At 74.1% G+C, this 111,789-nt stretch carries 104 protein-coding genes, 1 tRNA gene, 1 other RNA gene and 1 pseudogene (2 of these 107 only partly in view); 47 read left to right on the top strand and 60 right to left on the bottom strand.

The window, feature by feature from the left end; genetic code table 11:
- On the top strand, positions 1 to 571 hold the 3' portion of the coding sequence (gene modA / locus AMPC_RS07920; RefSeq protein ID WP_248345606.1) for a molybdate ABC transporter substrate-binding protein. It extends 194 nt beyond the left edge of the window; only the last 571 of its 765 coding nucleotides appear in the window; its start codon lies beyond the left edge, outside the window; its stop codon occupies positions 569 to 571.
- A gap of 39 nt (positions 572 to 610) precedes the next feature.
- Here modA and AMPC_RS07915 read toward each other — a convergent pair whose 3' ends face one another.
- On the bottom strand, positions 611 to 1,453 hold the full coding sequence (locus AMPC_RS07915) for a DMT family transporter (protein WP_248345605.1): 843 nt from the start codon (positions 1,451 to 1,453) through the stop codon (positions 611 to 613).
- Between the two features lie 81 nt (positions 1,454 to 1,534).
- On the opposite strand from AMPC_RS07915, the gene AMPC_RS07910 reads away from it, so the two are divergent.
- Positions 1,535 to 2,437, top strand: a complete 903-nt coding sequence (locus AMPC_RS07910) for a LysR family transcriptional regulator ArgP (RefSeq protein ID WP_248345604.1) — start codon at positions 1,535 to 1,537, stop codon at positions 2,435 to 2,437.
- A gap of 57 nt (positions 2,438 to 2,494) precedes the next feature.
- Here the strand turns inward: AMPC_RS07910 and AMPC_RS07905 are convergent, their stop codons facing one another.
- A complete protein-coding gene (locus AMPC_RS07905) occupies positions 2,495 to 3,097 on the bottom strand; it encodes a polyhydroxyalkanoate synthesis regulator DNA-binding domain-containing protein (RefSeq protein ID WP_248345603.1) in 603 nt (200 codons plus the stop codon).
- Positions 3,098 to 3,207: 110 nt separating this feature from the next.
- Here AMPC_RS07905 and AMPC_RS20485 point away from each other — a divergent pair, with 110 nt between their 5' ends.
- Entirely contained in the window at positions 3,208 to 4,905 is a 1,698-nt protein-coding gene (locus AMPC_RS20485) for a zinc-ribbon domain-containing protein (RefSeq protein ID WP_263009638.1), read from the top strand.
- A gap of 121 nt (positions 4,906 to 5,026) precedes the next feature.
- Here AMPC_RS20485 and AMPC_RS07890 read toward each other — a convergent pair whose 3' ends face one another.
- From AMPC_RS07890 to AMPC_RS07860, 7 genes are all read right to left on the bottom strand, one after another.
- Positions 5,027 to 5,278, bottom strand: a complete 252-nt coding sequence (locus AMPC_RS07890) for a twin-arginine translocase TatA/TatE family subunit (protein ID WP_248345602.1) — start codon at positions 5,276 to 5,278, stop codon at positions 5,027 to 5,029.
- A gap of 96 nt (positions 5,279 to 5,374) precedes the next feature.
- Positions 5,375 to 5,623 (bottom strand): hypothetical protein, encoded by a 249-nt coding sequence (locus AMPC_RS07885; RefSeq protein ID WP_248345601.1) that lies wholly within the window; start codon positions 5,621 to 5,623, stop codon positions 5,375 to 5,377.
- Between the two features lie 31 nt (positions 5,624 to 5,654).
- Positions 5,655 to 7,805, bottom strand: a complete 2,151-nt coding sequence (locus AMPC_RS07880) for a thioredoxin domain-containing protein (RefSeq protein ID WP_248345600.1) — start codon at positions 7,803 to 7,805, stop codon at positions 5,655 to 5,657.
- A gap of 44 nt (positions 7,806 to 7,849) precedes the next feature.
- Complete coding sequence (locus AMPC_RS07875; protein WP_248345599.1) at positions 7,850 to 8,044, bottom strand: CsbD family protein; 195 nt, start codon at positions 8,042 to 8,044, stop codon at positions 7,850 to 7,852.
- 125 nt (positions 8,045 to 8,169) lie between these two features.
- Complete coding sequence (locus AMPC_RS07870) at positions 8,170 to 9,609, bottom strand: RtcB family protein (RefSeq protein WP_248345598.1); 1,440 nt, start codon at positions 9,607 to 9,609, stop codon at positions 8,170 to 8,172.
- A 77-nt stretch (positions 9,610 to 9,686) separates the two neighbouring features.
- Positions 9,687 to 10,118, bottom strand: a complete 432-nt coding sequence (locus AMPC_RS07865; RefSeq protein WP_248345597.1) for an archease — start codon at positions 10,116 to 10,118, stop codon at positions 9,687 to 9,689.
- A gap of 4 nt (positions 10,119 to 10,122) precedes the next feature.
- Positions 10,123 to 11,484 (bottom strand): MATE family efflux transporter, encoded by a 1,362-nt coding sequence (locus AMPC_RS07860; RefSeq protein WP_248345596.1) that lies wholly within the window; start codon positions 11,482 to 11,484, stop codon positions 10,123 to 10,125.
- A gap of 31 nt (positions 11,485 to 11,515) precedes the next feature.
- Here AMPC_RS07860 and AMPC_RS07855 point away from each other — a divergent pair, with 31 nt between their 5' ends.
- Positions 11,516 to 12,763, top strand: coding sequence for an MFS transporter (locus tag AMPC_RS07855; RefSeq protein WP_248345595.1), 1,248 nt, complete (start codon positions 11,516 to 11,518; stop codon positions 12,761 to 12,763).
- Positions 12,764 to 12,826: 63 nt separating this feature from the next.
- Here the strand turns inward: AMPC_RS07855 and AMPC_RS07850 are convergent, their stop codons facing one another.
- Entirely contained in the window at positions 12,827 to 14,698 is a 1,872-nt protein-coding gene (locus AMPC_RS07850; protein ID WP_248345594.1) for a sensor histidine kinase, read from the bottom strand.
- A gap of 142 nt (positions 14,699 to 14,840) precedes the next feature.
- Between AMPC_RS07850 and ruvC the strand changes: the two genes are divergently transcribed.
- Genes ruvC through ruvB form a run of 3 tightly spaced genes read left to right on the top strand, consistent with a single transcriptional unit; the run spans position 14,841 to position 17,049 of the window.
- Complete coding sequence (gene ruvC / locus AMPC_RS07845; RefSeq protein WP_248345593.1) at positions 14,841 to 15,413, top strand: crossover junction endodeoxyribonuclease RuvC; 573 nt, start codon at positions 14,841 to 14,843, stop codon at positions 15,411 to 15,413.
- Positions 15,410 to 16,009 carry a Holliday junction branch migration protein RuvA gene (gene ruvA, locus AMPC_RS07840; protein ID WP_248345592.1) on the top strand — a complete coding sequence of 200 codons (600 nt, stop codon included), beginning with the start codon at positions 15,410 to 15,412 and terminating at the stop codon, positions 16,007 to 16,009. The genes ruvC and ruvA overlap by 4 nt, the downstream gene beginning before the upstream one ends.
- Before the next feature lie 11 nt (positions 16,010 to 16,020).
- Entirely contained in the window at positions 16,021 to 17,049 is a 1,029-nt protein-coding gene (gene ruvB / locus AMPC_RS07835) for a Holliday junction branch migration DNA helicase RuvB (protein WP_248345591.1), read from the top strand.
- A gap of 6 nt (positions 17,050 to 17,055) precedes the next feature.
- Here the strand turns inward: ruvB and AMPC_RS07830 are convergent, their stop codons facing one another.
- On the bottom strand, positions 17,056 to 17,745 hold the full coding sequence (locus AMPC_RS07830; protein WP_248345590.1) for a rhomboid family intramembrane serine protease: 690 nt from the start codon (positions 17,743 to 17,745) through the stop codon (positions 17,056 to 17,058).
- 365 nt (positions 17,746 to 18,110) lie between these two features.
- Between AMPC_RS07830 and lpxC the strand changes: the two genes are divergently transcribed.
- Both lpxC and ligD (AMPC_RS07820) read left to right on the top strand, forming a co-directional pair.
- A complete protein-coding gene (gene lpxC / locus AMPC_RS07825; RefSeq protein ID WP_248345589.1) occupies positions 18,111 to 19,031 on the top strand; it encodes a UDP-3-O-acyl-N-acetylglucosamine deacetylase in 921 nt (306 codons plus the stop codon).
- Positions 19,032 to 19,079: 48 nt separating this feature from the next.
- The gene (ligD, locus tag AMPC_RS07820; protein ID WP_248345588.1) at positions 19,080 to 20,600 is read left to right on the top strand and encodes a non-homologous end-joining DNA ligase; all 1,521 of its coding nucleotides are present in this window, start codon (positions 19,080 to 19,082) and stop codon (positions 20,598 to 20,600) included.
- Between the two features lie 33 nt (positions 20,601 to 20,633).
- Here the strand turns inward: ligD (AMPC_RS07820) and AMPC_RS07815 are convergent, their stop codons facing one another.
- The 4 genes from AMPC_RS07815 to ku form a co-directional block, all read right to left on the bottom strand.
- Positions 20,634 to 21,080: a hypothetical protein gene (locus AMPC_RS07815; RefSeq protein WP_248345587.1), complete on the bottom strand. Its 447-nt coding sequence runs from the start codon at positions 21,078 to 21,080 to the stop codon at positions 20,634 to 20,636.
- Positions 21,077 to 21,517 carry a phage holin family protein gene (locus AMPC_RS07810; RefSeq protein ID WP_248345586.1) on the bottom strand — a complete coding sequence of 147 codons (441 nt, stop codon included), beginning with the start codon at positions 21,515 to 21,517 and terminating at the stop codon, positions 21,077 to 21,079. The genes AMPC_RS07815 and AMPC_RS07810 overlap by 4 nt, the downstream gene beginning before the upstream one ends.
- Before the next feature lie 260 nt (positions 21,518 to 21,777).
- Positions 21,778 to 22,743: a non-homologous end-joining DNA ligase gene (gene ligD, locus AMPC_RS07805; RefSeq protein WP_248345585.1), complete on the bottom strand. Its 966-nt coding sequence runs from the start codon at positions 22,741 to 22,743 to the stop codon at positions 21,778 to 21,780.
- Positions 22,740 to 23,621: a non-homologous end joining protein Ku gene (gene ku / locus AMPC_RS07800; RefSeq protein WP_248345584.1), complete on the bottom strand. Its 882-nt coding sequence runs from the start codon at positions 23,619 to 23,621 to the stop codon at positions 22,740 to 22,742. The genes ligD (AMPC_RS07805) and ku overlap by 4 nt, the downstream gene beginning before the upstream one ends.
- Positions 23,622 to 23,774: 153 nt before the next feature.
- Here ku and AMPC_RS07795 point away from each other — a divergent pair, with 153 nt between their 5' ends.
- Together AMPC_RS07795 and AMPC_RS07790 are read left to right on the top strand one after the other, a co-directional pair.
- Positions 23,775 to 23,927 (top strand): lmo0937 family membrane protein, encoded by a 153-nt coding sequence (locus tag AMPC_RS07795; RefSeq protein WP_248345583.1) that lies wholly within the window; start codon positions 23,775 to 23,777, stop codon positions 23,925 to 23,927.
- An 8-nt stretch (positions 23,928 to 23,935) separates the two neighbouring features.
- Entirely contained in the window at positions 23,936 to 24,823 is an 888-nt protein-coding gene (locus AMPC_RS07790) for a M48 family metallopeptidase (protein WP_248345582.1), read from the top strand.
- Between the two features lie 4 nt (positions 24,824 to 24,827).
- On the opposite strand, the gene AMPC_RS07785 is transcribed toward AMPC_RS07790, so the two are convergent.
- The 6 genes from AMPC_RS07785 to AMPC_RS07760 form a co-directional block, all read right to left on the bottom strand.
- Positions 24,828 to 25,127: an STAS domain-containing protein gene (locus AMPC_RS07785; RefSeq protein ID WP_248345581.1), complete on the bottom strand. Its 300-nt coding sequence runs from the start codon at positions 25,125 to 25,127 to the stop codon at positions 24,828 to 24,830.
- A 56-nt stretch (positions 25,128 to 25,183) separates the two neighbouring features.
- Positions 25,184 to 25,399, bottom strand: coding sequence for a hypothetical protein (locus tag AMPC_RS07780; RefSeq protein ID WP_248345580.1), 216 nt, complete (start codon positions 25,397 to 25,399; stop codon positions 25,184 to 25,186).
- A 174-nt stretch (positions 25,400 to 25,573) separates the two neighbouring features.
- Complete coding sequence (locus tag AMPC_RS07775; protein ID WP_248345579.1) at positions 25,574 to 26,023, bottom strand: peptidoglycan-binding domain-containing protein; 450 nt, start codon at positions 26,021 to 26,023, stop codon at positions 25,574 to 25,576.
- 3 nt (positions 26,024 to 26,026) lie between these two features.
- Positions 26,027 to 27,109, bottom strand: a complete 1,083-nt coding sequence (locus tag AMPC_RS07770) for a DUF748 domain-containing protein (RefSeq protein ID WP_248345578.1) — start codon at positions 27,107 to 27,109, stop codon at positions 26,027 to 26,029.
- Positions 27,110 to 27,177: 68 nt separating this feature from the next.
- Positions 27,178 to 27,654, bottom strand: a complete 477-nt coding sequence (locus AMPC_RS07765; protein WP_248345577.1) for a hypothetical protein — start codon at positions 27,652 to 27,654, stop codon at positions 27,178 to 27,180.
- Positions 27,651 to 29,528, bottom strand: a complete 1,878-nt coding sequence (locus AMPC_RS07760) for a glycoside hydrolase family 15 protein (protein ID WP_248345576.1) — start codon at positions 29,526 to 29,528, stop codon at positions 27,651 to 27,653. Before AMPC_RS07760 ends, AMPC_RS07765 begins: the two co-directional genes overlap by 4 nt.
- A gap of 93 nt (positions 29,529 to 29,621) precedes the next feature.
- Here AMPC_RS07760 and AMPC_RS07755 point away from each other — a divergent pair, with 93 nt between their 5' ends.
- A complete protein-coding gene (locus AMPC_RS07755; protein WP_248345575.1) occupies positions 29,622 to 31,358 on the top strand; it encodes an ABC transporter permease in 1,737 nt (578 codons plus the stop codon).
- Between the two features lie 13 nt (positions 31,359 to 31,371).
- Positions 31,372 to 32,667 (top strand): ABC transporter ATP-binding protein, encoded by a 1,296-nt coding sequence (locus tag AMPC_RS07750; protein WP_248345574.1) that lies wholly within the window; start codon positions 31,372 to 31,374, stop codon positions 32,665 to 32,667.
- 4 nt (positions 32,668 to 32,671) lie between these two features.
- Here the strand turns inward: AMPC_RS07750 and AMPC_RS07745 are convergent, their stop codons facing one another.
- Positions 32,672 to 33,106, bottom strand: coding sequence for a response regulator (locus AMPC_RS07745; RefSeq protein ID WP_248345573.1), 435 nt, complete (start codon positions 33,104 to 33,106; stop codon positions 32,672 to 32,674).
- A 169-nt stretch (positions 33,107 to 33,275) separates the two neighbouring features.
- Here AMPC_RS07745 and AMPC_RS07740 point away from each other — a divergent pair, with 169 nt between their 5' ends.
- Positions 33,276 to 33,701, top strand: coding sequence for a response regulator (locus AMPC_RS07740; RefSeq protein WP_248345572.1), 426 nt, complete (start codon positions 33,276 to 33,278; stop codon positions 33,699 to 33,701).
- A 6-nt stretch (positions 33,702 to 33,707) separates the two neighbouring features.
- Complete coding sequence (locus AMPC_RS07735) at positions 33,708 to 33,971, top strand: hypothetical protein (protein WP_248345571.1); 264 nt, start codon at positions 33,708 to 33,710, stop codon at positions 33,969 to 33,971.
- Between the two features lie 21 nt (positions 33,972 to 33,992).
- Here the strand turns inward: AMPC_RS07735 and acuI are convergent, their stop codons facing one another.
- Complete coding sequence (acuI, locus tag AMPC_RS07730) at positions 33,993 to 34,970, bottom strand: acrylyl-CoA reductase (NADPH) (protein ID WP_248345570.1); 978 nt, start codon at positions 34,968 to 34,970, stop codon at positions 33,993 to 33,995.
- Positions 34,971 to 35,201: 231 nt separating this feature from the next.
- On the opposite strand from acuI, the gene AMPC_RS07725 reads away from it, so the two are divergent.
- Positions 35,202 to 37,151: a multicopper oxidase family protein gene (locus tag AMPC_RS07725; RefSeq protein WP_248345569.1), complete on the top strand. Its 1,950-nt coding sequence runs from the start codon at positions 35,202 to 35,204 to the stop codon at positions 37,149 to 37,151.
- 43 nt (positions 37,152 to 37,194) lie between these two features.
- Positions 37,195 to 37,704 (top strand): hemerythrin domain-containing protein, encoded by a 510-nt coding sequence (locus tag AMPC_RS07720; RefSeq protein WP_248345568.1) that lies wholly within the window; start codon positions 37,195 to 37,197, stop codon positions 37,702 to 37,704.
- Positions 37,705 to 37,756: 52 nt separating this feature from the next.
- Here AMPC_RS07720 and AMPC_RS07715 read toward each other — a convergent pair whose 3' ends face one another.
- Positions 37,757 to 38,050, bottom strand: a complete 294-nt coding sequence (locus AMPC_RS07715) for a hypothetical protein (RefSeq protein WP_248345567.1) — start codon at positions 38,048 to 38,050, stop codon at positions 37,757 to 37,759.
- 236 nt (positions 38,051 to 38,286) lie between these two features.
- Here AMPC_RS07715 and AMPC_RS07710 point away from each other — a divergent pair, with 236 nt between their 5' ends.
- Positions 38,287 to 38,655: an immunity 8 family protein gene (locus tag AMPC_RS07710; protein ID WP_248345566.1), complete on the top strand. Its 369-nt coding sequence runs from the start codon at positions 38,287 to 38,289 to the stop codon at positions 38,653 to 38,655.
- A 38-nt stretch (positions 38,656 to 38,693) separates the two neighbouring features.
- On the opposite strand, the gene AMPC_RS07705 is transcribed toward AMPC_RS07710, so the two are convergent.
- From AMPC_RS07705 to AMPC_RS07640, 14 genes are all read right to left on the bottom strand, one after another.
- On the bottom strand, positions 38,694 to 39,608 hold the full coding sequence (locus AMPC_RS07705) for a DMT family transporter (protein WP_248345565.1): 915 nt from the start codon (positions 39,606 to 39,608) through the stop codon (positions 38,694 to 38,696).
- Positions 39,609 to 39,714: 106 nt separating this feature from the next.
- A complete protein-coding gene (locus AMPC_RS07700; protein ID WP_248345564.1) occupies positions 39,715 to 39,996 on the bottom strand; it encodes a hypothetical protein in 282 nt (93 codons plus the stop codon).
- 129 nt (positions 39,997 to 40,125) lie between these two features.
- Positions 40,126 to 40,710, bottom strand: coding sequence for a DUF2239 family protein (locus AMPC_RS07695; RefSeq protein ID WP_248345563.1), 585 nt, complete (start codon positions 40,708 to 40,710; stop codon positions 40,126 to 40,128).
- 134 nt (positions 40,711 to 40,844) lie between these two features.
- The gene (locus tag AMPC_RS07690; protein ID WP_248345562.1) at positions 40,845 to 42,281 is read right to left on the bottom strand and encodes a hypothetical protein; all 1,437 of its coding nucleotides are present in this window, start codon (positions 42,279 to 42,281) and stop codon (positions 40,845 to 40,847) included.
- Between the two features lie 618 nt (positions 42,282 to 42,899).
- Positions 42,900 to 44,327, bottom strand: coding sequence for a hypothetical protein (locus AMPC_RS07685; protein ID WP_248345561.1), 1,428 nt, complete (start codon positions 44,325 to 44,327; stop codon positions 42,900 to 42,902).
- A gap of 14 nt (positions 44,328 to 44,341) precedes the next feature.
- Positions 44,342 to 45,712, bottom strand: coding sequence for a KGGVGR-motif variant AAA ATPase (locus AMPC_RS07680; protein ID WP_248345560.1), 1,371 nt, complete (start codon positions 45,710 to 45,712; stop codon positions 44,342 to 44,344).
- Positions 45,709 to 46,098 carry a hypothetical protein gene (locus AMPC_RS07675; RefSeq protein ID WP_248345559.1) on the bottom strand — a complete coding sequence of 130 codons (390 nt, stop codon included), beginning with the start codon at positions 46,096 to 46,098 and terminating at the stop codon, positions 45,709 to 45,711. The genes AMPC_RS07680 and AMPC_RS07675 overlap by 4 nt, the downstream gene beginning before the upstream one ends.
- Positions 46,099 to 46,461: 363 nt before the next feature.
- Positions 46,462 to 47,343 carry a TIR domain-containing protein gene (locus tag AMPC_RS07670; protein ID WP_248345558.1) on the bottom strand — a complete coding sequence of 294 codons (882 nt, stop codon included), beginning with the start codon at positions 47,341 to 47,343 and terminating at the stop codon, positions 46,462 to 46,464.
- Positions 47,344 to 47,445: 102 nt separating this feature from the next.
- A tRNA-Pro gene (locus AMPC_RS07665) sits at positions 47,446 to 47,522 on the bottom strand.
- Positions 47,523 to 47,576: 54 nt separating this feature from the next.
- Positions 47,577 to 48,329, bottom strand: a complete 753-nt coding sequence (locus AMPC_RS07660; protein WP_248345557.1) for a sensor histidine kinase — start codon at positions 48,327 to 48,329, stop codon at positions 47,577 to 47,579.
- A 159-nt stretch (positions 48,330 to 48,488) separates the two neighbouring features.
- Positions 48,489 to 49,043: an isochorismatase family protein gene (locus AMPC_RS07655; RefSeq protein WP_248345556.1), complete on the bottom strand. Its 555-nt coding sequence runs from the start codon at positions 49,041 to 49,043 to the stop codon at positions 48,489 to 48,491.
- A gap of 24 nt (positions 49,044 to 49,067) precedes the next feature.
- The gene (locus tag AMPC_RS07650; protein ID WP_248345555.1) at positions 49,068 to 50,717 is read right to left on the bottom strand and encodes a thiamine pyrophosphate-binding protein; all 1,650 of its coding nucleotides are present in this window, start codon (positions 50,715 to 50,717) and stop codon (positions 49,068 to 49,070) included.
- Between the two features lie 119 nt (positions 50,718 to 50,836).
- Positions 50,837 to 51,145 carry a YfhL family 4Fe-4S dicluster ferredoxin gene (locus AMPC_RS07645; RefSeq protein WP_248345554.1) on the bottom strand — a complete coding sequence of 103 codons (309 nt, stop codon included), beginning with the start codon at positions 51,143 to 51,145 and terminating at the stop codon, positions 50,837 to 50,839.
- A gap of 53 nt (positions 51,146 to 51,198) precedes the next feature.
- Positions 51,199 to 51,384 (bottom strand): YfhL family 4Fe-4S dicluster ferredoxin, encoded by a 186-nt coding sequence (locus AMPC_RS07640; RefSeq protein ID WP_256466130.1) that lies wholly within the window; start codon positions 51,382 to 51,384, stop codon positions 51,199 to 51,201.
- Positions 51,385 to 51,611: 227 nt separating this feature from the next.
- Between AMPC_RS07640 and AMPC_RS07635 the strand changes: the two genes are divergently transcribed.
- A complete protein-coding gene (locus tag AMPC_RS07635; RefSeq protein WP_248345553.1) occupies positions 51,612 to 52,223 on the top strand; it encodes an RlmE family RNA methyltransferase in 612 nt (203 codons plus the stop codon).
- A 13-nt stretch (positions 52,224 to 52,236) separates the two neighbouring features.
- Positions 52,237 to 53,502, top strand: coding sequence for a tyrosine--tRNA ligase (tyrS, locus tag AMPC_RS07630; RefSeq protein WP_248345552.1), 1,266 nt, complete (start codon positions 52,237 to 52,239; stop codon positions 53,500 to 53,502).
- A 155-nt stretch (positions 53,503 to 53,657) separates the two neighbouring features.
- On the opposite strand, the gene AMPC_RS07625 is transcribed toward tyrS, so the two are convergent.
- From AMPC_RS07625 to AMPC_RS07565, 13 genes are all read right to left on the bottom strand, one after another.
- Entirely contained in the window at positions 53,658 to 54,449 is a 792-nt protein-coding gene (locus AMPC_RS07625) for a TIGR00282 family metallophosphoesterase (protein WP_248345551.1), read from the bottom strand.
- 36 nt (positions 54,450 to 54,485) lie between these two features.
- On the bottom strand, positions 54,486 to 55,109 hold the full coding sequence (locus AMPC_RS07620; protein ID WP_248345550.1) for a 5-formyltetrahydrofolate cyclo-ligase: 624 nt from the start codon (positions 55,107 to 55,109) through the stop codon (positions 54,486 to 54,488).
- Positions 55,110 to 55,127: 18 nt separating this feature from the next.
- Positions 55,128 to 55,322: non-coding RNA, 6S RNA (gene ssrS / locus AMPC_RS07615), on the bottom strand.
- Between the two features lie 132 nt (positions 55,323 to 55,454).
- The gene (locus tag AMPC_RS07610; protein WP_248345549.1) at positions 55,455 to 55,856 is read right to left on the bottom strand and encodes a response regulator; all 402 of its coding nucleotides are present in this window, start codon (positions 55,854 to 55,856) and stop codon (positions 55,455 to 55,457) included.
- Between the two features lie 90 nt (positions 55,857 to 55,946).
- Positions 55,947 to 57,086: a cysteine desulfurase family protein gene (locus tag AMPC_RS07605; RefSeq protein WP_248345548.1), complete on the bottom strand. Its 1,140-nt coding sequence runs from the start codon at positions 57,084 to 57,086 to the stop codon at positions 55,947 to 55,949.
- A 4-nt stretch (positions 57,087 to 57,090) separates the two neighbouring features.
- Positions 57,091 to 58,200 (bottom strand): DHH family phosphoesterase, encoded by a 1,110-nt coding sequence (locus AMPC_RS07600; RefSeq protein ID WP_248345547.1) that lies wholly within the window; start codon positions 58,198 to 58,200, stop codon positions 57,091 to 57,093.
- Positions 58,197 to 59,021: a deoxyribonuclease IV gene (locus AMPC_RS07595; protein ID WP_248345546.1), complete on the bottom strand. Its 825-nt coding sequence runs from the start codon at positions 59,019 to 59,021 to the stop codon at positions 58,197 to 58,199. The genes AMPC_RS07600 and AMPC_RS07595 overlap by 4 nt, the downstream gene beginning before the upstream one ends.
- 86 nt (positions 59,022 to 59,107) lie before the next feature.
- The gene (locus AMPC_RS07590) at positions 59,108 to 59,872 is read right to left on the bottom strand and encodes a Fic family protein (protein WP_248345545.1); all 765 of its coding nucleotides are present in this window, start codon (positions 59,870 to 59,872) and stop codon (positions 59,108 to 59,110) included.
- 177 nt (positions 59,873 to 60,049) lie between these two features.
- Positions 60,050 to 60,970: a branched-chain amino acid transaminase gene (locus AMPC_RS07585; protein WP_248346278.1), complete on the bottom strand. Its 921-nt coding sequence runs from the start codon at positions 60,968 to 60,970 to the stop codon at positions 60,050 to 60,052.
- 106 nt (positions 60,971 to 61,076) lie between these two features.
- A complete protein-coding gene (locus tag AMPC_RS07580) occupies positions 61,077 to 62,540 on the bottom strand; it encodes a patatin-like phospholipase family protein (RefSeq protein WP_248345544.1) in 1,464 nt (487 codons plus the stop codon).
- Positions 62,537 to 64,549, bottom strand: a complete 2,013-nt coding sequence (locus AMPC_RS07575; RefSeq protein WP_248345543.1) for an APC family permease — start codon at positions 64,547 to 64,549, stop codon at positions 62,537 to 62,539. The genes AMPC_RS07580 and AMPC_RS07575 overlap by 4 nt, the downstream gene beginning before the upstream one ends.
- A gap of 65 nt (positions 64,550 to 64,614) precedes the next feature.
- Positions 64,615 to 67,632, bottom strand: a complete 3,018-nt coding sequence (gene glnE / locus AMPC_RS07570; RefSeq protein WP_248345542.1) for a bifunctional [glutamate--ammonia ligase]-adenylyl-L-tyrosine phosphorylase/[glutamate--ammonia-ligase] adenylyltransferase — start codon at positions 67,630 to 67,632, stop codon at positions 64,615 to 64,617.
- Positions 67,633 to 67,650: 18 nt separating this feature from the next.
- The gene (locus tag AMPC_RS07565) at positions 67,651 to 68,355 is read right to left on the bottom strand and encodes a DUF3047 domain-containing protein (RefSeq protein ID WP_248345541.1); all 705 of its coding nucleotides are present in this window, start codon (positions 68,353 to 68,355) and stop codon (positions 67,651 to 67,653) included.
- A gap of 139 nt (positions 68,356 to 68,494) precedes the next feature.
- On the opposite strand from AMPC_RS07565, the gene AMPC_RS07560 reads away from it, so the two are divergent.
- Positions 68,495 to 69,490 (top strand): fatty acid desaturase, encoded by a 996-nt coding sequence (locus AMPC_RS07560; protein WP_248345540.1) that lies wholly within the window; start codon positions 68,495 to 68,497, stop codon positions 69,488 to 69,490.
- A gap of 9 nt (positions 69,491 to 69,499) precedes the next feature.
- Complete coding sequence (locus tag AMPC_RS07555) at positions 69,500 to 70,174, top strand: sterol desaturase family protein (RefSeq protein ID WP_248345539.1); 675 nt, start codon at positions 69,500 to 69,502, stop codon at positions 70,172 to 70,174.
- A gap of 154 nt (positions 70,175 to 70,328) precedes the next feature.
- On the opposite strand, the gene AMPC_RS07550 is transcribed toward AMPC_RS07555, so the two are convergent.
- The 3 genes from AMPC_RS07550 to AMPC_RS07540 form a co-directional block, all read right to left on the bottom strand.
- A complete protein-coding gene (locus AMPC_RS07550; protein ID WP_248345538.1) occupies positions 70,329 to 71,741 on the bottom strand; it encodes a sigma-54-dependent transcriptional regulator in 1,413 nt (470 codons plus the stop codon).
- A 7-nt stretch (positions 71,742 to 71,748) separates the two neighbouring features.
- Positions 71,749 to 73,329 (bottom strand): cellulase family glycosylhydrolase, encoded by a 1,581-nt coding sequence (locus tag AMPC_RS07545; protein WP_248345537.1) that lies wholly within the window; start codon positions 73,327 to 73,329, stop codon positions 71,749 to 71,751.
- 126 nt (positions 73,330 to 73,455) lie between these two features.
- On the bottom strand, positions 73,456 to 74,262 hold the full coding sequence (locus AMPC_RS07540; protein WP_248345536.1) for a metal-dependent hydrolase: 807 nt from the start codon (positions 74,260 to 74,262) through the stop codon (positions 73,456 to 73,458).
- A gap of 181 nt (positions 74,263 to 74,443) precedes the next feature.
- Between AMPC_RS07540 and bcsA the strand changes: the two genes are divergently transcribed.
- Genes bcsA through AMPC_RS07520 form a run of 4 tightly spaced genes read left to right on the top strand, consistent with a single transcriptional unit; the run spans position 74,444 to position 83,716 of the window.
- The gene (gene bcsA / locus AMPC_RS07535; protein WP_248345535.1) at positions 74,444 to 76,621 is read left to right on the top strand and encodes a UDP-forming cellulose synthase catalytic subunit; all 2,178 of its coding nucleotides are present in this window, start codon (positions 74,444 to 74,446) and stop codon (positions 76,619 to 76,621) included.
- Positions 76,618 to 78,786 (top strand): cellulose biosynthesis cyclic di-GMP-binding regulatory protein BcsB, encoded by a 2,169-nt coding sequence (locus tag AMPC_RS07530; RefSeq protein WP_248345534.1) that lies wholly within the window; start codon positions 76,618 to 76,620, stop codon positions 78,784 to 78,786. Before bcsA ends, AMPC_RS07530 begins: the two co-directional genes overlap by 4 nt.
- Positions 78,786 to 79,946: a cellulose synthase complex periplasmic endoglucanase BcsZ gene (gene bcsZ, locus AMPC_RS07525; RefSeq protein WP_248345533.1), complete on the top strand. Its 1,161-nt coding sequence runs from the start codon at positions 78,786 to 78,788 to the stop codon at positions 79,944 to 79,946. Before AMPC_RS07530 ends, bcsZ begins: the two co-directional genes overlap by 1 nt.
- Before the next feature lie 41 nt (positions 79,947 to 79,987).
- Positions 79,988 to 83,716 carry a cellulose synthase subunit BcsC-related outer membrane protein gene (locus tag AMPC_RS07520; protein WP_248345532.1) on the top strand — a complete coding sequence of 1,243 codons (3,729 nt, stop codon included), beginning with the start codon at positions 79,988 to 79,990 and terminating at the stop codon, positions 83,714 to 83,716.
- A gap of 15 nt (positions 83,717 to 83,731) precedes the next feature.
- Here the strand turns inward: AMPC_RS07520 and AMPC_RS07515 are convergent, their stop codons facing one another.
- The 6 genes and pseudogenes from AMPC_RS07515 to AMPC_RS07495 form a co-directional block, all read right to left on the bottom strand.
- Positions 83,732 to 84,499: an SDR family oxidoreductase gene (locus AMPC_RS07515; protein WP_248345531.1), complete on the bottom strand. Its 768-nt coding sequence runs from the start codon at positions 84,497 to 84,499 to the stop codon at positions 83,732 to 83,734.
- A 14-nt stretch (positions 84,500 to 84,513) separates the two neighbouring features.
- Positions 84,514 to 85,086 carry a DUF4337 domain-containing protein gene (locus AMPC_RS07510; RefSeq protein ID WP_248345530.1) on the bottom strand — a complete coding sequence of 191 codons (573 nt, stop codon included), beginning with the start codon at positions 85,084 to 85,086 and terminating at the stop codon, positions 84,514 to 84,516.
- 40 nt (positions 85,087 to 85,126) lie between these two features.
- Complete coding sequence (locus AMPC_RS20585) at positions 85,127 to 85,813, bottom strand: sensor histidine kinase (RefSeq protein WP_404800644.1); 687 nt, start codon at positions 85,811 to 85,813, stop codon at positions 85,127 to 85,129.
- 201 nt (positions 85,814 to 86,014) lie between these two features.
- Positions 86,015 to 86,719, bottom strand: a pseudogene (locus AMPC_RS20580) (sensor histidine kinase); the annotation flags it as partial.
- Positions 86,716 to 87,378: a hypothetical protein gene (locus tag AMPC_RS07500; RefSeq protein ID WP_248345528.1), complete on the bottom strand. Its 663-nt coding sequence runs from the start codon at positions 87,376 to 87,378 to the stop codon at positions 86,716 to 86,718. The gene AMPC_RS07500 and the pseudogene AMPC_RS20580, both read right to left, overlap by 4 nt.
- On the bottom strand, positions 87,375 to 88,772 hold the full coding sequence (locus AMPC_RS07495) for a BamA/TamA family outer membrane protein (RefSeq protein ID WP_248345527.1): 1,398 nt from the start codon (positions 88,770 to 88,772) through the stop codon (positions 87,375 to 87,377). Before AMPC_RS07495 ends, AMPC_RS07500 begins: the two co-directional genes overlap by 4 nt.
- Before the next feature lie 183 nt (positions 88,773 to 88,955).
- Between AMPC_RS07495 and AMPC_RS07490 the strand changes: the two genes are divergently transcribed.
- The 21 genes from AMPC_RS07490 to AMPC_RS07390 all read left to right on the top strand — a co-directional run.
- A complete protein-coding gene (locus tag AMPC_RS07490) occupies positions 88,956 to 90,209 on the top strand; it encodes a DUF4912 domain-containing protein (RefSeq protein WP_248345526.1) in 1,254 nt (417 codons plus the stop codon).
- 3 nt (positions 90,210 to 90,212) lie between these two features.
- Complete coding sequence (locus AMPC_RS07485; RefSeq protein ID WP_248345525.1) at positions 90,213 to 91,817, top strand: glycoside hydrolase family 57 protein; 1,605 nt, start codon at positions 90,213 to 90,215, stop codon at positions 91,815 to 91,817.
- 185 nt (positions 91,818 to 92,002) lie between these two features.
- Positions 92,003 to 93,544, top strand: a complete 1,542-nt coding sequence (lysS, locus tag AMPC_RS07480) for a lysine--tRNA ligase (RefSeq protein WP_248345524.1) — start codon at positions 92,003 to 92,005, stop codon at positions 93,542 to 93,544.
- Positions 93,545 to 93,548: 4 nt separating this feature from the next.
- Complete coding sequence (locus AMPC_RS07475) at positions 93,549 to 95,549, top strand: ABC transporter permease (protein WP_248345523.1); 2,001 nt, start codon at positions 93,549 to 93,551, stop codon at positions 95,547 to 95,549.
- Between the two features lie 44 nt (positions 95,550 to 95,593).
- Positions 95,594 to 96,247: an ABC transporter ATP-binding protein gene (locus AMPC_RS07470; protein WP_248346277.1), complete on the top strand. Its 654-nt coding sequence runs from the start codon at positions 95,594 to 95,596 to the stop codon at positions 96,245 to 96,247.
- A 35-nt stretch (positions 96,248 to 96,282) separates the two neighbouring features.
- Complete coding sequence (bamA, locus tag AMPC_RS07465) at positions 96,283 to 98,664, top strand: outer membrane protein assembly factor BamA (RefSeq protein WP_248345522.1); 2,382 nt, start codon at positions 96,283 to 96,285, stop codon at positions 98,662 to 98,664.
- Positions 98,665 to 98,688: 24 nt separating this feature from the next.
- A complete protein-coding gene (locus AMPC_RS07460; protein WP_248345521.1) occupies positions 98,689 to 99,255 on the top strand; it encodes an OmpH family outer membrane protein in 567 nt (188 codons plus the stop codon).
- Positions 99,256 to 99,267: 12 nt separating this feature from the next.
- Positions 99,268 to 100,326 (top strand): UDP-3-O-(3-hydroxymyristoyl)glucosamine N-acyltransferase, encoded by a 1,059-nt coding sequence (lpxD, locus tag AMPC_RS07455; protein ID WP_248345520.1) that lies wholly within the window; start codon positions 99,268 to 99,270, stop codon positions 100,324 to 100,326.
- Positions 100,323 to 100,787 (top strand): 3-hydroxyacyl-ACP dehydratase FabZ, encoded by a 465-nt coding sequence (gene fabZ / locus AMPC_RS07450; RefSeq protein WP_248345519.1) that lies wholly within the window; start codon positions 100,323 to 100,325, stop codon positions 100,785 to 100,787. Before lpxD ends, fabZ begins: the two co-directional genes overlap by 4 nt.
- 24 nt (positions 100,788 to 100,811) lie before the next feature.
- A complete protein-coding gene (gene lpxA / locus AMPC_RS07445) occupies positions 100,812 to 101,585 on the top strand; it encodes an acyl-ACP--UDP-N-acetylglucosamine O-acyltransferase (RefSeq protein WP_248345518.1) in 774 nt (257 codons plus the stop codon).
- Between the two features lie 3 nt (positions 101,586 to 101,588).
- A complete protein-coding gene (locus tag AMPC_RS07440) occupies positions 101,589 to 102,389 on the top strand; it encodes an LpxI family protein (RefSeq protein WP_248345517.1) in 801 nt (266 codons plus the stop codon).
- 3 nt (positions 102,390 to 102,392) lie between these two features.
- Complete coding sequence (locus AMPC_RS07435) at positions 102,393 to 102,680, top strand: DUF167 domain-containing protein (protein WP_248345516.1); 288 nt, start codon at positions 102,393 to 102,395, stop codon at positions 102,678 to 102,680.
- 71 nt (positions 102,681 to 102,751) lie between these two features.
- The gene (gene hemE, locus AMPC_RS07430) at positions 102,752 to 103,813 is read left to right on the top strand and encodes a uroporphyrinogen decarboxylase (RefSeq protein WP_248345515.1); all 1,062 of its coding nucleotides are present in this window, start codon (positions 102,752 to 102,754) and stop codon (positions 103,811 to 103,813) included.
- Positions 103,810 to 105,189, top strand: a complete 1,380-nt coding sequence (gene hemN, locus AMPC_RS07425) for an oxygen-independent coproporphyrinogen III oxidase (protein ID WP_248345514.1) — start codon at positions 103,810 to 103,812, stop codon at positions 105,187 to 105,189. The genes hemE and hemN overlap by 4 nt, the downstream gene beginning before the upstream one ends.
- On the top strand, positions 105,190 to 106,149 hold the full coding sequence (gene hemH, locus AMPC_RS07420; protein WP_248345513.1) for a ferrochelatase: 960 nt from the start codon (positions 105,190 to 105,192) through the stop codon (positions 106,147 to 106,149).
- A gap of 37 nt (positions 106,150 to 106,186) precedes the next feature.
- Positions 106,187 to 106,963, top strand: a complete 777-nt coding sequence (otsB, locus tag AMPC_RS07415; protein WP_248345512.1) for a trehalose-phosphatase — start codon at positions 106,187 to 106,189, stop codon at positions 106,961 to 106,963.
- Between the two features lie 26 nt (positions 106,964 to 106,989).
- On the top strand, positions 106,990 to 108,444 hold the full coding sequence (gene xseA, locus AMPC_RS07410; protein WP_248345511.1) for an exodeoxyribonuclease VII large subunit: 1,455 nt from the start codon (positions 106,990 to 106,992) through the stop codon (positions 108,442 to 108,444).
- 21 nt (positions 108,445 to 108,465) lie between these two features.
- Positions 108,466 to 108,747, top strand: a complete 282-nt coding sequence (gene xseB / locus AMPC_RS07405; RefSeq protein WP_248345510.1) for an exodeoxyribonuclease VII small subunit — start codon at positions 108,466 to 108,468, stop codon at positions 108,745 to 108,747.
- Positions 108,748 to 108,761: 14 nt separating this feature from the next.
- Positions 108,762 to 109,160, top strand: a complete 399-nt coding sequence (locus AMPC_RS07400) for a response regulator transcription factor (RefSeq protein ID WP_248345509.1) — start codon at positions 108,762 to 108,764, stop codon at positions 109,158 to 109,160.
- A 132-nt stretch (positions 109,161 to 109,292) separates the two neighbouring features.
- A complete protein-coding gene (dxs, locus tag AMPC_RS07395; protein ID WP_248345508.1) occupies positions 109,293 to 111,203 on the top strand; it encodes a 1-deoxy-D-xylulose-5-phosphate synthase in 1,911 nt (636 codons plus the stop codon).
- Positions 111,200 to 111,789: the 5' portion of a TlyA family RNA methyltransferase gene (locus AMPC_RS07390; protein WP_248345507.1), read on the top strand. It continues 160 nt past the right edge of the window; only the first 590 of its 750 coding nucleotides appear in the window; it begins with the start codon at positions 111,200 to 111,202; the stop codon falls past the right edge of the window. The genes dxs and AMPC_RS07390 overlap by 4 nt, the downstream gene beginning before the upstream one ends.

Genomic DNA, 111,789 nt, shown 5'->3' with positions numbered 1-111,789 from the left:
CCAGATCCAGAGCGGCGCTCCCTTCGACCTCTTCCTCTCGGCCGACCGCGAGTACCCGGCCAAGGTGGTCGCCGCCGGGCTGGGGGCCGCGGCCGACGAGCGGGTCTACGCCTTCGGCAAGCTGGTGGCGTGGCTCCCGCTGGGCTCGAAGCTCGACCTCGAGCACCAGGGGCTCGCGGCGCTCGCGGATCCCGGCGTGAAGCGGATCGCCATCGCCAACCCGGCCGTGGCGCCCTTCGGGCGGGCCACCGAGGCCGCCTTCAAGGCGGCCGGCGTGTACGAGGCGGTGAAGGGGAAGCTGGTCCTCGGGGCGAGCGTGGGCCAGACGGCGCAGTTCGCCTCCGCCGGCGCGGTGGACGTGGCCTTCCTCCCGTACTCGCTCACCTTCGGGAAGGAGCTCGCGCACGGCCGCGTGACCCCGGTCCCGGAGAAGCTCTACCCGCGGATCGAGCAGTCCGGGGTGGTGCTCGCCACCGCCCGCGAGCCGGCGGCGGCCCGGGCCTTCCTGGCCTTCGTCACCGGCGAGAAGGGGCGGGCCATCCTCGCCCGATACGGCTACGGCCTGCCGTAGGGAGGGGGGCCTCCGCCCTCCTCCGCGCGCCGGCCCGGCCTACCGGAGGCCGATGAGCGCGATCCCCGCGACCGCGAGGGCGAGCCCGATGGCGCGGGCGGGCGGGATCCGCTCGCGGAAGAAGAGGCGCGCCAGGAGGACCGTCGGCGCGGGGTAGAGCGAGGCGACGATCACCGCGAGCGAGAGGAGGCCCGCGCGCGTCGCGAGGAGGAAGAGCACGTTCGCGGCCATGTCGGCGAGGCCGGCGACGAGCGTGGGCAGCGCCGCCGCGCGGGCCACGGCGAGCCGCTGGCGCGAGACGAGCGCGGCGGCGACCAGGATCGCGATGGACGCGCCGCGGGCGGCGAGGAGGGGCCAGAGGCCCGAGCCGGGCGCGCTCCGCGCCAGGGCGATGAAGAAGAGGCCGATGAACGCGCCGGAGAGGAGCGCGTGGCCGAGCGCGGAGCGGAGCGCCCGCCGATCGGCGGCGCCGCCCCGCTCCCAGGAGAGGAGGAGGACGGCGGGCAGGCAGACGGCCGCGCCCGCCAGCGCCGCCGGGCTGGGGCGCTCGCCGGAGAGGATCCCGAACGCCACCGGGATCGCCGCGCCGACGAGGGCCGCGGTCGGCGAGACGATCGCCACGAGCCCGCGGGCGATGCCGCGGTAGAGGAGGGCGAGCCCGGCCGCACCGGCCACGCCGGCCGTCGCCCCCCAGGCGAGATCGCGCCCCGCGGGCACCGCCTCGCCGCTCGCGAGGACGAAGGCCAGGGCGAGCACGGCCCCGGCCAGCTGCGAGGTGACGAGGACCGGCACGAGCGGGCTCCGCCGCGAGGCGAAGCCCCCCGAGAAGTCGGCGGCGCCGTAGCAGAGGGCGGACAGCCCGGCGAGGAGGACGCTCAGCACGGCCCGGAGTATGCGCGGGCGGCCGGTTCAGCTACGATGAAAGTTGCTTCATCTGGTTAAGGACAGCTGAAGGGTCCCGCCATGCTCGACTACCCGCTGCTCGAGGCCGTCGCCGCCGTGGACCGCGAGGGCAGCTTCGAGGGCGCCGCCCGCGCGCTCCACCTGACCCCCTCCGCCGTCTCCCAGCGCGTGAAGCTCCTGGAGGAGCGGGTGGGGACCCCGCTCGTGGTGCGCGGCAGGCCCTGCGCGGCCACGCCCGCCGGCCGCCACCTCTGCCGCCACGTGGAGCAGGTGGGCCTGCTCGAGCGTGACCTGCACGGCCTGCTCCCGGCGGCCGGCGCCGACGCCGGCCCGAGCCGCCCGGCGGTGCTGCGCGTCGCCATCAACGCCGACAGCCTCGCCACCTGGTTCCCCGGCGCCATGGCGCGCTTCGCCGCCGGCGAGGACACGCTCCTCGACGTCGCGCTCGACGACGAGGCGCACACGGCCGAGTGGCTCCACACCGGGCAGGTGCTCGCGGCGGTCGCCGCGCGCGCGAAGCCCTCGCCCGGCTGCCGCAGCGTGCCGCTCGGCGGGCTCCGCTACCTCGCGACCGCGAGCCCGGCGTTCGTGGCCCGCCACTTCGCCGGAGGCGTCGACGCGGCGTCCCTGGCGCGGGCGCCCACGCTCCAGCTCAGCCGCAAGGACGAGCTGCAGCGGCGCTGGCTCCGGAAGGTCTGCCGCAAGGACGTGGAGCCGCCGACGCACGGCCTCCCCACCACCCAGGCCTTCCTCGAGGCCTCGCTCGCCGGCGTGGCGTGGTGCCTCAACCCGGAGGCGCTGGCGCGGCCGCACCTCGCGGCCGGGCGGCTGGTGGAGCTCGTCCGCGGCACGGCGCTGGACGTGCCGCTGCACTGGCACCACGCCCGGCTCGCGCCGGCGGCGGTGGAGCGGCTCACGCGCGCGGTGGTGGCCGAGGCGCGCCGGCAGCTCCGGCCGCGCTGAAGGGAGCCCGGGGGCCACGGCTCGCGCCTTCGCGAGCGCGGACCCCGCGGGAGGGCGCTACGGCTTCTTCTCGAGCTCGGCGAGCTTGCGCTCCATCTCGCCGAGGCGCGCCTGCAGCTCGGCGATCTCGCGCCGCAGGTCGGAGAGGCTGCTCATCCCCTCCACCGCGGTGCGGACCCGCTCGTCCACCTTGCGCTGGAACTGGTTCACCGCCTCCTGGGAGGAGACCACCAGCTCGCGGGCCCGGTCCTGGGTCTGCTGCCCCTTGGAGAGGAGGGTCTGGACGCGCTGCTCCGCCGCCTGGCGGACCTGCTCCACCTTCCCGCGCAGCTCGTCGCGGGTCTCCTCGACGAACTGCTGGGCGCGATCCGAGCCGTGGCGGACCAGCTCGCGCAGCATCCGGAGGCCGACCTTGGAGGTCTTCTTCTCCTCCTCGAAGATGATCTGCGCGAGGGTGACGCTCGTCAGGTCCTCCTTGGTGCGGTTGTCGAGGACTCGGACCTCGGCCCCCGCCTTGATCATCCCGGCGATCTCCTCCAGCGTGACGTAGCGGGACTCCTCCGTGTCGTAGAGCTTACGGTTGGTGTAGCGCTTGATGACCTTGGGCTCGCGCCCGCTGCCCGGCTCGCTATCGCCGGGAGGGATCTGCTCGTCAGACATGGAGTTTTCCAGGAGGAGGATCAGCGGGCATTGTTCTCGGCGCCTCGGCTTGGTGTCAAGGAGATCCCGGTGTAGTCTCGGGAGGGTCGGAGCGCGGCTCCGGTCCCGCCATGATCGTCACCTGCAACGCCTGCCAGACCCGGTTCCGCGTCGCCGACGACAAGGTCGGCCCGCGCGGCGCGAAGGTCCGCTGCAGCCAGTGCCGGACCGTCTTCCAGATCCTCCCCGGCCCGGAGGGCGCCGCCGCCGCCGCCCCGCCGCCGGGCGCTCCCGCGAGCGCGCCGTCCGGCGCGGCCCCCCGTCCCCCGGGCGACCCCCTCGCGGCGCCGCCGCGCCCGGCCTCGACGCCGCCCTCGGCCCCGGCGCCGCGCGCCGCTGCGGCCGATCCGTTCGTGGCCGTGCCGCCTCGCCAGGCGCCGCCCGATCCGTTCGTGGCCGTACCGCCTCGCCAGGCGCCGCCCGATCCCTTCGCGGCCGTGCCGCCTCGCCCGGCGCCGCCCGATCCCTTCGCGGCCGTGCCCCCTCGCCCGGCCTCACCCGATCCGTTCGCGGCGGCGAGCCCGCGCCCCGCGCCACAGGACGACCCCTTCGCGAGCGGCGCGCCCGCGGGCGCCGCGGCGGACGATCCCTTCGCCGCGGCGGCGGCCCGCCCGCTCGATCGTGCCGACCCCTTCGGGACGGCGGCCTCTTCCGACCCGTTCGCGCAGCCGGTCCAGGCGCCCGGCGGCCCGCTCCCGCCATCGCCCGCGCCCTCGGCTGCGCCGGGTCCGTCGCCGCGGACCGCTCCGGCCGCCGACGCGGGCGCGCTGCCGCCCGACCCGTTCGGCCGCCCGGTGCCGGTCGCCTCGGCCCCCTCCGGCGAGCGCGCGTCCGAGGTCCCACCCGATCCGTTCGCCGTGCCGCCCGATCCGTTCGGCCTCGAGTCGCCGGAGCCGGGGTCGCGGAACGGAAAGCCGGGGCCGCCGCACGCCCGGGCCACCGATCTCTCCGACCTGCTCGCCGCCGAGGGGGGCGCCGCGCCCGCGATGCGGGCCGAGCGAGACGCGCCGGCGGAGCACAGCTTCGAGGACGCGGACCTCGAGGGCGGCGCGAGCGGGCTCGAGCTCGACCTGCCTCCCCGTGCCCCGGCCGCCTCGCCTGCCCCGGCCGTCCCCGCGGTCACCGCGGTCACCGCCCCGCGCGAGCGGGCGCCCGCGACGGCCGAGCCGGCTGCGATCCCGGCGCCGGACTCCCGGCCCGCCCCGAGCGCTCCCGCACCGTCGGCGGCGCCCGAGCCGGCCGGCCCGAGCCGCCTGCGCGCCGCGGCGCTCAACGCCCTCTCGCTGGCCGCGCTCCTCGCCGTCGCGGTCGGCTTCTTCATGTTCTGGCGCGGCGAGGGGCGGGTGGACCTGCGGCTCCTGTTGCGCCGCGACGGCGTCTCGACGGTGAGCGCGGCGGGTCAACCGCTCATCCTCGCCTCGGAGGTCTCGAACGGCCTGTACGAGACCGCGAGCGGGAAGAGCATCGTCTTCGTGCGCGGCCGGGTCCAGTCGCAGCAGGCGGCCGGCGGGCCGATCCGCGTGAAGATCTCGCTGCTCGACGGCGAGCGCGTGGCCGCCGAGGCGGAGGGGGTCGCGGGCGCGGTGCCGACGCCCGAGGAGCTCTACGGGATCGGCAGCGCGGCGGAGGCGAAGCTGCTCCTGCGCGACGTGGCCGCGCGCGCGCCGGGTCGCGCCGGCGCCGGCCAGTGGCTGCCGTTCCTCGTGCCCATCGCCGACGCGCCGGCGGACCGCGGGCTGGCGCTCCGGATCCAGGCCGAGGGGCGATAGGGAGCGTGGCCCCACGGCGCGGTCCGGCGCCGCGCGCCTCGCCGGCGACGAGCGCGACGAATGAGAAAAGCGCGGCGTCCCGGAGAGGGAGCCGCGCGGGTGCGGTGCGTGAGCGGAGCGGCTAGGCCTTCTTGGCCTCGGCCGTGGCGCGCTGCTGCGGGGCGGCGGTCGCCGCGTTCTCGGAGAGCTGCGAGGGCGCCTGCTTCTGCGGCGTGACGTCGATCTCGTCGTCGCGCTGCGCCTTCTTGAAGTTGCGGATGCCCTTGCCGAGCGCGTCCCCGAGCTGCGGGATCTTGTTCGCCCCGAAGACCAGCATCACGACGATGAAAACGATGAGGAGTTCGCCGAAGCCCATGTGCATGACGCGTAGCATACCCGGGCTCATCCGGGTGCGCCAGAGGCCTCGGGGCCGCGGGCGGGCGGGCAAGCGCCCGTCTTCCCTTGAGGTCCACGCCGCGTGCGCGGGCCGCTAGGCCGTGCCGTAGCCGGTGGCGCGCGGGATCGCGAGCTCCTTCGCCACCTTGTTGTAGAGCCCGACGATGAGGATCGAGGGCGCCCACTGCCCGACGAAGTTGGCGAGCTGTTTACGGCCGGTGAACAGCAGCGCCGCCGACGCCGCCATCGCGCCCACCGCGATGCCCATGTACGCGAGCGACGGCACCTTCGCCGTCTGCTGCTCCACCATCGAGGTGGTCCTGCCTTCGTGTGCGATTGCCATCCAGGTCCTCCCTTTCGAGGCCCAAATATGATCACGCGAGCGCGGCCCGCAGCCCCTGGACGTCGGTCGCCGGGAGCTTGCAGGCGCCGCCCTCGCAGACGTACGCCGCGGCCCTCCCGCCCACGCAGGTCCGCCCCTCGACCAGCGGCGCGAGCGCCGCGAGCCGCGCGAGCGGCTCGCCCTCGGCGGCGCCGGTGCGCGCGGCCTCGGGCAGGTAGTGGCGCGCGAGCTCGCCGAGGAGCGCCGCCGGCGGCGGCTCCCCCGCCGGCCAGACCAGGACGATCTCGCGCGGCGGCGCGGCGGCGAGCTCGACCGCCACCAGCATCTCGGTCAGGGTGAGCGGGTGCTCCTCGAGCAGGGGCGCGGCGGCCCGGAGCGCGCGCTCCGCCTCGGCGCGGAGCGGCGCCCGGCCGGTGAGCGCCGCGAGCCGGAGCAGCACCTGCGCGGCCACCGAGGCGCCCGAGGGCTCGGCCCCATCGCGCGAGGGCTTCTCGCGGGCGATGAGCCGCTCCGCGTCCGCGGCGGTCGCGAACCAGCCGCCCCGCGGGTCGGCGAAGCGGCCGAGCTCGGCGCAGAGCGCGAGCGACGCCCCCAGCCAGCGGGGGTCGAAGGTGGCCTCGTGCAGGTCGAGCAGCCCCTGGGCCAGGAAGGCGTGGTCCTCGAGCGTGCCCGGCACGGCGGCCCGTCCGGCGCGCCAGCTGCGGAGGAGCCGGCCCTCCGGCCGGAGCGCGCCGAGGAGGAACCCGGCGCAGCGCGACGCCGCCGCGAGCCAGCCCGGCTCGCCGAGGATCCGGCCGCAGACCGCGAGCGCCGAGAGGGCGAGCCCGTTCCACGAGGCGAGCACCTTGTCGTCCCGGAGCGGCGCGGGTCGGCGGGCACGGGCCTCGAGGAGCCGGGCGCGGGCCGGCGAGAGCGCGGCGTGCTCGGCCTCGTCCGGCCGGGGCACGAAGAGCACGTTCGCCCCCTCGAAGTTCCCGGCCTCGGTCGCGCCGTGGTGCGCCATGAACCGCTCCGCCTCGCCTCCGAGCCGCTCCCGCAGCTCGCGCGCGGTCCAGACGAAGAAGCGCCCCTCCTCGCCCTCCGAGTCGGCGTCGGTGGCCGAGGCGAAGCCGCCCTCGGACAGCGCGAGCTCGCGCAGCAGGTAGTCGCAGGTCTCCCGCGCCACCCGCGCGAACATGGGGTCGCCGGTCGCCTGGAACCCCTCCGCGTAGGCGACGGCGAGGAGCGCGTTGTCGTAGAGCATCTTCTCGAAGTGGGGCACGAGCCAGCGCGCGTCGGTCGCGTAGCGGTGGAACCCGCCGCCGAGCTGGTCGTAGATGCCGCCCGTGGCCATGCCGCGGAGCGTCTCCGTCGCCATCCGCAGGCTCTCCGGCGCGCCGGTGCGGCGGTGGTGGCGCAGGAGGAGCCGGACCGGCAGGCTGGAGGGGAACTTGGGGGCGCCGCGCAGGCCGCCGTGCGCGGGATCGAAGCCGCGCTGGCAGGCCGAGACGGCGCGCTCGACGAGCGCCGGGCCGGGCAGGTCGGGGGCGGGCGGCGGCGCCGCCTCGAGCGCCTCGCGCACCACCGCGGTGAGCGAGGCCTGCGCGCGGCGCACCCGCTCCGGCTCGCGCCGCCAGACCTCCCCGAGCTCCCGGAGGATGGAGAGGAACCCCCGCGCGCCGGGCCGGTCGCCGTCGCGGGCGGGGAAGTAGGTGCCGCCGAAGAACGGCTCGCGATCCGCGGTGAGCCAGACGCTCATCGGCCAGCCGCCGGAGCCGTGGAGCGCCTGGACGGCGGTCATGTAGACCGCGTCCACGTCGGGCCGCTCCTCGCGGTCCACCTTGACGCAGACGAAGTCCCGGTTGAGCGCCTCGGCGACCTCCAGATCCTCGAAGGACTCCGCCTCCATCACGTGGCACCAGTGGCAGGTGCTGTAGCCGACCGAGAGGAAGACGGGGCGGCCGCTCCGGCGCGCCTCCTCGAAGGCCTCGTCGCCCCAGGGGCGCCAGGAGACCGGGTTGTGCGCGTGCTGGAGGAGGTACGGGCTCGACTCGAGGAGCAGCCGGTTCGCGTAGCGCGGCCGGCCGTCCGCCTCGAGGTGGTGGGTGCGGGGCCCGTACGAGGGGCCCATCGCGCCGAGCGCCGCCTCGAGGCGGCGGGCGAGCTCGGGAGGGAAGGGGGCGGCGCCGGGGAGCGGTTCCATCCCCGCTCCTTAACGCCGGGCGCGCCCCCGCTCCCGTCCGGCTGCTACGTGTCGTCGAGCTTGTCGGCGAGGCGGCCCTTCACGTCGCCCTTCTTCTCCTCGAAGGACCCCTTCGCCTTGTCGATCGAGCCCTCCGCCTTCTTCGCGGGGTCGTCGGCGATCTCGCCGTAGACCTTCTTCGCCTTCCCCTTCAGCTTGTCCCAGGTGCCCTGGGCCTTGTCGTCGTCGCCGATGGCCATCCGTCTCCTCCTTCGGGTTGGGCTGCGGTCCACCAAAACGTGGGGCCGCGCGCCCCTGGGCGGAACCCCTTCGAGCGGGAGCAGCAGCCGCGCCCGGGGAAGGGACGGGCGGGCGGGCCCTCGCGTCAGCCCTTGATCACCCCGAGCGGCTCGAGCCGCGCCACCAGCCGCGAGAGGCCGGCGCGGTGCATGACCGCCACCACCTGCGCCACGTCCTTGTAGGCCTCGCTCATCTCCTCGCCGAGCGTCTTCCGCCCGCGCGACAGCACCTCGATGCCTCGCGCGGCGAGCTCGCGGTCGATGGACCGCCCGCGCGCCAGCTTGAGCGCCTGGCCGCGGGAGAGCAGCCGCCCGGCCCCGTGGCAGGAGCTCCCGAAGGTGTCGCGCATGGCGCGGTCGGTGCCGGCGAGCACGTAGGAGTACCGGCCCATGTCCCCCGGGATGAGCACCGGCTGGCCCACCGCGCGGTAGGGCGCGGGGACGCGCGGATCGCCGGGGCCGAAGGCGCGGGTGGCGCCCTTGCGGTGGACGAGCACCTCGCGCGGCGCCCCGTCCACGGCGTGGGTCTCGAGCTTCGCCACGTTGTGGCAGACGTCGTAGAGCACGCGGGCGCCGAGCTCGCCCTCGGAGAGCCCGAGCGAGCGGCAGAGGGCGCGGACGGCGAGGCCGGTCATCACCTGCCGGTTGGCGAAGGCGAAGTTGGCGGCGGCCTGCATGGCGGCGAGGTAGCGCCGCCCCGCGTCGGAGCGCACCGGGGCGCAGGCGAGCTGCGGGTCGGGGAGCGCCGCGTAGTCCGGCCCGAAGTCGCGCATCCGCGGCGTGAGCGCGGCGAGGGACTCGTCGCAGACCTGGTAGCCGAGCCCGCGGGAGCCGGAGTGGATCTGGATGGCCACCGCGCCGGGCAGGAGCCCGAACGCGGCCGCGGCGTCCGGGGCGTAGATCTCCGCCACGCGGTCGAGCTCGAGGAAGTGGTTGCCGGAGCCGAGCGTGCCGAGCTGGTCCCGGCCGCGAGCGCGGGCCCGGTCGCTCACCGCCGCCGGATCGGCCTGCGGGAGCCGGCCGCCCTCCTCGCAGCGCGAGGGATCGTCCGGCGCCGCGGCGAAGCCGCGCGCCGCCGCCCACCGTGCGCCGCCTGCGAGGACGCCGTCCAGCTCGTCGTCCGCGAGCGCCGGGATGGCGCGCGAGGCGCCCACGCCGGTCGGGACGTCGCGGAAGAGCTGGGCCACCACCTGCCGGAGCCGCGGCCGGAGCTCCTCCTCGTGCAGCGCCGTCGTGACCACCCGCACGCCGCAGTTGATGTCGTAGCCCACGCCGCCGGGGGAGATGGCCCCGATTTCCGGATCGACCGCCGCCACGCCGCCGATGGGGAAGCCGTAGCCCCAGTGGTAGTCGGGCATGGCGAGGGAGAAGCGGAGGATCCCGGGCAGGTGGGCCACGTTGGCCACCTGCTGCAGCGACGGGTCGTCGGGCGCGGGCGGGCCGGCGGCGTAGATCCGGCCCGGCACCTTCATGCCCCCCTCGGCCGGGAGCTCCCAGAGGTCCTCGTCGATCCGGCGGAGCTTCATGGTGCCTCCCGTGGCGTGACTCCCGGTGCGCGTCGCACGCCTCACAGGGTGGCCCGAAATCACCCGCGCCCAGCCTGTCAGATGTCGAACACGACCTGCGCGCGCCAGCCGTCCCCGCCGGGCTCGAAGCGGGCCTCGTGCCAGGTGACCGCCTTGAGGTCGACCCCCTCGGCGTGTCGCGCGGGATCGTAACGGCCGAAGGCCACCTGCACCTCCGCGGCGCCCTCGTCCATTCGCAGCACCTCGCAGGCCTGCGCGACGAGCCGCTCGGTCGCGAAGCGGTAGAGCAGCTCGCGCAGCAGGTTCACCGCCACCGCCACGCGCCCGCCCGCCTCGACGGCGAGCCGCTCCTCCCACTCGGCGGTCACCCCCGCGCCGCCCAGGAGCAGCGCGGCCTGCGCGAGGACGAGCCGCGCCAGCGCCTCCTCCGCGGTCGCTCCCTCGACCGCCACGCCGACGTCGGCGGTGTGCTCGAGGTCGCGGAAGGGCTGGGGGAGCTCGAGCCGCATGTCCTCAAGCTAACGGCGCGATGGGCCGGGCGGAGAGGGCGCGGAAGCGGGCCACGGTGACGACGGCGACGGTGACCAGGCCGGCGCAGAGCCCCCACCAGAGCCCGACCACGCCCCTCCCGGCGAGCACCCCGAGCCCCACCGTCACCGGCAGCCCCACGAGGTAGTGCCCCGCGACGTTGGCGAGGAAGGTGAAGCGGGTGTCGCCGGCGCCGCGGAGCAGCCCGGCGCCCACCGCCTGGATCCCGTCGAAGACCTGGAACACCGCCGCCACGCCGAGGAGCGGGCCGGCCGCGGCGACGACGGCCGGGTCGCTCGACACGAGCCGCGCCAGCGGGCCGGGGAAGAGGAGCAGGCAGAGCGCGGAGCAGGCCATCACGCCGGCGCCCGAGCCGAAGGTCACGAGCCCGGCCCGCCGCACCGCGGGCGCGTCGCCGGCGCCGATGGCGTGCCCGACCCGCACCGACCCGGCGGTCCCGACGCCGACGACGAGCGTGAAGCTCACCGTCACGAGCGTCAGCGCCACCTGGTGCGCCGCCATGGGCAGCTCGCCGAGCCTCGCGGCGAGGAAGCCGACCAGCGTGAAGAGCCCCATCTCCACCGTGAAGTGGAAGGCGATGGGCAGGCCGACCCGCAGGGCGCCGCGCAGCTCGCCCCGGCGCGGCGCGCCGCCGGGCTCGCTCTTCCCCTCGTTCCGGAGCGCCACCAGCACGAGCGCCGCCTGCAGCGCGGTCGCGACCGTGGCCGCGGCGCCGGCGCCGGCGGCGCCGAAGGCGGGGAGGGCGCGCAAGGGGCCGCACCAGGCCGGGAGCGCGGCGCCCCCGAGCGCGAGCGGCACCGCCAGCGCGAGGTTGGCGAGGTTCGCGACGAGGGTGGCGCTCACGAGCGGCCGGGTGCGCCCGAGCGCCTGGAGCCAGGCGCGGACCGCGAAGAAGGCGAGCAGGGACGGCATCGAGAGCGCCCGCCACGCGAGGTAGCGCGCCGCCTCGGGCGCCACGGCCGCGTCCACCCCGGCCGCCCCGAAGCCGAGCGGCGCCACGGCGAGCACCGCCGCGATGGCGAGGCCGGCGGCCCCGGCGAAGGCGGTGCCCTTCCAGGCGAGGCGCCGCGCCCGGGCCCGATCCCCGGCGCCGATGGCCTGCGCCACCAGGGCGTCGAGCCCCATGATGAGCCCCATCCCGAACACCGACCCGACCATGAAGACGGTGTTCCCGAGCCCCACCCCGCCGAGGGGCGCCGCGCCGGCGCGGCCGGCCACGGCGGAGCCGACCACCGCCATGAGGGACTGGCCCGCGCTGGCGATGGCGAGCGGGACGGACAGGCGCCAGAGGGCGCGGAGCTCCTTCGTGAGTTCGGACCGGTTCACAGGGGGCGGCAGGATAGACTAAAGGGCGTCCATGCGGTGGCCCCACTCCCTCCGATCGCTCTCCCACCGCAACCTGCGGCTCTTCTTCGCGGGGCAGTGCGTGTCGCTCACCGGCACCTGGATGCAGAGCGTGGGGCAGGGGTGGCTGGTCTACCGGCTCACCCACTCCTCGGAGCTGCTCGGGGTGATCGGCTTCCTGGCCCAGCTCCCGGTCTTCGTCTTCGGCGTCTACGCGGGCTCGGTGGCGGACCGGCACCCGCGCCGCAAGGTGGTGCTCGCGACGCAGATCAACGCCACCCTGCAGGCGGCGATCATGGCGGTGCTCACCCTCACCGGCGTGGTGCGCCCCTGGCACCTCATGCCGCTCGCGCTCATGCTCGGCATGAGCTACGCGTTCGAGATCCCGGCCCGGCAGGCGCTGCTCGGCGAGATCGCCGGCGAGTCGATGTCGAACGCCGTGGCGCTCAACTCGAGCATCGTCAACGCGGCGCGGGTGGTGGGGCCGGCCATCGCCGGCTACGTGGTGGCGGCCATCGGCGAGGGCTGGTGCTTCGCCCTCAACGCGCTCTCCTTCCTCGGCACCATCTGGGCGCTCCTGGTGATGGAGCTGCCGAAGGAGGAGCCGCGGCCGGCGGCGCACCGCGGCGCGCACCTGCTCGAGGGGCTGGCCTACGCGGGCAAGACCCCGCTCGTGCGGGCGCTGCTGGCGCTCCTCGCCTTCCAGAGCTTCTTCGCGATGCCGTTCCTCACGCTCCTGCCGCTCTTCGCGGGCGACGTGCTCCACGGGGGCCCGAGGATGCTCGGCTCGCTCCAGGCGGCGACCGGCGTGGGCGCGCTGGTGGCGGCGGTGCTCCTCATGCTCCGCACCGGGCTGCGGGGGCTGGGGCGGCGGGTGGGGTTCGGCGCCACGCTGCTCGGGCTCGGGCTCGTGGCCTTCTCGCAGTCGCGGACGCCGGCGCTCTCCCTGGCGGCGCTGGTGGTGGCGGGGTTCGGGTTCATCAGCCAGAGCACGGGGTCGCTCACCCTGCTCCAGGGGCTGGCGCCGGCCGAGATGCGGGGGCGGGTGATGGGGCTCTTCTCGACCATCTTCGTGGGGCTCACGCCCTTCGGCTCGCTCCTGGGCGGCCTCGCGGCGGGCCGGTTCGGGGCGCCGCGCACGCTGCTCGTGGGCGGGCTCATGCTCGCGGCCGCGAGCGCGGTGTTCCACCTCGCGCTGCCTCGCTTGCGCCGCACCGTGCTGCCCCAGCATCCGACGGTGTTTCCGCCGGCCATTCCGTAGCGCGAAACGCCTTCGCCCTCGAGGCAGCCGCCATCCGGCAGGAACACAGCCAGTGGCAGGCTCCTAGCAGGCACCCGTGGAGAGCCCTGCGTCGGCCGCCCCCTCCCGCTCTCCCTCCGACCAGACCGGCAGCCGCACCCGGAAGATCGTCCCGCGGCCCTTCGCGTCCTCGAACGAGATCTCCCCGCCGAGCGAGGTCACGATGCCGTGGCAGACCGAGAGCCCCAGGCCGGTCCCGACGCCGAACGGCTTGGTCGTGAAGAAGGGCTCGAAGACGCGAGCGCGCGCCTCCGGCGGGATGCCGGAGCCGGTGTCCTCCACCTCCACCTGGACGTGGCCGTCGGCGGCGAGCGACAGGGAGACCGCCACCCGGTTCTCTTCCGGGTGCCCCTCGGGGATGGCCTGCGCCGCGTTCACGAGGAGGTTCAGGAACACCTGCGTCAGCGCCCCCTCGCTGCCCTGGACCGGAGGGACCTCGCCGAAGCGGGTCACCAGCTCGGCCCGGGAGCGGATCTCCTTCCTGGACATGCGGATGGCCGACGCGATCACCGTCGCGAGGTCCACCGGAGCGCGTTGGGCCGGATCGTGGCGCGCGAACCGCTTCAGGTCCTGTGAGATGTTGCGCACGCGGCGGGCGCCCTCCAGCGCCTGCTCGAGCGCGTCCCGCAGCTCGCCGCCGGGGACCGTCGCCGGCTCGCCGAGTCGATCGAGCGCCCAGGAGAGGTTCGCGTCGATGTAGGAGAGCGGGTTGTTGATCTCGTGGGCGACTCCGGCCGCCATCAGGCCCAGGGCCGAGAGCCGGTCGCTCTGGATGAGGCGCGACTGCAGCTCCCGGCGCTCCGCCTCCTGGCGGTCGAGGGTCGCGACCATGCCGTCGAACGCGTGGGCGAGCGTCCCGACCTCGTCGGTCCGCGCGAGCCGCATGAACCGCTCCTGCCCCTTCTTCTCGGGCAGCGACACGACGTGACTCGTCACGGCCGCGAGCGGCCGCAGCAACCGCCCCGCGAGGATCCTGGCGGCCACGAGGACGATCGCGGTCCCGATCAGCGTGGCGAAGAGGAAATAGCGCTTCACCTGGACGAGCGGCGCATAGGCCTCGGCGGTGGGGAAGTTGGCCGAGAGCACCCAGTCCTTCCGCTCCAGTCGCTTGAACGAGGAGATGACCCGGACTCCCCGCGAGGTCACGGTCTCGCCGCTCCCCTCGAAGCCGGCCATGGCCGCGTCGTAGAGGGGATTCACGCCCGGCGTGCCGGCCGGCTGCATGACGCGACCTTCCTCGGGGTGCAGGATCAGCGTCCGGTTCAGGTCGGAGAGGTAGAAGTAGCCGCCGCCGCCGACGCGCGACGTCGGCAGGCTCGCGAGGATGTTGTGCCCGCGCAGCTCGAGGCTGCCGCCCACGATCGCGAGCACCCGCCCGCGCTCGTCGAGGATCGGCGCGGTGATCATCACCGCGGGCTGGCTGGGGTTGTGCGTCGAGAGGTAGGGCGCCGAGACGTAGGGCCTTCGGACCTGCATGGTGCGCTGGTAGAACTCGCGGAAGGAGATGTCCCGCCCGCGACGCCCGGGGCGGAAGGGGCTCTCGGCGATGAGCTTCCCCTCCCGGGACATGACGAAGAGCCCGTTGTCGAAGACCGCGAGGACCGCGCGCTCGGAGTCGAGGAAGCGCTGGACCTTGTCCGCGTCGAGGAGGTCGTCCACCTCCACCTTCAGCTGGGCGGCGCTCGCCGCGATCTCATCCTGCGTGATGCCGAGCTTGTCGTCGATGGAGGCGGCCACGGACTTCACCAGCGCGAACTGCTGCTGGGAGATGCTCGCCTTGAACTCCCGCTCGATGTAGCGGAGCGTGACGAGCGCCAGGACGACGACGAACGGGACGAAGACGGCGGCGACCGCGACGCCCAGCTTCGCCTTGAAATCGAGATCTCGCAGTCGCACGAGGCGGCTCCCCGACTACTTGCCAGGGGCCAGCAATACGATCATCCGAGCGCTGCCGCGAGTTTGGGTGCGCGAGGCCGGACCGCCGCGAGCCCGGCGACCATATCTGGACGCCGGTTCAGTCCCGTGCCACACTCGCGCCGTGATCGCGCTCGGAATCGATCCCGGCTCGCGCCGCTGCGGCTACGGCGTGGTGGCGCGGGAGGGCTCGCGGCTCAGGGTGGTGGAGTCGGGGGTGCTGGCGCCGGGCGGCGGCCGCGCCCTCTGCGAGCGGCTGGGCGAGATCCTCTCCGGCCTGGAGGGCGTCATCGCCCGCGCCGCGCCCGTGGAGGTCGCGGTGGAGTCGGCCTTCTTCGGGCTCTCCGCCCGGTCGGCGCTGGTGCTCGGGCAGGCGCGCGGCGTGGCGCTCGCGGCGGCGGCGCGCGCCGGCCTGCCGGTCTTCGAGTACGCGCCCTCCGAGGTGAAGCGGGCCTTCGCCGGCAACGGCCGGGCCGAGAAGGCGCAGATGGTCCGCATGGCCCAGACCATCCTCGGGGTCGAGGCCGACCTCTCCGACGAGGCCGACGCGCTCGCCATCGCGGTCTGCCACCTCGCCCGCCGCGCCGGGCTGGTGCGGCTCGCCGCCGACGGCGCCGGGCGGCCGGGCGCGGCCCCGGAGGCGCGCGCCCTCTCGCGCCTGCGCCCGTCGGTGCGCCGCCCCGGGAGCGCCGCGTGATCGCCCAGCTCACCGGCACGGTGCTCGAGAAGGGCGACGGCTTCGCGGTGGTGGACGTGAACGGCGTCGGGTACCGCGTCTTCCTCTCCGACCTCGCCTTGCAGGCGCTCGCGCCGCGCGGCGAGCGGGCCACGGTCCGCACCTTCACCCACGTCTCCCAGGACGCCATCCACCTCATCGGCTTCGCCGGGGAGGACGAGGAGCGGGTGTTCCACGCGCTGGTGGAGGTGAAGGGGGTGGGGCCGCGCGCCGCCCTCAAGATCCTCTCCGGCATCGCGCCCCGCGACCTCGCCCTGGCGGTCTCGCGCGGCGAGGTGGCGAAGCTCACCAAGGTTCCCGGGGTCGGCAAGAAGACCGCGGAGCGGCTGGTGGTCGAGCTCAAGGACAAGCTGCAGCCGCTCGCCCGCGCCGAGGCGCCGGGCAGGCCGGAGAAGGCGGCCGGCGGCGGCGCCATCGAGCAGCTTTCGCAGGCGCTGCTCGGCCTCGGCTACCGGCCGCAGCAGGCCGAGCAGGCGGCCGACGCCCTGCGGGATCGGGCCGAGGGGCGCCCCCTCGACGAGCTCCTGCGCGAGGCGCTCAAGCTCCTCCGGGGGTAAGGTAGCCGCCCATGCCCGTCCGCCCCGCCCGCGAGCTCTCCCCCGAGTCGAGCCCCGCCGAGGAGCGGCTGGAGCAGTCGCTCCGGCCCGCCACCTTCGAGGAGTACGTCGGCCAGGAGAAGCTGGTCTCGAACTTCCGCGTCTACGCCCGGGCGGCCCGGCAGCGCGGCGAGGCGCTCGACCACGTGCTCCTCTCCGGCCCGCCGGGGCTCGGCAAGACCTCGCTCGCCCACATCCTCTCCCGCGAGCTCGGCGTGGCGCTGCACGTGACGAGCGGCCCGGCCCTGGTGAAGAAGGGCGACCTCGCCGGCCTCCTCACCGCGCTCCAGCCGCGCGACATCCTCTTCATCGACGAGATCCACCGGCTCTCGCCCTCCGTCGAGGAGGCGCTCTACCCGGCGATGGAGGACTTCCGCTTCGACGTGGTGCTCGGGGCCGGGCTCGGCGCCCAGACCATGGAGATGAAGCTCGAGCGCTTCACGCTGGTCGGCGCGACCACCCGCACCGGGCTGCTCGCGAGCCCGCTGCGCGACCGGTTCCCCATCCAGGAGCGGCTCGAGTACTACGCGCCGCCGGAGCTGCGCGAGATCGCGGAGCGGGCCGCGCGCAAGCTCGACCTGCCGGTGGACGAGGGCGGCGCCGAGGAGCTCGCCCGCCGCGCCCGCGGCACGCCGCGCATCGCCATCCGGCTCCTGCAGCGGGCGCGCGACTTCGCGCAGGTGGAGGGGGAGGGGAAGCTCACCCGCGAGATCGTGGACCTGACCCTGTCGCGGCTCGCGGTGGACCGCGGCGGGCTCGACGCGATGGACCGGCGCATCCTCGAGGCGGTGGTGGACACCTTCGGCGGCGGGCCGGTCGGCATCGAGGCGGTGGCCGCCTCGGTCGGCGAGGAGCGCGACACCATCGAGGACGTCTACGAGCCGTTCCTGGTGCGCGAGGGCTACCTCGCGCGCACGCCGCGCGGTCGCATCGCGCTGCCGCCCGCGTACGAGCACCTGGGCCGCAAGCGCCCGGGCGGCCGGCAGGGCGACCTGCTCTAGGCTCTGCTACCAGGCGCTCGGCGCATGCCAGCGGGGCCGCCGCCGGAGCAGCCGCACCAGCGCGAGCCCCGACAGGAAGCCGCCGACGTGGGCCATGAAGGCGATGCCGCTGCCGCCCCCGCCCCAGGCGGCCGAGAGCAGCTGCAGCACGAACCAGGCCCCGATGAAGAAGAAGGCCGGCAGGTACATGAGCCGGATGAAGAAGAAGATCGGCACGAGCGTGAGCACGCGCGCCCGCGGGAACAGCACGAGGTAGGCCGCGAGCACGCCGGCGATGGCGCCGCTCGCCCCGACCATGGGCGTGAGCACGTCACCCGCGAAGGCCGAGACGACCGTCTGCGAGAGCGCCGCCGCCACGCCGCTCGCGAGGTAGAAGGCGAGGAAGCGGCCCGGCCCGAGCGCGAGCTCCACCGCGCGGCCGAACACCCAGAGGAAGAGCATGTTCCCGGCGATGTGCCCGAGCCCCCCGTGCAGGAACATGCTCGTGAGGATGGTGAACGGCGGCGGGACCAGGTCCTGCGGCGGCACGTCCACGAACGTGAGGATCTCGTAGGGGATCGCGCCGCCCGTCTGCGTCGAGAGCGACAGCCCGGCCACCAGCGCCTGCCACCCGAACGCGAGCACGTTGACGGCGATGAGGGCGGTGGTGAGCGGGGGCGTCCGCCCGAGCGCGATGTCGTCCTTGAGCGGGATCACCGGATCAGAGCCCTATCAGAGCCGCACGCCGTCCCGCTCGGTTCATTCTGGTGTAACCCGTTGCGTCATTTTTGCGTTTCATGCCTCCGCGCCTGACACGGAAGTCGCGGTTTCGAGCCGGGTGTGACTCGACCCGTGCCGGGAAGCGTCGCTCAAGGGGGCCACCTCTGGGAAGGTGTTGCGAATGGCGCCTGATTGCGGCAACTTGCAGCCGCGTCGAGCATGCGAGCAGGCCGGCGGGAGTTCGCTTTCGAAGTGGCATGACGATTGCTGGGAACCGACGCGCGGTGGCCGTCGTCCCAAGGAACGACCGCCGGAGAGCAACACGAGCGGGCGAGCGGGGTTAGGTGAGCGGGAACTCTTCGATGAGCTACTGGAAACAGCGCACGATCTCGAGGCGGGTGAGCTGTACCGGCGTGGGCCTCCACTCCGGCGCGCCGGCCAGGCTCGTGCTCGCGCCCGCGCCGCCCGACACCGGCATCCGCTTCGTCCGCGCCGATCTCGGCGTGGAGATCCCCGCTCGCGCCGACGCGGTGGTGGACACCACCCTCAGCACCACGCTCGGCGCCGGTGACGCGCGCGTCGCGACCGTCGAGCACGTCCTCGCGGCGCTCACCGGGCTCGGCGTGGACAACTGCCGCGTCGAGGTGGACGGCCCCGAGGTCCCCATCCTCGACGGGTCCGCCGCACCGTTCGTCTACCTGGTGCAGGAGGCCGGGATCGCGCTCCAGCCGGTGGGGAAGCGCTTCCTCGTGGTCTCCCAGGCGGTCGAGGTGAAGGACGGCGATCGCTCGGTCCGGCTCGAGCCGGCGCGCGAGCTCTCGCTCCGCTTCGTCGCCGACTTCAGCCACCCGCTCATCACCGAGCAGGTCTTCGGCTTCACCTTCTCCGACCGCAGCTTCGCCCGGGAGGTCGCGCCGGCCCGCACCTTCTGCCTCCTCAAGGACGTGGAGGCGATGCGCGCCCGCGGGCTCGCGCGCGGCGGCAGCCTCGAGAACGCCATCGTCGTGGACGAGTTCTCGATCCTCAACCCCGGCGGGCTCCGCTTCCCCGACGAGTTCGCCCGGCACAAGGTGCTCGACGCCCTCGGCGACCTCACGCTGGCCGGCATGCCGCTCATCGGCGCGCTCTCGGCCCGCAAGAGCGGCCACGCGATGAACCAGGCCCTGGTCCGCAAGCTGCTCGAGACCCCGGCCGCGCACCGCGTCATCCGCGTCTCCGGCGAGAAGGAGCTGGAGCCCCTGCAGATCCGGCTGCCGGCCCTGGCCCTCCCCGGGACGCCCTAGCCGCCCGAGCCCGCGCCCGCCGGCGGCGCTGCGCATCCTTTCTCCAGGATGGCGCGCCGCCTCGACACCTACCGCCAGAAGCGCGACTTCGGGGTCACCCCCGAACCGGCTCCCGACGCGCCCAGCCCGCGCGGCGAGGGCCCGCCCGGCTTCATGGTGCACAAGCACCACGCCCGGCGGCTGCACTACGACCTGCGGCTCGAGATGGACGGCGCCCTCGCGAGCTGGGCGGTGCCGAAGGGGCCGAGCTACGACCCCTCGGAGAAGCGGCTCGCGGTGCAGACGGAGGACCACCCGCTCGCCTACGGCGGCTTCGAGGGGCGCATCCCCGACGGCGAGTACGGGGCGGGCGACTCGCTCATCTGGGACCGGGGCTGGTACGAGACCGTGCCGCCCGGGCAGGCCTCGAGGCAGCGGCAGAAGGGGCACCTCGCGCTCGAGCTGCACGGCGAGAAGCTGCGCGGGCGCTGGCACCTCGTCCGGACCCGGCCCGCGGGCGGGAAGGAGCAGTGGCTCCTCTTCAAGGCCAAGGACGAGGCGGCCGACGCCGGCTTCGACGTGGTGGCCGCGCGGCCCGAGTCGGTGACGAGCGGCCGGAGGGTGACCCGGGGGCCGGTGGCGGCGCGCACGCTCAAGGCCCGCCACCCGGCCCCGATGGACCTGCTCCTGCGCGTCTGGCCCCCCATGCTCGCCACCCTGGCCCGGCCCGAGGAGGCGCAGGGCGCCTGGAGCCTGGAGGTGAAGTACGACGGCTTCCGCGCCCTGGCCGGCGTCTCCGGGGGGCAGGTGTCGCTCCAGAGCCGGAACGGGCTCGACCTCTCGGCGCGGTTCCCGGGCGTGGCGCGCGCGCTCGCGGGGCTCGTGGTCGGGGAGGCGGTGCTCGACGGGGAGGTGGTGGCCTTCGACCCGAAGGGCGTCTCGCGCTTCCAGCTCCTGCAGGGCGCCGCGGGCGAGCTCCGGTACGCCGTCTTCGACCTGCTGTGGCACGAGGGGGAGGACCTCCGCGGCCGACCGCTCGAGGAGCGCCAGGAGCTGCTCGCGAGCCTGCTCGCGGCCCCGCCCCCGGGCATCCTGCTCGCCGAGGCGGTCGAGGGGAGCGTGGCCGAGGCCCTGGCCCGCGCCCGCAAGGCGCGCGCCGAGGGGATCGTCGCGAAGCGGGCCGGGTCGCCGTACCGCGGCGGGCGCTCGCGCGACTGGCTCAAGCTCAAGGTCTCCGGTTCCCAGGAGGTCGCGGTGATCGGCTACACGCCCATCACCACCGGCGAGCCGGCCATCGGGGCGCTCCTGGTCGCGGTCCGGCAGGGCAGGGGCTTCGTCTACGCGGGGAAGGTGGGGACCGGGTACACCGACGCCGTCCGCCGCGAGCTCCGGGCGCGGCTCGAGCCCGACGCCGTGGAGACCCCGCCGGCGGCGGACGCGCCGCGGCTCCGCGGGGCCCGCTGGGTGCGGCCGCGGCTCGTGGCCGAGGTGTCGTTCACCGAGTGGACCGCCGACGGCCGGCTGCGCCACCCCTCGTTCCAGGGGCTGCGCGACGACAAGCGGCCGGAGGAGTGCGTCCGCGAGGGGTGACCCGCGCCCGCCGCGCCACCCAGGCGCTTACACTCAGTGGATCGCGCGCGGCTCCCGGGCCTCGCGCGCCGCCCGGGCCACCGGCGCCGTGGCCCGGTCCATGAGCCGCTTCACCAGGATCGAGGCGGCGGCGGTCCCGGCGGCGGCCAGGATCTTCTCCCCGACCGACGGCTCTCGGGCCACCTTGTGCGGCGCGTCGATCATCCGCGAGAGCGCCTTGCCGAGCCGCCGGGCGCGCTCGGTGGGGCGCCGCCGGCGCTCGCGGGCGTTGACCATCACCGCCACCGCGCCGCCGAGCACCAGCACCACGCTCACCCCGGCCACCCCGAACGCCACCGGGTGGCGCCGCAGCTGCAGCCGGAGGTCGAGCAGCTCGTGGCGGCGCCGGTCGAGCTCGGAGACGAGGTCCCCGAGCTCCCCGCGGAGCGACTCGATCTCCCCCTCGAGCTCGCGGGCGTGGCGCCGTGGGCTCTCGCTCATGTGATCCTCTCCTTCGCGAACCGCAGGTCGTCCTGGAGCGTGCGCCGGGTGGCCGCGAGCGGCGTCCGCACCCGCCTGGCCCACCCGACGAGCCCGGCCACCGTGCCGATGGCGAGCACCACCGCCGCCACGATCAGGGCGCCGAGCCAGCCGCTCCAGACGCCGGCCTCGGCCAGCCCGAGCACCAGGGCGACGAGGAGCATCGCCACCGTGAGCAGGGCGCAGACGCCGGCGATGCCGAGGCCGCTCGCCATGGAGATCTCGGTCTTGAGATCGGCGCGCAGCTCGCTCTTCGCGAGCTCGACCTCCTTGCGCGCGAGCTGCGAGGCCTTGCGGGCGAGCTCGGTGACGAGGTCGCGGGTGGAGAGCTGCCGCGGCATCCCCGCGGCGCCGGGCGGCACGGGCCTCGCCCGCGCGGTGCTGGGAATCTCTGCCATGGCCTTCCCCCTCCGCCGCTACAAGCTAGCCACGGCCGTCGCGGCGCACGTGGCGAGGGCCGGCTCGCCCGTCCCCTTCTCGAAGAGGGATCGGCGGCGGCGCTTGCGGCACGGGCGGACGCACTCCAGCTTCCTCTGTGGGCCGGGCCGGCGCGACGTGCTCGCGGGGCCGGTCGCTGGGGAGGGGGGGCCGCGGCGCCGCCGGGGAGACCGGGCGGCGCCGCGGCGTCGTTCCGCCGGCAGTGCGGACGGTGTCGCGGCTAGTGCAGCCGCCGCCGCGCGCGCCGCGGCGGGGCCGGCGCCTCCTCGCCGAGCGGGGGCAGGTCCTGCTGCAGCTCGAGCACCGGCGCGAAGAGGTCGCCGCGCTCCTCGATCCGCCGGAGCACCTCGCCGGCCTCGAACACCAGGAGGCCGCCCCGGCGCTCCCGGGAGGCGCCCTCGACCTCCGCCCAGGTGACCGGCGTGCTCACCGTGGGCCGCTCCCGGGCCCGCAGCGAGTAGACGCAGACGGTGGTCTTGGAGCGGTCGTTCTGGCTCCAGTCCACGAGCACCTTGCCGGCGCGGAGCGCCTTCTTCATCGACGAGACCACGAGGTCCGGGCGCCGCTGCTCGAGCAGCTCCGCCACCGCGCGCGCGAACGACTTGGTGCGCTCGTAGGTCGCGCCGGGCCGGTTGAGCGGGACGTAGACCTGGAGCCCCTTCGAGCCGCTCGTCTTGGGCCAGGCCTCGAGCCCGAGCTCCCGGAAGAGCTCGCGCAAGAGGAGCCCCACCTCGCAGCACTGCACCACGTCGGCCGGCGCGCCGGGGTCGAGGTCGAAGACCATCATGGTGGGGCGCTCGATGGAGCGCGCCAGCGAGAGCGAGGTGTGCAGCTCGAGGTCGGCGATGTTGGCGGCCCAGACCAGCGTGGCGACGTCGTCGGCCACGCAGAAGTGGATGTCCTCCTGGTTCCCCTCGCTCCAGACCGGCTCGGTGTGCACCCAGCGCGGCCGGTGCGGCGGGCAGCGCTTCTCGTAGAAGAACGGGCCGTCCACGCCCTCCGGGTAGCGCTTCAGGGTGAGGGGGCGCGCACGGAGGTGGGGCAGCAGGGCCGGCGCGACGCGGGTGTAGTAGTCGATGATCTGGCCCTTGGTGAAGCCGGAGGCCGGGTAGAAGACCTTGTCGAGGTTCGACAGCCGCAGCCGCCGCCCGTCGAGCTCGACCTCCACGCCCTCGCGCGCGGTCACCCGTTGCCCCGCTTCCGCGGCTTGCGCTTCGCGACGTGCGCCGCCTCCGCCGTCCGGTGGCGCCGCTCGCCGGCCGGGGGCGCCTCCTCCGGCGAGGGCCCGGCCTTCCGGGTCCGCGCGGCGGCGAGGCTCGCGGCGAGCGCGTCGGCGAGGTTGACCACCTTGGCCGGCTGCTCCGAGGGCGCGGCCACGATCTCCTCGCCGGCGGCCTTCTTCTCGACCAGCGCGAGCACCTTCTCGCGGTAGCGGTCCTTGTACTTCGCCGGGTCGAAGCTCGCGGCGAGCGAGCCGACGAGCTGCTCGGCCATGGCGAGCTCTCTCGGCGCGGGGGCGTCGTGCTCGGGCAGGCCGAGGTCCTCCTGGGGCACCACCTCGTCGGCGTAGTTCATGGTGGAGAGCGCCAGCCCCTGCCCCATCGGGCGGAGCACGCACAGCGACTCCTTGGTGCGCATGACGAACCGCCCCAGGGCCACCTTGCCGCTCCTCCTCATCGCCTCGAGGAGGAGCGCGTAAGGGCGCGCCGCGCCCTTGTCCGGACCCAGGTGGTAGGTGGCGTCGTAGTAGATGGGGTCGATCTCCCCGAGGCCGACGAACTCCTCGATGTCGATGGTCCGGCTGCCGCGGGGGTCGGCCGCCTCCAGCTCCTCGCGGGTCACGGTCACGTAGCGGTGCGGCGCCACCTCGTAGCCCTTCACCACGTGCTCGTAAGGGACCTCCTTCCCCTCCGCCGCGCAGACCCGGTGCAGCTCGATCCGGGAGCCGTCGGCGTCGTGCAGCATGTGGAAGCGCACCTCCTTGTGCGACACGGCGCTGTAGAGCTTCACCGGGATGTTCACCAGCCCGAAGCTGACCGCGCCGCTCCAGATGGCCCTGGGCATGCCTCGACCTCCTCCGCGGCAAGTTCCTTCCTCGGGCGTGGCGCCGCAAACGCCGGGCCCGAACGCCCGCCCGCTCTCCGGGCCGCCGGCCGGGGGCTCCAGGTCGCCCCGCTTCGCTCGGATGGCTAGCGTTTCTCGTGAAAGGAGTCCTGCATGCTCTGGACCGTCACGATCATCCTGTTCGTGTTGTGGGCGCTCGGCATGGTGAGCGGCGCCACGATGGGTTGGTGGATCCACCTGCTGCTCGTGCTCGCGGTCATCAGCCTCATCTTCGCGGTGCTCCGCCGCGGCGCGGCCACGGTCTGACCGGCGCGATGAGGGGGGCGTCGCGCCGGCTGGCCTTCGCCGCGGCGGCTCTCGTGGCGTGCTCCGCGCAGCAGCGGGCAGGTCTCGAGACCTCCGCGGCGAAGGCGCTCGTCTCGGACGAGCAGGAGAAGCAGCTCGGGCTGCACGTGAAGCAGCAGCTCGAGACGCAGGAGAAGGTCCGCTACCTGCAGGACCCCGAGGTCGTCTCCTACGTGAAGTCGATCACCGACCGGATCCTGCCGTTCGCGAAGAAGGACCGGCCCGGCGTGGACTGGACGGTGCAGGTGATCGACGACCCCAGGACCGTGAACGCCTTCGCGACGCCGGGGGGCTACCTGTACGTCTACTCCGGCCTCCTGCTCGCGGCCGACGACGCGTCGCAGGTGGCCGGCGTGCTCTCGCACGAGGCCGGGCACGTGGTGGCCCGCCACTCGGCGCGGCAGATGGTGGACGCCTACGGCCTCCAGGCGGTGGCGGCGCTCGCCCTCGGCAAGAACCCGTCGCTCGCGAGCCAGCTCGTGGCCGGGGCCGGCGGGAAGGGGCTCATGCTCGCGAACAGCCGGGGCGACGAGTCGGAGGCCGACGAGTACGGCGCGCGCTACGCCAGCGCGGCCGGGTTCGATCCGCACGGGATCGTGCACTTCTTCGAGAAGCTCAAGTCGATGGAGGGGAACCAGCCGAAGGCGCTCGCCTTCCTCTCCGATCACCCGGCCACGCCCGACCGGATCGCGCGGGTGAACGCCTACATCGCGGAGCACCACCTCGGCGGCAGCGAGCGCGATCCCGAGCAGCAGGCGCGCATCAAGGCGCGGCTGCAGCAGCGCTCGGGACCCGCCGCGGCGGGCGCCGGACAGCCGCCCGCGGGCGCGCCCCAGGCCGGGAAGCCGGGGGGCTGAGCGTTCAGCGGTGGTGGTGCGCGGCCTCGGTCGAGCGGGCGGCCTCGCCGGTGATGGAGGTCTCCTCGTCCACCTTCACGCCGCAGTAGCGGAAGATGCGCAGCTGGTGCTGCCGCAGGCCGCGAAGGACGCAGGGCCGCGTGAGCTCGGTGAGGGCGCGCGCCAGCACGGCCACCGCGATGTCCGAGAACTCGCGGACGAGGCTGAAATCGAGCGCGAAGATCGGCGCCTTCTCCTCCTGCAGGAGCTCGCGGAGCGACCAGGCGCTGCCGCGATCGAATTCACCGGAGACACGGAGAGTCACCCGGTCGCCTTCGCGCTCCCGGACGATGTCGCAAGCCATGACGGAGGGACCTCGAGCTACAGGTAGTACACGAACAGCTTCTCGAACCCCGAGGAGCGGAGCGCGGCGGGTGGATCCATCCAGAGCGCGGGCCGGCCGTAGTCGGGGAGGCTGCAGAGGCAGTCCCCGCAGTGCGGGCAGATCTTCGAGGGGTGGCCGTGACTGCAGCCGCACCAGGGGGCGGCCAGGAGGTTGAAGTCCTCGCCGCAGAGCGGGCAGCGCACCGGATGCACGCGCTCTTTCGCCCGGAAGGGCGATGTCTCGACGGCTTGCACGTCCGAGTCCTTGTCTGGGAGCCGACCGGCGGTTCCCCCGAGGAGCGAACCTGTGCATTCCCGTCGCGCGTGGCAACCCGCCCGGCCACTGGAGACCCAACGGGAGACCCCACGTTCACGGGCCAATCCACTCTATTTTTCGCCTTTTCTCTCCAGCTCGCCCTTCCGGACCTCGTCCCCGCCGGGGTTGGTCTGGAAGACCTGCTTCGGGTCGAGGCCGAGCCGCTGCAGCGTCTCGTGATCCGGCGCGCCGGTCGCGGCGAGCCCCTCCCGCGCCTGGAAGCGCTTCAGCGCCCCGCTGGTCTCCGTGTCGATCTTCCCGCTCTTCTGGCCGTGGAAGAGGCCGCGCGACGCGAGCGCGTCCTGGATCTTCGTGGCACCGCCCGGCGCGAGCATGGCGTCGGGCGAGGCGGCGATGGGCGGGCGGCCCTGGCGCGGCGGGAGCTTGGGCGCGCGACGGGCGTGGGCCCGGGCGCTGTCGGCCGGCGCGCTCTCGGCCGAGCTCCCTTCCTGGGACTGCCCCACGTGCCGGGAGTGGGCGCAGGCGAGGGCGACGGCCAGCGCGAGGGAGCGGCGCGTCATGCTTCACCCCTTGTCCGCGCGGGGCGGGAGCCCCGCCACCGAGTTCATGACGCCGGTGACGAAGGCGTTCCGGAGCACGCCGAAGATGGTCGGCCAGACCTGTGCCTTGGGGTCGCTCACGTCCCCGCGGATCGGGATGGTGGTGGCGACGGCGTGCCGGCCCGGCACCCGGTCGGAAAAGAGGTCGAGCGCGACGTCGGCCACCGCCGCCTCGAGCCGCTTGAAGAGCCCGGCGTCGGGCTTCGCTTTCACCGACGGGTCCTTGAGGACCGGCCGGAGCCCACCCGTGATCTTGCCGCTCTCGGCCGCGAACCGGACCGAGAGGTCCAGGGTCCCCTTGGCCGGCTCGAGCCCGCTCTTGGCAGCGAGGAAGGAGGCGAGCTCGCGGAGATCGAGGCCGGTCAGCCGCGCCTGCCCGGCGAAGGTGAGCCCCTTCGCGAGCGGGTCGGCGCTGGCGTAGACCGAGAGCTGGCCGGTCCGCTGGAGGGTGCCGGACATGGCGAGCACCGTGGGGGAGCCGCGCTGCAGCGCGGGGCGGGTCGCCACGTTCTCCACCGTGAGCGCGACCCCGTGGAGCCAGAGCTCGGCCCGCTCCGCCTCGGTGGCGTCGGTGAAGGTGAGCTCACCGTCCTTCACCTCGAGCCGGTCGAGCCGGAACGCGCTCAGCTTCTGGAGCTGGGCGGCGATGTCCGGGAACTCGGTCTGCTGCTGCGACTTCGACTTCGCGGCGATGAGGTTCACCTTGGGCCGCTCGAAGGTGGCCCAGCCGACCACGTGGCCGTGGAAGAGCTGCCGCCAGTAGAGCCCGGCCGAGAGGTCGCGGACGTAGAGGATGGGCTTCGCCGCGCCGCCTGCGGAGCGCTTCACGATCTTGAGATCGCGGATGTCGGCGTGGAGCCGGAAGACCGAGAGCGACAGGTCCGAGAAGGTGACCGTCATCCCCCGGAGCTGCGAGAGCTGGTGGCGCACCCGCGCCGCCGCGAGCGGGTTGAGCGCGACGCGCCCCGCGACGAGGAGGAGCACGAGCACCCCCAGGGCGATCAGCCAGCCTCGCCGGCGCGTCCGGTGCCCGCTCTCCCGCGCCACCCCCGCCCTCCTCACGACCAAGATAGGTTCCGCCGGGGCAACGGGCCGGAGCCCCGGGTCGCACCCGTTCACGGCCCGGGGAGGAAGTGCCCGAGCACGAGGCCGTAGGCCAGGTGCCCGAGGACCACCCAGAGCGGCGTCTGCCAGCCGTAGTGCAGCGCGAGGAAGCCCGGCGGCTCGAGCAGGCGCCCCGCCTCCGGCCCGTGCTGCTCGCTCGCCATGCGCGGGTGCACCCCGGGGAGGAGCGGCATCACCACGGTCAGCACGAAGGCGGCGTGGCCGAGCCCGAGGAGCGCGCCGCGCCACCAGGTCGCGCCGCCCCAGAGCCGGAGCGCCGCCGCGTAGAAGAGCGCCAGCGCCCACCCGTTCGCGAGGTGGACGGCCGCCCCGATCACCTTGGCCCGCGACCGCTCGGGCGTGAAGAGGGTGCCGAGCATGAAGGGCACGTTCATGCGCGTGAGCCCGAGCCCCTGGCTGCCGGCCATGAGCCCGGTGAAGAGGGCCGTGGCCACGAAGCCCCAGACCGCCCAGCCGCCGGCGCTCACAGCCGCGCCTCCGGCGCGCCGCCGGGCCGGGCCCGGGCGTGCGGCACGGCGCGCTGGTGCCTGAGCTGGGGCCGGCGCTCGCGGCGGTTCTCGAGCGAGAGGGCGGCGTTCACCAGCCCGACGTGCGTGAACGCCTGCGGGAAGTTGCCGAGCCCGGCGAACGTGCCCGGGTCCACCTCCTCGGCGAAGAGCCCGAGCTCGCTGGCGTGGCCGAGGAGCCGCTCCAGCCGGAGCTCGGCCTCCTCGAGCGTGCCGCCGCCGAGGGCCAGGTACTCCGCGCCCCAGAAGCTGCAGATGCCGAAGGCGCCCTCGCCGGCGTCGATGGACTCCGGGTAGCGGTAGAGGAGGGCGCCCCCGGCCGAGAGCTCGCGCGAGATCCGTCGCCAGGTGGCGCGCATGCGCGGCGCGCCGGCGGGGCAGTATCCGTACCAGGGTAGCAGGAGCAGCGCCGCGTCGAGCCCGCCGCCCCCGAGCCGCGCCGTGTAGCTCGAGAGCGCGGGGCTCCAGCCGCGGGCCTCGACGTGGGCGCGGATGGCCTCGCGCGTGGCGCAGAACTGGTCCCGGGGCGCGCGGGGCAGGTGCCCGCGCAGATCCATGTGCAGGAGCCGGTCGAGGGCCGCCCAGCAGAGCACCTTCGAGTAGGTGTTCTGGGTGCGCCCGCCGCGCGGCTCCCAGATCCCCTCGTCGGGCCGCCGCCAGGCCTCGCAGACGTAGCGGCCGAACCCGATGAGCATGCGGGCGGTGTCGGGGTCGAGCCCGCCGCCGGCGCTCACGAACTGGCAGGCCGCGTCCACCACCTCCCCGTAGACGTCGAGCTGGAGCTGATCGCGGGCCGCGTTGCCGATCCGCACCGGCCGCGCCCCGCCGTAGCCGCCGAGCTCCGGGCGGTCCCGCTCCGGCGGCGGGTCGCGCCCGAAGACGTCGTAGAGGATGCGCAGCCTCGGGCGGGTGAGCCGGGTGGTGTGGATGAGCCAGGAGACGAACGACTCCGCCTCGTCTTGGTACCCGAGGCCGTAGAGGGCTCGCGCCGTGAAGGAGGCGTCCCGGAGCCAGCAGTAGCGGTAGTCCCAGTTGAGGTCCCCGCCCGGACGCTCCGGCAGCGAGGTGGTGGGCGCGGCGATGATCGCGCCGGAGGGGGCGTAGGCGAGGAGCTTGAGCGCGAGCGCGCTGCGCACCACCGCCTCGCGGAACGGCCCGGCGTAGCGGGCGCGCGCCGACCAGCCCCGCCAGAACCGCTCCGTGCGCAGGAGGGCCGCGTCGGCCGCGGCGCCGAGGGGCGAGAGCACGGCGGGCCCGTCGCCGGCGTACACGAGCGAGAAGCGCGCCGTCTCGCCGGCCCGGAGCCGGAAGCGCCCCCGGGCGCCGCCCGCGCCGGGCGCGAGCGGGCGGTCGGAGCGGAGCGCGAAGAGCCCGCTGCCCGACTCGAACCGGAGCCCGAGCGCGCCGGCGTCGCGCCACCGGCCCGGCGCCCGCCCGAGGTCGGGCCGCAGGTCGATGGAGGTCTCCACCTCCACCTCGCCCGCCTCGCAGGTCGCGATCCGGAGCAGCTCGTGCTCGGGCAGGAGCTCGCGCCGCTTCTCGCCCTCGCTCGCCACCGTGAGGCAGTCGCTCACCCGCAGCGAGCCCGCGCCCGGCACCCGGTGCGTCGTCTCGACCACGTTGGTCCCCGGGAGGTAGCGCCAGGAGGTGTGGGTCCTCCCCACCGGCGCGAGCCGCCAGCCGCCCGCGGAGGGGTCGAGCAGGGAGCCGAGCACCGGGGCGCTGTCGAAGCGGGGCCAGCAGAGCCAGTCCACCTCCCCGTCGCGGGTGAGGAGCGCCGCCGAGCGGCAGTCGCCGATGAGGGCGTGGTCCTCGATGGGCTGGCGCGCGCGCATTCCCTCCGGCAGGCAAGTTCCGCTTGACTCGCCGCCGCGGCAACACAGGATGGAGCCGGGCGAGCGCTCGCCCTCCGCGCACCACGGAGCCACGTGACCCGACGCTTCTCGACCTTCTGGGGGCAGGCCATCGCCTTCCTCGACCGCTCCCGGCGGCTCGGGGCGGTGGACCTCCTGCTCCTGCTCGCGCTGGGCGGCGCGGTGTACGGGCTCGTCCACCTGGCCCAGGAGTGGACGGGCGTGCTCGAGCCGGCGGCGCGCATCGACCTGTCCCCGGCCGCGCTGCCCCGCTACACGCTCCTGTCGCTCTCGCGCGGGCTCGCCGCCTACGCCGTCTCGCTCGGCTTCACGCTCGCCTACGGCTACTGGGCGGCCCGGGACCGCATGGCCGAGCGGGTGCTCATCCCGCTGCTCGACATCCTGCAGAGCATCCCCGTGCTGGGGTTCATGCCCGGCCTCGTGCTCGCGCTGGTGGCCCTGTTCCCGCACCGCAACGTCGGCCTGGAGCTGGCGGCGGTGCTGATGATCTTCACGGGGCAGGCCTGGAACATGACGTTCAGCTTCTACTACTCGCTCCGGAGCATCCCGCGCGACCTCTCGGAGGCGGCCACGCTCTACCGCTTCTCCTGGTGGCAGCGGCTCCGGCGGGTGGAGCTGCCCTACGCCACCATCGGGCTCGTCTGGAACAGCATGATGAGCATGGCGGGCGGCTGGTTCTTCCTCATGGTGAGCGAGGCCTTCCAGCTCGGCGACCGCGACTTCCGGCTCCCCGGGCTCGGCTCGTACATGAGCGCCGCCGCGGCGGCTGGCGACCGGACGGCGATGCTCTGGGCCATCGGCGCGATGGCGGCGATGATCGTGCTCCTCGACCAGCTCCTCTGGCGCCCGGTGGTGGTCTGGTCGCAGAAGTTCCGGGCCGAGGACTCGGGCCAGGCGGAGGAGATGCGCTCGTGGTTCCTCGAGCTGCTCCAGCGCTCGCGCCTGCTCCACCTGCTGCGCGCGCCGCTGCGGGCCCTCGCCCGGCCCCGCCGGCGCCCCCCGCCGGCCGCCCCGCGCGGCGCCGCCGGGCCGAGGACGCGGGGCGCCGCCGCGCTCTCGGCCGGCCTCTTCGCGGTCCTGCTCGCGGTGCTGCTCGCCGGGGCCTTCGAGATGGTGCTCCTCCTGCGCCGCCTCCCCGCCGCCGAGTGGGGCGGGATCGCGCTCGCGGCGCTCCTCACGCTCCTGCGCGTGCTCGCGGCGACGGCGCTGGGCACGCTCTGGACCGTGCCGGCCGGGCTCGCCATCGGGCTCTCGCCCCGGCTCTCGCGCGTGCTGCAGCCGGTGGTGCAGGTGGTGGCGTCCTTCCCGGCCCCGATGCTCTTCCCCGCGGCGGTCGCGCTCCTCACCGCCGCCGGGGTGGGGCTCGGCCTCGGCAGCGTGGTGCTCATGCTGCTCGGCACGCAGTGGTACATCCTCTTCAACGTGGTGGCCGGGGCGAGCGCCATCCCGGCCGACCTGCGCGAGGCGGCCCGCCTCTACCGGTTCTCGCGCTGGCAGCGCTTCCGCAAGCTCTACCTCCCCGGCGTCTTCCCGTACCTCGTCACCGGCTGGATCACCGCCGCCGGGGGCGCCTGGAACGCCAGCATCGTCTCCGAGTACGTGACCCACGGCGGCCGCAGCCTCGCCACCGAGGGGCTCGGCGCCCGCGTCAGCCTCGCCGCCGCCGAGGCGCGCTTCCCGGCCCTCGCCGCGAGCCTCCTCGTGATGTCGCTCGTGGTGGTCGCCTTCAACCGCCTCGTCTGGCGCCGGCTGCACCGGCTCTCCGAGGATCGCTTCGCGCTGACGCGCTGAGAGCGAGGACCGCATGGCCCCCGAGACCGCCGCCCAGGCCGCCGACCCCGCCGCGCTCTGCGCGCTGGAGCACGTGACCCAGGAGTTCCCGCAGCCGCAGGGGCCGCCGCTCCGCGTGCTCGACGACGTGAGCCTCTCGGTCGGGGCCGGCGAGGTGGTGGCGCTGCTCGGCCCGTCGGGCTGCGGCAAGTCCACCATCCTGCGGATCCTGGCCGGCCTCACCCGGCCCACCCGCGGCCTGGTGCTCGACCACGGCCGGCCGCTCGCGGGCCTCAACCCCGGGGTCGGCTTCGTCTTCCAGAGCTTCGCCCTCTACCCCTGGATGACGGTGAGCGAGAACGTCGAGGCGGTGCTCGAGGCGAAGGGGCTGCCGCGCGACGAGCTCGTGGCCCGCGCCGAGAAGGCGATCCGGACCGTGGGGCTCGCCGGCTTCGAGGAGGCCTACCCGCGGGAGCTCTCCGGCGGCATGAAGCAGCGCGTCGGCATGGCCCGCGCCTTCTCGCTCGAGCCCGAGCTGCTCTTCATGGACGAGCCGTTCAGCCAGGTGGACGCGCTCACCGCCGAGAGCCTCCGGGCCGAGGTGCTCGACATCTTCGCCGCCAAGGGGCGCCACCCGTCGGCCATCCTGATGGTCAGCCACGACATCAAGGAGGTGGTCTACATGGCCGACCGGATCGTGCTGCTCGGCGCCAACCCGGGGCGGGTGCGGCAGATCGTCGAGAACCGGCTGCCGCGCCCGCGCGACTACCGCTCGCCGGAGCTCCTGCGGCTCGTGGACCGGCTGCACGACGCCATCACCGGCGCCGAGATGCCCGACCTGCCGGAGACCGCCGCCGGCCCCGCCTTCGAGCACATCCCGAGCGTCCACCCGGGCGAGGTGGTGGGCCTGCTCGAGTACCTCGACGCCCGCGGCGGCCGCGAGGAGGTGTTCCGCATCGCGAACGACACCGGGCGCGAGTACGGGCGGACCATCGCCGTCGTCAACGCGGCCGAGCTGCTCGACTTCGTGGACACGCCGAAGCGGATGGTCTCCCTCGCCGCGGGGGGCCGGCGCTTCGTCACCGCGAGCCCCGAGGCGCGCAAGGCCATCTGGCGGGAGCGGATCCTCGCCCTGGCGCTCTTCCGGCAGGTGCACGAGGCGCTCGAGCGCAAGCCGTCGCACCGGCTCGAGCGCGAGTTCGTGCTCGAGCTCCTGGCGCTGCACATGCCGAGCGAGAACTACGACGCCCTGTTCGACGTCTTCGTGGACTGGGCGCGCTTCGGCGACCTCTTCTCCTACGAGGAGGAGAGCGGCACCCTCGGGCTGTAGCCGGTCAGTTCGAGACGATCCGGGTGAGGGCGTGGCGCAGGTCGCCGAGCTCGAACGGCTTCGCGAGCGTGGTGTTGGCCTCGGGCGGCTCCGGCGAGGCCATGGCGCTCGTCACGATCACGCCCAGATCGGCGTGGCGGGGGTCGGACCGCAGCCGCTGCAGGAAGGTCCAGCCGTCCATCCGCGGCATCATCAGGTCGAGGACGATGGCGCGCGGCTCGATGCCCTCCTCCAGCCGCTCGAGCCCCTCCTCGCCGTCGGACGCCGTGACGACGTGGTAGCCCTCGAGCTCCAGCCACTCGGCCAGCGCCCCGCGGATGTCGTCGTTGTCCTCGACGAGGAGGATGGTGATGCGCGGGTCGGCCCGGACCTGGGGAGGCTCGACCGCGGAGGGCGGGATGGGGTTGGTGACGTCCGACATGGGTGCTTCCGCGTGCATGACGTTCCTCGACCGAGAACATTGCGACGACCCCCGGAAAAACCAAGACGTTCCCGATGAGGCCCTCGTGGGAGCGGTCCTGGAAGGGGCAGGCGGGCAGGGCAGGCGGACCGCACCTGCCGAGGGGGGGTCCTCGGCCGCGGGAGGCCGGCCTAACCTGTCTCCGAGAATGGCCGCCCGGATCATCAAGCGTGTGCTGGTGGTGGACGATGATCCGATCCTCCGGGCCGCGGTCGCGGATCACCTGGAGGGGTACGGCCTCGAGCCGGTGCTCGCCTCCGACGGGGCGGAGGCCCTGGGGCTCCTCTCGAAGGGACCTCGCCCGGCCGCGATCCTGCTCGACGTCCTCATGCCGCGCATGGGAGGCCGGGACTTCGTGGCCAGGCTGCGGCGGGTCTCGCGCCTCACCCGCATCCCCATCGTCATCATGACCGGGCTGACGCGGCGGGCGCCGCTGCCGCGGGTGGACGAGGTCCTCGCGAAGCCGTTCGGCGCCGAGCAGCTCCGCGCCACCCTGGTGCGCGTCGGCGCGCTGCCGCCGCCGAAATTGCGCAATCGCCCCGGAAAGGTATCATCGCACCTCGCGGGACGTTGACCCGAGGTGAACGTGGCCGAGTGGGTGAGGGTGGATCAGACGTGGACGGCGGCGTTCGGCGCTCCGGGCGACCCACCGCTGCTCGAGGTCCGCCAGTACGCCGCCGGCCGGTACACGCTCTGCGTGCGGCTCTCGAACGGGCGCGCGGTGATGCGGGCCGCCGCCTTCACCGACGGCGAGGAGGCGAAGCGCGCCGGCGTGGCCTTCGCGCGCGCGGTGCTCGGGGAGCCGCACCGCGAGCAGATCGAGCAGCTCGCCCGGGCGAACTGAGCCCGGGCCTCCGGCGCGCCGTCAGGCGGTCTTCACCACCAGCCGGCCGCGGATCCTCCCGGCGAGGAGCCGCTCGGCGACGTCCACCGCCCCGGAGAGCGGCAGCTCCTGCACCATGGTCTCGAGGAGCGAGGGGTCGAGGTCGCGCGCGAGCCGGCCCCACGCCTCCTGCCGGAGCGAGAGCGGCGCCGTGACGCTCTCGACCCCCAGCAGCGCCACGGCCCGCAGGATGAACGGGTGGACGGTGCCGGGCAGGTCGGCCCCCTGCGCCAGCCCGCAGGCGGCCACCGCGCCGCCGCGCCGCGTCTGGGCGAGGGCGTTCACGAGCGTGTGGCTGCCGACCGAGTCCACCACCGCCGCCCAGCGCTCCTTCTGCAGCGGCTTGCCCGGCTTCGACAGCTCGGCACGATCGAGGACGTGCTTCGCGCCGAGCCGCTCGAGGTAGGCGGCCTCGTCCGCCTTCCCGGTCGAGCCGGTCACGGCGTACCCGAGCCGCGAGAGCACCGCCACCGCGACCGATCCCACCCCGCCGGTGGCGCCGGTGACGAGCACCTCGCCGTCTCCGGGCCGCAGCCCGTGCCGCTCCAGGGCCAGCACGCAGAGCATGGCGGTGTAGCCGGCGGTGCCGATGGCCATCACCTGGCGCGAGGTGAAGGCGTCGGGGATCCGCACCAGCCACTCGCCGCGGAGCCGCGCCCGGGTGGCGAGGCAGCCGGGGTGGCTCTCGCCGACCCCGAAGCCGTTCACGAGCACCCGGTCGCCGGGCCTCCACGCCGGGCTCGCGCTCTCGAGCACGGTCCCGGCGCCGTCGATGCCCGCCACGAGGGGCCAGCTCCGCACGATGGGGGCGCGGTCGCGGATGGCGAGGGCGTCCTTGTAGTTGAGCGTGGAGTACTCGACGGCGACGGTGACGTCGCCCTCGCCCAGGAGGTCGTCGGGGAGCTCGCGCACCGCGGCGTGGAACTGGGGATCCTTCTCGAGGAGCAGGCCCTGGAACATGCGCGACCTCACGGCGGGGGAGGGGCCCGTTTGTACCGGCCGCGGCGGGCGGTCTCAAGTCGTCGATGGGCCGGCGCGGCGACGGGCTTTCGAACGGCGGGATCCGCGCGTGTACCATGGTCATTGGAGCCCCGACGAATCCTGGCCGAAGCGTTCGCTTACCGTTCATGGTGGGTGAAAGGACTACCCCGTTCGATGCAACCCTGCTTCGACGAGGAGGGAATCACCCACATGACCCTTTCGACTCGCGCGCTCCCTCTCCTCCTGGCGGCCGCCGCCGTCGGGCTCTGGGGCTGCGGCGGCAGCTCGGCCCCGGCCACCACCACCCAGGGCGGGACGGTCGCCGGCGACGGCGGCACCCCCCGGCTCGACCAGCGCCCGCTCGACCCGGAGGCCATCGGCCAGTTCCTGGTGCCGCTCCCGATCATCCCCGTTCGCCAGCCCGACACGACCACCACCCCGGGCTCCGACCGCTACGTGGTGACCGCCGTGCAGGGAGTGCACGACTTCGGGCTGCGGCGCTTCGACGGCAGCGCCTTCCTCGATCCGGTCACCGGCAAGCCGGTGAAGACCACCTCCTGGGGCTACGACACGAGCTACCTCGGGCCGACCATCGAGGCGCGCTCGGGGCGGCCGGTGGTGGTGACCTACGTGAACGGCCTCGTGGACGCGGCGGGCGCGCCGCTCGCGCACCACCTCTTCCCGGTGGACCACACCATCGACGGCGCCGGCTGGGACGTGCCGGAGATCCGCCTCGTTCCACACCTCCACGGCGGGCACGTCGCCGCCGAGTTCGACGGCAACCCGCTCTTCTGGTTCTCGAACGACCCCAAGGCGGCGGCGAACGGCATGGGCGGGCCGGCCGGCGATCGCGTGCAGTACACCTACGACAACAGCCAGGAGGCGGCGACCCTCTGGTTCCACGACCACGCGATGGGGGTCACGCGGCTCAACGTCTACGCCGGGCTCGCCTCCTACTACCTGCTCCGCGACGACGCCGAGGCGGCCCTCGGGCTCCCCTCCGGCGCCTACGAGGTGCCGCTCGTGCTGCAGGACAAGTCGTTCAACGACGACGGCTCGCTCTCCTACGCGAGCTATCCGCTCTACAGCACCTACACGCACGGGCCGCTCCTCGATCCCAAGGGGAACCCGATGTACTCGTCGGGTCCGGAGACCTACGGGAACACGGTGGTGGTGAACGGGGTCGTCTGGCCGTACCTCGAGGTGGAGCCGCGGAAGTACCGCTTCCGCCTGCTGAACGGCGCCGACTCGCGCTTCTTCAACCTCTGGCTGGAGGTGGCGGGACAGGGGCCGCAGCCGGGGCTGCAGCTGGTCCAGATCGGCGCCGAGTCCGGGCTCCTGCCGGCGGCGGTGCCGCTCGGCGACGGTCCGGACGATCGCGGGCTCCTGCTCGCGAACGGCGAGCGGGCGGACGTGATCATCGACTTCTCCGGCTTCGCCGGGAAGACCATCGTCCTGCGCAACGACGCCGCGGCGCCGTACCCGATGGGCGATCCCGCGAACTTCAACGCCAACACCGTGGGCAAGGTGATGCAGTTCCGGGTGACGAAGCCGCTCGCCGGCGCCGACACGAGCGCCGTGCCCGCGGCGCCGCGCGCGCACGCGCCGCTGCCCGAGCCCGACGGCACGCGCATCGTGGACCTGCAGGAGCTCTCCGACGTCTACGACCTCTACGATCCGACGCAGGCGCCCTCGGCGATCCCCCGCCACGAGCTGCGGCTGAACGGGCTGCGCTTCATGGACCCCATCACCGAGCTGCCGCGGCTCGGCACGGTGGAGGACTGGTACATCGTGAACACCACGGTGGACATGCACCCGATCCACCTGCACCTCGTGGCCTACGAGGTCGTCGAGAAGGGCGCCTTCGACCCGCTGGCCTACCGGCCGGCGGCGGGCGGCGACATGGGCGTGATGGCGCCGAACGGCTTCCAGAAGGACACCGATCCCGAGGGGAAGCACCCCGCTGATCCGGGGTTCGACGCCGCCTACGCCGTGGCGCCGACCGAGGCCGGGCTCAAGGACACGGTCCGCGTCCCGCCGGGCGGCTACGTGCGCATCCGCGCCCGCTTCGATCGCAAGGGCGTCTACATGTGGCACTGCCACATCCTGGCGCACGAGGAGCACTCGATGATGCGGCCGTTCGAGGTCGTCGCTCCCTAGCGGCGGCGGGCTGCGCCGCGGCGACCCCTCCGTTAACCTACCCTTGACGGAGGGCGTCGCCGTGGCGGAGCGGATCGCGCGTTTCCTCGTAGCGGACCACCGGCGGCTCGAGCGGCTGCTCGACCGCTCGGTCGCGGGCGCGGGGCCGGTGGACCTCGCGGCGTTCGCGCCGTTCCGGGCCGGGCTCCTCCGCCACATCGCGCTCGAGGAGAAGGTGCTGCTCCCGGCGCTGCGCGAGCGGCTCGGCGGGCCCCCGCCCATGGCGCGCCGGCTACGGGTGGAGCACGGGGCGATCGCCTCCCTGCTCGTCCCCACGCCGACGCGCGAGCTCGTCACCGAGCTCCTCTCCATCCTCGAGCCGCACGACGCCATGGAGGAGGACGAGGGCGGGCTCTACGCGCTCTCGGGCGCGCTGCCGGACGCGGTCGCGGAGGCGCTCCTGGATCGGTGCCGCGCCTACCCCGCGGTGAAGGTGGCGAAGTACTACGACGGGCCGCGGGCCTGCCGGACGGCGGCCGAGGCGCTGGCGCTCTCGGCGCGCCAGACCGCGTGAGTCGGCGAGAGACCGCGGCGCGACCGGTCCTTCGGCGCGAGGCAGCGAACGGCTACTTGTTGCGGGCCGAGTAGCCGCTCATCCACGCGTCCTTCATGACCATGCCCTTCTGCCCCTGATCCATCCGGTTCCAGAGGTCCTCGAAGAACTTCAGGTACTGCTCCTTCGTGACCATCCCCTTCTTGTCGGGGTCCATGAGGTGCATCACCTCCATCGGCTTCATCTTCATGAGCTCGCCGATGCTGCGGGGGAGGTCGGTGTTGGACGGGGCCGCCGCCCGGGCCGGGAGGCCGAGGGCGAGCGTGCCGAGCAGGGGGAGCGCGAGGGTCAGCTGCTTGAGCGTCATGGGTTCGCCTTTCACGGTACCTGGAGCGTCACCGGCACGCGCGGGGAGGCGCTCGCCTCGCCCGCGCTGGCTCGCAAGATGCCCATCCGCAAGCGCCGCGGCGTGGACGGGACCCGTTCGGCCGCGCGGCGGGGGGGCTGGCCGGGCGGGCTGGCGCCACCAGGGCGAGCGAGCCTTCCCCCCGGCGCGCAGTCCCTCGTTGCGCGGACGCGGGCGTGCGCCTATTCGGTGAGGCGATGCGCGCTCGCCTGAAGAGCCTGCGGAGCGACGAGATCGAGGACCTGGCCCGGTTCGTTCCCGAGGTGCCGGACGACTTCGCCGTGCCGGTGGTGCTCGAGGTCGGGGTGCTCGGGGCGCGCGGCCGGGAGCGGTTCGAGCTGCTCGTGGTCACGCCGCGGTGGCTCGAGGCGCGGCACGGTCGCGCCGGCACGGTCCTCGGCCACGGCCTGCTGATCGTGTTCGAGTGGGACTACCCGCGCCTGAAGGCGTTCCTGGCCCGGCAGGTGGAGGCCTGCTCCGCCGCGACCTGGCCCGAGCTGGCGCGGCAGGTGGGGCGGATCGCCGAGTGGGAGGGGCGGGACGAGAACGTGGTGGGGCTGAGGTAGCCCCGGCGCCACGCCGCGCCAGGTGGACCTGCGCTGGCTCAGCCGCGAGCGTCGGCGCGGCGCGGGAGCCCGCTGACGAGCAGGATGCCGAGGAGCACCAGCGCCGCCCCGCCCAGGAACGCGGGCGTGAGCGGCTCGCCGAGCACCAGCACGCCGAAGGTGACGCCGAAGATGGGCGTGAGGAACGAGAAGACCGAGAGGCGCGAGGCGAGGTAGCGGCGCAGGAGCCAGAACCAGGCGAGGTAGCTCGCGAAGGAGACCACCACGCCCTGGAAGGCGAGGCTCGCGGCGGAGGTGGGCGTGAGCGCGACGTGGCCCGCCTGGCCGGTGAGCACCGCGAGCAGGAGGAGCAGCACGCAGCCGCCGCCGAGCTGGTAGAGCAGCGTCTGCGAGGGGCGGGCCTCGGAGAGCGCGGAGGAGCGGATCACCACCGTGGTGGCGCCCCAGGCCGCGCCGCCGAGCACGCCGAAGGCATCGCCGAGGAGCAGCTCCGGCGCGAGGCCGCCTCGCACCTTCCCCGCGAAGGCGAGGGCGATCCCGCCGAACGCGACGGCGATGCCGACCCACTGCCGCCCCTGGAGCCGCTCCGACGGGAGGCGGAGGTGGAGCCCGAGCGCGGTGAAGACCGGGGCCGTGTAGAGGAAGACCGCCATGCGCGAGGCGGTGGTGTGGCGCAGCCCCTCCGCGACGAACAGGAACTCGACGCCGAAGAGCGCGCCCGCGACGAGGCCCGGCGCGAGCGTGGCGTCGCGCCAGGAGAGCCGCTCGCCGCGCGCGCGGCTGAACAGCGCCACCAGCGCCGCGCTCACGCCGGAGCGGATCGCCGCCTGCATGATCGGGGCGACGTCCGCGGCGGCGAGCTTGATGGCGACCTGCTGCGCGCCCCAGATCGCGCAGAGCAGCAGCATGAGGGCGGCGGCGAAGCCGTCGATGGGGCGGCGGGTGGCGGTCACGGATCTCCCAGGCGCGCGCGGCGGCCGGAGGGCCGGGCGGGGCGCGGGAGTGTACTGGGGGCGGGCGGGGCGGGGAAGGGGCGCGGCGAGGGGCGGCGCCCCGGCGCTACGGCTCGGAGCGGTCGGGATCGGGGCGGTCGGGAGCGGACGTCGCGCCCGCCGCGCGCACCAGGGCGTGGGCGAGCGCGAGCGGGCCCGAGGCGATGCTCTCCGCGTTGAGCTCGATCCCGTCCTCGCCGGTGCTCCGGGCGCTCGCGTCGCCCGGGCTCGCCACGAGCACCACCGCCGGCACGAGGGCGCGCGTCCACCGCAAGAGCTCCCGCACGCGCCGGCGGCTCGCCCCGGCGCCGGCCAGCAGGATCACCCGAGAGCTCGTCGGCCTGGTCATGCGGGAGAAGACCCCCGAGGCGGCCGGACGTTACACGGAGGGCGCGGCGGGGGCGGGAAGGCGCGAAAGGACTCGCGATCGCGGCGAACGGGGAACGTCCTCGCCCGCCCGGAGCCCGTCCCGCGACGATCAGGTCGCCGCCGGGCCGGAGCGCTCCTCGGCCGCGGCCGCCGCGCGGGCCTGCTGCACGGCGTGCTCGCGGAGGTCCTTCGGCCAGCGCTGGAGCAGGGCCTCGAACCGGGCGGTGTCGCCGGCGAAGAGGGCGCGGCACGCCTCCTCGTAGTTGGGGCGGTCGCCGCCGACGCTCGAGAGGAAGCCGCTCAGCGCCTCGCGGAGCCGCCGGGCGCGCTCCTTGCCCGGCTCGTGCTGGATGGCGTGCTCGACGAGCCGCCGCAGCGCCCCCGAGGCGCCGCTGGGCTGCCGCTCGAGCCACTCCCAGTGGCGGGGCAGGAGGGACACCTCCCGGCTGGTCACGCCGAGCTTCGGCCGGCCCGGGCCGCGCCGGGGCGATCCCCCGGCGCGCTCGAGCACCTCCTCGAGCGTGCCGCGCAGGTCGAAGTCCACTTGGCGCCCGGTCTCGACCTCGAACACCAGCACCAGCTCCGAGCGGTCCAGGTCGAAGCGCTGCTTCAGCGCCGGCAGGAGCTCCGCCAGGGAGCCGGCCGCGACCCGGCGGGGGCCGGCGAAGGCCACGTACGTCGTCTCGTTTGGCATGGCGGTGTTTTACCCGGACGTAATGGGGCGGTCAATAAGAACCGGGTAGAAAGTCCGAGCGCCGGGCCGGGCGCTCCAGGCGCCGCCCCCCGGCGCGGGCGGCCCTGGCGGCCGTCGGAGGTGATCGCCCCGGCTCAATCGCAGCCGAGCGCGCCCTGGAGGTTGCCGATCAGCGCCCGGAGCCGGGGGAGCGCCGGGCCGGTCGCGAAGTCCGGCGGCCGGGGCCGGCCGTCCATCCGCAGCGCGGCGTCGTGCAGCGGCTGGCAGGCGTCGAGGAGCTGGCCCTGCGCCACGAGGCCCTCGACGGACCCGATCATCCCTCCCAGCGCGGCGATGCGGGCTCCGGCGACGCTATCAGGGCCGAGGCCGGTGAGGGCGCCCATCGCGACCATCCGCTCGAAGAAGATCGTGAGCCGCTGCGCCTTCGCGGCGCTGGAGACGTCGGCGAAGAAGGAGCCCAGCATCGGCGGGCAGGAGCCGGTGATCTGGCCGAAGTCGTTGATGGCGACGCCCTGGCTGCTGCCCTGGGGCGTGCCGGAGCAGGTGCCGACGTCCTGCATCGGGCCGGCGAGGCCCCAGCGGATCGAGTGGTAGGTGTGCGGGGCGAAGCGGCTCAGCCCGGTGGCCTCGCCGAGGGCGTTCACCGCGGTCGCGCCCGAGTACGGGGCGAGGTACGGGAAGGCCAGGAGCGGGAACGCGTTCAGGTCCTGCATGGTGCCGGCCTGCCAGAGGAACGCGTGCGTCTCGCCCGAGACGGCGCCCTCGCGGGCGACCTCGGGCGGCCCGATGGCGCTCTCGCCGACCACCTGGCCGGCCGCGTTGACGGCGGTGGCGCGGCTGGTGGTGCCGCCGAGGGTGCCGAGGTCGAGCATCGTGCCCGCTTGCCAGAGGAAGGCGTGCGTGTCGCCGGTGGCGGTGGTGCTGTCGCCGACCACCTGGCCGGCCGCGTTGACCGCGGTGGCGCGGCTGGTGGCACCGCCGAGGGTGCCGAGGTCGAGCATGGTCCCCGCCTGCCAGAGGAAGGCGTGCGTGTCGCCGGTCGCGGTGGCGCTCTCGCCGACCACCTGCCCGGCCGCGCCGAGGGCCGTCGCCGCGCTCGAGGCGCCGCCCAGCGTGCCGAGGTCGGTGAGGGTGCCGGCGCTCCAGAGGAAGGCGTGCGACGCGCCGCCGGCGGTGGTGCCGTTGCCCGCGACCTGGCGCGCGTCGTTGACCGCGACCGCCGAGCTGGACGCGCCGCCTGGCGTCCCGAGGTCCTGCATCGCGCCCGACTCCCAGAGGAAGGCGTGCGACGCGCCGGTGGCGGTCTCGCTCACGCCGACCACCTGCCCCGAGTCGTTGAGCGCGCTGGCCGAGCTCCAGCTCCCGCCGAGCGTGCCGAGGTCCAGCAGGGTCCCGGCCCGCCACAGGACGGCGCGCCTCCCCGTCCCGGCGACCTGGCCCAGGTCGTTGAGGGCGTGCGCCTCCACCGAGATGCCGTCCTGGCTCCCGAGCGTGGTGAACTGCGCGTCCCCCAGGAGCGGCGCCGCGGCGAGCAGCGACGAGAGCACCAGCTTCCCGCATCGTCCGAACATGAGCGCCCCCCCGGTCCGCGGCCGAGGCGGCTCGACCGTGTGGAGTCATCGGACGCTCCTCGGGAAGGGATCTCAACGAGGCATCGGGGGGAGCGACGGAAGGGGGCGGGGCACCCCGTGCGGGCCTCGCGGTTTCGACACACGGAGCGCAACCCAGGACTCGGCGACGGCGGTCGACGAACCGTAAAGTAGGGAGCGCGTCAACGGGATGACTACGGACGGATGTGAACCAGCGACCATATTGCGCCGCGAGTTGTACCGCTCAAAGGGAAGCAGCCGTCACGTCCTTGCAGGTATTCGCAACGAGGAGGAATTCCCGAGCTGAGACAACTAATGCGACCGTAAATGCAGGAGATCGCGATCAGGAGAACGGGGCTCGCATCTCTTTCGGTGGAAGAGGCCGCCCGGCTTGGTGCATCGACTGCGACCATCGACGGGCTCTGCGAGACGGATGGCGTATGCCCGGATTTCGGCGCACATCATCCGGATCGCTGAGCAGAACCTGGACCTCGCCGAATTAATTCGGAGCAGCGGCTCCTCTCGTCCTGCAAGCGCCCTCGCGGCTACTAGCCTGCTCCCGCGTCCATTTCTCGGTGTGGAATTGAGGCGGGCAGCCGCTCAGATGGGAGCGGTGCCGCCCTTCTTCAGCAGCTTCGCTGCGACCCGGAACAAGTCCGGCATATCCAGCCGACCGTCGTCACGGCGGGACATGACGCCAATTCGCTGCATGGCCGCAAATAACGCCGGCTCGTCCTCGTCGTCTCCTCGCGCGAACGGCGGCAAATATCCCTTCGCTGCTGCATCCTTAATCGCACGTTGGACCGTGCCAGCCCGCTTCCACGCTTTAAAGACGACAGCCTCCTCCTGTGGCAACAGGAGTCCTGCGAGAGGGGCAAGGACGCCTTTGATCCACGGAAATTCCTGATGGAGTTGATCGACCCGTGTCTTCGATGCCCGCCGCAAGCCATGCCGAATCCCATCGGGGGTGAACACGCGATTGGGGGGTGGGTCCCCGAACGTGGACGCCCCGATTGCGAGCCCAAGGAAGCTGCGGGGGGTCACCTCGTTGAGGGCGTCTGCGAGGTGCTTCAGTGGCCAATCGTAGGTGTCGCCCTTCTTGTAGCCGTGCGGACCCGACGCCATGTATCGGCCAGCCAAGGCCTTCATCAGTTCGCGCTGGCTATCCTCGCTTGTCGCAAGTTGCCATCGGCGCGCAAGAATCTCCTCTCGCGTCGCAGTCGGCAGCCCGAGTGCACGCAGCAATGCGAAGAAAGACTTGCGCGCCTCGCCAAGTGCGAGGCGGGAGAATAGAAGGCCGTATAGATCGGCTCCGCTCCAAGTGAGCCGGACGGCGCCTGTGCGAATCTTCGGAAGCTCCACGAACAGAAGAGCGTCGTCCTCAAGCTGGTCGGGGCGGACGAATACCTTGGGACGAATAGTCTTCCACGCCCGCATGGCCCAGACCACTTCAAGTAGCGCTTGCGTCAGCATGCGGCGGCGCGGCCACGAGGATGCCACTGTATCGAGCGCGTCGTAGACGACAAGCAGTACTTGGTTCTTGAGCTCCCGAGAACTATGTTCGATGAGGCGTTCACGCGCCTCCACGTCCTCGGCAATCGGCAACAACTCCCTCAGCGATTTCTCACGCCCGCAGGCGCGCTCCAGGGCACGAAGGACGGTCGCCCACCAGAAAATGCGGGCTGAACTTGCGTCCGTGCGCTCCGGAAGGATGGAGTCCAGCTTTTCGCGGTCGAGCCCCTCCGGACCCGGGAGCCCGGTGAATCCGAACTCGACCTCGGTGCGATCGAGGCCCAGGCGCGGGTAGGCAGTTGCGGCTGCGGTTCGCAAAGGCCGCTTAGCGAGCACGCCAGCCCAGAAGCTCTTTCCCGCGCCGCGCGCTCCCTGCACGACCGATGCTGCCGGGTCGAGCGCCGCGGAGTGACTCGGTGGCGCAAAGAGTTCCTCCAACGTAGGAGCCTGAACACCGTGCGCGTCGGAAGAGACGTCCGCCGGCAGGTGCGCGATGGCTTCGCGAATGGCGCCCATGTCGAAGTCTACGCTCAAGGTGCCTCTTCGCCCCTGGATTCCACTGCGGCACCGACGCGACGGAGCAGGTCGCCGAACGTTGCCGAGTAGAGCTTCTCGTCTACCTGTTCGCGCCGGCGCAACGGGTCAAAAGCAACATATCGCGCATCGCTGAGGACCGCGATCGGCTGCATAAGCGGCCGGTCCACAGGCACGACCTCCTCGTCGGGCGTGGATTCGTCGTCCCATGGCACTTCAGTGAACCCCTCCGGAATTTGGATCTCTCCGCCGAGTTCGGCGGCCGGTCGCGACGGACCTACCCGCATGACGAGGTCCTGCCAACGCTGGTTGAACTCCTTGCGCCGAGCGGGGTCTGCGGGAGCCTTAGCTTGGACAGGGGTCAAACGGTCTGCCCATTCAGGGAGCGGGGCGCCCGGCGGGGCGAGCTGAGCGAAACTCGCGAGGAGGGTGGAGTAGCCGTCGAAGCTTTGAGGCTCGTCGAGCGCGAAGAGGAAGACCTCGGCGCCCAGCCCCAATACCGAGGCCGCAGTGGTCTCGTGCAGCCCCGCGCGCGCGTCTATTAGAATAGCGTCGTAGCGAGCCCTATCCACTAGGCGATCCACAAGTTCGCGGATCTGGTCGAAGACGGTAGCGACCGCACCTTCAGGCCCAATTGTCTCCAGGTACGCTCGACCGATCTTCGCCAGAACGTCGCCGGGATGCTCAAGCGATCTCCGGCCGAAGGCCGGCGCGACGTCGATCCGCCCCCCCGCTGGGACCCTCGAGGGGCCGACGAGATCCGCGACGAACCCATCGTCGGGCACTCCCACTTTTCTCTCGACAAGGTAGTCGAGCGTTCCGAACTCGGGGAGTGTCTCGGCACTAAGTAAGAGGGAGCCAAGCCCAGGGGCCTCGAGGTCGAGATCTATGACAAGGACACTGTGCCCCTCTCTGGCCACCTCGGCGGCGGCCACGGCAAGCGCGGTCGAGCGCCCCACGCCCCCCTTCAAACTTGCGAAAACGAACCGGGGTGGTCCCTCTGCGGCGGGCGCGGGTGACCGCACCCAATCGGCGCCTACGATACGGCGATCGATCAGCCGGATCGAGTGCTCGCCGGCGATGACACGAGTAGTCCGGGAGTCCGCTAGGATCGCCTCGGCTCCGGTGGCGCGCGGATCAACGAGGACGCGCTCCGGTCGCGCGTAGGGCCCGAGCACGGCCCGGAGGCGTGCGGAAAGGTTTTCGGCGGAAACGGGTGAGATGTCGTTTCGGGAGAAGAACGCAAGGCGTCCAGTTGCGTCCCGCAGCACGATCCCAGCAGCGAGTTGCTCTGCGCCGAGCGTCGCAGCAATCTCTCGCGCGAGCAACGGGAGCGCATCATCGAAGCGAACCAGAGGCGCGCTCATGCGAACTCCCCCATCATGTTAACGGTCCGGCGTGCTTGCTCCGCCCAGCCATTCAGAGGCTTATTCCGAACCTCTCTCGACGGCGCGTACCGCACGCGGATCTCCCACTCGTTCAGGTACGCGTCGTTCTCGAGAATCCGCAGGAGTGGCACTGCCGTTCTTCCCGTTAGCGCTTCGCGAAGGAGTGTCCGAAGGTCCGGGAAATGCGCCATCAGGATCTCTTTGTCGCGGGCACAGGGCAACGTCTGCGCCATAGCCTTCACTGCGCATTCAGCCGCGATGCCGTATAGATATCCAGCCACGTCCTCTCGCTGGGCGAGCGCCAACTTGTCGGCGGCGTCGAGGTGTCGACGCGCTGCTCCACGCATGTCGATGCTGTAAGCCATCTTTCGCCCTGGCGCTTGTGTACCAGAAATCATCGCAGCGCGGGACTTCGTGTAGTCTTGAGTCCTCCCCGCGGCCCGTCTTCCGTGTCGTGAGGGCGCGGGGGCGATCAGCGGCTCAGCCGTTGCGCGGAGTTCGTGCCGCGAGGGGACCCGCTCGCAGGGGTCGCGGCTCAGGGCAGGTACGCCGCAGGATCGAGCCGCAAGCTTCACGCGCTCGACCACCGTGTAGAAGCTCCCGGCGTCGCGGCGGACGTCGCTCGCGCCCATCGGAGGGTTCGGGCTGCCAAAAGGTTGGGCGGGTTGCGAACGAGGGCAACTTAGTCAATGTGCCCCTGCCCAGAAGGTCGTTGTAATTGCTTCGGGTCAGGACCTTCGAAGACGGTTGAAATCGATGGCAATCCCGGCAGCGTCGATTTCCTCGGCGAGCTTGTACCGCCAAGCCCCACCATCATCGAACGGAACGTAGACGAGACCACCTAAGTCGGAAGGTACCTCGACTTCAGGCTTGTACAGGACGCACACGCGCTCTCGGCCGAGCTTCCCCCAGAAGAACCCGAGTTCGAGGATCACGTTCTGTCGAGCTCGCGGTCGGAGTTCGTCCCCGGGCGCATCTTCAGGAGCCCCCACATCATCCGGCGTGAGCAGCACAACCGCGAACCCTGCATCGGCGTGCGTCTCGAACTTCTCTAGAATCGTTCTCCCCTGGTTGGCCTGCTCGTGCAGGACGATCGGCTTGACCTCGAGTTGCTCGAGAAGGCGAGCGGTCGCCTCCCGGGCGCCAAGGTCATGCCCGTGGACGACGAAGGCCGTTCGAGGTATCTGCCTGACTTCACGCCCAGTCGATGCGCTGCCTGTGCTGGAAGAGGGGGAACGGGGCGGTTCTTTGTAGAGCTCAAGTCGGCCGCTCAGAGATAGAATCCAGTTGGTTCTGTCGGCTACCAGCTGACCAAGTCGATTCTGTCGCTCCCGCGGACTTTCACCTCGCGAGAGGAAGAGGACGGGGCTACGCCCGGCGTACAAGTATTCTTCCGAAACGCTCGCGTTCGTGAAGAGCTGGGTCAGTAGGAGTTTGTTGTACTCGTGCCAGCCCTCAGCGTCCGGCTCCGACTGTAGGGAGAAGTTCTGGGAGAGGGCCCGCCCCTTCGTGATGCGGTCACCGAGCTTGGCTGCGGCTTCCCCTCGGGTGACTGTCAGTTCCGGTGGGCGCTCTGGTTCTGCGGGCCTGGAGTTGCTCTTCTTCGCCATCCTGCTCTCCGTAGAAGAAGCCGGTGGGGCGGGGAACGCATCTTATCGTCAGAACGAAACAGGGCCCGTCACCAAAAAACTTTGGGGTGACGGGCCCTTAGATGGTCGGGGCGACTGGATTTGAACCAGCGACCACTTGCACCCCAAGCAAGTGCGCTACCAGGCTGCGCTACGCCCCGATGACGACAGGGACCCGCTACCTAACATCCCGAAACCCGGCGGGTCAACCCGATTCACGGGACCGCCGCCGGCAGCGCCAGGACGAAGCGGGCGCCGCCGCCGGGTCGGGGCTCCACGACCACCCGGCCGCGGTGCAGGTCGGCGATCTGCCGCACGATCCAGAGGCCGAGCCCGAAGCCGCCGCGCTCGGGTGAGAGCTGCACGAAGCGCTCGAAGATTCGCTCCCGCTCGCCGGCGGGCACGCCGGGCCCCCGGTCGCTCACGGCGACCACCGCCCTCGACCCGCGCCGGTCCACCGCCACCTCCACCGGCGCCCCGGGCGCGTGGCGCGCGGCGTTCACGAGCAGGTTGGTGAGGGCGCGGCCGATGCGCCACGGGTCGAGCGTCGCGACCACCGGCCGGGCGGCGCGGACCTCCACGGCGCACCCGGCCCGCTCGAGCAGCGCGGCGCACTGCTCCACGGCCTCGCGGGCCAGCTCGCACAGGTCGCAGGGCTGCAGCCCGGCCTCCTCGGGCTGACCGGGGTGGCCGAGGAGCTCCTCCACGGTCCGCTGCAGCCGCTGGCACTGCCGGATGGCCCGCTCGAGGCGGCGCGTGAGCTCCGCGGGGGCGAGCCGCTCGCCGGCCTGGAGCAGGGTCTCGAGCGAGAGGCCGAGCGCGGAGAGCGGCGTCCGCAGCTCGTGCGACGCCACCGCCAGGAACTCGTCCCGCCGGCGCAGCTCGAGCTCCAGCGCGGTGGCCCGCTCCGCGCTCCGCCGCTCGAGCGCGCCGGCCGCCCGGCGCAGCTCGCGGGTGGCGGCGCTCACGGCGGCGTTCTCGAGCCGGTCCCAGCGCTCGTCCCGCGCCGGGTCCGGAATCGCCTCGTGTCTCGGGCCGCGCAGCATGCGGGCGAGATGGGCACGCGCGGTCCACGTCGCAACGCGCGCACCCCATCCAACCGGCTCCCGACCCCCGGCAGGCTCTGCCTAACGGACGAGCGGGGACACCTTCTTGAACTCCGGCGTCCCGCAGGCGTGCAGGAGGTCGAAGATGGCGGTCTCGGCGGTGGTGACCACCGCGCCGGCGGCGCGGCAGAGCTCGAGCCCGGTGGCGCGGTGCACCTCGAAGCGGCTCGTGACCGCGTCGGCGCACACCTGCACCTGGTAGCCGCGCTCGACGAGGTCGCGGGCGGTCTGGAACACGCAGACGTGCGTCTCCATCCCGGCGAGGATCACCTGCCTGCGCCCGGTGGCCTCGAGCGCGGCGGCGAAGCCCGGGTCGGCCGCGCAGGAGAAGGTGCTCTTCACGAGCGGCTGCGCCGGCAGCACCTCGCGGAGCGCGCCGAGCGTGGCGCCGAGCCCCTTCGGATACTGCTCGGTCGCGAGCAGCGGGAGCCCGAGCTCCTTCGCCGCGCCGGCGAGGGCGCGCGCGTACTTCACGAGCTGCGCGAGCGGCTCCTGCGGCATGGCGGTGCAGAGCCGCTCCTGGACGTCCACGACGAGGACGCAGGCCTGGGCGGGGTCGAGGCGGATGGCGGACATGGGCGCTCCTTCGGCGGGTTCGTTCTAGACGGCGTAACCGGCGGCGCCGCTCCGGGCGGCCGCCTCGGGGTCGATGGCCACGTCCACGCAGTAGACGGTGCCGGAGGCGAAGGCGCGGTCGAGCGCGGCGGGGAGCTCTGCGGGGTCGTCCACGTGCTCGCCGGCCCCGCCCATCGCCTCCACGATCCGATCGTAGCGCGTCGGCGCGAGCCGTGTCGCCGGCGAATGATCGTCCCCATAGAGGTTGCGCTGCGGGATGAGGATCTGCCCCCAGGCGGCGTCGTTCCCGACCACCACCACCATCGGCAGCCGGAAGCGGAGGGCGGTCTCGAAGTCCATCCCGTTCAGGCCGAACGCGCCGTCGCCCTGGACGACGCAGACCGGCCGGTCGGGCGCGAGCAGCTTCGCCGCCAGCGCGAAGGGCGCCCCGACGCCGAGGCACCCGAGGGGCCCGGGGTCGAGCCAGCGCCCGGGGCGCTCGACCCGCAGCACCTTCGCCGCCACCGCCACCACGTTGCCGCCGTCGCCCACGAAGGTGACGTCCCCGGCCCGGCGGGCGGCGGCGTCGAGCTCCCGCGCCAGGCGGAAGTGGTGGATGGGGCGCTGCGCGCTCTCCTCGAAGGCGCGCTGCCGCAGCGCGCGCTCCGCCTCCTTCTCGCGCAGCGCGGCGAGCCAGGCGCCGCCCTCCCGCGGCGGCGCGCCGGCCGCGAGCGCCGCGAGCACGCTGCGGCTGTCGCCGACGATGCCGACCTCGATCGGGCGGTTGCGGCCGATCTCGGCGGCGTCGAGGTCCACCTGCACCACCTTTGCGCCCGGCGCGAACGTCGGCGGCGTCCCGTAGCCGAGCCGGAAGTCGAGCGGGGTCCCGACCACGAGCACCAGGTCGGCCTGCGCGAGCGCGTCCTTCCGCGAGAGCTGGAGGAGCGCCGGGTGCGAGGGCGGCAGGCAGCCGCGGGCCATGCCGTTGAGGTAGACGGGGATCCCGGTCCGCTCCGCCAGCGCGGCGAGCGGCGCCGCGGCGTCGTCCTGGTAGATGGACGAGCCGGCCACGATCACCGGGCGCTCGGCCCGCGAGAGGAGGGCGAGCGCGGCCTCCACCTGCGCGGGGTCGCCGGGGCTGCGGGCGCGGGTGCGGTACCCCGTCAGCTCGTCGGCGAGCGCCTCGTCGGCGCCGTTCGAGAGCACGTCCCACGGGAGCTCGAGGAACACCGGCCCGGGCCGGCCCGCGAGCGCGACGCGGAAGGCCCGCGCGAGGAAGCTCGGGACGAGCTCCGGCGCGGGGACGCGGTCGCTCCACTTCGAGATGCCGGCGAAGAGCTGCGTCTGCGGCATCTCCTGCAGCGAGCCGCGCCCCTGGTTGAAGCTGGGCGCGGCGCCGCCGAGGAGCAGGAGCGGCGAGCACGCGGCCCAGGCGTTGGCGACGCCGGTGACTGCGTCGGTGACGCCCGGCCCGGCGGTCACGATGGCCACGCCGACGCCGCGCGTGAGCCGCGCCCAGGCGTCGGCCGCGTGGCCCGCCGCCTGCTCGTGCCGGGTGTCCACCAGCCGGATGCCCTCGTCCACGCAGCCGGCGTAGATGGGGGCTACGTGGAGGCCGGGGAGGGTGAAGGCCGTCGTCACCCCCTCGCGCCGGAGCATGCGGGCGACGAGCTGCCCGCCGGTGAGGGTCGCCATGCGACCGCTCTAACGCAGAAAGGCCCCGCGCGCCTGAGGGCACACGGGGCCTTCGGGTCCGCCGCCGGGCGAGAGCCCGGCCGACGGAGGCTGGCCGGGGCGGCGCCCCGGCCCGTGGATCAGGCCGACTTCCGGAACCGGGAGAGGTTGGCCGGGAGCTCCGCGAGCGGCGGGAACTGCTTGTCCGCGTGCACGGTCGCGAGCTTGGCGTACAGCGCCTCCTCGGTCTCGGCGTGCGCGTCGTCGGTCACGCAGCAGTCCACCGGGCACACCGCGGCGCAGGCCTCCTCGTCGTGGAAGCCGACGCACTCGGTGCAGAGCGCGGGGTTGATGACGTAGATGTCGTCACCCTGCGTGATGGCGGCGTTGGGGCACTCGGGCTCACAGGCGCCGCAGTTGATGCACTCGTCGGTGATGATGGTGGCCATCGCGGACTCCTACGTGGTGCCGGACGGAGACGTCGGGCGGAGGTGGGCGGAAGTTAGAGGACGCAGCAGTCGACCGGGCAGACGGCGGCGCAGGCCGGCTCGTCGTGCTGGCCCTTGCACTCGGTGCACTTGGAGGCGTCGATGACGTAGATGTCGTCGCCCTGCGAGATGGCGGTGTTCGGGCACTCCGGCTCGCAGGCGCCGCAGTTGATGCACTCCTCGGTGATCTTCATCGCCATCGGCTGGTTCCTCTCGTGCGCCTGGTGGGCGCCACTGGGGTGGGGGAGGGTCCGTTTCATCGCACGGAGGGGGAGGTCCGGTCAAGACGGCGGGTGCTATCTGGACCTGTGCAGTCCACTGGAAACAAAGGGAAATCGACCAGCGGAGCCGATGTAGGGGGCGGAACCGGTCAATTCCGCTCTAAGTGGATTCGTCCGGTCCGCGAAGGCTGGTAGAGTGCGCGCGCATGTCCAAACCCTACGATCCCAAGGACTTCTACTACCGGAAGGCGAAGCAGGAGGGGCTCCGCGCCCGCTCGGCCTTCAAGATCGACGAGATCCTCCGCCGGCACCGGCTGCTGGCGAAGGGGCAGGCGGTCCTCGACCTGGGCGCCGCGCCGGGAGGCTTCCTGCAGATCCTCGGCGAGGCGGTGGGCGAGCGGGGAGTCGCCGTCGGGGTGGACCTCGAGCCCATCCGCAACCTCGGCAAGGCCTGGATCCGGACCGCGGTGGTGAACCTGCTCGACCCGGACGCGGTGGACCGCATCCGGGCCCTCCACCCCGGCCCCTACGATCTCGTCACGAGCGACATGGCCCCCAAGACCATCGGCGTGAAGATCACCGACGAGGCCCGCTCGCTCGAGCTCTGCCGGATGGCGCTCGGCACCTCCGACGCGCTGCTCAAGCGCGGCGGCGCCTTCGTCTGCAAGGTCTTCATGGGCGGCGACTTCCCGCTCTTCAAGAAGGAGCTGCAGGAGCGCTTCGACGAGGTGAAGGTGGTGCGGCCGGAGGCGACGCGCGAGCACAGCTTCGAGTGCTACGTGGTCGGGAAGGGCTTCCGCGCGGCCAAGATCCGGTAATCTGCCAGCCCCTATGTCCACGCTTCTGCAAGAGCTCACGCCGCGCGGCCTCGTCCACGATCAGACCCCGGGCCTGGAGGCCCGCCTCGCCGAGGGGCCCATCAGCGGCTACGTCGGCTTCGACCCCACCGCGGACTCGCTCCACGTCGGCAACCTCGTGCCGGTGATGGGGCTCGCCTGGCTGCAGCGCTGCGGCGGCCGGCCCATCATCGTGGTGGGCGGCGGCACCGGCATGGTCGGCGACCCCTCCGGGAAGCGGGCCGAGCGGCCGGTGCTCTCGGTCGAGCAGATCGACCACAACGTCTCGCGGATCCGCGCCCAGCTCGAGCGCTTCGTCTCCTTCGAGGGCGCGAACGGCGCGCTGGTGCGCAACAACGCCGACTGGCTGCGGCCGCTCGGGCTCATGGAGTTCCTGCGCGACGCCGGCAAGCACTTCACCATCAACTACATGCTGGCCAAGGACTCGGTGAAGAACCGCATGGAAGCGGGGATGTCCTTCACCGAGTTCAGCTACATGCTGGTGCAGGCCTACGACTTCTGGCGGCTCTTCCGGCTCGACGGCTGCGAGCTGCAGATGGGCGGCAGCGACCAGTGGGGCAACATCACCGCCGGCACCGAGCTCATCTCGCGCAAGGAGGGGAGGAGCGCCCACGGCCTCACCTTCCCGCTCCTCACGACCGCGACGGGCGCCAAGTTCGGCAAGAGCGAGCAGGGGAACGTCTGGCTCGATCCCGAGAAGACCTCCCCGTACAAGTTCTTCCAGTTCTGGCTCAACACCGACGATCGCGACGTGGAGCGCTGCCTCAAGTTCTTCACCTTCTTCCCGGTCGAGGAGATCGCGGCGCTCCTGGAGGAGCAGGCGCGCGACCCCGGGAAGCGGCCCGCCCAGCGGCGGCTCGCGGAGGAGATGACGGCGCGCATCCACGGCGCCGAGGCGGCGCGCAACGTGGTGGCGGCGAGCCGGCTGCTCTTCGGCGGCACCGAGCTGCGCGCCGCCAGCGCCGAGGTGCTGGAGGTGCTCTCGCGCGAGCTGCCGGTGGTGACGCTCCCCCGGGCCGAGGTCGAGGGGCTCTCCATCCTCGACGCCCTCGTGAAGAGCGGCCTCGCGAGCTCCAAGGGCGACGCGCGGCGCGGCATCCAGGGGAAGGGCTTCCTCCTGAACGGCGAGACGGTGCCGGCGCCGGAGCGGACCCTCTCCGCCGCCGACCTCCTGCACGGGCGCTACGCCATGGTGCAGAAGGGGAAGCGCAACCACGCGCTCCTCGTCGCGGAGGGGTGAGCGCCAGGTCCTCCTGGCCGCCCCTCCCCAGCCCTCCCCGCCCGAGCGGGGAGGGGGCGCATCGGGCACGGCGTGGGGGCCAGCGAGCCGGAGGCACGACGTGCGGCTCACCCTCTCCCGCGTAGCGGGGGAGGGCGGGGGAGGAGGCGCGCCGCCTACTCCGGCAGCTTCTCCTGCACCCGCTCGATGCTCCGCGCCTTCCCGGTGACCTCGTCGAGGTCCACGATGGCCCCCTGCAGCCAGACGTCGCGCTTCCCGGGCTCGAAGCTCACCGGGCGCTGCGTCAGGAAGCGCTGGACCACGAGCTCCTTCTTCACGCCGATGACCGAGTCCCAGGGGCCGCACATGCCCACGTCGGTGATGTAGGCCGTGCCGCCGGGCAGCACGCGGGCGTCGGCGGTCTGGATGTGCGTGTGCGTCCCGAGCACCGCCGCCACCTCGCCGTCGAGGAAGTGGCCCATGGCGTTCTTCTCGCTCGTCGCCTCGCAGTGCATGTCCACGAGGATGGCCTTCGCGCCGGCGGCCCGGAGCTTCGCGATCTCCTCCTTCACCACCACGAAGGGATCGTCGAGGTTGCGCATGAAGACCCGACCCTCGAGGTTCACCACCCCGAGCTTGCGCCCGTCGGGCGTCTCCACCACGGCGCTGCCCTGGCCCGGCGTGCCCTTGGGGTAGTTGGCCGGACGCAGCAGCCGGCACCCGGGCCGCTCCATGTAGGGGAGGATCTCGCGCTTCGACCAGCTGTGGTTGCCGCCGGTGAGCAGGTTCACCTCCGCCGCGAGCAGCTCGTCGGCGGTGTCCGGCGTCACGCCGTTCCCGCCCGAGCTGTTCTCGGCGTTGGCGATCACGAGGTCGATCCCGTGGCGCCCGATGAGCTTCGGCACGAAGTGCTTCACGGCCTGGCGGCCGGGCTTCGCGAACACGTCTCCGAGGAAGAGGACTTTCAAGGCGGGGGCATAGGAGCCACAGGCGGGGCCCGCAAGTCAACGCGCAACGGTGGCCTCGGCGGGTGCCGGGGGCCGCAGGAGGCGGGTCTCGGTCACCACCGCGTCGAGCGCGACGTCGTGCGACTCGCGCGGCAGGGCGTCCACGACCTGCAGATCGAAGGCGAGCCCGACCCGCTCGGCCTTGCCCTCCACGGCGGCGAGCGTGGCGTCGTAGAAGCCGGCGCCGCGGCCGAGCCGCTCGCAGGCGAGGTCGAAGCCGACGCCCGGCACGAGGAACAGGCCGATCTCCCCGCGCGCGACCGCCGGCGCGCCGGGGGGCGGACGGCGGATGCCGAAGGGTCCGGCCACCAGCGCCTCGGGCGCGGCGGCCGCGAACGAGAGGCGGCGGTCGCCGGCGACGATGACGGGCCACGCGAGCGTCTTGCCGGCCCGGACGGCCGCGGCGGCGAGCGCCGCGGTCTCCACCTCGCCCCCGGACGCGGCGTAGAGCGCGACCACGCCCGCCTCACCCCAAGCGGGGAGGGCGCAGACGGTCCGGGTGATGGCCTCGCAGGCGGTGGCGCGGACGCCCGGCTCGAGCCGGGCGCGCGCGGTCGTGAGCTGCTGGCGGAGCTGCGCCTTCGCGAGCGCCAGGTCGGGGGAAGGGGGATGGGGCGTCATGGTCTCGGGTGCGAAAAAAAGCCCCCCGCCATGGCCGTGTGGCTCGGTTGCTTGGACCTGTATTTCTACAGGTGGGGCACCCGGGTATGACCGGACACCGTAGGCTTCTCCCTCGCTGCTGGGAGCCTGCACATGGAGCCGGCCGGACGCTCCTCTTTTTTACAAAGTCGGCCCAAACGACTCGGAGCCGAATCACGAGCCCGGCAGGGGGCAGATCAAGAGCCATGAAAGAGCTGCAACCGCGCCATTTGACGCAGCTTTTATGGTGAGAGCGTAACGCTCGCCCAGCGGATCTGTCAAGGCGCGTCGGGGGGGCGCGGGTCGGGCCCGGCGGGAGGCCGGCCGTCAGGTGCGATCCGGCTCCTCCGGCGGGAGCGGCACGAGCTCCTTCACTCGGGCGGCCAGCGCGACGCCGTCGCTCTTCACCATCCAGCCGTCGGCGTGGGCGCGGCGGGCGAGGGCCTCGAGGTCCCGCTCTCGCAGCCCGGAGTGGAAGAAGATCTTCGCGGCGGCCGTGCGCTGGTCCTTGCGGAGCTGGGCGGCGAGGATGTCGCCGGACAGCATGCCGGGCAGGTTCACGTCGATGACGATGAGGTCGTAAGGCCCGCGCGGCAGGGCCCCGCGCACCTCCGACCAGTCCATGGCCGACTCGATCCGCCGGTAGCCGGCGTTGCGCAGCGCCGAGTACATGTGCGCGAGGGCCGAGAGGGAGTCGTCGATGATGAGGATCGCGGGGTGGTGCGCCATGCGAGGGCGCAGGATAGCCCCGCGCCGCGCCGGCGGCGAGCTTTGGCGGCGGGCCGGGGGTGGAGGGGCTGCCCCGCCCCTCGCGCCGGGTCAGAGGGGGATGGCGGCTCGCACCCGGGCCGCGAGCCGCGGGATGGCCTCCGCGGCGCGCGCCACGTCCTCGGGCTGGCTGGTCCAGCCGAGGCTGAGCCGGAGGGTGGCGCGGGCCTCCGCCGGCGAGAGCCCCGTGGCCGAGAGCACGTGCGACGGCTTGCTCGACCCGGAGGTGCAGGCGCTGCCGGCGCTGGCGCAGATCCCCTCGAGGTCGAGGGCGATGAGGAGCGCCTCGGCGTCGCAGCCGGGGAGGGTGATGGAGAGGGTGCCGGGCAGGCGCGGCGCGCCGGCGCCGTTCACGCGAGCTCCCGGCCAGGCGGCGAGGAGCGCGGCCTCGAGCCGGTCGCGCAGCGCGCCCACCCTGGCCTGCTCGACCTCGCGGGCGGCGCAGGCCGCCTCGAGCGCCGCGCCGAGCCCGGCGATGCCGGGGAGGTTCTCGGTCCCGGCGCGCCGCTCGCGCTCCTGGTGGCCGCCGAAGAGGGGCGCGAGCGGGAGCCCCGGCCGGACGACGAGCGCACCGGCGCCGCGGGGGCCGCCGAACTTCTGGGCCGTGAGGGCGACGAGGTCGGCGCCGAGGGTGCGGACGTCCACCTCCACCTTCCCGACCGCCTGGACGGCGTCGCAGAAGAAGGGCGCGCCCACCTCGCGCGCCGCCGCCGCGAGCCGGGGGACGGGGAGCATCACCCCGGTCTCGTTGTTGGCGAGCATGGCGCAGGCGAGGGCGGTGCGGCCGGACAGCGCCGCGCGCCAGGCCTCCTCGTCGGGGAGCCCGCGCCGGTCCACCGGGACCACGCGCACGGGCGTGCCCTGGTCGGCGAGCGCCTCGGCGAGGGAGAGGACGCAGGGGTGCTCGACGGCGGTGACCACGAGCTCGCGCCGCTCGCGGGGCGCGGCGCCGAGGACGCCGCGGATGGCGACGGCCGCCGACTCGGTGGCGCCGGAGGTGAAGACCACGTCGCCCGGGCTCGCCGACAGGGCGGCCGCCACCTGGGCGCGGGCGTCGTCGAGCACGGCGCGGGCGGCGCGGCCGGCGGCGTGCGTGGAGGCGGGGTTGCCGAAGACCTCGAGGGCGCGCGCCACCGCGGCGCGGGCCTCCGGCCGGACCGGGGTGATGGCGTTGTGGTCGAGGTAGATCACCGGCTCACACGATGCGCTGCGGCCGGCGGCTCTTCACGCCGAAGGCCTTGAGGAACGCCGACACGATCTCCTGCTCGAGCTTCTTGCGGCCGGCCGGGGAGAGCCCCCGGAGCGGCACCCGGGCGCCCGCCATCGAGCCGTGGCCTCCGGCCGAGCCGCCGCGGGCCTCGATGACCTCCCGGATGAGCCGGCCCGCGTTCATGCGCCGGTCGCTGGTGCGGAGGGAGAAGAAGAGCTGCCCCTCGTAGTCGGCCCAGGCGAGCGACCACTTCACCTCGCCGAGGAACAGGAACCGCTCCGCCACCTCGGCCACCATGTCGGGCGAGTAGATGCTCCCCACGTCGCAGACCACCGCGGCGTCGTAGACCTGCGCCCGCTCGATGGCCGTGTGGTACAGGCGGAAGTACTCGATGGGCAGCCGCGGGTGCTCGATGGCCGCGAGGGCCTCCTTGTCCACCTGCGGGAAGAGCCAGAGGTAGCTCGCGACGTCCGGCGGCGTGGTCTCCCGGCCGAGGTCGCGGGTGTCGGCCTTGATCCCGTAGTAGAGCGCCGTCGCGATGGACGGCGGGAGGGGCAGCCCGCTCGCGCGGATGTACTCGGTGAGGACGGTGGAGGTGGCGCCGAGCCGCCCGCCCACGTCGGCGAAGCGGACGTTGCGGGTCTCCGGGCGCTCCGGGTGGTGGTCGATGACCACGTCGGGGAAGTGGCGCGCCGGGAGCGAGTGGTTCCCCTGCTCCGGCTGGGTGTCCACCATGCAGATGAGGTCGTGCTCGGCGAAGACCACCCGCGAGATGGGCGTGACCGGCAGCCTCAGCACCCTCAGGAAGGCGCGGTTCTCGGCGCGGCCCACGATGCCGCCGTAGGCCACCTGGGCGCGGACCCCGGCGAGCTTCTCGAGGATGTAGGCGAGCGCCACGGCGGCGGCGAGCGCGTCCGGGTCGGGGTTGTCGTGGGTGAGCACCAGCGCGCGCCGGCGCCCCTTCGCGAAGGCGACGAGCCGGTCGAGCTTGGCGCGCTGCCCCTCGGCCCGGCGCGCCTCGGCGGAGCCGCGGGCGGGCCGGGCGGGGCGTGGCCGGGGGCGCGGCCGCGAGCGGCTGCGGGACGCGGGGGTCATCGCAGCAGCGAGCGCAGCACCTCGAGGTTCTCCTTGAAGCGGAGCTCGGTCTCGAGGAAGGCGGGGACGTCGGCGAAGCGGGGGTCGTTCACGAGCCTTCGGAAGGGCTCCGTGCCGAGCGCGCCGTCCCCGATGTGCTCGTGACGGTCCACCCGGCAGCCGCGCCCCTTCTTGCTGTCGTTGAGGTGGAACGCCTGCACGAGCCCGAGCCCGAGGGTCCGGTCGAGCTCGGCGAAGGTCGCCTCGTAGCCCTCCTCGGTGAGGAGGTCGTAGCCGGCGGCGTGCAGGTGGCAGGTGTCCACGCAGACGCCGACGCGCCGGCGGAGCTTCGCGGGCACCGCCTCGCGGATGGCGGCGAGGTGCTCGAAGCGCCACCCGAGCGAGGCGCCCTGGCCGGCGGTGGTCTCGAGGAGCAGCCGGGACCTGCCGGGGGAGCGCTCCAGCGCCTCGGTCATCCCCTCGGCGACGAGCCGCAGCCCCAGCGGCTCGTCCTCGCAGCTCCCCGGGTGGAACACGAGCGACGGGACGCCGAGCGCCTCGCACCGCCCGAGCTCGTCGGCGAGCCCGTCCCAGCTCTTGCGCCGGATCTCGGCGTCGCCGGAGCAGAGGTTCACGAGGTAGGTGCAGTGCGCCGCCGTCGGCTTGCCGGTGCGCGCCGCCTCGGCCCGGAACCGGGCCACCTCCTCGGGGTCGAGCGGCTTCGCCGCCCAGCCGCGGGCGTTGCGCGTGAAGATCTGCAGGCAGTCGGCGCCGTCGGCCTCGGCCCGCGCGAACGCGGTGGAGACCCCTCCGGCGATGCCTTCATGGGCGCCCAGGATCATTCGGGGCGCTGTCATACTCCACGCGGCGGGGCGGCGCCACGGGCGGCAGCACGCCGGGCGGGCGCCCCCGCCCCGGAGCGGGCTCGCTAGCGGGCCTGCCGGCGCCGCTCCTCGCGGGCCTGCCGGACGAGCTTCTCCGCGTTCGCGATCCCGTTCTCGATCGCCTCGAGCACGAGATCGCGGAGCACCGGCTCGGGCTGCTTGAGCGAGTCGTAGTAGCGCTGGCGGTCGATGGCGTGGATGACGCAGGGCTGCAGGCCGGCGTGGAGCAGGTACAGGTTCCCGAGCAGGCGCGCCACCTTCCCGGAGCCCTCGGTGAAGGGGTAGGCCTGCATGAACCCGTGGTGGATCCGGGAGGCCTGCTGGATCGGGTGGGCGCCGCGGAAGTCGGTGGTCTCGACGAGCTCGAACAGCTTCGCGAGCATCGGCTGGATCTTCGCCGGCTGGGCGATCTCGTGGAAGTAGGCCCGGTGGAGCGGCATCTCCTTGCGGAACTCGGCCACCTGCCGGCTCTCGAAGCCCTGGCCGAGCGTCTCGTAGATCCGCTTCGCCAGGGTGAGGTTCACCTTGGGCTTCTTCGCCGCCGCCTCGGCCCGGACGAGGTCGATGGCCGCCTTGTGGTTCCGGATCTCGCGGTGGGCGGCGATCGAGATCGAGTCGCTCACCGGCTGGTGCTGCAGCGCCTGCGAGAGCTCCTGGGCGGTGTAGACGGCGCCCTCGAGCGCGTTCTCGTGGTAGAGCCACGACAGCTCGTACATCCGCTCGAGCTCGGCGCGGAGGCCGGGCTCCTCGCGCAGGAGGTCGGCGAGGTCCTGGCTGCGATCGTCGATGTCGATGTACCGGCTCCGCATGATGCGTGCGCTCCTCTCGGCTCGGCCCCGGGGGAGGGCGAGCGGCGGAAAAGGCGGAAAGTCTCAGGATTCCGCTGTTGTATCCGACGGGCGGACGCCCGGCCACCTCTTCCGGTGCCGGGCGCCCACACCGACGCGTAAGGGAACACTTCGCGCGGCGGAATGTTTCCGGGATTCCTACGCCTGGTAGAAGCTCAGCCAGTCCCGGTACTTGGGGTCCTCGCCCTTCACCGCCCGGAAGAAGCCGGACTGCAGGGCGCGGGTGACCGGACCGGGCTCGCCCTTGCCGATGCGCCGGTTGTCCACCTCCCGCACGGGGGTGACCTCCGCCGCCGTCCCGGTCATGAACAGCTCGTCGGCGATGTACATGGTGTCGCGCGTGAACTTCTGCTCGACCACCGGCACGCCCTGGTCGCGGGCGATGCGGAGCACCGAGTCGCGGGTGATGCCGGCGAGCACCGGGGAGGAGAGCGGCGGGGTGAAGATGGTCCCGTCCTTCACGATGTAGATGTTCTCGCCCGAGCCCTCGGCCACGTAGCCGTCGGTGTCGAGCAGGATGGCCTCGTCGTAGCCGGCGAGCACCGCCTCGCGGTTGGCGAGGATCGAGTTCACGTACTGCCCGCTCACCTTGGCGCGGACCATGTTCACGTTCACGTGCATGCGCGTGAAGGAGGAGACTTTGGCGCGGATCCCCTTGGCGAGCCCCTCGTCGGAGAGGTAGGCGCCCCACGGCCAGGCGGCGATCACGACCTGGGTCGGGTTCTGCGCGCCGACGCCGAGCGTGCCGTAGCCGGAGAAGGCGAGCGGCCGCAGGTAGGCCTCCGGCATCCGGTTGGCCTTGAGCACCTCGACGCAGGCCTCGGAGAGCGCCTCCACCGAGAAGGGCAGGGGCATCATGAGGATGTGCGCCGAGTCGGCGAGCCGCTGGACGTGCTCGCGCAGGCGGAATACGGCGGAGCGGCCGTCGGCGGTCTTGTAGGCCCGGATGCCCTCGAACACCCCGAGACCGTAGTGGAGCGCGTGGGTGAGCACGTGCACCTGCGCCTGGTCCCAGGCCACGAGCTTGCCGTCCATCCAGATCTTGTCCGCCTTCATCATCTTGCGCCGCCTCCGGGTCAAGGGGTGAACGTTTGACTCTGCCCCAACACGGTCGGGGGATCAACGTCGCGTTCGGGACGCGGGGCGGCGGCGGCGGAGCCCCGGCTCACGCGCCGGACGGCGCGGGGCCACCGGCGAGCCCCCGCCCGGCCGCCGGCCGGCGGAAGGGCCGGCACATGCGCGCGATGAGCGGCATCTCCGGCAGGAGCTCCTCCTTGCCCCACTGGATGGCGCGCTCGAGGTGCGCCGGCGCCGGGATGACCTCGACCGGCGACAGCACCTTCTGGAAGCTCTTGGCGTGGCCGATGAACGGCCGGTTCCGGGCCACGTTCTGCGCCACGAGCTGCTGCAGGGTGAACCAGAGCGGGTGGGTGAGCTTGGGCCCGAAGGCGTCGAGCGCGAGGACGAAGGCGTTGCGGGTGCCGAGGGCGCCGCGGTGGACCACGTCGAAGGCGGCGCGGGCGGGCAGGTTGTCGGAGATGCCGCCGTCCATGAGCCGGAAGAGCTCGTGGCGCCGGAAGAGGTCCTCGAGCAGCCGGTGCATCCGCTCGTCGTCCCGCAGGACGTCGTAGTGGATGACGCCCGGCAGGGAGGAGGAGAAGCCGACCGCGTCCACCGCGTCGAAGGCCGCGGTCTCGTCGTCGCCGCCCAGGTAGACGCGGGCGAAGCGGTCGCGCTGCCGCACGAGCTCGGTGAGCGCGGTGCGCAGGTCGGTGACGGCGCGCTTCACCACGTGCGGCCGCGGCATCCGGCCGGTGAGGTCGAGCAGGTGCTCGTAGAAGCCGGGGTCGTGGGGGAGGGCCCCGGCGCGGATGCCGGTCACGGTGACCAGGAGCGGGATGGGGAGGTCGGCGAGCCGGAGCGGCCGCCCGCCGGGCGCGCGCAGGAACTCGCCGATGGCCTCGCGCAGGTAGAGGCGCGCCGCGCCCGGCAGCGCGTAGCGCGACTCGGTCTCGAGGAAGCGGAAGACGCTGCGGAAGGTGAGCTTCGAGACCACCTCGCGCAGGTCCTCCTCGGCGTAGTGGATCCGCCGGGCGCGGAACAGGAGCAGCGTCGCGCCCATGCTCGCCCCGGCGAGGAGCCGCGGCACGAGCCCGTACTGCTCGAGGAGCGCGAACGCGCCCAGGTAGGCCCAGGAGACGCCGCCGCCTCCCCCGCAGACGAGCACCAGCGCCCGCTCGCAGACCTCGCGGTCGAGGAGCTCGGGCGGGAGCCGGTCGGGGAAGGCCTGCAGCAGCCGCTGCCGCCAGGCGAGCGCGCGCGCCCCGAGGTGCGGCGCCAGCCGGGCGGCGCCGGCGCGGTCCACGCCGCCCGCGCGCAGGAGCAGCGGCTCGACGATCGACTGGAGCTCCTGGCGGAAGGGGTCGAGCAGCTCCTCGAGGTCGAGGTCGCCGTCCGGCGTCCGCAGCAGGGTGATCCGCGCCAGGTTGAGCGCGTAGCGGATGGCCGCCTCCTCCGGCTCGGCGAGCCAGGCGGGGCGGGAGACCACGCTCCGGAGCAGCGCCAGCTCCGCCTCCTCGAAGGGGCGGAGCTTGGCGCGGAGCGCGTCGAGGTCCGCGCCGGGGATCATGCGGCCTGGGACATCACCCGCACCGGCAGGACCATGGCGTTGAGGCCGGCGAACTGGAGCCGCCGCTGCAGCTGGTAGGCGGTCTCGTTGTGGAGCAGCCGCTGGAACCACCGCTCCTGCTCGAACACCAGCTTGCCGGCGAAGAAGACGGTGCGCGGGAAGTCGCGCGCGATCTGGATGGCGAGCTGCTCGGCCTCGGTGACCGCCTCGGTCCCGACCGCCATGCGGTAGTCGGCGGCCAGCCCGAGCCGCCGCGCCAGGTCCACGTACCGCCGCAGGCTGCCCTCGGTCTTCTCCTTCACCTGATCCACCTCCTCCACCCCCTTCATGGTCGCCGAGTCGATGACGCCCACCGACACGAAGACGTAGTTCTTGAAGTGCCCGGGGAACAGCCGCTGGACGGTGAGGAGCGCGTGGATGCCGAGCCCGGAGTAGCCGCCCACCATCATCACCGCGGTGGGGAGCTTCGGGTCGAGGCGGGCGTGCTCGCCGGTCGGGTGCGCCGGGAGCGCGTTCATGATCTCGTTGAGGCGGGTGAGGTTCTTCTTCACCTCGAGGTAGTGCCGCCGGATGACGAAGCAGAGCACCACCACCACGCTGGTGGCGACGATGGTGAGCCAGCCCCCCTGCTCGGCCTTCTCGTAGACCGTGCCGGCGAGGATGCCGAGGCAGAGCGCCAGCGCCACCGAGTGGATGACGAGGCCCCGCTTGCGCCCGCTCTCGCCGCGGCGGCCGGTCCAGTAGCGCACCATGGCGGCCTGCGAGAGCGAGAAGGTCACGAAGACGTTGATGGAGTACATCGTGACGAGGGCGGTGATGTCGCCGCGCGTGTAGAGGAGCGCGGCCAGCGAGGCGCCGCCCATGAGCAGCACGCCGTCCTGCATGGTGAGCCGGTCGGAGATCTGGGCGAAGCGGTGCGGCAGCCAGGAGTCGGTGGCCATGTTGGCCATCACGCGGGGGCCGTCGATGAAGCCGGCCTGCGCGGCCACGAAGAGGAGGGCCGCCTCGGCCGACAGCGTGAGCCAGGTGAACCAGGTCCCGACCGGCAGGGCGCCCAGCCGGAAGCCGCCGGCCCAGCGCTCGAGGAGGATGGCGTTCATCGTCTTGTCCCCCTCCGGCGCGATGTGGAACAGCATGTAGAGGAGGAGGATCCCGCCGGCCGTGGCGGCCAGGGAGATCGACATGTAGACCATCGTCCGCCGGGCGGTCTCCACCTTGGGCTCGCGCATGATCTGCAGGCCGTTCGAGACCGCCTCGATGCCGGTGTAGGTGCCGCCGCCCATGGAGTAGGCCCGCACGAACAGGCCGAAGAGGCCCGCGACCCCGAGCGTGGCGAGCCCGCTCCGGAAGCCCTCGTGGACCTCGCCGGCGACCCGCGGGATCTCCGTCGCGTGGGTGGCGATGCCGCCGACGATGAGGATGACGTGGGTGAGCAGGAACAGCCCGAAGATCGGCGTCAGGATGGTGACCGACTCGCGCACGCCGCGCAGGTTCATGATCACGAGCAGGCCGATGACCGCGGCCTCGATGACGAGCTTGTAGGGCGCCCAGTGGGGCGGCAGGACGCTGAAGACCTGGTTCGCGCCGCTCGCGATCGACACCGAGATGGTGAGGACGTAGTCCACGAGGAGCGCCGACCCCGAGACCACGCCGAAGCGCGGCCCGAGCAGGTGGCTCGCGACCACGTACCCGCCGCCGCCGAAGGGGAAGCGCTTGATGATCTGCGAGTAGGCGACGGAGATGACGAAGACCGTCACCGCCGTCGCGAGCGCGAGCGCGACGCCGAGGTAGTGGTGGCTGCCGAGCGCGCGGAAGGCCTCGTCCGGACCGTAGGCCGAGGAGGAGAGGCCGTCGGCGCCGAGCCCCACCCAGGCCAGGAAGGCGATGAGCGAGATGCTGTGGTAGGTGCTCGGGTCCTGGATGTTGCGGGGCGCGCCGAACAGGATCCGGCGCAGGCGCGAGCGGGGGGGCTGCGGGGGCGGGGACGCGGGGGCGTGTAGGTCGCTCATCGAAGTGGGCGCGGAACTTAGCACCCCCGGTGAGGGCGGGGAACGTCCCGCGGTTCGGGGGGGATCTACCGCGTGACCTCGTCGAACGCAGCGCGGACCCGCTCGGTCACCCGCCCGTAGTCGGCGAGGAGCCGCTCTCCCGGGTCGTCCCCCGCGTAGCCGAGCCGGCGGGCCAGCTGCGCCAGGGCCCGGCCGCCCCGCGGGAGGTGGTCGATGGTGTAGTCGTGCACGATCCGGAGGCGGAGCTCGAGCCGGCGCAGGAACTCGTAACCCCGCGACAACGCTTCGTGCGGCCCCTCCCGGAGGAGGCCCGCGGCGCGCAGCCGCTCGAGCGCGAGCGGCGTGGAGGGGACCCGCAGCTCCGGGAAGGCGTGCCCGTGGGCGAGCTGCAGGTACTGCACCGCGAACTCCACGTCGATGAGGCCGCCGCGACCCGCCTTGGGGTTCTTCCCCCGCTCCCGCTCCTGGCCGATCTCGGCCTCGATCCGCTCGCGCATGCGCCGGATCTCGGCGGCGAGCGCGCCCACGTCGCCCGGCTCGCCGTAGACCACCTCGTCGAGCACGGTCTGGCGCACCCGCTCGAAGGCGGCCACGTCGCCCGCCACCGGGCGGGCGCGGATGAGGGCCTGCCGCTCCCAGAGCTGGCTCCGCACCGGCTCCTCTCCGCCGCCCTTGCCGGTGTGGTAGCGGGCGAAGCCGCTCGCGCTGGTCACGAGGGCGCCCTGGTTGCCCGAGGGGCGCAGCCGCGTGTCGATCTTGTAGAGGACGCCCTCCCGCAGCGGCACCTGCAGGAAGGACATGAGCCGCTGCGCCAGCCGGGCGTAGCCGGCGTGCTGCTCCTCCTCCCCCTCGGGGTAGAGGAAGATGAGGTCGAGGTCGGAGTGGTAGCCGAGCTCCGCGCCGCCGAGCTTGCCCATGGCCACCACGCACAGCCGGCCGGGCGCGGCGCGCCCCTTCTCGCGGGCCTCCTCCTCGGCGAGCGAGAGCGCCCGCTCGAGGCAGACCTCGGCCACCGCGGTGAGCTGGGCGGCGACGTCGGCGAGCCGGAGCGTCCCGGCGATGTCGTGGATGGCGACCCGGAGCACCTCCTCGTTCTTGAGGCGGCGCAGCTCGCCCAGCCGGCGCTCGACCCGCTCGTCGATCTGGAGGTCGGGGCCGTGGAGCGCGAGCCGCTCGTCCGCCTCGGCGGCGAGCTCGGCGCGGCTCTTCACGAGCGAGACCTGGTCCTCGCGCAGGAGGCCGTCGAGGAGCTCGGGGTGGCGCAGGAAGCGCTTGGAGAGGAAGTCGGAGGTGCCGAAGAGCGACAGCAGCAGCCGGGCCACGCGCCGGTGCTCGGCGAGGAGCCGGAAGTAGGCCTCCGGCGAGCGGAGCGCCGCGGCGAACTCGGAGAGGTGCGAGAGCGCCTGGTCGGGATCGGGCGTGGCGAGCGCCTCGGCCAGCAGGTCCACCGCCTGGGCAGGGTCCCCGAGCGGCGAGAAGGGGGTGCGCCGCCGCGCCAGGGCGTCGATGGCGGCGAGCGCGCGGTCGGGGTCGGCGAGGCCGCGCTTCGCCGCGATGGCGGAGCGCCGCTCCGGCTCGACCTGCGGGTCGGCGAGGAGGGCCAGCTCCGGGTCCAGCGGCGGGCGGCTCTCCACCCCGAGCAGCCCGGCGAAGAGCGCCGCCACCCGGTCGCGGTGCAGGCCGAGCGCCTCCTCGAAGGCGGCCACCGACGGGAAGCCCATGGCGCGGGCCACGAGCCGCCGCTCCTCGCCCTCCGGCAGCCGGTGCACCTGCGCCCCCTCGATCATCTGCACCCGGTGCTCGGCCCGGCGCAGGAAGAGGTAGGCGTCGGCGAGCGCGTCCCGGTCCCGGGCCTGGAGCACGCCGGCGTAGAGCAGCCGGTCGGCGGCCGGCAGCACCGCCCGCTCGCGCAGCCGCTCGCCGCCGGGGCGGCCGCCGTGGACGAGCTGCAGCGCCGAGACGAAGAACTCGGCCTCGCGGATGCCGCCCTTGCCGAGCTTCAGGTCGTCCCTGCCCTCGGCGCCGGCGCGGGCGTCGATGCGCGCCTTCATGGCCTGGATCTCGCCGAGCACGCCGAGGTCGAGCGAGCGCCGCCAGACGAACCCCTCGAGCAGCCCGAGGAGCTCGTCGCCGACCGCGAGGTCGCCCGCGCCGGGGCGCGCCTTGAGGAGCGCGTTCCGCTCCCAGCTCCGGCCGAACGACTGGTAGTAGAGCTCGGCCGCGCGGACCCCGTTGACGATGGGGCCGCTGCGCCCGTCGGGCCGCAGGTTGAGGTCCACCCGGAAGACGAAGCCCTCCTCGGTGGGGCGCGCCATCGACTCGGTCACCGCCTCGGCCAGCTTGGCGAAGTAGGCGAAGTGGGTGGTGCCGTCGGCGGTCTCGCCGTCCTGGCCGTAGACGTAGATGAGGTCCACGTCGGAGGAGAAGTTGAGCTCGTTGGCGCCGAGCTTGCCCATGGCGAGCGCGCAGAAGCCGGCGCCCGGCTCGCGGGCCTCGAGCCCCGCGGGCGGCCCGTGCCGCGTCCGGAGGCGGCGGTCGTGGAAGCGGATCGCGGCGTCGGTGCAGGCGAGGGCGAGGCCGGAGAGCTCGGCGGTCACCTCGCGCATCGGCGCCCGGCGCAGGTCGCGCAGCGAGATGCGCAGGACCTCGCGGGCCCGCACGCGGCGGAGCAGCCGGTCGAAGCCGGCCCCGTCGCCCGGCGCGAGCCCGCGGGCGGCCCGCGCCAGGAGCCGGCGCAGGGAGGCCTCCGCGCGCGGCCGGGTGAGCCAGGGCGAGCGGGCGGTCCGGCGCAGGAGCCCGGGGTGGAGCGCGAGCAGGCGGGCGGCGAGGCGGGAGCTGCCGCAGAGCAGCACCAGGGCCTCGCGCAGGTCGGGCTCGGCGGGGAGCGCGGCCGCCGCGTCGGCGTACCGCTCCACCCCCGCGAGCGCCAGGTCGGGATCGGGCGCGCGGCGCGCCAGCTCGGCGAACGCCGGGGCGGCGTCGGGGAAGCGGCGCGCGAGGCGATCGAGCCGCTCCGCCGAGGCGGGGGAGGGCTCGAGCGGGGGCAGGGCGGGATCGAGGTGGGAGAGGGGGCCGGGCGTCATCGGAGCCTTCGCGGGCTCTCAGTAGAGGATGGAGAAGCCGGCGTAGTCGGCGACGCTCGGGCTGTGGGTCTGGTCGCCGTCGGTGAGGAGGCCGATGCCGACGAGGTCGGGGACGTCTCCCTTGGGGTCGCCGCCGAGGAAGTGGGACCGGAAGGCGGCCTTGAGGTCCACCTCCTCGGTGATCCACTCGCCGAGGGGGCGTCCGGACTCGCGCACCACCGCGTCCTGGGCGGCGAAGAGGTTCCGCTTCTGCTGGCAGGAGCGGCCGCGCCGGCCGGTCCCGGCCCAGACGTACTTGATGACGTAGTACTTGAGGCCCGACTTCCAGACCACGTAGACGCAGGCGGCCGAGTCGCCGCGCCCGGCGTCGCACTCGTTCCCCTTCTCGGGGACGGCGAGGGCCCGCCAGCGCCAGCGCAGCTTCGTCGCCTTCTGGTGGAGCCGGTCGGGGAGCTGGAGCCCGAGCGTCACCGTCTCGAGCGGCGGCTTGTACTCCGCGTGGATGTGGCGATCGTCCGGCGGTCCGGTCACCTGGTAGTACATGACCGGGCCGGAGTCCCGCTCCACCACGCGGAAGTCGGTGAGCGGGAGCTTCTCCTCGTTCAGGAACGGGGGAGGGGGCGGGACCGCCGGGGTGGCCGTGGGCGTGGGGGCGGGATCGGCGGCGGCGAGGAGCACGAGCGTCGCGGCGGCCGCCGCGGCGCGGGCGAGGAGTGGTTTCACGCGCCCTTGAGCTTACCCCCACCCCGTCCGGTCGCAATCCTTCCGCCCTCCGGCCTTGTTCCCGCCCGCCCCGAGCGAGCCACCCCCCGGGCGGCGCCGGCACGCATATTGAGCCGCGAGGACCTGCCGAGGAGCCGGGATGGACGACGGATCGAGCTGCTTCCACCGCGTGACGTATCGCGAGCCGCACCACGAGCGGACGCGCCGGCTGCTGGCGGCGCACCCGGAGGCGCGCGCGCTCTGCGGCCACGCGCCGGTCTCGGCGCTGTTCGTGCTCGGCCTGGTCGCCGCCCAGCTGGCGCTCGCCGTCGCCCTGCGCGGCGCCCCCTGGTGGCTCCTCCTCGGCGCGGCCTGGGCGCTCGGCGCGGTGGCCGACCACGGGCTCTGGGTGCTCATCCACGACTGCACCCACGACCTCGTCTTCCGGCGCCCGGGCCCGAACCGCTGGCTCGCCATCCTCGCGAACCTCCCCATCCTCTTCCCGGCCGCCATCTCCTTCCGCAAGTACCACCTGCTCCACCACGCCTACCAGGGCGCCGAGGACCTCGACGCCGACCTCCCGAGCCCGCTCGAGGTGCGGCTGGTGGGGAGCTGCGCGTGGCGCAAGGCGCTCTGGCTCCTCCTCTTCTTCGTGGCCCAGACGTCGCGCATCCCGCGGCTGCGCCGCGTGCCCTTCTTCGACCGGTGGTACGCGGTCAACCTCGCCGTCCAGGTGGCCTTCGCGGCGGCGGTCCTCCTGGCGCTCGGGCCGTGGGCGCTCGCCTACCTCTTCGCGAGCAGCGTCTTCGCGGTGGGGCTGCACCCGGTGGGCGCGCGCTGGATCCAGGAGCACTACCTCACCTTCCCGGGCGGCCAGGAGACCTTCTCCTACTACGGGCCGATGAACCTCCTCGCCTTCAACGTGGGCTATCACAACGAGCACCACGACCTCATGAAGGTGCCCTGGTTCCGGCTCCCGGCGCTGAAGCGGCTCGCCCCGGAGCTCTACGAGCCGCTCCACGCGCACCGCTCCTGGACCCGCCTGCTGCTCCGCTTCATCTTCGACCCGAGCCTGTCGCTCGGGAGCCGCATCACCCGCGCGCCCGCCCCCGCGGCGGCCGATTCCGAAGCGGCGGCGGCGCCGGTGCCCGGTTAGGAACCGGACATGCTCTGGCTGGCGCCGCGCGAGCCCGTCGAACGACCCCGCACCGGCAGCCCCCGGATGTTCCGGGTGGACTTCATCGAGCGCCACCTGTCGCGGGTGCGGCCGTGGCAGGTGGCGGTGGTCTGGGCGCCGTTCACGCTCTGGCTGCTCTGGCGCGCGGCGCGCGATCCGCTCGTCTCCAGCGGCGCGGCCGCCTCGCTGGCGCTCCTCGGGCTCGCGGCGTGGACGCTCCTCGAGTACGCGCTCCACCGCTTCGTCTTCCACGCCGGCTTCGGGGGAGGCGCGCTCGGGCGCGACGTGCACTTCCTCATCCACGGCGTGCACCACGACTACCCGCACGACCCCGACCGGCTGGTGATGCCGCCGCTGGTCGCGGCCGTGCTCGCGGTGCTCATCGGCTGGCCGCTCCACGCCGCCGTGGGCGCGCACGCCTTCGCGCCGCTCTTCGGGGGGCTCGTGGCGGGGTACCTCTGGTACGACCTCACCCACTACTGGGCGCACCACGGCCGCGCCCGCACCGCCCTCGGCCGCAAGCTGAAGCGCTGGCACCTGCAGCACCACTTCCTCGACAACGGCGAGCGGTACGGGGTGACGACGCCGTTCTGGGACTACGTGTTCGGCACCGCGCCGCGCGAGCCCGCCCCGGGGGCGGTGAGCGCCGGCCGGGCGCGGTGAGGGCAGCCCGGTCCTCGTGGCCGGCCCCTCCCCAGCCCTCCCCACCCGGTGGGGAGGGAGAGCTTCTCGTAGCTCCTCCCTCTCGCGGAGCCGTCGTCAAGGAGCGCCACTCCCCCTCTCCCGCGTCAGCGGGGGAGGGCCGGGGAGGGGGCTCTCAGTCCTGCGGCTCCTCCGCGCGCTCGCCGCGGGCGCCACGGGCGAGGCCGTGCTGGCGGATCTTCTTGTGGAGGTTGGTCCGCTCCACCCCGAGCGCCTGCGCGGCCTGGGTGATGTTCCAGTCGTGCTCCTCGAGCTTCTTGAGGATGTAGTCGCGCTCGACGAGGTCGCGCAGCTCCCGCAGCCCCACCTCGCCGTAGGACGAGAGGTCGGAGGCGCCGGGGGGCGGGGCGGCCGGCGCGCGGCGGCTCGGCTCGGGCACGTCGTCCGGGCCGATCCGGTCGCCGGACATGATGGCGATCCGCTCGCAGAGGTTGCGCAGCTCGCGCACGTTGCCCGGCCAGCGGTGCTGCCGGAGCCGCTCGTACACCGCCGGGTCCACCGGCTTGGGGCGCAGCCCGTTCTCGCGCAGGGCGAGGGTGAGGAACCGCTCGGCCAGGAGCGGCACGTCCTCGAGGCGGTCGCGGAGCGGCGGCGCGGTGAGGGGCACGACGGCGAGCCGGAAGTAGAGGTCCTCGCGGAAGGTGCCCTGGCGCACCTCCTCCTCGAGATCCTTGTTGGTGGCCGCGATCACCCGGACGTCCACGGTGAGCGCGCGCTCGCCGCCGACGCGCGTGATCTCGCCGGTCTGCAGGGCCCGCAGCACCTTGGCCTGGGCCGAGGGGCTCATGTCGCCCACCTCGTCGAGGAAGAGCGTGCCGCCGTGCGCCACCTCGAACTGGCCGCGGCGGCGCGCCCCGGCGCCGGAGAAGCTGCCCTTCTCGTGGCCGAAGAGCTCGCTCTCGATGAGCTCGCCGGGGATGGCGGCGCAGTTCACCTTCACGAACGGCCCCTGCGCCCGCTTCGAGAGCCGGTGCAGCTCCTGGGCGATGAGCTCCTTGCCGGTGCCCGACTCCCCGAGGATGAGCACCCGCCCGCTGGTGGGCGCCACCTTCGCGATCTCCGCCCGGAGCCGCTGCAGGGCCGGGCTCTCGCCCAGCATCTCGTCGCCGAAGCGCCGCTCGCGGGCGGAGAGGTCGCGGACGCGCTCCTCCAGGCCGCGCCGGGCGAGGGCGTTGCGCACGCTCACGAGGACCCGGTCCCGGTCCACCGGCTTCGAGAAGAAGTCGGCCGCCCCGCGCTTCATCGCCTCCACCACGTCGGGCGTCTCGGCGTGGCCGGAGATGACGATCACCGGCAGGTCGCGCCAGAGCTCCCGCGCCCGCTGGAGCAGGGCGAGCCCGTCCATCCCGGGCAGCCGGATGTCGAAGACCCCGAGGTCGCACGGCTCGGCCTCGAGGAGCTTGAGCGCGTCCTCGGCGCTCTCCGCCTCCGCCACCTGGTAGCCCTCGGCCTCGAGGACCATGCGCAGCGTGCGGCGGATGTTCTTCTCGTCGTCCACGACGAGGATGGTCTGCTGGCCCGGGGTCATGGCCGGATTATAGGGGGTCGCGCTCCAGGACGGCGGCGGCGTGTCGCCGGAACGGCGGGGGGCGGAGCAGGGCGGGGCCGCCGGCGGCGCGGACCTCCTCCCGCCCGAGCTCGGCGCCGGTGAGGTCGTCCACCCAGCGCACCCGCCAGCGGCCTTCGGGCAGGGGCAGCCGCACGCGCGCGCCCCGCACCGGCTCGCCGTACCCTTTCGCCGGCGCGAGGAGCCAGAGCGCCCGCCGCGCGCCGCGGGCCACCGCGTGGGCGCGCAGCCCGGGCGGCGCCTCGGCCTCGGCCGCCGCCGGGAGCAGCGGGGCGCGCTCGCCGAGCGCGGCGAGGAAGTCGGCGAGGGCGCGGAAGTGGCGGCCGCGCTCGGGCGTCATCGGCTCGTCCGAATCTTCGTTGAAGGGTGGCGCGCTGTGGGCGAGCACCCCCGCCCCGCAGAAGACGGCGCTCCAGATGCCGACGTGGGTGTGGTCGTAGGCCGGCTTGGGCTCGCCCCCGTAGGCGAACTCGCCCACCAGCACCGGCCGCTCGTAGCGGCGGGTGTCCTCGACGGTGTCGCAGAGCGCCCGCTCGAGCGCGTGCACCTCGTAGACGTCCTTGCCGTACCGGTGCCACTGCACGACGTCGTCCACCGGGTCGGCCCACCAGGCGCGCTCGTCCCGCTGCACGTTCCAGTGGAGCCCCACCGGCCCCGCGGTGACGAGGTGTCCGTAGGGATCGAGGCGCCGCCAGGTCTCGCCCATGGCGTGCGCCCAGGGGATCCAGGCGTCCTCCGGGATGGCGCCGTCCCACTCCGGCTCGTTGAGGAGGTCCACCGCGAGGAGCGAGGTCGAGTAGCCCCAGCGCGCCGCGACGTAGCGGAGCCGGCGGGCCGCCAGCGCGCGCGCCCGGGGGTCGTCGAAGAAGTCGCGCGGGGTGGCGGCCGGGCCGCCGCGGGCGGCGCTGTAGGGGTTGTCCTCCCAGCCCTTCCAGGCGTCGCCCGGCGTGAAGCCGACCGCGAAGACGGAGAGGATCACCTGCACGCCGCTCGCCTCCGCCGCCTCGAAGATCCGGTCGTAGTCGCGCGCGGCCGCCTCGTCGAAGGACCCGAGCGCGGGCTCGAGGCAGCCGGGCTGCGGGTCGCGCGGCGGCGCGCGGGGGCAGCCGGTGAAGACGAACACCCGCAGCGTGTTCATGCCGTGCGCCGCCATGGCCGCGACGTAGCTGGCCGCGCTCGCGCCCCCCTGCCACGACGGATCGTAGACGTTGAACCGGTTCTCGCCCAGCGGGACGAAGTCGCGGCCGTCGGCCCGGGCGAGGGCGTGCGGGTCGGCCGGGCTGCGCCCCACCGGCCCCGGGGCCCCCCCGCCGGCTACGTCGAAGGTGCCCTCCGCGAGCGCCCGGGGCGGTCCGCCGGGCGGCGCCGCCACCAGCCGGTAGCGGTGCGGCCCGGCCGCGCGCGGCCGCACCCGGGCGAGGAGCTCGCCGCCCGCCTGGAACGCCGGCAGCGCGTAGGTCCGCCCGCCGGGCTCGGTCACCTCGACCTGGACCGCGCCCGCGTCCAGGCCGGGCGGCGCCGGGACCCGCAGCTCCAGCCGGCGGTTCACCTCGGCGCGCGCCGGCGCGACGGCCGCGGCCGGGAGCGGCCCCGGCCCGCCGGGCGCCCGGGCGCAGGCGACCGCGGCGAGCGCCAGGGCGGCGACCGCGCCGCGGACACGATCGGGCCCGGCCGTCTAGAGCCTCCGCGTCTCGCCCGGCTTCATCACGAGGACCTTCGTCTGCCCGCCCTGGGCGGCGATGGCCTTCTCGAGCGCGGCCGGGGTGCCCTCGAGGATGGGGAAGGTGCCGAAGTGCATGGGCACGATCGCCTTCGCGCCCACGAGCCCGGCCGCGGTGGCGGCGCCCTCCGGGTCCATCGTGAAGTGGCCGCCGATGCAGGCGAGCATCACGTCCACCGGCCAGCGCGCCCCGACGAGCTTCATGTCGCCGAACACGTCGGTGTCGCCGGTGTGGTAGAGCGTCGGGCCGCCCTTCACCCGGATGACGAAGCCGACCGGGTTCCCGCCGTACACCGCCGCGCTCTTCCCGTCGGGCGAGAAGCCGGAGCTGTGGACCGCCGGGACGATGGTCACCGAGACCTCGTCGGAGAGGACGATGGTCCCGCCCATGTTCCCGCTCGTGGCCATCCCGGCCTGCTCCTCCGGGTAGCCGGCCAGGGCGAGCTGCCTCGCGAGCTCGAAGCTCGCGACCAGCTTCGCGTGCGTGCGGCGGCCGATGGCGACCGCGTCGCCGACGTGGTCCGAGTGACCGTGGGTGACGAGCACGGCGTCCACCTTGCCGAGCTTCGCCGCCGCGTCCTTGACCGGGTCGGCCGGGTTCGAGAGCCAGGGGTCGATGGCGAGGACGAAGCCCTTGGGCGTGCGGACGGTGAAGGCGGCGTGGCCGTACCAGGTGAGCTCCGTCTTGCCGGACGACTCCTGGGCGAGCGCGGGGGGCGCGGCGAGGGCGGCGGCGAGCGCGAGGGCGGCGAGGTGCTTCATCGATCCTCCGGGAAGGGTGGAGGCGGGGTTGTAGCAGGGGCCGCCGGCGGGGCGGGGTCCCGCTCGGGTGCCTGCCGCGGCCGCGCCGCTCGGGTTCCCGCGCGCCGGGTTCGTACCTAGCGTGTGGCGCGGAGACGGGCCATGGGGCCGGACCGTGCACACCGCGAGAGCCGCACCACCCGTGAATCGACCCGAGGCCGCCGGCGCGGCCCGGCCTGCGCTCCCGCGCCTCGCCGGCCCAGGGCGGGCGGCGCGGGCGGGTGTCCGGCTGGCGCTCGCGGCGGCCGGCGCCGGGCTGCTCGCGCTGGTGGTGGTGACCCCGCTCGACCTCCGCTCCCAGGCCTCGCTCGCGCTCGCCACCTTCGCGCTCGGCCTCGCCGCCGCGAGGAGCGCCTCGCCCGCCTTCCTGGTGGTCCTCTCGACCGCGGCGACCGCGCGCTACTTCTGGTGGCGGGTGACGAGCACCGTCGCGCTCGAGCCGAGCCTCGACGGCGTGCTCGGGCTCGTGCTGCTCGCGGCCGAGCTCTACGCCGGGGCGATGCTCCTGCTCGCCTACGGGCAGTCGATCGCGCCGCTCCCGCGGGCGCCGGCGCCGCTCCCGCCGGATCGCTCCCGCTGGCCGACGGTGGACGTCTTCATCCCCACCTACGACGAGCCGCTCGAGGTGGTCCGCGGCACGGTGCTCGCCGCCCGCGCCCTCGACTGGCCGCGCGGGCGCCTCCGGGTCCACCTCCTCGACGACGGGCGCCGCCCCGCGTTCCGGGCCTTCGCCGCCGAGGCCGGGGTCGCCTACCTGACCCGCGACGAAAACGCCCACGCCAAGGCCGGCAACCTGAATCACGCGCTCGCGCTCACCTCGGGCGAGCTCGTGGCCGTGTTCGACTGCGACCACGTCCCGGCGCGCTCGTTCCTGGCGGACACCGCCGGCGGCTTCCTCGAGGACCCCGGGCTCGCGCTGGTGCAGACGCCGCACGAGTTCTACTCGCCGGATCCGTTCACCCGGAACCTCGGGTTGCCGGCGAGCGTGCCGGCCGAGCACGAGCTCTTCTACGGCGTCATCCAGCGCGGCCTCGACACCTGGAACGCCAGCTTCTTCTGCGGCTCCTGCGCGCTGCTGCGGCGGGCCGCCCTCGCCGACGTGGGCGGCATCGCCGTCGAGACCGTCACCGAGGACGCGCACACCGCGCTCAAGATGCACCGGCGCGGCTGGCGCAGCGCCTACCTCGACCTCCCGCGGGCCGCGGGGCTCTCCACCGAGAGCCTGTCGGCGCACGTCGGGCAGCGGATCCGCTGGGCGCGCGGCATGGCGCAGCTCTTCCGGATCGACAACCCGCTCCTCGGCCCCGGGCTGCGCCCCGGCCAGCGGCTCTCGTACCTCGCCGCCATGCTGCACTTCTTCTCCGGCGTCCCCCGGCTGGTGTTCCTCACCGTGCCGCTCGCCTACCTCCTCTTCGGCCGGCACGTGTTCAACGCGCTGCCGCTCGCGGCGCTGGCCTACGGCCTGCCCCACCTCGTCCACTCGACCGCCGCCAGCGCCCGGCTCCACGGCCGCTTCCGCCACTCCTTCTGGTCCGAGGTCTACGAGACCGCGCTCGCCTGCTACCTCGCCGTGCCGACCACGGTGGCGCTCCTCGCGCCCGCCGCCGGCCGCTTCAACGTGACCGCCAAGGGCGGCCGGATCGAGGCGCCCTACTTCGACGCCGCCATCGCCTGGCCCTACCTCGCGCTCGCCGGGCTGAACGGCGCGGCCCTCGTCGCCGGCGGCTGGCGGCTCTGGACCTCCGCCGGGGACTGGGACGCGCTCGCCATCAACCTGGCCTGGGTCCTCCACAACCTCGTGGTCCTCGCCGCCTGCCTGGGGGCCGCGTGCGAGCGCCGCCAGGTGCGGGCGAGCCCGCGCGTGCCGGCGCGGCTGCCGGCGGTGCTCTCCGTCGCGGGGCACGCCCCCGTGGCGTGCGAGGCGGTGGACCTCTCGCGCGGCGGGCTCCGGCTCGAGATGCCGTGGCGGGCCGGCGGGCTCCCCGCCCGCGCCCGCGCCGCGGTGGCGCTCGCCGCGCCCGACGGCGCGCTACCCGGGCCGCCGCTGCCGGCGTTCGTGGTGGCGGACGAGGGGGCCTGGGTGCGCCTGCGCTTCGCCCCGCTCGACCTCGCCCGCGAGTCGGAGCTGGTCCGGGCCATGTTCTCCCGCCCCGAGCCCTGGCTCGACGTCCGGCGCGCGCTGCGGCCCGAGCGGCCCATCGCCACGCTGGCCCGGATCGCCGCCCGCGGCGCGGCCGGGGTGGGGCGGATGCTCTCGCTCACCGCGCGGGCCGCGCTCCGGCCCACCCCCACGCCGCTCGCGGCCGGGAGCCGCACGTGACGACCGCCGCGCCCCACCGGTTCCGGAGCCCCGGCGCCCGGCGGCGCGCCCTGGCGGCGCTGGCGGGCGCGCTCGCGGCCTGCGCGGCGGCGGCGCAGCAGCGGGCCGAGCCGCCGCGCCCGATCGTCCGCACCGTGCGCTCGGTCCGTCCCGCCGAGGCCCAGCCGCCCCCGCGCGCGGGGCGCCTCGACCTCTCCTTCGCCACCCGCGCCGACGAGGATCCCGCCGGCGCGCGGATCACGGTCGCCTTCGCCGCGTCGCCCGGGCCCGGGGCGGAGCCGCCGCGCGCCCTGGAAGTGGTGGTCGACGACGAGCGGCTGGGGCTCGTGCCGGTCGAGCCCGGGGCGGTCCGGACGCTCACCGCCGAGGCCGGCCGGCTGGCGGCCCGCAACGGGCTCTCGCTGCGGCTCCTCGACGGCGCGGGGCGTCCCATGGCGCGGCGGAGCGCCTGGGACGCGGTCGCCTCGGTCGAGGTGGCGCTCGAGTCGGTCCCGGCGCCGCTCCCGGACGACCTCGCGCTCCTGCCGGTCCCCTTCATCGACCGCGCCTTCGACCGCGCGGCGGTGGTCCCGCTCGCGCTCCCGGCCCCGGCCACCGCGGCGCGGATCCGGGCGGCGGCGCTGGTCGCGAGCTGGATGGCGCTCGACGCGCCCCTCGCGGTGAGCGTCGAGGCGCAGGTGGGCCGGATCCCGGACGGCCGCGCGGTGGTCCTCCTCGACGACCCCGGGCAGGCGCGTGCGCTCGGGCTCGACCCGCTCGACGGCCCCGCCGTCCGCATGGCCGACCACCCCGGCCACCCCGGCTCGAACGCGAAGCTCCTGGTGGTCGGCGGCCGCACGCCGGCGGAGCTGGCGCGGGCCGCGGAGGCGCTCGCCGCGCGCCCGCCGCGGCTCGTCGGCCGCGAGGCCCACCTCGCCCCCGCGCCCCCCGCCCCCCCGGCCGCGCCGTACTCCGCCCCCTGGTGGCTCCCCGCCGGCCGCGCCGTGCCGTTCCGCGACTTCCCGCTCGGCGGCACGCCGGCGCACGACGGCGCCACCTCGGCCACGCTCCCGGTCCGGTTCCGCCTCCCGCCGGACCTGGCGGTCTGGCCGGCAGACGCGGTCGAGGTGGACCTGGGCTGGCAGGAGCGGGTGCCGGAGGGGACCGCCCCGCCGCGGCTCGACCTCGAGCTCAACGGCTTCTACGTCGCCGCGCTCCCGCCGCCGGACGGCCCGGGGCCGGCGACCCGCTGGACGCGGCTGCGGATCCCCCGCCAGCAGCTGCGCGGCTACAACGAGCTCCTGCTGCACGTGAAGTACCCCGAGCCGTCCGGCGACGCCCCGGCCGCGGGCGCGCGGGTCGCCGTCTCCGGCGACTCGGTCCTCCACCTCGAGGGGCTGCGCCACTTCGCCGCCCTGCCCGACGTCGCGACCTTCGCCTACGACGGCTACCCGTTCACGCGGGTCCCCGACCTGGGCGAGACGGCGGTGGTCCTGCCGGCGCGGCCCGGCGCGCCCGAGCTCTCGGCGGCGCTCACCCTCGCGGCCGGGCTCGCGCAGGTGACGGGGCGCGCCGGGACCCGCGCCACCTACGTCGCCGGCGACCCCGGCGACGCCGCGCTCGCCGGGAAGGACCTGCTCCTCGTGGGCGCCGCCGGGGAGCACGAGCTCGCGGCGCGCTGGGCCGGACGGTGGCCGGTCGAGCTCGGCGAGGGCGCCCCGCGGCTCCGCCCGGCCCGCGCGCGCCGCGCGCTCCTCGAGCTCACGGGAGGGCTCGGCCCGATCCTCGACCGGCGCCGCGCCCGGGCGGTCCTCGCCGGCGGCGGCGCGCTCGGGGCGATCATGGGCATCGAGTCGCCGGCCTCGGCCGGGCGCTGCGCGGTGCGGGTGACCGGACGTCCGCTCCCGCCCTGGCGCGACTTCCTGGGCTACGCGGAGGGGCGCGAGCCGTCCGGGAACGACCTCCTCCTCCTCTCGGGCGGGCGCCGCTTCATGTTCCGCCTCGGCCCCGGCTTCACCGCCGGCCGGCTCGGCCCCGTCGATCGCGTGCGCTGGTTCTTCGCCGGCCACTGGCTCCTCCTCACCCCGATCCTGCTGGCCGGGGGGTGGCTGCTCTCGGCCGAGCTGCGGCGGCTCCTCTCGGAGCGGATGCAGGCGCGGCTCGCCCCCGGGGGAGGCCGGCCGTGATGGCCCGGGCCGCGCTGGCGGCGGGCGCCCTCGCCCTCGCGGCCGCCGCGGCGGCGCAGGGGGCCGGCGCGCCGTGCCGCGCCGCCGCGCCCGAGTGGCCGCTCTGGTCGCGCTACGTCCGGGCCTTCGTCTCGGAGGACGGGCGGGTCATCGACCGGACCGCGCGCGACCGGACCACCTCCGAGGGGCAGGCCTACGCGCTCTTCTTCTCGCTGGTCGCCGACGACCCGGGGCTGTTCCAGCGGCTCCTCCGCTGGACCGCCGACAACCTCGCCGGCGGGAAGCTGCCGGAGCGGCTCCCGGCCTGGGCCTGGGGGCAGCGGCGCGACGGCGGCTGGGGGATCCTCGACCCGAACTCGGCGAGCGACGCCGACCTCTGGATGGCGTACGCGCTCCTCGAGGCGGGGCGGCTCTGGGCGGAGCCGCGCTACGACGCGCTCGGGCGCGGGCTGCTGGCGCGCATCGCCGAGCGCGAGGTGGCGCGCCTCCCCGCGCTCGGGCCGACGCTCCTGCCCGGCCCGAGGGGCTTCGCCCTCGACCGCGGCCGGGGCTGGCGGCTCAACCCGAGCTACCTCCCGCCGCAGCTCCTCAGGCGCGCCGCGGCGGCCGCTCCGCGGGGGCCGTGGCGGGCGGTGCTCGCGAGCGCGCTGCGGCTCGTGCCCGAGAGCGCCCCGCGGGGCGTGGTGCCGGACTGGGCCCTCTACCGGCCCGGCGCCGGCCTCCTGGCCGATCCGGTGAAGGGGCGGACCGGGAGCTACGACGCCATCCGCGCCTACCTCTGGATCGGGCTCCTCCCGCCCGGCGACCCCGACCGGCGGGCGCTCGCGACCGCCACGGCGGGCCTGCTCCGGATCCTGGCCGAGCGCGGGGCGCTCCCGGAGCGGGTGGACGCGGGCTCGCTGCGCGGCCAGGGCGCGGCGCCGCCTGGCTTCTACGCGGCGCTCCTGCCGCTCGCCGCGACCGAGCGGCCGGCGCTGCGTCCGGAGCTGGAGGCGCGGCTCGCGTCGGCGCTGCGCGACGGGCTCTACGGGACGCCGCCGGCCTACTACGACCAGAACCTGGCGCTCTTCGGCCAGGGCTTCGCCGAGGGCCGGTACGCCTTCGACGCGGAGGGCCGGCTCGCGCCGGCGTGGGGGTGGCCGTGCGCCGGGCCGCGCTGAGCTGCGCCCTCGCGGCTCTGCTGCTCGGGCCGGCGGCAGCCATGGCTGCGGCCGATCCGGCCGAGGTGCGCGGTCTCGTCCGGAACGCCTGGTACTGGCAGTCGCGCGCCCGGGGCGAGGAGGCCGAGCAGGCCTGGCGGGCGGTGCTCGCCGCCGATCCGGACCAGCCCGACGCCCTCGCCGCGGTGGGCGGCCTCGACGCCCGGGCCGGGCGCGCGGCGCAGGCCCGCGAGGCGCTGGCCCACCTCGCGCGCGTGGCGCCGCGGCACCCCGAGCTGCCGGCGCTCCGCCGGGAGGTGGAGCTCGGCCCGCGCCTGCCCCCGCTGCTCGCCGCCGCCCGCCGGCTGGCGCACCGGGGGCGGCTCGACGAGGGGGTGGCCCGCTACCGCGCCCTCTTCGGCGAGGCGGGGCCGCCCGCCGACCTCGCCCTCGAGTACTACGACACCGTGGCCGGCACGCCCGGCGGCTGGGAGGAGGCGCGCGCCGGCCTGGAGCGGCTCGCGGCGCGGGTGCCGGGGGAGGCGCGGGTCCGGCTCGCCCTGGCGAGGATCCTGACCTACCGCGAGCCGTCGCGGCGCGAGGGGATCGGGCAGCTCGCGGCGCTGTCGCGCGACCCGACCGTCGCGAAGGAGGCGGGGCGGGCCTGGCGCGAGGCGCTCCTCTGGCTCGGGGCCTCCGCCGCCGACGCGCCGCTCCTGCGCGAGTACCTGCGGCGCCACCCGCGCGACGCCGAGGTGGCCCGCGCCCTCGAGCGCGCGCGGCGGGCGGGGGTCGCCGCCGAGGGCTTCGCGGCGCTCGACAAGGGCGACCTCGCCACCGCCACCCGGCTCTTCTCGGAGGTGGGGGACACGCCGGAGGGGCGCCGGGGGCTCGCCCTGGTGCGCGCGCGCGAGCGGTCGCTGCAGCGGCGCGAGGGCTTCGCCGCGCTGGATCGGGGCGACGCCGGCACCGCCCGGCGCATCTTCGGCCGCACGCCGGAGGACCCGGAGTCGCGCCTCGGGCTCGCCATCCTGGCGCAGCGCGAGGCGGCGGCGGCGCAGCGGCAGGGCGACCTCGACCGGGCGCGGGCGGCCCTGGAGCGGTCGCGCGCGCTCGCCCCGCGACGGCCGGACCTCTGGGAGGACGGCCTGCGCAGCGTCGCGTTCTGGTCGCTCCTCGAGGAGGCGGGCCGGGCCCGCGAGCGCGGCGACGCGCCCCTCGCGCGGCGCACCCTCCTCTCGGCCCGCGACCGGGCGCCCCCGCGGGAGCGCTGGAACGCCGAGCTGGCCCTCGGCGACCTCGACCTCGCGGCCGGAGACCGGGCCGCGGCGCGCGAGCGGTACGAGCGGGTGCTGCGGGAGCAGCCGCGGCAGCCGGGGGCGTTGCGCGGCCTCACGGCGAGCCTCGTCCAGGAGCGCCGGTTCGAGGAGGCGATCCGGAGCAACGAGGCGCTCCTCGCGGTGGCGCCCGAGCGGGCCTTCCGCCCGGGCTGGCTCCGGGCCGAGGCGGGCCGGCAGCGCGCCGCGCGCCGCCGCGCCGAGCGCGACCTCGCCGGGGCCGAGGCCGAGCTCGAGGCGGCCCGGCGCGACGACCCCTCCGACGCCTGGGTCCTGCACGATCTCGCGGCCGCGCTGCTCGACGGGGGCGACTCGCGCGGCGCCGAGCCGGTGGTGGGCGCGCTCCTGCGCGCGGCGCCGGGGCTGCCGGAGGCGCGGGTCCTGGAGGCGCGGCTCCTCGCCGCGCAGGGCGAGAGCGCGCGGGCCCTCGACGTGCTCTCCGCGCTGCCCGCCTCGCGCACCGACCCCGGGCTCGTCCGCCTCCGCCACGACCTCGAGGTGCGGGTGCGGGTGCCGGCGCTCGTGGCCCGAGCCCGGCGGGGCGGGCGGCCGGAGGCGATCGCCGAGCTCCTCGAGCTCGAGCGCGAGGTGGCCGAGGAGCCGAGGCTCGCGGCCCCCATCGCGCGCGCCTGGTCGGACCTCGGGGAGCGGCGGCGCGGGATCGGGGTGCTCCGGCGCGCCGTCGAGGCCTCGCCGCCGAACGCGCCGTCGCTGCGGCTGCAGCTCGCGGCGCTGCTCGTCGAGATCGGTGAGGACGCCGAGGCGGGGCCCCTGCTCGAGGGGCTCGCCGGGGAGCCGGGGCTCGGCCGCGACGAGCGACGCTGGCTCCGCGACCTGCGGGTGTCGCGCGCGGTCCGGCTCTCGGATCGCCGGCGCGAGACGGGCGACCCGGCCGGCGCCGCGGCCGCCCTCGCGCCGGTGCTGCACGATTACCCGGAGGACCCGCGGGTGCTCGACGCCCGGGGGCGGAACCTCGCGCCGGGCGATCCGGACCGGGCCCGCGAGGCCTTCGAGCGCGCCCTCGCGCTCGACCCGGGCGACGCGGAGGCGCGCCGGGGCGCGGTGGACGCGGCGCTCGCCACCGGCGATCGGCGCGCGGCGCGCGACCTCGCCGAGGACGGGGTGCGCCGCGCGCCCGGGGACGCGCGGCTGCAGCTCCTCGCCGGGCGCGCCGCCGCGGCCGAGGGCGACGACCCCGCCGCCATGGACGCCCTGCTGCGGGCGCGAGCCCTCGCCGACGCGCTCCCGCCTCGGGTAGCGGGGCGCGCCGCCGCCGACGTGCCCATCGGCCCGGGCCGGACCCGCCTGCCGCCCGGCCCGGAGCGTCCTCCGCCGGAGCCGCTCGACCCCGAGGCGGCCGCCGCGACGAGGCAGCAGATCGATCGCGAGGAGGAGCTCGTCCGCGCGCGGCACCGCTCGGGCCTGGAGGGGATGGGCCGGATCCGCGCCCGGCAGGGGGAGGGCGGTCTCGGCGCGCTCACCGAGGCCGACGAGATCGCGACGGCCGAGCTCGCCCTCGGCCATCGCGGGTTCGCCTTCCTCCGGGCCACCGGGGTGGAGCTCGAGGCCGGCAGCGTGGCCAACGACGCGACCACCCGCTTCGGCCGGGGGGCGGGGGCGAGCGGGACGTTGCGGGCCTACGGCGTCGCCCCCAGCCTCGGGTACGAGGGGCGGGCGATCTCGGCGGAGGTCGGCGCCACCCCGCTCGGCTTCCCCGCGCAGACCGTGGTGGGGAGCCTCGAGCTCCGCCACGCCTTCGGGCCGGTGCGGATCGCGGTCGCGGGGGCGCGCCGCCCGGTGACCGACAGCCTCCTCTCCTACGCCGGCATCCGGGACCTCGTGACCGGGCGGACCTGGGGCGGGGTGGTGACCGAGGGCGGGCGGCTCGAGCTCGGGCTGGAGCTCGGGCCGGTCCGCGCCTACGGGTACGGCGCGTACGACCGGCTGGTGGGCTCGGAGGTGCGCGAGAACCGGCGCGCCATGGCCGGGGCCGGGGTCCGGGTGACGCTCGCCCAGGGCCCGCTCGGCGCGCTCTCGGTCGGCGTCGAGGGCACCGGGATGCGGTTCGACGACGACCTCCGCTTCTTCACCCTCGGGCACGGCGGCTACTTCTCGCCGCAGCGCTTCCTTCGCGGCACGCTCCCGGTCGGCTGGCGGCGCGACCAGGGCGCCGTCCGGTGGGAGCTCGTGGCCGCCCCGGGCGCCGAGTGGTTCGAGGAGCGCGAGACCCCGGTGTTCCCGGCCGTGCCCGGCCTCGCGCCGCCCACCGGGGTGGACACCTCCGCGACCTACCGCGGCCAGCAGGTGAGCGGCTTCGTCTTCGAGGCGCGGGCCGGCCTGGGGGCGCGGTTCGGCGGCGGCTTCGAGGTGCGGGCCACGGCCGCCTTCCAGCAGGCGCCGGAGTACCAGGAGGGCGTGGGCGGGCTGCTGCTGCGCTACGGCGGCAGCCGCTGATCGCCCGCGCCGGCGCTACCCCTGCCGCTTCACGATGAACGGCCCGAAGCCCTGCGCCTGCGGCATGAGCTCCACCACGTTCACGTTCACGTGGGCCGGGCGGGTCGCGCACCAGAAGACGGTCTCGGCGATGTCCTCGGCGGTGAGGGGCTGCATGCCGGCGTAGACCGCCTTCGCCTTCTCGGCGTCGCCCTTCATGCGGACCACCGAGAACTCGGTCTCGGCCATGCCGGGCTCGATGACGGTGACGCGCACCCCGGTGCCGGCGAGGTCCGACTTGAGGTTCTGGCTGAACTGGTGGACGAAGGCCTTGGTGGCGCCGTAGACGTTGCCGCCGGGGTAGGGGTAGCTGGCGGCCACCGAGCCGATGTTGACCACGTGCCCGCGGCCGCGCGCCACCATGCCCGGGAGGATCGAGCGGGTGAGCACGAAGAGCCCGCGGCAGTTGGTGTCGAGCATCTGCTCCCAGTCCTCGAGGGAGGCCTGGTGCGCCGGCTCGAGCCCGAGCGCCAGGCCGGCGTTGTTCACGAGCACCTCCACCTCGGCGAACTCGGGCGGCAGCGAGGCGGCGAACCGCTCCACGGCGGCGCGGTCGCGCACGTCGAGCACGGCGGTGAGGGCCGGGACCGCGAGCGCCTCCTTCAGCGCCTCGAGCCGCTCGCCCCGCCGCCCGACCAGCACGAGCTTCGCGCCGGCGCGGGCGAAGCGCTCGGCGCAGGCGCGGCCGAAGCCGGCGCTGGCGCCGGTGACGAGGACGGTCTTGCCAGAGAGGGAGGTGTCCACGTTCGTTCTCCTGTTCAGAACCAGAGGAAGAAGCCGTTCAGCATGTAGGCGAGGCCCGCCGAGCCGAAGAGCAGCCCGACGCCCCACATCAGCGGCTTCTTCATGAGCGCGCCGATGGAGTTCAGCATGATGGCGATCTGGAGGAGCATCACCGCGAGCCCGAACTGCGCGCCGTGGCGCTTGTAGCCGGTCTCCTCGGCCTTCACCCGCTCCGCCTCGGCCTTGATCTCCGCCTCCTCCTTCTTGTAGCGGGCGATCTCGTCCTTGGCCGCCGCGATCCGGGCGTCCACGGCGCGGGCCGCCTCGGGGTCGCGGGCCTGGAGCCGGAGCACCTCGAGCAGGTCCTTCTCGACCGCGCGCCCGTGGTCCTTGATGCTCTTGGACTGGTAGTGCGACCAGCGGTTCGACTCCTCGGTGGTGGCGAGCTGCACCCTGGTCGAGTACGAGCCGCCCTTCAGCGCCGAGATGGCGGCGCAGACCGCGAGCACGGTGGTGGTGAGCGCCACCCACTGCGTCCAGCGATCCCTGGCAGGGGCCGCGGCGGCGGGGGCGGGAGCGGGGGCTTCCTTCTTCAGGGCTTCGGCCAACGGTCGGCTCCTCCGGAGCAAGGGGGCCAGGATGGAACCATCACTTCGGGCCGCTGTCGAGGGGCGCGGCGAGGGGCAGGCGCACCTCGAAGGCCGCGCCGCCGCCGGTCCGGGGGGAGGCGGCGATCTCGCCCCCGTGCTGGAGGACGATCTTCTTCACGATGGCGAGCCCGAGCCCGGTGCCGTCCTGCTTGGTGGTGAAGTAGGGGTCGAACACCCGGGGCAGCGCCGCGGGCGGGATGCCCGGGCCGCGGTCGGCCACGGTGAGGAGCGCGCGGCCGCCCTGGCGGCGCACCGCGAGGTCGAGCCGGGCCCGCGCCGGGCGGGAGGCCTCGACGGCGTTCTTGGTGAGGTTCGCGAGGGCGCGGCGGAAGAGGGTCCGGTCGAGGGCCACCGGGCAGGGCTCGCCCGCGGCGGCGAACGTCACCTCCGCCTCCTCCGAGAGCTGGGGGGAGGTGCGCAGGAACTCGGCGACCACCTCGGAGAGGTCGGCCGGCTCCGGCCGGACCTCGGGCAGCTTCGCGAAGGCGGAGAAGTCCTCGGTGAGGCGGCGCAGCGTGCTCACCTCCTCGCGCACGATCTCGCCGGCGTCGCGCAGGAGCCGGTCGAACTCCGCGTCCGCCGCGGCCTCTCCCTGGGCCTCCCCCGCTTCGCGGGAGAGGGGAGCCGGAGGGCTCCCTCCCCGCTCGGGCGGGGAGGGCGGGGGAGGGGCGGCCAGGTGCGCCATGCGCTCCCCCCACTTGGCCTCGAGCTGCTGGAACGCGAGCTGGATCGGCGTGAGCGGGTTCTTGATCTCGTGCGCCAGCCGGCGCGCCACCTCCTGCCAGCCGGAGATCTTCTCGAGGTAGACGATCCGGTCGCGGCTCTCCCGCACCTCGCGCACCATGGCGTTGAAGGCGCGGGCGAGCGACGAGACCTCGTCGGCGGCGGTGCCGGGATCGACCTGCACCTCGAGGTTGCCGCGGGCCAGCTCGCCCACCGCGCGCACGAGGTCGGAGATGCGCCGGGTGGTGCGCCGCGCCAGCCAGAGCCCGGCGAGGCCGGCGGCGAGCGCCCAGCCGAGGAGCAGCGCCCCGAAGGCCCTCACGTAGGAGCGCCGGATGTCGGCCCGCAGCGCCTCCGCCCCCTGCACCACCTCGGCGAGCTCGCGCCCCTCGTCGAGCTCGGCGAAGTAGCGGGCCTCGATGGCGAAGGTGCACTCGAGCGCGCCGCCGCCCGGGAGCGCGACGCGCGCCGGGGCCGCCCGCCACTCCCACTCCTCCGCGGCCTGCTTCTCCGCCTCGGCCAGCACCTCGCCGCCCGGGCCGAGGACCGCGGCGCGCCGGAGCCGCGGGGTGCGGGCCACGGCCGCCTCGAGGTAGCCCGCGAGCGCGCCGCGCTCGGCCGGCAGCCCGCGCAGCACCTCGCGCGCCTCGGCCGCGTAGAGCTGCTTGCGGGCCTGGAAGAGGTCCCGGTAGAGCGCCGGGATGGCCTGCAGCCGGTCCACCACGCGCGGGTTCAGCCCCACCGCCAGGTTCTCGGCCACCAGCCGGTCGGCGAGCCAGAGCGCCGCCAGGAGCGGCAGCACCGCCGCGATCACGAGCGCGACCACGATGCGCGCCTCGAAGCGCGAGAGCGGCGCCCGCAGCCTCATCGCGCCGGCACCTCGCGCGCGGTGAACGGCCGGCTCTGGAAGAAGCGGACGTCGGAGCCCGGGTCGGCGCGCTGGAGCAGGTAGCTCGCCATCGCGCCGAGGACGCTGCGCGAGGGGCCGCCGCCCACCCGGCTCGAGCTCGGGTTCGAGATGAACTCGCGCGTCCGCTCCAGCAGCTCCTTCGAGACCGGGTTCACCTCGACGCGGAGCTGCACCACGAAGGCGCCGCCCCCCAGCGCCGCCGCCGGCCCGAGGTCGAGCCCGCGGGCGTCGGCGAGGAACTCCCGCAGCCGCGCGGCGTCGGCGAAGACCCGCCGCTCGCCCCGCGGGTGGGCCCGGTCCTTCACGGTGACGCCGTAGGTCTCCTCCCAGACGTCGTAGAGGACGTCGATCTCGCGCCCGTCGAGCGCCAGCGGCTCCCCGCCGCGCTCGGGGAGGAGCGCCGCGTGGATCGCGATCACGTTGGTGAGCCCGCTCGCGAGGTGCCGGCCGAGGTCGGGCGGGAAGGCCGGCGCGAGGTCGGCCCCGGCGAGGAGCCGGCCGGTGCGGCGCTCCACCTCGACCTCGCCGCCGGCCGCCGCCAGGGCGCGCGCGCCCGCGCCGGCGAGGGCGCAGAGGAGGAGGGCGGCCGCCGCCCGCGCGCGGTGCCGGCGGGTCACAGGAAGTTGTCGAGCGCGTAGGCGAGCGAGACGTTGAAGCTGCCCACCGGCGTGTCGAGCCTCAGGGCCGCGTCGGCCGAGAGGGGCGTGGAGGAGAGCGGGTCGCGCCCGGCCCGCGAGCGCGCGGCGCTCCAGACGGCCCGCGCCCCGAGCGCGAGGTAGCCGCGCCGGAAGATCCCCTCCGAGCGCCAGAGCGGGACCGCGTACTCGGCGCCGCCCATGGCGAGGAGCGCGTCGTAGCGCGAGTCGGTGGAGAAGTTGAGCTCGAGCGCCCGGCCCAGCGCCGGGCCGACGCTGAAGTAGGCCCAGTCGGCGGCGTAGAAGCGCTCGAAGAACGGGGCGTCGCCCTGCACCGCGCCGGCCGCGGCCACCAGCCGCAGGCCGTGCCCCCGCGGCAGCGAGAGGTCCTTCTCGAGCTGCAGCAGCCACCGGCTGTACTCGTAGTCGCTGCCGACCGCCGGCGACGAGAAGGTGACCTGGGCGGCGAAGCGCCCGCCGCCCGCCGGGAAGAAGAGGTCGTCGCGGGTGTCCCGCTCGTAGGTGCCGGTGAAGGCGACGAGCGCCGAGCCGCCGAGCCGGAGCGCCGGCGGCGTGCCCACCTGGGCCGGTCCCGCCGCGCCCGGCAGGAACGATCCGTCGACCCGCTCGAGCCGGAGCCCCCCGAGCAGCCGCTCGAAGGGGCCAGGGCGGATGCCCAGGCTGACCTCGCCCCCGAGCCGCTCGTAACGCAGGCGGGGCGCGCGCTCGAGGTGGCCGTCGAAGGCGTCGCAGCCGGGGTCGGTGCAGGAGAGCTCGTCGCCGCGGATCCAGAGGCCGGTGACGCCGGCCACGAGGGTGGGGAGCCCGCCGAGCTCCAGGTCGGCGTCGTAGAGCGACGCCCGCGCCGAGAAGCGGTGCGGGGCCCCGGGGAGCTCCGCCGGGGCCCCGCCGTACACCGCGGCGCCGGAGAGCCCGAGCCCCATCCCCAGGAAGTTCTGCTCGGTGAGCCCGAGCCCGCCGTAGAGCCGCTGGGCCGGGGTCGAGCCGAGGAACAGGTCCGAGACGACGAGCGTGTTGCGCTCGACGAGCTGGAACACGAGGACCACCTGCCCGCGCGCGCTGCCCCGCTCCACCCGGCTCTCCACCCGGGAAAACCACCCGAGCTGCAAAAGCCGCAAGCGCGAGAGGAGCACGCGCCCCTCGTCGAGCAGCTCGCCCGGCCGGATCAGCAGGCGGCGGCGGACCTCGGAGGCCCGCGTCTCCTCCAGCCCCTCGAGGTCGATGCGCTCGACGAGGTAGCGGGGCGCTGCCTCGGTTGCGGGCACGGAGGGCGCCGCGGCATCCTGGGGTCGCGCCGCGACCGGGAGCGCGGTGAGGAGGGCGAGCGAGAGCGCCGCCGGCAGGGTGAGCCGCATCCGGGCCATTGTACGGTGAACGACGGCGGGGGTGCGGCGGGGATTCTCGGCGGGTGCGCGCACCCGATCGTGGCGTCACCGCGGCGGCACGAAGAAAGCACAGGCGGGATCGGCGCGCGCGGGGTACAAACGTCCACTCTCGACCCGACGCTGCGGAGGGTGGCTGCTTTGAACGGGTGGTCCATGGCCGACTTCAAGAACATGACGGTGCAGGCGCTTCGCGCTCTGGCGCGCAAGGCGCTCGGCCGCGGGTACTCCAAGTTGACGAAGAGTGAGCTCGTGGCCGCGCTCGAGGCGGCGGAGAAGAAAGCTGGGAAGGCGGCCGACACGGTCAAGCGCGCCACCGGCCGCGCCGCCCGGGCCACCCAGAAGGTGGTGGAGGAGGCGCAGGGCGGCGCCGAGCGTGCGCGCAAGGCCGCGCGGGAGAAGCGGGAGGCCGGCGCGAAGAAGAAGCCGGCCGGCAAGGCCGGCCGGGCGGCGCAGCGCGCCGGGCGCGCCGTGCAGACCCTCCGCGAGACCGCCGAGGCGGCGGCCGCGGCCGCGGTGGCCGGCGCGCGCGCGGTGGTGGCGGCGGCGCGCGGCGAGGAGGAGCCCGATCCGGAGAGCTACTTCGTCGCCCGGGTGCGCGGCGAGGCCGAGGCCAAGAAGTCGCCGCACCCCATGACCGAGGGGGCGCTGGAGCGGTCGCGCAAGAAGGCCCGGCCCGGCGCGGCGCTCGACGCCGAGGACCTCGAGGACCAGGCCGCCGAGGAGGCCGCGGAGGAGGAGGACGTGCTCCGCGCCCGCGCCCCCGCCGGCGACGAGCCCGCCCCGGCGCCGCACCCGGCCTACGACGAGGGGCTGGGCGAGCTGCCCTGGAGCTACGGCGACGACGCCTTCGTGGCCCTGCCGCGCGATCCCAGGACCCTCTTCCTCTACTGGGACTACAACCACGACACCCTCGCCGCGGCCTTCCACGGCCTCGAGTCGGCGCGGGCGCAGCTCTGGGTGTTCGGCCAGCGCGCCGACGGCGGCTGGGACCGGGTGCGCACGATGGAGTTCGCGCTCGAGTCGCGCAGCTTCTACGTCCACGACCTCGAGCCGGGCCGCGTCTACCGCGCCGAGGTGCACCTGCTCGACCGCCGCGGCCAGGAGCGGGCGCTGTCGCAGCCCTCGAACGACGTGCTGCTCCCGCCCTTCGGCCCGTCGCCCATCCTGGACGACCGCTTCGCGCGGATCCCCTGGGGCGAGTCGCTCATCCGCTGGCTGCGCCAGTCGGTGGCCGGCGGCGCCTTCTCGCCCGATCTCCGGGCGCAGCTGGCGCGCCTCTCCGACTGGTCGCGCTTCGGCCCGGGCAAGACCTGGGGCGGCAGCGGATCGAGCGGCGCGGGCGGGATGGGCGGGCGGCCCTCCTCGCCCGGCTCCCCCAACGGCCCCTGGGGCGGAGAGGGGATCTAGCCGATGCCGGGTCACGACGTGCTCGGGTACCTCTCGATCCACCTCCACGCGCACCTCCCCTTCGTTCGTCACCCGGAGTACGAGGACTTCCTCGAGGAGGACTGGCTCTACGAGGCCATCAGCGAGACCTACCTCCCGCTGCTGCGGGTCTTCGACCGCGCCACCGACGAGGGGATCCCGTTCCGCGTCTCGATGACGATGTCGCCGCCGCTGGTGGCGATGCTGCGCGACGAGCTGCTCATGTCGCGCTACGCGCGGCGGCTCGAGAGCCTCTGCGAGCTGTGCGACAAGGAGGTCCACCGGACCCGGAACGATCCCACGTTCCACCCGCTGGCGCTCCACTACCAGGCCGAGTTCCGCGAGCTGGCGCACCTCTTCAACGACCGCTACAAGCGCGACCTCGTCTCCGCCTTCAAGCGGCTCGAGGACGCCGGCCGGCTGGAGCTCGTCACCTGCGGCGCCACCCACGGCTTCCTGCCGCTGATGCAGATGTACCCGGAGGCCTGCCGCGCCCAGGTGGCGGTGGCGGCGGCGCACCACCGGCGCCACTTCGGCCGCGACCCGGCCGGCATCTGGCTGCCCGAGTGCGGCTACTTCCCCGGCGCCGACCAGTTCCTGGCGGAGCAGAACATCCGCTTCTTCTTCGTGGACACCCACGGGATCACCGACGCCACCCCGCGGCCCCGCTACGGCGTCTACGCGCCGGTCTACACCGGCACCGGGCCGGCCGCGTTCGGGCGCGACCCCGAGTCCTCGATGCAGGTCTGGAGCGCCGAGTCGGGCTACCCGGGCGACCCCGACTACCGCGAGTTCTACCGGGACATCGGCTGGGACCTCGACTTCGAGTACGTGAAGAAGTACGTGCAGCCCACCGGGCAGCGGAAGAACGTGGGCATCAAGTACTTCCGCATCACCGGCAAGACCGCGCACAAGGAGCCCTACAGCCCGCACGTCGCGCGCGAGCGGGCCGCCGCCCACGCCGGCAACTTCATGTTCAACCGCGAGCGGCAGATCGAGCACCTGTCGTCGCGGATGGCCGGCGTGCGCCCCATCGTCGTCTCCCCGTACGACGCCGAGCTCTACGGCCACTGGTGGTACGAGGGGCCGATGTTCCTCGACTTCCTCATCCGGAAGGTGGCCTACGACCAGCGCGTCTTCCGGCTCGCCACGCCCGGCGACTACCTCCGGGAGAACCCGGAGCAGCAGGTGGCCACCCCGCCGCTCTGCTCCTGGGGCGCCGGCGGCTACGCCGGGGTCTGGCTCGACGGCTCGAACGACTGGATCTACCGCCACCTGCACAAGGCGGCGGAGCGGATGATCGCCCTCGCCCGCGACTACCGGGAGCCGACGCCGCTCGAGCGCCGCGCCCTCGACCAGGCCGCGCGCGAGCTGCTCCTCGCGCAGTCCTCCGACTGGGCCTTCATCATGAAGACCGGCACCATGGTGGACTACGCCATCCGGCGCACCAAGGAGCACCTGCTCCGGTTCACCCGCCTGCACGACCAGCTCCGGGCCGGGAGCATCGACCCGCAGTGGCTGTCGTACGCGGAGGGGAAGGACAACCTCTTCCCCGAGCTCGACTTCGCCGTGTACCGGCCGGAGCGCTGAGGGGCGGGGCAGCCGCCCCCTCCTCGCGGCGGCGGGCGCCACCTCGCCCCCGCCCGGCGGTCCGAGGTGGCGCGCCGCGGGCGCGCCCGGCCGGCGCGGCGCGCGTTGACGCAGCCCGCTCTCCCGACTAGCCTGCCCGCGGCTTCTGCGGGCGCCCCGGGCGGGCGCCGGAGATCGACAATAAGATGGCCGAAGAGCTGGGCAGCACCGAGCGGGAGATCATCGCGCAGCGGCAGAAGAAGGCCGAGGCGCTCCGGGCCCTGGGCGTGAACCCGTTCGGCAACGGGCAGGCGCCGCGGAACGTGGCGGCCGACCTCCACGCGCGCTACGGCGACGCCCCCGCGGACGAGATCGCGAAGGACCCCGGGGACTGGTCGGTCGCGGGGCGCGTGCTCGCGGTCCGCAGCTTCGGGAAGGCGGCCTTCCTCCGGGTCGCCGATCGCTCGGGCGAGATCCAGGTCTGGGTGAAGAAGGACAAGGTCGGCGAGCGGGGCTTCGAGATCTTCAAGCTCCTCGACGTCGGCGACCTCGTGCTCGCCGAGGGCCCGGCCACCCGGACCAAGACCGGCGAGCTCACCGTGGAGGCCCGCGCCTTCACCCTCCTCACCAAGTCGGTGCGCCCGCTGCCGGAGAAGTGGCACGGCCTCAGCGACGTCGAGCAGCGCTACCGCCAGCGGTACGTGGACCTCGTGGTGACGCCGGGGGTCGCCGCGACCTTCCGCAAGCGCGCCGCCATCGTCTCCGGCATCCGCCGCTTCCTCGACGCGCGGGGCTACCTCGAGGTGGAGACCCCGACCCTCCACAAGCCGGAGGAGGCGGGCGGCGCCGCGGCCCGGCCCTTCGAGACGCACCACAACGCCCTCGACCTCGACCTCAAGCTCCGCATCGCCACCGAGCTGCACCTCAAGCGGCTGGTGGTGGGCGGGCTCGAGCGCGTCTACGAGATCGGCCGCATCTTCCGGAACGAGGGGATCGACCGGCGCCACAACCCCGAGTTCACCAGCATCGAGTTCTACCAGGCCTACGCCACCCACGAGGACCTCATCCGGCTCACCGAGGAGCTCCTGCACCGGCTCGCGGTGGACGTGACCGGCTCGGCCAAGGTGACCTTCCAGGGCCAGGAGATCGACTTCACCCCGCCGTTCCCCCGCTTCTCGATGCTCGAGCTCGGCGCCAGGGCGCTCGGGCTCACGCCGGAGGACGCCCTCGCCGGCAAGGGGCTCGCCGAGGCGGTGGCCCGCGCCGCCGCCCGGGAGAACGAGAAGGAGGGGGCCTGGAAGCTGGAGCAGGCCGCGCGCCGCTCGCCGGGCGAGGCGATCGCCATCGCCTTCGAGGTGTTCGCCGAGGCGGAGCTGCCCAAGGATCGGCCGGCGTTCGTGGTGGACTTCCCCATCGAGACGAGCCCGCTCTCGCGCCGGCGCGACGCCGACCCGCGGCTCGTGGACCGCTTCGAGCTCTTCGCCGCCGGGATGGAGCTCGCGAACGCCTTCAGCGAGCTCAACGACCCCGACGACCAGCGCGCCCGCTTCGAGGCGCAGGTGAAGGCCAAGGCGCAGGGCGACGAGGAGGCGATGCCCTACGACGAGGACTTCGTCCGGGCGCTCGAGCACGGCATGCCCCCGACGGCGGGGGAGGGGATCGGGATCGACCGGCTCGCCATGCTCCTCACCGACTCCCCGTCCATCCGCGACGTCATCCTCTTCCCGCTGCTCAAGAACCGGGACTAGCGGAGTGAGCGCCGCGCCGCGAGCGGTCCCGCCGGTCTTCTCCGGCCGCGCCTTCTGCCTCGCCGCGCTCGGCGTGGTGGGCGCCCCGTTCGCGGCGCTGGTCGCCCAGGCGCTGCTCGCCGACCGGCTCGGCCTGCCCGGCGGGGTGGCCGCCGCCCTCGCGGCGCTGGCCGGGGCGCTCGTCGCCGGCGCGCTCGGCGCCGCGGCGGCCGCGGCCGGCCGGCGGCTCGCGTTCTACGAGATCACCGCGGCGGCCCTGCTCCTGCTCGCGCTCGAGCTCGGGCCGGTGCTCGGGGCCGGGGTGGGGCTGCGCGGCGGCGTGCTCGCGGCGTGGGAGGCGCAGGGGAAGCTCGTGCTGGTCCTCGGGCTCCTGCTCGCGGCCGCCGGCTCCGCCACCGCCACCTTCGTGGGCGCCACGCTCGCCTACCTCGCCACCGGCTCGGGGCGCTTCGATCCCTCGCTCTCCTACGAGCTCTTCGTCGCGAAGAGCCACCTGCGCCTCTCGACCCGCACCCTCCTGGCGCTCTTCGGGATGGTGGTGACCGGGCTCGTGCCCGGGCTGCTCGCGTTCCTCGGCTGGTCGATCTGGCAGGACCGGCGCGAGCGGGCCGCCCGGCGCCGCGGCGAGGAGGCCTGGCGCCGGCGCATGCCCGCCACGCTCCTCATGACGCTCATCTCGATCGGCGGCGTCGCCATCGGCGTCTGGGCGCTCACCGTGGTGCTCTCGGTCATGAGCGGGTTCGAGGCCGACCTCAAGTCCAAGATCCTGGGCCAGAACGCCCACGGCATGGTGATGAAGTACGGCGGTCAGAACGAGTTCACCGGCTGGCGGGAGGTCCGCGGGACGGTGCTGGGCGTGCCGGGCGTGGCCGCCGCGACCCCCTTCCTCTACGAGGAGGTCATGCTCTCCGCCGGCCAGAACCTGACCGGCGCGGTGCTCAAGGGCGTGGACCCGGCCACGGTGGGCACCGTGACCGACTGGCCGCGGAAGCTCGAGGAGGGGCGGCTCGACTGGCTCGCCCACCCCGACCGGATCCCGCCGCCCGGCAAGGACCGCCCCTTCGACGAGCTGGAGCAGCGCGCGCCGGAGCGGGCCGCCGCGGGGGCCCCCGCCCCGGCGCGGCCCGCCGGCGGCGCCCGCGCCGAGGAGCCGCCGCTCCCGCGCAAGCCGGGCACGGGCGAGGCGCCGGCCGCCGCCCCCGGCGGCGAGCCCGTCCCCGGCATCGTCATCGGCCGCGAGCTGGCCCGCTCGCTGCGGGTCTTCGTGGGCGACGTGGTGAACGTCATCTCCCCGCTCGGCGACCTCGGACCGGCCGGCCCGCAGCCCAAGAGCCGCCCCTTCCGCGTGGCCGGGGTCTTCTACAGCGGGATGTACGAGTACGACTCCAAGTTCGCCTACCTCGACCTCGGGGCGGCGCAGCGCTTCTTCGGCGCCGGCGACGCGATCACCGGGCTCGAGCTCAAGGTGCGGAACGTGGACGCCGCCCGGCCGGTCACCCGCCGCGTGCTGGCCGCGCTCGAGGGCTACCCGTACCGGGTGAAGGACTGGGGCGAGATGAACCGCAACCTCTTCTCCGCGCTGATGATGGAGAAGGTGGTGATGGCGGTGATCCTCGGGTTCATCGTGCTCGTGGCGAGCTTCATCATCGTCGCCACCCTCATCATGCTGGTGCTCGAGAAGACCCGCGAGATCGCGGTGCTGAAGAGCATGGGGGCGGGCCTCTCGAGCGTGATGCGGATCTTCGTCGCCGAGGGGCTCATCATCGGCGCGGTCGGGACCGCCTTCGGCCTGCTCCTCGGCTACGGCACCTGCCTGCTGGTGGAGAAGGTGGGCATCCCGCTCGATCCGGAGGTCTACTACATCTCGAACCTCCCGGTGCTGGTGGACCCGGCCCAGTTCGCCTTCGTGGCGCTCGCCGCGATGGGCCTCTCCTACCTCGCCACCATCTACCCCGCCACCAAGGCCGCCCGGCTGCAGCCGGTCGAGGGGCTCCGGAGCGAGTGATGGCCCCGTTCATCCGCGTCGAGGGGCTCGAGAAGACCTACCTCATGGAGGACCGGGCCGGCGCCCACGCCGTCCGGGCGGTGGACGTGCTGCGCGGGATCGACCTCGAGATCGCCGCCGGCGAGCTCACCGCGCTCACCGGCCCCTCGGGCGCCGGCAAGAGCACCTTCCTCCACATCCTCGGCACCCTCGACGTCCCCACCCGCGGCCGCGTCCTCTTCGAGGGGCGGGACGTCTTCGCCGGCGACGAGGCGGAGCTCGCGACCTTCCGCAACGAGACGGTCGGGTTCGTCTTCCAGAGCCATCACCTCCTCCCCGAGTTCACCGCCGCGGAGAACGCCATGATGCCGGCCCTCATCCGGCGGACGCCGCGGGGCGAGGCCCGGCGCCGCGCGCTGCGGATGCTCGAGCTGGTCGGGCTCGCGGAGCGGGTGGACCACAAGCCGGGGGAGCTCTCCGGCGGCGAGCAGCAGCGGGTGGCGCTGGCGCGCGCCCTCTGCCTCGAGCCGCGGCTCCTGCTCGCCGACGAGCCGACCGGCAACCTCGACCCGGTCACGGCGGAGGGGATCCACTCCCTCCTGCGGGATCTCAACCGGCAGCTCGGCATCACCATGGTCGTCGTCACCCACAACGAGGCCCTGGCGAGCGCGCTCCCGCGCCGCCTCCGCCTCGAGTCCGGCAGGCTGGTTTCCCTTTGAGCTTTCAGCGCCTTTCCACTAGATTTCGCGGCTTCGTGAGCCGCCCCCTCCTCGCCCTGGCCGCGCTGTGCCTCCTCGTGTGTCCGCCCGCGGCCCGCGCCGCGCAGGGGGACGAGCCCACCGTCCAGGCCGTCCAGGTCGAGGGCAACCGCCGCGTCGAGATCGACGCCGTGAAGGCGGTGATCTCGCAGAAGGCCGGCGAGCCGCTCGACCTCAAGAAGGTGGACGAGGACATCCGCTCGGTGATGAAGCTCGGCTTCTTCTCCGACGTGACCGTCGAGGAGCAGGGCGGCGCCGAGCGCCCGACGCTGGTGTTCCGCGTCGTCGAGAAGCCGGCGGTCCGCGAGGTGAAGGTCGAGGGCGCCGACGAGATCTCGGCCGACGACCTCGTCAAGGAGGCCTCGGAGATCAAGCCGTTCGCCATCCTCGACCTCAACCTGGTCCGCAAGTCGCAGAAGAAGATCCAGGAGAAGTACGTCGAGAAGGGCTTCTACCTCGCCGAGGTGACCTGGCGGCTCGACCCGCAGCCCGACAACCAGACCAACGTCGTGTTCGTCGTGAACGAGCACGCCAAGGTCCAGGTCCGGCAGGTGAACATCCTCGGCAACGCCCACGTCGCCAAGGACGAGATCACCCCGTACATGCAGACGCAGGAGGGCGGCTACCTCTCGTTCCTCAACTCCATGGGGAACTACAAGGAGGAGGCGTTCCAGCGCGACCTGCAGGCGATCCAGTTCATCTACGGCGACAAGGGCTACCTCTACGCCAAGGTGGGGAAGCCCGCGGTCCAGATCAGCCCCGACAAGAAGTGGCTCTACATCTCGCTCCACGTGGACGAGGGCGACCAGTTCTCGGCGGGCAAGGTGGACTTCTCGGGCGAGCTGCTCGATCAGACCCCGCTGCTCGAGAAGGTGGTGCAGGTCAGGCCGGGGATGATCTTCGCCCGCTCCAAGGTGGCGAAGGACATCCAGAACCTGCAGGACGTCTACAAGGACCTCGGCTACGCGTACGTGAACGTGAACCCGGTCACGAACGTCCACGCCGACACCAAGGTCATCGACCTCACCTACGACGTCCAGCCCGGCCAGAAGACCTACTTCGAGCGGATCGAGATCGTCGGCAACGCCAAGACCCGCGACAAGGTCATCCGGCGCGAGCTGCGCATCTACGAGGGCGACCTCTTCAGCGGCACCGGGATCAACGTCTCGAAGCAGCGCGTCAACGCGCTCGGCTACTTCGAGAAGGTGGAGATCACCACCAAGAAGGGCAGCGCCGACGACAAGATCGTCGCCACCGTCGAGGTGAAGGAGCGCTCCACCGGCACGTTCCAGGTGGGCGCCGGCTTCTCGTCCTACGAGAACTTCATCCTCACCGGCCAGATCTCCCAGAACAACTTCTTCGGCTGGGGCCAGACGCTCTCGCTGCAGATCCAGTACTCGTCGATCCGGCAGCTCGGCCAGATCCAGTTCGTCGAGCCCTACTTCCTCGACACCCGCTGGACCTTCGCCTTCGACCTCTACGCCACCGAGGGCATCTACTCCACCTTCACCCGCAAGGCGGTCGGCGGCACGCTGACCTGGGGCTACGAGCTCGCCGGGCTCGCGCCCTGGTGGAAGTTCGCGCGGAACCTGGAGGACATGCGCCTCTTCGCGACCTACACGAACGAGTTCGTGTCGGTCACGCCGACCTTCACCGACATCCTGCTCGCGAACCGCTACCGCTCCGGCACCACCAGCGCCCTGCGCCTCTCGCTGCAGTGGGACAAGCGCAACGACCGGCTCTTCCCGTCGAGCGGCTACTACGAGTCGCTGTCGGCCGAGTTCGCCCCGCCGGCGCTCGCCCCCGAGGCGGTGTTCGGCAGCCGGGTGAACCTCTTCAGCCGCTACACCTTCGAGTCCCGCTACTACCACCCGCTGTTCGCGGGCGTCGTCGGGCGGCTCAAGCTGACCGCCGGGTACATCCGCAACTGGGACGACGCCCACCCGGTGCCGGTCTCCGAGCTCTACTACCTCGGCGGCATCAACTCGGTCCGCGGCTACCGCCTGCTCTCCATCTCGCCGCAGGTGCTGGCGGGCGCCACCCCGCGCCCCGACGCCGAGCTCACCGGGGTGTCGGTGGGCGGGAACAAGCAGCTCATCCTCAACTCCGAGCTCGAGATCCCGCTGCTCGAGAAGGTCGGCGTGCGCGGCGTCGTGTTCTTCGACATGGGGAACACCTTCGGCTCGGGCCAGTGGTCCGACCCCAACGTCGGGCTCTCGCTCTACAAGTCGGTCGGCTTCGGCCTGCGCTGGATGAGCCCCATCGGCCCGCTCCGCTTCGAGTGGGGCTTCCCGCTCAACCGCCGCAGGGACGGGCTCACCGGCAACTGGATCGACTCCTCGAGCGACTTCCAGTTCACCATCGGCAACTTCTTCTAGCCGACCCGCATCACGGAGGACTCCATGAGACGCATCGCCATCCCCGCCGCCCTCGCCTTCGCCGCCGCGCTCTACGCCGCGCCGGCCGCCGCCGACGTCAAGATCGGCTTCGTCGATCTCCAGCGCGCCCTCAACGAGGTCGAGGACGGCAAGGCCGCCAAGGCCCAGCTCAAGCGGGAGTTCGACCAGAAGCAGAAGACGCTCGACGAGAAGCAGGAGGAGCTGAAGCGGCTCAAGGCCGACTACGACAAGCAGCAGGTGGTCATGTCGGACACGGCCAAGCGGGAGAAGCAGGCCGAGTTCGACCGCAAGCTCGCCGACGTGCAGGGCACCTACGTGAACCTGCAGAAGGAGCTCTCGGAGCGCGAGCGCGAGATGACGCGCGGCATCTTCGAGAAGATGAACGCCATCATCCGCGAGATGGCCGAGTCGGAGGGCTTCACCATGGTCTTCGAGAAGACCGACTCCGGCCTCATCTACGCGCCGCCGCAGTACGACCTCACGAACGAGCTCGTCCGCAAGTACAACGCCCGCCACAAGGGCGGCTCCCCGGCCGCCTCGGCCAAGAAGCCGAACGGCAAGAAGAAGTAGCGGAGGCCGCCCGTGACCTTCCTGCTCGCGGAGCTCGCCGCGCGCGTGGGCGGCGAGGTGCAGGGCGACGGGGCGCTGCGCGTCGAGCGCGTGGCGCCCCTCGAGACGGCCGGCCCGGCCGACCTCTCGTTCTTCTCGAACCCCCGCTACCGGGAGGCCTTCGAGGCCTCCCGGGCCGGCGCGGTGGTGCTCGAGCCCGGGGCGGCGGCGCCCGCCGGGCGCACCGTGCTGCGGGTGAAGAACGCGTACCTCGCGTTCGCGCGCATCTCCACGCTCTTCCACCCGCCCCGCGAGCCGGTCCCGGAGATCGCCCCGCAGGCGGCGGTCCACCCCTCGGCCCACGTCCACCCGTCGGCGCAGGTGATGCCGTTCGCCTGCGTCGGCCCGGGCGCCGAGGTCGGCGCGCGCAGCATCCTCTTCCCCGGCGTGGTGCTCGGGGCCGAGGCCCGGGTCGGCGAGGACTGCGTCCTCTACGCCAACGTCAACGTCCGCGAGCGCTGCGTGGTCGGGAGCCGCTGCGTCCTCCAGCCCGGGGTGGTGATCGGCGCCGACGGCTTCGGCTTCGCCTTCGACCCGGTGGGCGAGGACGGCTCCGGCCCGCGCCACTACAAGGTCCCCCAGGCCGGCAACGCGGTGGTCGAGGACGACGTCGAGCTCGGCGCCAACTCCTGCGTGGACCGCGCCACCCTCGGCTCCACCGTGGTGGGGCGCGGGAGCAAGATCGACAACCTGGTCCAGATCGCCCACAACGTGCAGGTGGGTCCGCTCTCGATCCTCTGCGCCCAGGTCGGGATCTCCGGCTCGACGAAGCTCGGGCAGGGGGTGGTGCTGGCCGGCCAGGTCGGGCTCGCGGGGCACCTCCAGGTCGGCGACCGCGCCACGCTGCTCGCCCAGTCGGGCGTGATGAACGACATCCCCGCCGGCGAGACCTGGGGCGGCTACCCGGCCCGCCCGCAGCGCCGCTGGATGCGCGAGGAGGCGCTGCTCCGGCGCCTCGACGAGCTCTCCCGGCGCGTGAAGGCGCTCGAGAAGGCGGCCGGGCCGGCCGCAGAGGAAACCGAGAAGACATGAGCAAGGCGAAGCAGGCCGCCGTCCTCGACGTGCGCGAGATCCAGAAGCTGCTGCCCCACCGCTATCCGTTCCTGCTGGTGGACCGGGTGGTCGCCTTCGAGCCGATGAAGTCGCTCACGGCCTGGAAGTCGGTCACCATGAACGAGCCCTTCTTCGAGGGGCACTTCCCCGGCCACCCGGTGATGCCGGGCGTGCTCATCCTCGAGGCGATGGCCCAGGCCGCGGCGCTCCTCGCCATGAAGTCGATGGAGGGGGAGTTCGCGAACAAGGTCACCTACCTCATGGGCATCGACGGCGCGCGCTTCCGCAAGCCGGTGGTGCCGGGCGACCGGCTCGAGCTCACCATCGAGGTCGTGCGCGGCAAGGGCGCGGTCTGGAAGGAGAAGGGCACCGCCCGGGTGGACGGCGAGGTGGTGGCCGAGGCCGAGTTCATGGCGATGCTGGCCGACAAGGGCGCCTAGCGGGCGCCGGCGAGGAGCGCTGCGATGGCCATCCACCCCACGGCGGTCGTGGCCCCCGGGGCCGAGGTGCACCCCTCCTGCGAGGTGGGGCCGTACGCGGTGATCGGGCCGCAGGTCCGGCTCGGCCCGGACTGCCGGATCGGCGCCCACGCCGTGATCGAGGGCGACACCGTCCTCGGCGCGGGAAACCGCGTCTTCCCGCACGCCGTCCTCGGCCAGATCCCGCAGGACCTCAAGTACGGCGGCGAGCCGACGAAGCTCGTCGTCGGCGACCGGAACCAGTTCCGCGAGTTCACCACCGCGCACGTCGGCACCGCCGGGGGCGGCGGGGTCACCCGCATCGGCTCGGGCTGCCTCTTCATGGCCAACGCCCACGTGGCCCACGACTGCCAGGTGGGCGACGGGTGCATCCTCGCCAACTCGGTGGCGCTCGCCGGTCACGTGGTGCTGGAGGACCACGTCATCCTGGGCGGGCTCTCCGGGGTCCACCAGTTCGTCCGGCTCGGGCGCTACGCCTTCCTCGCCGCCGGCTCGGTGGTGGTGATGGACGTGCCGCCCTACTGCACCGTCCAGGGCGACCGGGCGCGGCTGGCCGGGCTCAACACCGTGGGGCTCCAGCGCGCCGGCTTCACCGAGGCCCAGGGCGGCCGGATCCGGGCCGCCTACCGGAAGCTCTTCCGCAGCAAGCTCAAGCTCGAGGAGGCGCTCGGCGAGCTCCGGGCCGAGATGGGCGCCGAGCCCGAGATCGCCCACCTGGTCGCCTTCCTCGAGGGCTCGCGCCGCGGCGTCACGAGGTAGCGCGTGGCGACCCTCGGCCTCATCGCCGGCAGCGGCCGCTTTCCCATCCTCTTCGCGGAGAGCGCGCGGCGCGCCGGCCACCGGGTGGTGGCGACCGCCTTCCAGTCGATCACCGACCCGGCCCTCGAGGGCGCGGTGGACGGGCTCACCTGGGTGAAGCTGGGGCAGCTCGGCCGGATCGTCTCGGCGCTGCGCCAGGGCGGCGCCGGCTCGGCGGTGATGCTGGGCGGGGTCCCGAAGGCCCGCTTCTTCCGCGACGCCCTGCCGGACGCGGCGCTCCTCGGCGTGGTGGCGCGGGTGGCGGTCCGCGGCGACGACAGCCTCCTGCGCGGCATCGCCGCCCACCTCGAGGCGGAGGGGCTGCCGGTGGTGGACCCGGCGCCGTTCCTCGCCGACCGGCTGGCGCCCGCGGGCGTGCTCGGCCGGCGCAGCCCGACCCCGGAGCAGTGGGAGGACGCCCGCTACGGCCTCGAGCTGGCGCGGGCGGTGGGCCGCCTCGACCTCGGCCAGACGGTGGTGGTGAAGGGCAGGGCGGCCCTGGCGGTGGAGGCCATCGAGGGCACCGACGCCTGCATCCGCCGCGGCGGCGCGCTCGCCAAGGGCGGCGCGGTGGTGGTGAAGGCGGTCAAGCCGGGCCAGGACCGGCGCTTCGACCTGCCGGCGGTCGGGCCCGACACGGTGGCCGTCCTCGCCGAGGTCGGGGCCGCGGTGCTCGCGGTCGAGGCCGGGGCGACGCTGGTCATGGACCGCGAGGCCCTGGTGCGCGACGCCGACCGCGCCCGGGTGGCGGTGGTGGGGCTCTAGGCGGTGGCGGCCTGGGTGCGAGACGCGCCCGGGGGCGCCGTCCTCGAGGTGCTGGTGCAGCCCCGCGCCTCGCGCACGCGCGCCGCCGGCGAGCACGACGGCCGGCTCAAGGTGCAGCTCGCCGCGCCGCCCGTGGACGGGGAGGCCAACCGGGCGCTCGTCGAGTTCCTGGCCGACGCGCTCTCGGTGCGGAAGGCGGACGTCGTCCTCCTGCGGGGCGACACCGGCCGGCGGAAGACCCTGCGGGTGGAGGGGCGGTCGGCCGCGGCGGTCGAGGCGGCGCTCGGTTAGGGGGAGCCCGGGCGCGCGCCCGCTCGCTCGTGATGCGCGCGCCGGCCCGGTCGGGTAGAATGCGCGGCCCAATGAGCCCGACCGCCCATCGCTTCCTCAAGGCCTGCCGCCGCGAACCCGTCGATCGCCTCCCCGTCTGGCTCATGCGCCAGGCCGGGCGCTACCAGGCGAGCTACCGCGCCGTGCGGCAGAAGGTGAGCTTCCTCGAGCTCTGCCGCTCGCCGGAGCTCATCGCCCAGGTCACCGCGGCGCCCATCGACGAGTTCGGCTTCGACGCCGCCATCCTCTTCTCCGACATCCTCGTGGCGCTGCCGGCCATGGGCCTCGACCTCTCGTTCGAGAAGGGCGAGAAGGGCAAGGGCGACGGCGGGCCGAAGATCGGCAACCCGGTCCGCGACCGCGCCGCCATCGACGCCCTGCGCGTCCCCGATCCGGTGAAGGACCTGCCCTACGTCCTCGACGGCGTGAAGGCCATCCGGCGCGTCCTCGCCGACCGCGTGCCGCTCATCGGCTTCGTGGGCGGCCCGTTCACGGTCGCGAGCTACGCGGTCGAGGGCGGGAGCCAGGGCTTCACCCGGCTCAAGACGATGCTCTACGCCGACCCGGCGGCGGCCCACGCCCTCTTCGACAAGCTGACCGAGGCGGCCATCGTGCAGCTCCAGGCCCAGGTGTCGGCCGGCGCCCAGGCGGTCCAGATCTTCGAGAGCTGGCTCGGCGAGCTCTCGCGCGAGGACCTGGAGGAGTTCAGCTTCCCGTACCTCGCCCGCATCGCCGAGGCGATGCGCCCGCTCGGCGTGCCCTCGATCATCTTCTCGACCGGGACCAGCACCCACCTGCAGCCGCTGTCCCGGCTCGGCTACGACGTGGTCGGCTTCGACTGGCGCATCCCGCTCGCCGAGGCCCGCCGCCAGCTCCCCGGCGTCGCGGTCCAGGGCAACCTCGACTCCACGCTCCTCCTCGGCCCCAAGGAGACGCTGCTCGCCCGGGCGAAGGCGCTCCTGGAAGCCGCGGGCTCCGAGCCCGGTTACATCTTCAACCTCGGCCACGGCATCCAGCCGCCGACCCCGCCGGAGAACGTCAAGGCGCTGGTCGACCTGGTGCACGGCTGGCCGGTGAACCAGGAGCGCGCGTGATCCAGATCCCGCCGTTGGAGCTCATCAAGAAGTACGACCGGCCCGGCCCGCGCTACACGAGCTACCCCACGGCGCCGGAGTGGACCGAGGCCTTCGGCGCGCAGGCGTACGAGGAGCACCTCGCCCGCGCCGACGCGCAGGGCGGCCCGGTCTCGATCTACGTCCACCTGCCGTTCTGCCGCGAGATGTGCCGGTTCTGCGGCTGCAACGTCATCGCGACCCACGATCGCACGCGCCCCGACGGCTACCTCGACGTGCTCGAGAAGGAGGTGGCGCTGGTGGCCGCGCGCCTCCCGCACCGGCGCGAGGTGACGCAGCTCCACTGGGGCGGCGGCACCCCCACCTTCCTCGACCTGAAGCAGCTGCAGCGCTGCCACGACATCCTCACGAAGCACTTCCACGTGCCGAAGGAGGCGGAGCAGTCGATCGAGGTCGATCCGGCCATCACCAGCCGGGCCCAGGTGGAGCTCCTCGCCAGGCTCGGGTTCAACCGCATCTCCATGGGCGTGCAGGACTTCGAGCCCCGCGTCCAGCAGGCGGTCGGCCGGATCCAGACCGAGAAGGAGACCGCCGACCTCGTGCAGGCGGCCCGGGACAACGGCTTCGAGGGCGTGAACCTCGACCTCATCTACGGCCTGCCGTTCCAGACGCTCGACAGCTGGCGGCACACGCTCGAGCGGATCCTCGCCATCCACCCCGACCGCATGGCGGTGTTCGGGTACGCGCACGTGCCCTGGGCGAAGCCGCACCAGAAGCTCCTGCCGGTCTCCGAGCTCCCCACCACCGAGCAGCGGGTGCAGCTCTTCCTCACCGCCGCCGAGACCTTCGGCAACGCCGGCTACCGGCAGATCGGCCTCGACCACTTCGCGCTCGAGTCGGACGAGCTGGCGCGGGCGCAGGACGAGGGCTACCTCACCCGCAACTTCCAGGGCTACACCACCCGCCACGCCGACGAGACCGTCGCCTTCGGCATGACGTCGATCTCCGACGTCGGCGGCTGCTACGCCCAGAACGCCCACCGGCTCAAGGACTGGGGCGATCTCGTCGAGGCCGGCAAGCTCCCGGTCCAGAAGGGCACGGTGCAGACCGCCGACGACGTGCTCCGCCGGTTCACCATCAACCGGGTCATGTGCCTCTTCCGGCTCGACCTGCGCGAGATCGCCGAGAAGTTCGGCGCCGAGGCGCGCCAGACCATCGAGGCCTCGCTCCAGACCGGGGTGAAGGAGCTCCAGGCCGACGGGCTCGTCACCTTCGACGGCGACCTCCTCTCGGTGACGCCGCTCGGGCGGCTGCTGGTCCGGAACGTGGCGATGCTCTTCGACGCCTACCTGCCGAAGCACGCCGGCCAGAAGACCACCTTCTCGAGGACGGTGTAGATGAAGACCGCGGTCTTCCTGATGAACCTGGGCGGGCCGCGGAGCCTCGACGAGGTCGAGCCTTACCTGTACGACCTCTTCAGCGACCCGGCCGTGCTGTCGATCCCGCTCGGCCCGGTGCGGCGGCTGCTCGCGAAGCTCATCAGCCACTTCCGCGCCCCGTCCTCGGCGGAGAAGTACCAGCTCATCGGCGGCCGCTCGCCCCTCGTCGAGGGGACGCAGGCGCAGGCGCGGGCGCTCGAGGCGGCCCTCGGCCCCGACTTCAGCTGCCACCTCGCGATGCGCTGTGGCCACCCCGACACCGCCGAGGGCGTCGCCGAGGCGCTCGCCGCCGGCGCCACGCAGGCGGTCGCCCTGCCGCTCTACCCGCAGTGGGCCAACGCCACCACCCGCAGCTCGCTCGAGGAGCTGCGCCGGCGCTGGCCGCGCGAGCTGCCCCTCGCCGAGGTCTGCACCTACCACGACCACCCCGGCTACCTGGACGCCTCCGCGGCGGCGCTCTCCGAGACCCTGGCGATCGTCCCGCCCGAGCTCCGGGAGAAGCTGCTCGTGGTGTTCAGCGCCCACGGGCTGCCCATGAGCCAGGTGAAGAAGGGCGACCCGTACCCCGACTACGTCGAGATCTCCTCGCGCGGCGCCGCCGAGCGCGCCGGGGTGGCGGGCTCGTACCAGGTCACCTACCAGAGCCGCGTCGGGCCGGTGAAGTGGCTCGGGCCCGACACCATCGACTTCCTCCGCGAGCACGCCCACGGCAAGGCGGTGGTGACCGTCCCCGTCGCCTTCGTCTCCGAGCACCTCGAGACCCTCTACGATCTCGACATCCTGGCGCGGGCCGCGGCAGAGGAGGCCGGCGCCGCCGGCTACTGGCGCGTGCCGGCGCTCGGCACGCGGCCGGCCTTCGTCGAGGCCCTCGCCGACGTGGTCCGCCAGGGGCTCGCCGCGGGCGCCCGCGCCGCCTAGCCCCACCGCCCCGCTTCGCCCCTGGAAGGACCGCACCATGCTGGACATCCTCGCCTCGCGCCACCTGCCCGAGCTCCGCCGCCTGGCGGAGGGCAGGCTCCTCGTCGCCTTCGACTACGACGGCTGCCTCGCGCCGCTCGCCCGCACCCCGCAGGGCGCCCACATGCGCCCGGGCACCAAGCGGCTCCTCGCGGCGCTGGCGGAGCGCTACCCGGTGGCGGTGGTCTCCGGCCGCGCCTGGAAGGACGCCGCCGCCTTCGTGTCCGGCGCCTGCGCCACCGTGGTCGGCAACCACGGCTTCGAGCACGGCTGCGCCCGCGAGGTCCCCCGGGCCACCGTGGCCCGCGTCCGGCGCTGGGTCGGCGCGCTCGAGGCCGCGCTCGAGGGAGTGGACGGCTACTTCATCGAGGACAAGGTCTCGACGCTCTCGATCCACTACGGGCTGAAGCGGCAGTGGCGCCGGGTGGAGGAGGCGGTGCACGCCGCCGCGGCCGGCCTCGACGGCGCCCGGCTGGTGCACGGCAAGCACGTCCTCAACTGCGTCCCGGCGAGCTTCCCGAACAAGGGCGACGCGGTCCGCCGGCTCCTGAAGGAGACCGGGAGCGCGCAGGCCATCTTCTGCGGGGACGACGTGACCGACGAGGACGTGTTCGCGCTCGGCCCCCCGCGGGTCGAGGGCGTGCGCGTCGGCCCGGGCGCCTCGAAGGCCCGGTGGCGGCTCCGCTCGCAGGAGGACATGGACGCCCTCCTCTCCACCCTCCTCGAGCTGCGCGCGCCCGCCCGGGCCGGCCGGCGCGCCGCGGGGCAGCGCTAGTCGGACCGGCGCGGTAGGGTCCAGGGGTGGCGGCCAGGGCAGGCGAGACGGGCGATCTCTTCGCGCAGGTGAAGCCGCGCGCGATCTCGGTGTCCGAGCTGACGCGGGCGCTGCGGGTCGCGGTCGAGCCGCGCTTCAAGGACGTCTGGGTCTCGGGCGAGGTGGCGAACCTGCGCCGGCAGTCGAGCGGCCACCTCTACTTCTCGCTCAAGGACGAGGGCGCCTGCGTCAACGCGGTGGTCTGGGCGTCGGCGGCCCGGCGGCTCCCGTTCGCGCCCAAGGACGGGCAGGAGGTGCTGGCGCGCGGCTTCGTCGAGATCTACCCGCCCCACGGCAAGTACCAGCTCGTCGTGAACGAGCTCGAGCCGCGGGGCGCGGGCGCGCAGGCGCTCCTGCTCCAGCAGCTCAAGGAGCGGCTCCTCGCCGAGGGGCTCCTCGACCCGGCCCGCAAGCGCGCGCTCCCGTTCCTGCCCCGCCGGGTGGGGGTGGCCACCAGCCCCACCGCCGCGGCGCTCAAGGACTTCCTCCGCGTCCTGCACGCCCGCTTCCCGGGGCTGCCGGTGCTGGTGGCGCCCTGCCGGGTGCAGGGGGCGGGGGCGGCGGCCACCGTGACCGCCGCGGTGAAGGGGCTCTGCCGAGCCGGGGTGGACGTCATCGTCGTCACCCGCGGCGGCGGGTCGCAGGAGGATCTCTTCGAGTTCAACGACGAGCGGCTGGCGCGGGCGCTCGCCGCCTGCCCGGTGCCGGTGGTGAGCGCGGTCGGGCACGAGATCGACGTCACCGTGGCCGACCTGGTCGCCGACGTGCGGGCCGCCACGCCGACGCACGCCGCCGAGCTGGTCGCGCCGGTGAAGGACGAGCTCGAGGCCGGGCTCCGCGCGCTCCGCGCCAGGCTCACGCGGGCGGCGGGCGAGGCGGTGGCGGGGCGGCGGCGCGAGCTGCGGGCGCTCAAGGCGGAGCTCTCCGATCCGAAGCACCTTCTCTCCGAGCAGCGCCACCGGCTCGAGGATCTGCTGCGCGCCGGGGAGGGGAGCGTCCGCGAGCGGCTCCGGGAGGAGCGGCAGCGGCAGGAGTCCCTGCGGGGCCGGCTCCAGCGCCAGGAGCCGCGGGCACGCCTCCGCCTGCTCGCGTCCCGGGCAGAGGCCGCCACGCGCCGCCTCGGTTCGTGGCAGGCCGCCACCTTCCGTCGCGAGGAGCTCCGGCTGGAAAGGCTGAAGTCCCGGCTCGCTCCGGCCAACGTGGCGGAGGTGCTGAAGCGCGGCTTCGCTCTTGCACTCGCGCAGGACCGGGTGCTCCGGCGCAGCGGCGAGGCGGCCGCCGGTGACGCGCTGCGTCTGGCGCTGTCCGAGGGCTGGCTCGACGTGGTGGTGACCGGGGTCGATGCAGGAAGCGATCCGTTGCCGGGCCGGTCGCGCGCCGGGGAACCCGGAAGCGGGCCGGGGAAGACCGCCTCGGTTGAACGGGGTTCCACTCGTGATTAGGTCAACGCAACCGGAGGAAGCTTGAGCCCGACCAGCGAACGCCCGAACGCGAAGGACGACAGTCAGGCCGGCGAGGCGTACGACGCGCTGGTGGCGCGGCTCGAGCAGGTGGTGGGCGAGCTCGAGTCCGGCAGCCTGCCGCTCGAGGCGTCGATCGAGAAGTTCGCCGAGGGCGTCCGCCTGGCGCGCGAGGCGAGCCGCAAGCTCGACGAGGCGGAGCGGCGGGTGGAGGTCCTGGTGCGCAACGCCGACGGCGGGGAGGAGGCGGTCCCGCTCGAGGCCGCGGGCAAGGGCAACGGATGACGACCGAGGCTCCCATGAGCAGGCCCAAGGTCATCATCGTGGACGACGACCGGGACACCCGCGAGATGCTCACGCTCGCGCTGGAGCTGGAGGGCTTCGAGGTGTCCCAGGCCGCCAACGGCCTGCGGCTCATCTCGGCCATGCACGTCGATCGGCCCGACGTGATCCTGCTCGACGTCATGATGAGCTGGATCGACGGGTTCGAGCTCTGCCGGGCCATCAAGAAGAACGCCGGCTTCACCGACATCCCGGTCATCTTCATCTCGGCCCGCAAGAGCGTGGAGGACGAGCGGGCCGGCATGGAGGCGGGGGCCATCGACTACTTCCCGAAGCCGCTCGACATGGACCGGCTCATCGCCCGCATCCGCGAGATCCTCGACCAGCGGGCGGCCGGCCTCGCGACCCCCGCCTAGCGCGCGGCGCCCACGCGGGGCGGGACGCCCCGGTTTTCAACGAGCATTGAAAATGTCCAGGCACCCCGTGGTAGAAGGTGTGCCTCGCGGCCCGCGCCGACCCGGCGGGACCCGGAATCCGGAGGGCACCCCATGACCCGCCTGCTCGATCGCATCGACTCCCCGCTCGACCTGAAGCGGCTCAAGCCCGCCGACCTCCCCCGGCTCTGCCAGGAGATCCGCGACGAGATCATCGCCACCTGCGCCAGGAACGGCGGCCACCTCGGCGCGTCGCTCGGCGCCGTCGAGCTCAACGTGGCGCTCCACTACGTCCTCAACTCCCCGGTGGACAGCATCGTGTTCGACGTCGGCCACCAGGCCTACGCGCACAAGCTCCTCACCGGCCGCCGCGAGGCGTTCCAGACCATCCGCACCGAGGGCGGGCTGGCCGGCTTCCCGGAGCGGCACGAGTCGCCCCACGACGCCTTCGGCGTGGGCCACGCCTCCACCGCCATCAGCGCCGGCCTCGGCATCCTCGAGGCGCGCCGCATGAACGGGCAGGCCGGCAAGGTGGTCGCCCTCGTCGGTGACGGCGCCCTCACCGGCGGCGTGGCGTTCGAGGGGCTCAACCAGGCCGGCTACCTCGGGCGCGACCTGCTCGTCGTGCTCAACGACAACGAGATGTCGATCTCGCCCAACGTGGGCGCGCTCTCGGAGTGGTTCTCGAAGAAGTTCGCCTCGCGCACCTTCAACCGCTGGCGCCGCACCGTGAAGGACGTCCTCACGGTGGTGCCGAAGGGGCCGGAGGCCATCAAGGTCATCCGCCACGCCATCAACGCGACCAAGGCGCTCGTCACCCCGGGCATCCTCTTCGAGGGGCTCGGGTTCCAGTACGTCGGGCCGGTGGACGGGCACGACGTGGTGGGGCTGGTCGAGACCTTCAAGAAGCTCCTCACCTGCGACGGCCCGGTGCTGGTGCACGCCGTCACCATGAAGGGCAAGGGCTACCGCCCGGCCGAGAGCGACGCCGCCACCCGCGGCCACGGCCTCTCCTTCTTCGACATCGCCACCGGCAAGAGCGTGGCCAAGAAGCCGGCCGTGAAGGCCTACACCGACCTGTTCGCCGAGGCGCTCTGCGAGCAGATGGAGCAGGACAAGCGGGTGGTCGCCATCACCGCCGCCATGCTCGAGGGGACCGGGCTCATCAAGGCGAAGCACCGGTTCCCGGAGCGCACCTACGACGTCGGCATCGCCGAGCAGCACGCGGTGACCTTCGCCGCCGGGCTCGCCTGCGAGGGCGTCCGGCCCGTGGTCGCCATCTACTCCACCTTCCTGCAGCGGGCCTACGACCAGATCATCCACGACGTGGCGCTGCAGAAGCTGCCGGTCACCTTCGCCCTCGACCGCGGCGGCCTGGTGGGCGCGGACGGCAAGACGCACCAGGGCGCGTTCGACCTCGCCTACCTGCGCTGCGTCCCGAACCTCGTGGTGATGGCGCCGTCGGACGAGAACGAGCTGCGCCACATGCTCGCCACCGCCCTCGCCCACGACGGCCCCGCCGCCTTCCGCTTCCCGCGCGGCTCCGGGGTCGGCGTGCAGCTCGATCCGGCGCCGAAGGTGCTCCCGCTCGGCAAGGGGCGGGTGGTCCGGCAGGGCGGGGCCCGGCCCGACGTGCTCGTGGCCTCGATCGGCACCCCCCTCGCCGCCGCCCTCACCGCCGCCGACGAGCTCGAGGCGGAGGGGATCTCGGTCGCGGTGGTGGACGCCCGCTTCGTGAAGCCGCTCGACGAGGAGCTGCTCTGCGGGCTCGCCCGGACCGCGAAGCGCGTGGTCACCCTGGAGGAGGGCTGCCTCGAGGGCGGCTTCGGCGCCGCCTGCCTCGAGGCGTTCGAGCGCGCGAAGCTCCTGCCCGGGCTCCAGGTCACCCGGCTCGGCCTGCCCGACGAGTTCGTCACCCACGGCGACGCCGGCAAGCAGCGCGCCGCGTACGGCCTCGACGCGCAGGGCGTGGCGCGCGCCTGCCGCGCCCTCCTCGGCGACCGGGCGAAGCGCACCGTCGCGTGAAGAAGCAGCGCATCGACCTCCTGCTGGTGGAGCGCGGGCTCGCCGAGTCCCGGACCCGGGCCCAGGCCCTGGTGATGGCGGGCGCGGTGGTCGCGGGCGAGGCCCGGGTGGACAAGCCCGGCGCGCTGGTGGACCCGGACCTGCCGCTCCGGATCAAGGGCGACGCCGCGCCGCAGCGGTACGTCTCGCGCGGCGCGCTCAAGCTGGAGAAGGGGCTCGCGGCGTTCCCGGTGGACCCGCGCGGCAAGGTCTGCGCCGACCTCGGGGCCTCCACCGGCGGCTTCACCGACTTGCTCCTGCAGCGCGGCGCCCGCAAGGTGTACGCCGTGGACGTGGGCTACGGCCAGCTTCACCCGAAGGTCCGCAACGATCCCCGGGTGGTGGTGCGCGAGCGCGAGAACGCGCGGCACCTCACCGCGGAGGCGCTCGGCGAGCGGGTGGACCTGGCGGTGGGCGACCTCTCGTTCATCTCGCTCAAGCTCGTGCTGCCCGCCGTGCGCGCGATCCTGGCCGACGGCGGGGAGGCCATCCTGCTCGTGAAGCCGCAGTTCGAGGTCGGCAAGGGCGAGGTGGGGAAGGGCGGCGT

The sequence above is a fragment of the Anaeromyxobacter paludicola genome, from assembly GCF_023169965.1.
GTDB lineage: Bacteria > Myxococcota > Myxococcia > Myxococcales > Anaeromyxobacteraceae > Anaeromyxobacter_B > Anaeromyxobacter_B paludicola.
Note: the sequence above shows the minus strand (reverse complement) of the source record. Positions and strands in the feature narration are given on the sequence as shown.

Coding starts and splice junctions, on each gene's coding strand:
- AMPC_RS07910 (WP_248345604.1), top strand. CDS start 1,535: ATGCTCGACTACCCGCTGCTCGAGGCCGTCGCCGCCGTGGACCGCGAG.
- AMPC_RS07905 (WP_248345603.1), bottom strand. CDS start 3,097: ATGTCTGACGAGCAGATCCCTCCCGGCGATAGCGAGCCGGGCAGCGGG.
- AMPC_RS20485 (WP_263009638.1), top strand. CDS start 3,208: ATGATCGTCACCTGCAACGCCTGCCAGACCCGGTTCCGCGTCGCCGAC.
- AMPC_RS07890 (WP_248345602.1), bottom strand. CDS start 5,278: ATGCTACGCGTCATGCACATGGGCTTCGGCGAACTCCTCATCGTTTTC.
- AMPC_RS07885 (WP_248345601.1), bottom strand. CDS start 5,623: ATGGCAATCGCACACGAAGGCAGGACCACCTCGATGGTGGAGCAGCAG.
- AMPC_RS07880 (WP_248345600.1), bottom strand. CDS start 7,805: ATGGAACCGCTCCCCGGCGCCGCCCCCTTCCCTCCCGAGCTCGCCCGC.
- AMPC_RS07875 (WP_248345599.1), bottom strand. CDS start 8,044: ATGGCCATCGGCGACGACGACAAGGCCCAGGGCACCTGGGACAAGCTG.
- AMPC_RS07870 (WP_248345598.1), bottom strand. CDS start 9,609: ATGAAGCTCCGCCGGATCGACGAGGACCTCTGGGAGCTCCCGGCCGAG.
- AMPC_RS07865 (WP_248345597.1), bottom strand. CDS start 10,118: ATGCGGCTCGAGCTCCCCCAGCCCTTCCGCGACCTCGAGCACACCGCC.
- AMPC_RS07855 (WP_248345595.1), top strand. CDS start 11,516: ATGCGGTGGCCCCACTCCCTCCGATCGCTCTCCCACCGCAACCTGCGG.
- ruvB (WP_248345591.1), top strand. CDS start 16,021: ATGCCCGTCCGCCCCGCCCGCGAGCTCTCCCCCGAGTCGAGCCCCGCC.
- lpxC (WP_248345589.1), top strand. CDS start 18,111: ATGAGCTACTGGAAACAGCGCACGATCTCGAGGCGGGTGAGCTGTACC.
- ligD (WP_248345588.1), top strand. CDS start 19,080: ATGGCGCGCCGCCTCGACACCTACCGCCAGAAGCGCGACTTCGGGGTC.
- AMPC_RS07815 (WP_248345587.1), bottom strand. CDS start 21,080: ATGAGCGAGAGCCCACGGCGCCACGCCCGCGAGCTCGAGGGGGAGATC.
- AMPC_RS07810 (WP_248345586.1), bottom strand. CDS start 21,517: ATGGCAGAGATTCCCAGCACCGCGCGGGCGAGGCCCGTGCCGCCCGGC.
- ku (WP_248345584.1), bottom strand. CDS start 23,621: ATGCCCAGGGCCATCTGGAGCGGCGCGGTCAGCTTCGGGCTGGTGAAC.
- AMPC_RS07795 (WP_248345583.1), top strand. CDS start 23,775: ATGCTCTGGACCGTCACGATCATCCTGTTCGTGTTGTGGGCGCTCGGC.
- AMPC_RS07790 (WP_248345582.1), top strand. CDS start 23,936: ATGAGGGGGGCGTCGCGCCGGCTGGCCTTCGCCGCGGCGGCTCTCGTG.
- AMPC_RS07775 (WP_248345579.1), bottom strand. CDS start 26,023: ATGACGCGCCGCTCCCTCGCGCTGGCCGTCGCCCTCGCCTGCGCCCAC.
- AMPC_RS07760 (WP_248345576.1), bottom strand. CDS start 29,528: ATGCGCGCGCGCCAGCCCATCGAGGACCACGCCCTCATCGGCGACTGC.
- AMPC_RS07750 (WP_248345574.1), top strand. CDS start 31,372: ATGGCCCCCGAGACCGCCGCCCAGGCCGCCGACCCCGCCGCGCTCTGC.
- AMPC_RS07745 (WP_248345573.1), bottom strand. CDS start 33,106: ATGCACGCGGAAGCACCCATGTCGGACGTCACCAACCCCATCCCGCCC.
- AMPC_RS07740 (WP_248345572.1), top strand. CDS start 33,276: ATGGCCGCCCGGATCATCAAGCGTGTGCTGGTGGTGGACGATGATCCG.
- acuI (WP_248345570.1), bottom strand. CDS start 34,970: ATGTTCCAGGGCCTGCTCCTCGAGAAGGATCCCCAGTTCCACGCCGCG.
- AMPC_RS07725 (WP_248345569.1), top strand. CDS start 35,202: ATGACCCTTTCGACTCGCGCGCTCCCTCTCCTCCTGGCGGCCGCCGCC.
- AMPC_RS07715 (WP_248345567.1), bottom strand. CDS start 38,050: ATGACGCTCAAGCAGCTGACCCTCGCGCTCCCCCTGCTCGGCACGCTC.
- AMPC_RS07710 (WP_248345566.1), top strand. CDS start 38,287: ATGCGCGCTCGCCTGAAGAGCCTGCGGAGCGACGAGATCGAGGACCTG.
- AMPC_RS07700 (WP_248345564.1), bottom strand. CDS start 39,996: ATGACCAGGCCGACGAGCTCTCGGGTGATCCTGCTGGCCGGCGCCGGG.
- AMPC_RS07695 (WP_248345563.1), bottom strand. CDS start 40,710: ATGCCAAACGAGACGACGTACGTGGCCTTCGCCGGCCCCCGCCGGGTC.
- AMPC_RS07690 (WP_248345562.1), bottom strand. CDS start 42,281: ATGTTCGGACGATGCGGGAAGCTGGTGCTCTCGTCGCTGCTCGCCGCG.
- AMPC_RS07685 (WP_248345561.1), bottom strand. CDS start 44,327: ATGGGCGCCATTCGCGAAGCCATCGCGCACCTGCCGGCGGACGTCTCT.
- AMPC_RS07680 (WP_248345560.1), bottom strand. CDS start 45,712: ATGAGCGCGCCTCTGGTTCGCTTCGATGATGCGCTCCCGTTGCTCGCG.
- AMPC_RS07675 (WP_248345559.1), bottom strand. CDS start 46,098: ATGGCTTACAGCATCGACATGCGTGGAGCAGCGCGTCGACACCTCGAC.
- AMPC_RS07670 (WP_248345558.1), bottom strand. CDS start 47,343: ATGGCGAAGAAGAGCAACTCCAGGCCCGCAGAACCAGAGCGCCCACCG.
- AMPC_RS07655 (WP_248345556.1), bottom strand. CDS start 49,043: ATGTCCGCCATCCGCCTCGACCCCGCCCAGGCCTGCGTCCTCGTCGTG.
- AMPC_RS07650 (WP_248345555.1), bottom strand. CDS start 50,717: ATGGCGACCCTCACCGGCGGGCAGCTCGTCGCCCGCATGCTCCGGCGC.
- AMPC_RS07645 (WP_248345554.1), bottom strand. CDS start 51,145: ATGGCCACCATCATCACCGACGAGTGCATCAACTGCGGCGCCTGTGAG.
- AMPC_RS07640 (WP_256466130.1), bottom strand. CDS start 51,384: ATGGCGATGAAGATCACCGAGGAGTGCATCAACTGCGGCGCCTGCGAG.
- AMPC_RS07635 (WP_248345553.1), top strand. CDS start 51,612: ATGTCCAAACCCTACGATCCCAAGGACTTCTACTACCGGAAGGCGAAG.
- tyrS (WP_248345552.1), top strand. CDS start 52,237: ATGTCCACGCTTCTGCAAGAGCTCACGCCGCGCGGCCTCGTCCACGAT.
- AMPC_RS07620 (WP_248345550.1), bottom strand. CDS start 55,109: ATGACGCCCCATCCCCCTTCCCCCGACCTGGCGCTCGCGAAGGCGCAG.
- AMPC_RS07610 (WP_248345549.1), bottom strand. CDS start 55,856: ATGGCGCACCACCCCGCGATCCTCATCATCGACGACTCCCTCTCGGCC.
- AMPC_RS07600 (WP_248345547.1), bottom strand. CDS start 58,200: ATGACCCCCGCGTCCCGCAGCCGCTCGCGGCCGCGCCCCCGGCCACGC.
- AMPC_RS07595 (WP_248345546.1), bottom strand. CDS start 59,021: ATGATCCTGGGCGCCCATGAAGGCATCGCCGGAGGGGTCTCCACCGCG.
- AMPC_RS07590 (WP_248345545.1), bottom strand. CDS start 59,872: ATGCGGAGCCGGTACATCGACATCGACGATCGCAGCCAGGACCTCGCC.
- AMPC_RS07585 (WP_248346278.1), bottom strand. CDS start 60,970: ATGATGAAGGCGGACAAGATCTGGATGGACGGCAAGCTCGTGGCCTGG.
- AMPC_RS07580 (WP_248345544.1), bottom strand. CDS start 62,540: ATGATCCCCGGCGCGGACCTCGACGCGCTCCGCGCCAAGCTCCGCCCC.
- AMPC_RS07575 (WP_248345543.1), bottom strand. CDS start 64,549: ATGAGCGACCTACACGCCCCCGCGTCCCCGCCCCCGCAGCCCCCCCGC.
- glnE (WP_248345542.1), bottom strand. CDS start 67,632: ATGACGCCCGGCCCCCTCTCCCACCTCGATCCCGCCCTGCCCCCGCTC.
- AMPC_RS07560 (WP_248345540.1), top strand. CDS start 68,495: ATGGACGACGGATCGAGCTGCTTCCACCGCGTGACGTATCGCGAGCCG.
- AMPC_RS07555 (WP_248345539.1), top strand. CDS start 69,500: ATGCTCTGGCTGGCGCCGCGCGAGCCCGTCGAACGACCCCGCACCGGC.
- AMPC_RS07550 (WP_248345538.1), bottom strand. CDS start 71,741: ATGACCCCGGGCCAGCAGACCATCCTCGTCGTGGACGACGAGAAGAAC.
- AMPC_RS07540 (WP_248345536.1), bottom strand. CDS start 74,262: ATGAAGCACCTCGCCGCCCTCGCGCTCGCCGCCGCCCTCGCCGCGCCC.
- bcsZ (WP_248345533.1), top strand. CDS start 78,786: ATGGCCCGGGCCGCGCTGGCGGCGGGCGCCCTCGCCCTCGCGGCCGCC.
- AMPC_RS07520 (WP_248345532.1), top strand. CDS start 79,988: ATGGCTGCGGCCGATCCGGCCGAGGTGCGCGGTCTCGTCCGGAACGCC.
- AMPC_RS20585 (WP_404800644.1), bottom strand. CDS start 85,813: ATGGCGCACCTGGCCGCCCCTCCCCCGCCCTCCCCGCCCGAGCGGGGA.
- AMPC_RS07495 (WP_248345527.1), bottom strand. CDS start 88,772: ATGCGGCTCACCCTGCCGGCGGCGCTCTCGCTCGCCCTCCTCACCGCG.
- AMPC_RS07490 (WP_248345526.1), top strand. CDS start 88,956: ATGGCCGACTTCAAGAACATGACGGTGCAGGCGCTTCGCGCTCTGGCG.
- AMPC_RS07485 (WP_248345525.1), top strand. CDS start 90,213: ATGCCGGGTCACGACGTGCTCGGGTACCTCTCGATCCACCTCCACGCG.
- lysS (WP_248345524.1), top strand. CDS start 92,003: ATGGCCGAAGAGCTGGGCAGCACCGAGCGGGAGATCATCGCGCAGCGG.
- AMPC_RS07470 (WP_248346277.1), top strand. CDS start 95,594: ATGGAGGACCGGGCCGGCGCCCACGCCGTCCGGGCGGTGGACGTGCTG.
- AMPC_RS07460 (WP_248345521.1), top strand. CDS start 98,689: ATGAGACGCATCGCCATCCCCGCCGCCCTCGCCTTCGCCGCCGCGCTC.
- fabZ (WP_248345519.1), top strand. CDS start 100,323: ATGAGCAAGGCGAAGCAGGCCGCCGTCCTCGACGTGCGCGAGATCCAG.
- lpxA (WP_248345518.1), top strand. CDS start 100,812: ATGGCCATCCACCCCACGGCGGTCGTGGCCCCCGGGGCCGAGGTGCAC.
- hemE (WP_248345515.1), top strand. CDS start 102,752: ATGAGCCCGACCGCCCATCGCTTCCTCAAGGCCTGCCGCCGCGAACCC.
- hemH (WP_248345513.1), top strand. CDS start 105,190: ATGAAGACCGCGGTCTTCCTGATGAACCTGGGCGGGCCGCGGAGCCTC.
- otsB (WP_248345512.1), top strand. CDS start 106,187: ATGCTGGACATCCTCGCCTCGCGCCACCTGCCCGAGCTCCGCCGCCTG.
- AMPC_RS07400 (WP_248345509.1), top strand. CDS start 108,762: ATGAGCAGGCCCAAGGTCATCATCGTGGACGACGACCGGGACACCCGC.
- dxs (WP_248345508.1), top strand. CDS start 109,293: ATGACCCGCCTGCTCGATCGCATCGACTCCCCGCTCGACCTGAAGCGG.